The sequence below is a fragment of the Bartonella saheliensis genome (genome assembly GCF_902162175.1).
Genome location: NZ_LR607195.1, coordinates 1 through 115343, shown reverse-complemented (window position 1 = coordinate 115343; position 115343 = coordinate 1). Strand labels below are relative to the sequence as shown.

General features: G+C 41.2%; 96 protein-coding genes, 1 tRNA gene and 10 pseudogenes (1 of these 107 running past the window's edge). 66 read left to right on the top strand and 41 right to left on the bottom strand.

Features of this window, described 5'->3' with window-relative positions:
- The 4 genes in view from FS875_RS00525 to FS875_RS00510 are tightly spaced (at most 56 nt apart) and all read left to right on the top strand, a layout consistent with a single transcriptional unit that may run on beyond the window.
- Positions 1 to 639 carry the 3' portion of an exodeoxyribonuclease III gene (locus FS875_RS00525; protein WP_144751523.1) on the top strand. The gene continues 177 nt to the left of window position 1, outside the view, so only the last 639 of its 816 coding nucleotides appear in the window; its start codon lies off the left edge, out of view; the stop codon is at positions 637 to 639.
- A gap of 56 nt (positions 640 to 695) precedes the next feature.
- Positions 696 to 2192: an efflux transporter outer membrane subunit gene (locus FS875_RS00520; protein ID WP_144751520.1), complete on the top strand. Its 1497-nt coding sequence runs from the start codon at positions 696 to 698 to the stop codon at positions 2190 to 2192.
- On the top strand, positions 2189 to 3412 hold the full coding sequence (locus tag FS875_RS00515) for an efflux RND transporter periplasmic adaptor subunit (RefSeq protein WP_144751517.1): 1224 nt from the start codon (positions 2189 to 2191) through the stop codon (positions 3410 to 3412). The genes FS875_RS00520 and FS875_RS00515 overlap by 4 nt, the downstream gene beginning before the upstream one ends.
- A 3-nt stretch (positions 3413 to 3415) precedes the next feature.
- Entirely contained in the window at positions 3416 to 5401 is a 1986-nt protein-coding gene (locus FS875_RS00510; protein ID WP_144751514.1) for a MacB family efflux pump subunit, read from the top strand.
- 1080 nt (positions 5402 to 6481) lie between these two features.
- Here the strand turns inward: FS875_RS00510 and FS875_RS00505 are convergent.
- The 6 genes from FS875_RS00505 to FS875_RS00475 all read right to left on the bottom strand — a co-directional run bounded on the left by FS875_RS00505 (position 6482) and on the right by FS875_RS00475 (position 14384).
- Positions 6482 to 7150 (bottom strand): YdcF family protein, encoded by a 669-nt coding sequence (locus FS875_RS00505; RefSeq protein WP_144751846.1) that lies wholly within the window; start codon positions 7148 to 7150, stop codon positions 6482 to 6484.
- 4 nt (positions 7151 to 7154) lie between these two features.
- Positions 7155 to 8108: a cell division protein FtsX gene (locus FS875_RS00500; RefSeq protein WP_144751511.1), complete on the bottom strand. Its 954-nt coding sequence runs from the start codon at positions 8106 to 8108 to the stop codon at positions 7155 to 7157.
- On the bottom strand, positions 8101 to 8760 hold the full coding sequence (ftsE, locus tag FS875_RS00495) for a cell division ATP-binding protein FtsE (RefSeq protein WP_144751508.1): 660 nt from the start codon (positions 8758 to 8760) through the stop codon (positions 8101 to 8103). Before ftsE ends, FS875_RS00500 begins: the two co-directional genes overlap by 8 nt.
- Before the next feature lie 741 nt (positions 8761 to 9501).
- A complete protein-coding gene (acs, locus tag FS875_RS00490; protein WP_144751504.1) occupies positions 9502 to 11460 on the bottom strand; it encodes an acetate--CoA ligase in 1959 nt (652 codons plus the stop codon).
- A gap of 944 nt (positions 11461 to 12404) precedes the next feature.
- Positions 12405 to 12590 (bottom strand): hypothetical protein, encoded by a 186-nt coding sequence (locus FS875_RS00480; RefSeq protein WP_246067835.1) that lies wholly within the window; start codon positions 12588 to 12590, stop codon positions 12405 to 12407.
- A 1104-nt stretch (positions 12591 to 13694) separates the two neighbouring features.
- Positions 13695 to 14384, bottom strand: a complete 690-nt coding sequence (locus FS875_RS00475; RefSeq protein ID WP_144751495.1) for a YggS family pyridoxal phosphate-dependent enzyme — start codon at positions 14382 to 14384, stop codon at positions 13695 to 13697.
- A 156-nt stretch (positions 14385 to 14540) separates the two neighbouring features.
- Between FS875_RS00475 and leuS the strand changes: the two genes are divergently transcribed.
- Together leuS and lptE are read left to right on the top strand one after the other, a co-directional pair.
- Complete coding sequence (gene leuS, locus FS875_RS00470) at positions 14541 to 17183, top strand: leucine--tRNA ligase (RefSeq protein ID WP_144751492.1); 2643 nt, start codon at positions 14541 to 14543, stop codon at positions 17181 to 17183.
- The gene (lptE, locus tag FS875_RS00465) at positions 17170 to 17745 is read left to right on the top strand and encodes an LPS assembly lipoprotein LptE (protein WP_144751489.1); all 576 of its coding nucleotides are present in this window, start codon (positions 17170 to 17172) and stop codon (positions 17743 to 17745) included. Before leuS ends, lptE begins: the two co-directional genes overlap by 14 nt.
- A 315-nt stretch (positions 17746 to 18060) precedes the next feature.
- Here the strand turns inward: lptE and fsa are convergent, their stop codons facing one another.
- Complete coding sequence (fsa, locus tag FS875_RS00460; protein WP_144751486.1) at positions 18061 to 18714, bottom strand: fructose-6-phosphate aldolase; 654 nt, start codon at positions 18712 to 18714, stop codon at positions 18061 to 18063.
- Positions 18715 to 18920: 206 nt separating this feature from the next.
- On the opposite strand from fsa, the gene FS875_RS10340 reads away from it, so the two are divergent.
- From FS875_RS10340 to FS875_RS00445, 3 genes and pseudogenes are all read left to right on the top strand, one after another.
- A complete protein-coding gene (locus tag FS875_RS10340) occupies positions 18921 to 19178 on the top strand; it encodes a hypothetical protein (protein ID WP_144751483.1) in 258 nt (85 codons plus the stop codon).
- Between the two features lie 275 nt (positions 19179 to 19453).
- Positions 19454 to 21676 carry a primosomal protein N' gene (locus FS875_RS00450; protein WP_144751480.1) on the top strand — a complete coding sequence of 741 codons (2223 nt, stop codon included), beginning with the start codon at positions 19454 to 19456 and terminating at the stop codon, positions 21674 to 21676.
- 67 nt (positions 21677 to 21743) lie between these two features.
- Positions 21744 to 22013 (top strand): annotated as a pseudogene (locus FS875_RS00445) (primosomal protein N'); the annotation flags it as partial.
- Between the two features lie 146 nt (positions 22014 to 22159).
- Here the strand turns inward: FS875_RS00445 and FS875_RS00440 are convergent.
- On the bottom strand, positions 22160 to 22420 hold the full coding sequence (locus FS875_RS00440) for a hypothetical protein (RefSeq protein ID WP_144751474.1): 261 nt from the start codon (positions 22418 to 22420) through the stop codon (positions 22160 to 22162).
- Positions 22421 to 22770: 350 nt separating this feature from the next.
- Between FS875_RS00440 and atpH the strand changes: the two genes are divergently transcribed.
- The 8 genes and pseudogenes from atpH to FS875_RS00400 form a co-directional block, all read left to right on the top strand.
- On the top strand, positions 22771 to 23355 hold the full coding sequence (atpH, locus tag FS875_RS00435) for an ATP synthase F1 subunit delta (protein WP_144751471.1): 585 nt from the start codon (positions 22771 to 22773) through the stop codon (positions 23353 to 23355).
- Positions 23355 to 24890: a F0F1 ATP synthase subunit alpha gene (gene atpA / locus FS875_RS00430; RefSeq protein ID WP_144751468.1), complete on the top strand. Its 1536-nt coding sequence runs from the start codon at positions 23355 to 23357 to the stop codon at positions 24888 to 24890. The genes atpH and atpA overlap by 1 nt, the downstream gene beginning before the upstream one ends.
- Positions 24891 to 24910: 20 nt before the next feature.
- Positions 24911 to 25822: a F0F1 ATP synthase subunit gamma gene (locus FS875_RS00425; RefSeq protein ID WP_144751465.1), complete on the top strand. Its 912-nt coding sequence runs from the start codon at positions 24911 to 24913 to the stop codon at positions 25820 to 25822.
- Positions 25823 to 25841: 19 nt separating this feature from the next.
- Positions 25842 to 27452, top strand: coding sequence for a F0F1 ATP synthase subunit beta (atpD, locus tag FS875_RS00420; RefSeq protein WP_144751462.1), 1611 nt, complete (start codon positions 25842 to 25844; stop codon positions 27450 to 27452).
- A gap of 72 nt (positions 27453 to 27524) precedes the next feature.
- A complete protein-coding gene (locus FS875_RS00415) occupies positions 27525 to 27941 on the top strand; it encodes a F0F1 ATP synthase subunit delta/epsilon (RefSeq protein WP_144751459.1) in 417 nt (138 codons plus the stop codon).
- 23 nt (positions 27942 to 27964) lie between these two features.
- Positions 27965 to 29626, top strand: coding sequence for an MFS transporter (locus tag FS875_RS00410; RefSeq protein WP_144751843.1), 1662 nt, complete (start codon positions 27965 to 27967; stop codon positions 29624 to 29626).
- Positions 29623 to 30630 (top strand): HlyD family secretion protein, encoded by a 1008-nt coding sequence (locus FS875_RS00405; protein ID WP_144751456.1) that lies wholly within the window; start codon positions 29623 to 29625, stop codon positions 30628 to 30630. Before FS875_RS00410 ends, FS875_RS00405 begins: the two co-directional genes overlap by 4 nt.
- An 885-nt stretch (positions 30631 to 31515) precedes the next feature.
- Positions 31516 to 31917 (top strand): annotated as a pseudogene (locus FS875_RS00400) (Arm DNA-binding domain-containing protein); the annotation flags it as partial.
- Between the two features lie 1004 nt (positions 31918 to 32921).
- On the opposite strand, the gene FS875_RS00395 reads toward FS875_RS00400, so the two are convergent.
- Complete coding sequence (locus FS875_RS00395) at positions 32922 to 33212, bottom strand: hypothetical protein (RefSeq protein WP_144751452.1); 291 nt, start codon at positions 33210 to 33212, stop codon at positions 32922 to 32924.
- Between the two features lie 611 nt (positions 33213 to 33823).
- On the opposite strand from FS875_RS00395, the gene ispG reads away from it, so the two are divergent.
- Complete coding sequence (gene ispG, locus FS875_RS00390; protein ID WP_144751449.1) at positions 33824 to 35065, top strand: flavodoxin-dependent (E)-4-hydroxy-3-methylbut-2-enyl-diphosphate synthase; 1242 nt, start codon at positions 33824 to 33826, stop codon at positions 35063 to 35065.
- Between the two features lie 195 nt (positions 35066 to 35260).
- Here the strand turns inward: ispG and FS875_RS00385 are convergent, their stop codons facing one another.
- Positions 35261 to 36163, bottom strand: a complete 903-nt coding sequence (locus tag FS875_RS00385; RefSeq protein ID WP_144751445.1) for a polyprenyl synthetase family protein — start codon at positions 36161 to 36163, stop codon at positions 35261 to 35263.
- A gap of 360 nt (positions 36164 to 36523) precedes the next feature.
- On the opposite strand from FS875_RS00385, the gene rpmF reads away from it, so the two are divergent.
- Positions 36524 to 36703: a 50S ribosomal protein L32 gene (gene rpmF, locus FS875_RS00380; protein WP_144751442.1), complete on the top strand. Its 180-nt coding sequence runs from the start codon at positions 36524 to 36526 to the stop codon at positions 36701 to 36703.
- 506 nt (positions 36704 to 37209) lie between these two features.
- Here the strand turns inward: rpmF and FS875_RS00375 are convergent.
- The 3 genes from FS875_RS00375 to FS875_RS00365 all read right to left on the bottom strand — a co-directional run bounded on the left by FS875_RS00375 (position 37210) and on the right by FS875_RS00365 (position 40245).
- Complete coding sequence (locus tag FS875_RS00375) at positions 37210 to 37794, bottom strand: CarD family transcriptional regulator (protein ID WP_144751439.1); 585 nt, start codon at positions 37792 to 37794, stop codon at positions 37210 to 37212.
- Between the two features lie 519 nt (positions 37795 to 38313).
- Positions 38314 to 38655 carry a ferredoxin FdxA gene (fdxA, locus tag FS875_RS00370; RefSeq protein WP_144751437.1) on the bottom strand — a complete coding sequence of 114 codons (342 nt, stop codon included), beginning with the start codon at positions 38653 to 38655 and terminating at the stop codon, positions 38314 to 38316.
- A 21-nt stretch (positions 38656 to 38676) separates the two neighbouring features.
- The gene (locus FS875_RS00365; RefSeq protein ID WP_144751434.1) at positions 38677 to 40245 is read right to left on the bottom strand and encodes a hypothetical protein; all 1569 of its coding nucleotides are present in this window, start codon (positions 40243 to 40245) and stop codon (positions 38677 to 38679) included.
- A 568-nt stretch (positions 40246 to 40813) separates the two neighbouring features.
- Here FS875_RS00365 and FS875_RS00360 point away from each other — a divergent pair.
- Positions 40814 to 41725 (top strand): RNA polymerase factor sigma-32, encoded by a 912-nt coding sequence (locus FS875_RS00360; protein WP_144751431.1) that lies wholly within the window; start codon positions 40814 to 40816, stop codon positions 41723 to 41725.
- Between the two features lie 157 nt (positions 41726 to 41882).
- On the opposite strand, the gene FS875_RS00355 is transcribed toward FS875_RS00360, so the two are convergent.
- Positions 41883 to 43415 (bottom strand): M48 family metalloprotease, encoded by a 1533-nt coding sequence (locus FS875_RS00355; RefSeq protein ID WP_144751428.1) that lies wholly within the window; start codon positions 43413 to 43415, stop codon positions 41883 to 41885.
- A gap of 158 nt (positions 43416 to 43573) precedes the next feature.
- On the opposite strand from FS875_RS00355, the gene FS875_RS00350 reads away from it, so the two are divergent.
- The 3 genes from FS875_RS00350 to FS875_RS00340 all read left to right on the top strand — a co-directional run bounded on the left by FS875_RS00350 (position 43574) and on the right by FS875_RS00340 (position 46587).
- Complete coding sequence (locus FS875_RS00350; RefSeq protein ID WP_144751425.1) at positions 43574 to 44209, top strand: thiamine diphosphokinase; 636 nt, start codon at positions 43574 to 43576, stop codon at positions 44207 to 44209.
- A 99-nt stretch (positions 44210 to 44308) separates the two neighbouring features.
- On the top strand, positions 44309 to 44728 hold the full coding sequence (locus FS875_RS00345; RefSeq protein ID WP_144751422.1) for a hypothetical protein: 420 nt from the start codon (positions 44309 to 44311) through the stop codon (positions 44726 to 44728).
- Positions 44728 to 46587 (top strand): ABC-F family ATP-binding cassette domain-containing protein, encoded by a 1860-nt coding sequence (locus FS875_RS00340; protein WP_144751840.1) that lies wholly within the window; start codon positions 44728 to 44730, stop codon positions 46585 to 46587. The genes FS875_RS00345 and FS875_RS00340 overlap by 1 nt, the downstream gene beginning before the upstream one ends.
- A 441-nt stretch (positions 46588 to 47028) precedes the next feature.
- On the opposite strand, the gene rimJ is transcribed toward FS875_RS00340, so the two are convergent.
- Both rimJ and FS875_RS00330 read right to left on the bottom strand, forming a co-directional pair.
- Positions 47029 to 47598 (bottom strand): ribosomal protein S5-alanine N-acetyltransferase, encoded by a 570-nt coding sequence (gene rimJ, locus FS875_RS00335; protein WP_144751419.1) that lies wholly within the window; start codon positions 47596 to 47598, stop codon positions 47029 to 47031.
- 1569 nt (positions 47599 to 49167) lie between these two features.
- On the bottom strand, positions 49168 to 49425 hold the full coding sequence (locus FS875_RS00330; RefSeq protein WP_144751416.1) for a DUF2312 domain-containing protein: 258 nt from the start codon (positions 49423 to 49425) through the stop codon (positions 49168 to 49170).
- Positions 49426 to 49672: 247 nt separating this feature from the next.
- Between FS875_RS00330 and FS875_RS00325 the strand changes: the two genes are divergently transcribed.
- From FS875_RS00325 to FS875_RS00300, 6 genes and pseudogenes are all read left to right on the top strand, one after another.
- Complete coding sequence (locus FS875_RS00325; protein ID WP_144751413.1) at positions 49673 to 50206, top strand: DUF1036 domain-containing protein; 534 nt, start codon at positions 49673 to 49675, stop codon at positions 50204 to 50206.
- Positions 50203 to 51639, top strand: a complete 1437-nt coding sequence (gene pyk, locus FS875_RS00320) for a pyruvate kinase (protein WP_144751410.1) — start codon at positions 50203 to 50205, stop codon at positions 51637 to 51639. Before FS875_RS00325 ends, pyk begins: the two co-directional genes overlap by 4 nt.
- 49 nt (positions 51640 to 51688) lie before the next feature.
- Positions 51689 to 51943: pseudogene (locus FS875_RS00315) on the top strand (pyruvate kinase alpha/beta domain-containing protein); the annotation flags it as partial.
- A gap of 49 nt (positions 51944 to 51992) precedes the next feature.
- Positions 51993 to 52247 (top strand): annotated as a pseudogene (locus tag FS875_RS00310) (pyruvate kinase alpha/beta domain-containing protein); the annotation flags it as partial.
- Between the two features lie 134 nt (positions 52248 to 52381).
- Positions 52382 to 52735 (top strand): pyruvate kinase, encoded by a 354-nt coding sequence (locus tag FS875_RS00305; RefSeq protein ID WP_144751407.1) that lies wholly within the window; start codon positions 52382 to 52384, stop codon positions 52733 to 52735.
- 273 nt (positions 52736 to 53008) lie between these two features.
- On the top strand, positions 53009 to 53194 hold the full coding sequence (locus tag FS875_RS00300; protein ID WP_144751404.1) for a hypothetical protein: 186 nt from the start codon (positions 53009 to 53011) through the stop codon (positions 53192 to 53194).
- Positions 53195 to 53360: 166 nt separating this feature from the next.
- Here the strand turns inward: FS875_RS00300 and FS875_RS00295 are convergent, their stop codons facing one another.
- Both FS875_RS00295 and FS875_RS00290 read right to left on the bottom strand, forming a co-directional pair.
- Positions 53361 to 53738 (bottom strand): cell division protein ZapA, encoded by a 378-nt coding sequence (locus FS875_RS00295; protein ID WP_144751401.1) that lies wholly within the window; start codon positions 53736 to 53738, stop codon positions 53361 to 53363.
- 12 nt (positions 53739 to 53750) lie between these two features.
- Positions 53751 to 54026 (bottom strand): DUF4164 domain-containing protein, encoded by a 276-nt coding sequence (locus FS875_RS00290; RefSeq protein WP_144751397.1) that lies wholly within the window; start codon positions 54024 to 54026, stop codon positions 53751 to 53753.
- Between the two features lie 327 nt (positions 54027 to 54353).
- Here FS875_RS00290 and tkt point away from each other — a divergent pair, with 327 nt between their 5' ends.
- The 8 genes and pseudogenes from tkt to FS875_RS00260 form a co-directional block, all read left to right on the top strand.
- Positions 54354 to 56360, top strand: a complete 2007-nt coding sequence (gene tkt / locus FS875_RS00285) for a transketolase (protein WP_144751394.1) — start codon at positions 54354 to 54356, stop codon at positions 56358 to 56360.
- Positions 56361 to 56704: 344 nt separating this feature from the next.
- Positions 56705 to 57712 carry a type I glyceraldehyde-3-phosphate dehydrogenase gene (gap, locus tag FS875_RS00275; protein WP_144751391.1) on the top strand — a complete coding sequence of 336 codons (1008 nt, stop codon included), beginning with the start codon at positions 56705 to 56707 and terminating at the stop codon, positions 57710 to 57712.
- 327 nt (positions 57713 to 58039) lie between these two features.
- Positions 58040 to 58165 carry a hypothetical protein gene (locus FS875_RS10775; protein ID WP_281282236.1) on the top strand — a complete coding sequence of 42 codons (126 nt, stop codon included), beginning with the start codon at positions 58040 to 58042 and terminating at the stop codon, positions 58163 to 58165.
- 35 nt (positions 58166 to 58200) lie between these two features.
- A complete protein-coding gene (locus FS875_RS10770) occupies positions 58201 to 58326 on the top strand; it encodes a hypothetical protein (protein ID WP_281282235.1) in 126 nt (41 codons plus the stop codon).
- 35 nt (positions 58327 to 58361) lie between these two features.
- On the top strand, positions 58362 to 58487 hold the full coding sequence (locus FS875_RS10765) for a hypothetical protein (RefSeq protein ID WP_281282234.1): 126 nt from the start codon (positions 58362 to 58364) through the stop codon (positions 58485 to 58487).
- A gap of 72 nt (positions 58488 to 58559) precedes the next feature.
- Positions 58560 to 59753: a phosphoglycerate kinase gene (locus FS875_RS00270; protein ID WP_144751387.1), complete on the top strand. Its 1194-nt coding sequence runs from the start codon at positions 58560 to 58562 to the stop codon at positions 59751 to 59753.
- Between the two features lie 108 nt (positions 59754 to 59861).
- The gene (locus FS875_RS00265) at positions 59862 to 60893 is read left to right on the top strand and encodes a class I fructose-bisphosphate aldolase (protein ID WP_144751384.1); all 1032 of its coding nucleotides are present in this window, start codon (positions 59862 to 59864) and stop codon (positions 60891 to 60893) included.
- Positions 60894 to 60963: 70 nt separating this feature from the next.
- Positions 60964 to 61601, top strand: a pseudogene (locus FS875_RS00260) (class I fructose-bisphosphate aldolase); the annotation flags it as partial.
- A 162-nt stretch (positions 61602 to 61763) separates the two neighbouring features.
- On the opposite strand, the gene rpmE reads toward FS875_RS00260, so the two are convergent.
- Positions 61764 to 61985, bottom strand: coding sequence for a 50S ribosomal protein L31 (gene rpmE / locus FS875_RS00255; protein WP_144751381.1), 222 nt, complete (start codon positions 61983 to 61985; stop codon positions 61764 to 61766).
- A gap of 187 nt (positions 61986 to 62172) precedes the next feature.
- Here rpmE and FS875_RS00250 point away from each other — a divergent pair, with 187 nt between their 5' ends.
- The 4 genes from FS875_RS00250 to FS875_RS00240 all read left to right on the top strand — a co-directional run bounded on the left by FS875_RS00250 (position 62173) and on the right by FS875_RS00240 (position 68832).
- Positions 62173 to 63963 carry an ABC transporter transmembrane domain-containing protein gene (locus tag FS875_RS00250; RefSeq protein WP_144751378.1) on the top strand — a complete coding sequence of 597 codons (1791 nt, stop codon included), beginning with the start codon at positions 62173 to 62175 and terminating at the stop codon, positions 63961 to 63963.
- Positions 63964 to 64633: 670 nt separating this feature from the next.
- On the top strand, positions 64634 to 64780 hold the full coding sequence (locus FS875_RS10080) for a hypothetical protein (RefSeq protein WP_166428872.1): 147 nt from the start codon (positions 64634 to 64636) through the stop codon (positions 64778 to 64780).
- A 564-nt stretch (positions 64781 to 65344) separates the two neighbouring features.
- Complete coding sequence (locus tag FS875_RS00245; RefSeq protein ID WP_144751375.1) at positions 65345 to 66847, top strand: hypothetical protein; 1503 nt, start codon at positions 65345 to 65347, stop codon at positions 66845 to 66847.
- 632 nt (positions 66848 to 67479) lie between these two features.
- Entirely contained in the window at positions 67480 to 68832 is a 1353-nt protein-coding gene (locus FS875_RS00240; protein ID WP_144751372.1) for a hypothetical protein, read from the top strand.
- Positions 68833 to 69443: 611 nt separating this feature from the next.
- Here the strand turns inward: FS875_RS00240 and FS875_RS10920 are convergent.
- From FS875_RS10920 to FS875_RS00190, 10 genes and pseudogenes are all read right to left on the bottom strand, one after another.
- Positions 69444 to 69632, bottom strand: coding sequence for an inositol monophosphatase family protein (locus FS875_RS10920; RefSeq protein ID WP_207999910.1), 189 nt, complete (start codon positions 69630 to 69632; stop codon positions 69444 to 69446).
- A gap of 33 nt (positions 69633 to 69665) precedes the next feature.
- Positions 69666 to 70457 carry an inositol monophosphatase family protein gene (locus FS875_RS00230; protein ID WP_144751369.1) on the bottom strand — a complete coding sequence of 264 codons (792 nt, stop codon included), beginning with the start codon at positions 70455 to 70457 and terminating at the stop codon, positions 69666 to 69668.
- 11 nt (positions 70458 to 70468) lie between these two features.
- The gene (gene efp / locus FS875_RS00225) at positions 70469 to 71044 is read right to left on the bottom strand and encodes an elongation factor P (protein WP_144751837.1); all 576 of its coding nucleotides are present in this window, start codon (positions 71042 to 71044) and stop codon (positions 70469 to 70471) included.
- Positions 71045 to 71519: 475 nt separating this feature from the next.
- Positions 71520 to 71989, bottom strand: a pseudogene (locus FS875_RS10915) (tetratricopeptide repeat protein); the annotation flags it as partial.
- Positions 71990 to 72064: 75 nt separating this feature from the next.
- Positions 72065 to 73114, bottom strand: a complete 1050-nt coding sequence (locus tag FS875_RS00215; RefSeq protein ID WP_144751366.1) for a tetratricopeptide repeat protein — start codon at positions 73112 to 73114, stop codon at positions 72065 to 72067.
- Positions 73115 to 74173: 1059 nt separating this feature from the next.
- A complete protein-coding gene (locus FS875_RS00210) occupies positions 74174 to 74575 on the bottom strand; it encodes a hypothetical protein (protein WP_144751363.1) in 402 nt (133 codons plus the stop codon).
- A 311-nt stretch (positions 74576 to 74886) separates the two neighbouring features.
- Positions 74887 to 75260 (bottom strand): annotated as a pseudogene (locus FS875_RS00205) (helix-turn-helix domain-containing protein).
- 382 nt (positions 75261 to 75642) lie between these two features.
- On the bottom strand, positions 75643 to 76119 hold the full coding sequence (locus FS875_RS00200; RefSeq protein ID WP_246067834.1) for a helix-turn-helix domain-containing protein: 477 nt from the start codon (positions 76117 to 76119) through the stop codon (positions 75643 to 75645).
- A 449-nt stretch (positions 76120 to 76568) separates the two neighbouring features.
- Entirely contained in the window at positions 76569 to 77312 is a 744-nt protein-coding gene (locus FS875_RS00195; RefSeq protein WP_144751360.1) for a TIR domain-containing protein, read from the bottom strand.
- A 347-nt stretch (positions 77313 to 77659) separates the two neighbouring features.
- Positions 77660 to 78313, bottom strand: a complete 654-nt coding sequence (locus tag FS875_RS00190; protein ID WP_144751357.1) for a thiamine phosphate synthase — start codon at positions 78311 to 78313, stop codon at positions 77660 to 77662.
- Positions 78314 to 78428: 115 nt separating this feature from the next.
- Between FS875_RS00190 and FS875_RS00185 the strand changes: the two genes are divergently transcribed.
- The 13 genes from FS875_RS00185 to tolB all read left to right on the top strand — a co-directional run bounded on the left by FS875_RS00185 (position 78429) and on the right by tolB (position 88410).
- Positions 78429 to 79574 (top strand): OpgC family protein, encoded by a 1146-nt coding sequence (locus FS875_RS00185; RefSeq protein ID WP_144751355.1) that lies wholly within the window; start codon positions 78429 to 78431, stop codon positions 79572 to 79574.
- A 168-nt stretch (positions 79575 to 79742) separates the two neighbouring features.
- A complete protein-coding gene (locus FS875_RS00180; RefSeq protein ID WP_144751352.1) occupies positions 79743 to 80261 on the top strand; it encodes a DUF1465 family protein in 519 nt (172 codons plus the stop codon).
- A 504-nt stretch (positions 80262 to 80765) separates the two neighbouring features.
- Positions 80766 to 81275: a crossover junction endodeoxyribonuclease RuvC gene (gene ruvC, locus FS875_RS00175; RefSeq protein ID WP_144751349.1), complete on the top strand. Its 510-nt coding sequence runs from the start codon at positions 80766 to 80768 to the stop codon at positions 81273 to 81275.
- The gene (locus tag FS875_RS10070) at positions 81272 to 81436 is read left to right on the top strand and encodes a hypothetical protein (protein WP_166428870.1); all 165 of its coding nucleotides are present in this window, start codon (positions 81272 to 81274) and stop codon (positions 81434 to 81436) included. Before ruvC ends, FS875_RS10070 begins: the two co-directional genes overlap by 4 nt.
- Positions 81433 to 81597, top strand: coding sequence for a hypothetical protein (locus FS875_RS10065; protein WP_166428869.1), 165 nt, complete (start codon positions 81433 to 81435; stop codon positions 81595 to 81597). The genes FS875_RS10070 and FS875_RS10065 overlap by 4 nt, the downstream gene beginning before the upstream one ends.
- A complete protein-coding gene (locus FS875_RS10060) occupies positions 81594 to 81764 on the top strand; it encodes a YjeF N-terminal domain-containing protein (protein WP_166428868.1) in 171 nt (56 codons plus the stop codon). Before FS875_RS10065 ends, FS875_RS10060 begins: the two co-directional genes overlap by 4 nt.
- A gap of 31 nt (positions 81765 to 81795) precedes the next feature.
- Positions 81796 to 82413 carry a Holliday junction branch migration protein RuvA gene (ruvA, locus tag FS875_RS00170; RefSeq protein ID WP_144751346.1) on the top strand — a complete coding sequence of 206 codons (618 nt, stop codon included), beginning with the start codon at positions 81796 to 81798 and terminating at the stop codon, positions 82411 to 82413.
- Positions 82414 to 82426: 13 nt separating this feature from the next.
- The gene (ruvB, locus tag FS875_RS00165; protein WP_144751342.1) at positions 82427 to 83521 is read left to right on the top strand and encodes a Holliday junction branch migration DNA helicase RuvB; all 1095 of its coding nucleotides are present in this window, start codon (positions 82427 to 82429) and stop codon (positions 83519 to 83521) included.
- 413 nt (positions 83522 to 83934) lie between these two features.
- Positions 83935 to 84375, top strand: coding sequence for a tol-pal system-associated acyl-CoA thioesterase (ybgC, locus tag FS875_RS00160; protein WP_144751339.1), 441 nt, complete (start codon positions 83935 to 83937; stop codon positions 84373 to 84375).
- A gap of 143 nt (positions 84376 to 84518) precedes the next feature.
- A complete protein-coding gene (gene tolQ, locus FS875_RS00155; protein ID WP_144751336.1) occupies positions 84519 to 85232 on the top strand; it encodes a protein TolQ in 714 nt (237 codons plus the stop codon).
- Positions 85233 to 85244: 12 nt separating this feature from the next.
- The gene (tolR, locus tag FS875_RS00150) at positions 85245 to 85697 is read left to right on the top strand and encodes a protein TolR (RefSeq protein WP_144751333.1); all 453 of its coding nucleotides are present in this window, start codon (positions 85245 to 85247) and stop codon (positions 85695 to 85697) included.
- A 76-nt stretch (positions 85698 to 85773) separates the two neighbouring features.
- The gene (locus tag FS875_RS00145) at positions 85774 to 87045 is read left to right on the top strand and encodes a cell envelope biogenesis protein TolA (protein ID WP_144751330.1); all 1272 of its coding nucleotides are present in this window, start codon (positions 85774 to 85776) and stop codon (positions 87043 to 87045) included.
- 39 nt (positions 87046 to 87084) lie between these two features.
- A complete protein-coding gene (gene tolB / locus FS875_RS00140; RefSeq protein ID WP_144751328.1) occupies positions 87085 to 88410 on the top strand; it encodes a Tol-Pal system beta propeller repeat protein TolB in 1326 nt (441 codons plus the stop codon).
- Positions 88411 to 89054: 644 nt separating this feature from the next.
- Here tolB and FS875_RS00135 read toward each other — a convergent pair.
- Entirely contained in the window at positions 89055 to 89801 is a 747-nt protein-coding gene (locus FS875_RS00135; RefSeq protein WP_144751325.1) for a YebC/PmpR family DNA-binding transcriptional regulator, read from the bottom strand.
- Positions 89802 to 90182: 381 nt separating this feature from the next.
- On the opposite strand from FS875_RS00135, the gene FS875_RS00130 reads away from it, so the two are divergent.
- From FS875_RS00130 to glmM, 7 genes and pseudogenes are all read left to right on the top strand, one after another.
- Positions 90183 to 90875, top strand: a complete 693-nt coding sequence (locus FS875_RS00130) for a DUF1013 domain-containing protein (protein WP_144751322.1) — start codon at positions 90183 to 90185, stop codon at positions 90873 to 90875.
- A gap of 200 nt (positions 90876 to 91075) precedes the next feature.
- Complete coding sequence (gene pal, locus FS875_RS00125) at positions 91076 to 91573, top strand: peptidoglycan-associated lipoprotein Pal (RefSeq protein WP_144751318.1); 498 nt, start codon at positions 91076 to 91078, stop codon at positions 91571 to 91573.
- 42 nt (positions 91574 to 91615) lie between these two features.
- Positions 91616 to 93820, top strand: a complete 2205-nt coding sequence (locus FS875_RS00120; RefSeq protein ID WP_246067833.1) for a tol-pal system YbgF family protein — start codon at positions 91616 to 91618, stop codon at positions 93818 to 93820.
- Positions 93810 to 94322 (top strand): annotated as a pseudogene (gene tilS / locus FS875_RS10910) (tRNA lysidine(34) synthetase TilS); the annotation flags it as partial. The gene FS875_RS00120 and the pseudogene tilS, both read left to right, overlap by 11 nt.
- 573 nt (positions 94323 to 94895) lie before the next feature.
- Positions 94896 to 95825, top strand: a pseudogene (locus tag FS875_RS10905) (PP-loop family protein); the annotation flags it as partial.
- A 114-nt stretch (positions 95826 to 95939) separates the two neighbouring features.
- On the top strand, positions 95940 to 98120 hold the full coding sequence (ftsH, locus tag FS875_RS00105) for an ATP-dependent zinc metalloprotease FtsH (RefSeq protein WP_144751315.1): 2181 nt from the start codon (positions 95940 to 95942) through the stop codon (positions 98118 to 98120).
- A gap of 1109 nt (positions 98121 to 99229) precedes the next feature.
- On the top strand, positions 99230 to 100582 hold the full coding sequence (glmM, locus tag FS875_RS00100; protein WP_144751311.1) for a phosphoglucosamine mutase: 1353 nt from the start codon (positions 99230 to 99232) through the stop codon (positions 100580 to 100582).
- Positions 100583 to 101126: 544 nt separating this feature from the next.
- On the opposite strand, the gene FS875_RS00095 is transcribed toward glmM, so the two are convergent.
- Both FS875_RS00095 and FS875_RS00090 read right to left on the bottom strand, forming a co-directional pair.
- A complete protein-coding gene (locus tag FS875_RS00095) occupies positions 101127 to 101570 on the bottom strand; it encodes a hypothetical protein (RefSeq protein WP_144751308.1) in 444 nt (147 codons plus the stop codon).
- A 3-nt stretch (positions 101571 to 101573) separates the two neighbouring features.
- Positions 101574 to 101900: an ElaB/YgaM/YqjD family protein gene (locus FS875_RS00090; protein ID WP_144751305.1), complete on the bottom strand. Its 327-nt coding sequence runs from the start codon at positions 101898 to 101900 to the stop codon at positions 101574 to 101576.
- A 1412-nt stretch (positions 101901 to 103312) separates the two neighbouring features.
- Here FS875_RS00090 and FS875_RS00085 point away from each other — a divergent pair.
- Complete coding sequence (locus tag FS875_RS00085; protein ID WP_144751302.1) at positions 103313 to 104212, top strand: MotA/TolQ/ExbB proton channel family protein; 900 nt, start codon at positions 103313 to 103315, stop codon at positions 104210 to 104212.
- The gene (locus tag FS875_RS00080; RefSeq protein ID WP_144751299.1) at positions 104209 to 104796 is read left to right on the top strand and encodes a biopolymer transporter ExbD; all 588 of its coding nucleotides are present in this window, start codon (positions 104209 to 104211) and stop codon (positions 104794 to 104796) included. The genes FS875_RS00085 and FS875_RS00080 overlap by 4 nt, the downstream gene beginning before the upstream one ends.
- 389 nt (positions 104797 to 105185) lie before the next feature.
- On the opposite strand, the gene FS875_RS00075 is transcribed toward FS875_RS00080, so the two are convergent.
- From FS875_RS00075 to FS875_RS00055, 5 genes are all read right to left on the bottom strand, one after another.
- On the bottom strand, positions 105186 to 105350 hold the full coding sequence (locus FS875_RS00075; RefSeq protein ID WP_144751296.1) for a dCTP deaminase/dUTPase family protein: 165 nt from the start codon (positions 105348 to 105350) through the stop codon (positions 105186 to 105188).
- A 215-nt stretch (positions 105351 to 105565) separates the two neighbouring features.
- Positions 105566 to 106117, bottom strand: coding sequence for a dUTP diphosphatase (gene dut / locus FS875_RS00070; RefSeq protein ID WP_144751293.1), 552 nt, complete (start codon positions 106115 to 106117; stop codon positions 105566 to 105568).
- Between the two features lie 144 nt (positions 106118 to 106261).
- Positions 106262 to 107071 carry a VIT1/CCC1 transporter family protein gene (locus FS875_RS00065; RefSeq protein WP_144751290.1) on the bottom strand — a complete coding sequence of 270 codons (810 nt, stop codon included), beginning with the start codon at positions 107069 to 107071 and terminating at the stop codon, positions 106262 to 106264.
- Positions 107072 to 108657: 1586 nt separating this feature from the next.
- Positions 108658 to 109224 (bottom strand): disulfide bond formation protein B, encoded by a 567-nt coding sequence (locus FS875_RS00060; protein ID WP_144751287.1) that lies wholly within the window; start codon positions 109222 to 109224, stop codon positions 108658 to 108660.
- A gap of 12 nt (positions 109225 to 109236) precedes the next feature.
- Positions 109237 to 109842 (bottom strand): YqaA family protein, encoded by a 606-nt coding sequence (locus FS875_RS00055; RefSeq protein WP_144751284.1) that lies wholly within the window; start codon positions 109840 to 109842, stop codon positions 109237 to 109239.
- 220 nt (positions 109843 to 110062) lie between these two features.
- On the opposite strand from FS875_RS00055, the gene FS875_RS00050 reads away from it, so the two are divergent.
- From FS875_RS00050 to FS875_RS10760, 3 genes are all read left to right on the top strand, one after another.
- Positions 110063 to 110147 (top strand) — tRNA-Leu (locus FS875_RS00050).
- A 1695-nt stretch (positions 110148 to 111842) separates the two neighbouring features.
- Positions 111843 to 112742, top strand: coding sequence for an outer membrane protein (locus tag FS875_RS00040; RefSeq protein ID WP_144751281.1), 900 nt, complete (start codon positions 111843 to 111845; stop codon positions 112740 to 112742).
- Positions 112743 to 113134: 392 nt separating this feature from the next.
- Positions 113135 to 113266: a hypothetical protein gene (locus tag FS875_RS10760; RefSeq protein WP_281282233.1), complete on the top strand. Its 132-nt coding sequence runs from the start codon at positions 113135 to 113137 to the stop codon at positions 113264 to 113266.
- Between the two features lie 792 nt (positions 113267 to 114058).
- Here the strand turns inward: FS875_RS10760 and FS875_RS00025 are convergent.
- The 4 genes and pseudogenes from FS875_RS00025 to FS875_RS00005 form a co-directional block, all read right to left on the bottom strand.
- Entirely contained in the window at positions 114059 to 114457 is a 399-nt protein-coding gene (locus FS875_RS00025) for a hypothetical protein (protein WP_144751272.1), read from the bottom strand.
- 109 nt (positions 114458 to 114566) lie between these two features.
- Positions 114567 to 114785, bottom strand: coding sequence for a hypothetical protein (locus tag FS875_RS00020; protein WP_144751269.1), 219 nt, complete (start codon positions 114783 to 114785; stop codon positions 114567 to 114569).
- A gap of 128 nt (positions 114786 to 114913) precedes the next feature.
- Entirely contained in the window at positions 114914 to 115141 is a 228-nt protein-coding gene (locus FS875_RS00010) for a hypothetical protein (protein ID WP_144751262.1), read from the bottom strand.
- Positions 115138 to 115343 (bottom strand): annotated as a pseudogene (locus tag FS875_RS00005) (lysozyme); the annotation flags it as partial. The pseudogene FS875_RS00005 and the gene FS875_RS00010, both read right to left, overlap by 4 nt.

Genomic DNA, 115343 nt, shown 5'->3' with positions numbered 1-115343 from the left:
AGTGGACAAAAATCTTACAACGGTGTGGCAATTGTTTCACGTTTGCCTTTTAAAAATGTTGAAAAGCGTTTCTTTTGTCAAAAACAAGATTGTCGTTATATTTCGGTGATTGTGGAAGTGTGTGGCAAGACTATGCGGATTCATAATTTTTATGTTCCCGCAGGGGGAGATGTGCCTGATGCTGATGTTAATGAAAAATTCCGTCATAAACTTGATTTTTTAGAAGAAATGTCTGCTGTTCACGCTGATCAAGGAGATGGTCTTTCTTCTCTTTTGCTGGGAGATTTGAATATTGCTCCTTTGGCAGACGATGTGTGGTCTCATCAACAGTTGTTGAAGGTTGTAAGCCATACACCCATTGAAACCGAACGGTTACAAGCCTTATGCCATCAAGGTGGGTGGGTGGATCTTATGCGTATGCAGTTTCCTGTTCCCGCTAAGCTTTATACATGGTGGAGCTATCGTGCACGCGATTGGGTACTTGCTGATCGGGGACGCCGGCTTGACCATATTTGGTCTTCTCCAGATTTACTACCTTTTGTGATGGATCTTTCTATTTTTCGTATTGCGCGGGGCTGGAATCAACCTTCAGATCATGTTCCAGTACAAACTGTATTTGATTTTTCACGTCAACTTTGAAATAACAAGTGAATAAATATTAATATTATTGATTCTGCAGAAATATGGGAAACTCGATGTATATCAGAAATCTCAAAGGGGTTGTTTCTAACAAATTATTTTATATTATTTTTTTATGTTTTTGGGTATTATCGGGATGTATGGTTGGTCCTCATTATCGTAAAACATCTTTTCGTGTTCCAGAAAATTGGGGGCAGCAATCTGCGCATATTTCAGGGCGTACAGTTGTACTTGCGGGGTGGTGGCGGCGTTTGAATGATCCTGTTTTGAATGCATTAATCAATGAGGCAATTTCTGGAAATAATAATGTTGCTATTGCCAAAGCACGCATTCGCGAGGCACGTGCTGGTTTAGAACAAACTGTCGGATCTCTTTTGCCAAGTATGACGAATTCATTTTCAGGAACGCGCAGTAGTACTGGTCAACCTGATACAATTGCAAACCAACATTTCAACCAATATCATAATAGTTTTGATGCTAGCTGGGAACTCGATTTTTTTGGTGGTCATAAGCGAGCAGTTGAAGCTGCACATTATGGTCTTGAAGCGACTGTGGAAGAAATGCGTGATACCATGGTGACGCTTTTGGGAGATGTGGCAACAAATTATGTTCAGTTGCGTGGTTGGCAACAAAAATTGTTGATTGTGCGGCAGATTGCTGCATCACAACGTAAAACATACGAATTAATACGCAGCAAATTAACAGCGGGTGGTGCTTCAGAGCTTGATGTTTCAAATGCAGAAGCACAAGTGGCTAATACAGAAGCAGATATAGTGCAGATGGAAACAAATTTGGCCATGAGCATTCATCGCCTTTCCGTCTTAACGGGGCGTGTGCCTACAGCGTTGCAAGATCTTTTACAGAAAAATGCCAAACATGCAACAATTCCGCAACCAAAATGGCCAATACCAGCAGGAATTCCTGCTGATATTTTGTTAACACGCCCCGATTTACGACGCGCTGAACGCCAATATGCGCAAGCAACAGCACGGATTGGTCAACGTGAAGCAGAGCTCTATCCATCACTTACTTTAACCGGTAGTATTTCAACAGCAACAGAGACAATCAGCCAATTATGGAAAAGTTCAACAATTGGCTGGTCTTTTGGACCAGGGCTTCGTTTGCCTTTGTTTAATGGGGGGCAGATCATGGCTTCTGTGGCGGTCGCACGTGCACAGCGCGATCAGGCTTTTGTAGCATATCGTGCTGCTGTGTTGACAGCGTTAGAAGATGTGGAAAATGCGTTGGTAAGATTAACAAAAGAACATCAACGTTTAGAAAAGCTTATCGTTGCAAACAAAGCTTCTTGGCACTCTTTACAACTTTCACGCAGCCTGTTTGAAAATGGGAATACCAGCTTCCTCGAATTGTTAAATGCTAATCGCTCTTATTATTCTGCACAAATGGCGCTTAAAGATAGCCGTATTTCTTTGGTTACTCAATATATTGCGCTGATGAAGGCATTGGGTGGTGGCTGGGATGGTGTTGTTGATGTATCACGTCCAGAAATTGTTGATGGTGCGCCACGTTCGCGTACAAAGGTAGGGCAATGAAAAAAAAATCCATAAAAAATTTTATTACAAAACGTAAAAAACTTTCTTTATTTTTGACCGTTATGTTCCTTATTGTTTTATTATGGTTGCGGTCTCTTTTTTTTGGAACATCAACACCGGTTTATATAACAGCAGCGGTGAAACGTGGTAATATCGAGGAAAGTGTTTTAGCTTCTGGTCTTGTGCGTCCTTATCGGTTGGTGGCTGTTGGTGCACGTGCAACAGGGCGTGTGGTGGCTATGCATGTTGTCCCTGGCAGTGTTGTCAAACAAGGCGATCTGTTAGCAGAAATTGATCCAACAGATCAGGAAAATGATCTGAAAAGAAAAAAGGCAGCCTTATCTCATTATTATGCGAATTTGGTAGAACAAGAAGCCTACCTTTCTCTTGCGCAGAAAAATTTAGAGCGTCAAAAAGAAATGATTAAGTTACATGCAACTTCACGGGCCGACCTCGATGAGGCTACAACACAGGTGAAAATACGCGAGGCCCAAATTGCACAGCTTCGTCAGCAGATTATACAAGCACAAATTGATGTAGACAGTGCAGAGGTCAATTTAGGCTATACCCGCGTGACGGCTCCTTCGGCGGGAACAGTTTTAGCAACCGTTGTTGAAGAGGGGCAAAATGTGAATGCGGTTCAGTCGGCACCAACGATTGTTATTTTGGGTGATTTGTCCAAAATGACAATAAAAGCACAAATTTCAGAAGCTGATATTCTTAAAGTGCAGGCGGGGCAGCCTCTATATTTTACGGTCTTGGGCAATGCACAACGTCGCTATGAGGGAATCTTAGAAAGGGTAGATCCGGCTCCTGAAGAAATTCGCGCTGATGTGAGTATTAATCCTGGCATGGTGGGTGGGTCGAGCGCTCTCATAGCATCGGCTATTTATTATAATGGGGTTGTGCACGTGGACAATGCGGACAATTTTTTGCGAACTTATATGACTGCGCAAGTTCATATTGTCTTAGGGCGTGCCGAAAACGTTTTATTGGTGCCAAGTGATGCTTTGCGTGATGAGACAAAAGAACGGACAGCATGGGTTTCTGTTTTGGAAGGGAAAGATAAAGTGGTGGCAAAACAAGTGACCGTGGGGCTTAATAATAAAGTGATGGCTGAGATTGTTTCAGGACTTGATGAGGGAGAGGTGGTTATCACAGGTTCGCATGATGGAGTGATGCCTAGTATCCCTAGTGAACATAATGCAGATGAGAACTAAAGCATGAAAGCAGAACAAGCAGAGGCTGTCCTCGTTTTGGAAAATATTGTGCGCAATTTTCCCGCCGGTGAGACATTTGTTACCGTTTTGAAAGATATCAATCTTACCATCAAGCGTGGTGAAATGGTAGCAATTGTGGGGGCTTCCGGTTCAGGAAAATCCACTTTGATGAATATTCTAGGCTGCCTTGATCGACCAAGTTCTGGCCGTTATTGGATTTCAGGCAAAGAAACAGCTCTCCTTTCTGCGGATGAATTATCTGCTTTACGGCGCAATCATTTTGGATTTATTTTTCAGCGCTATCATTTGCTTAATGAATTAACGGCACTTGGCAATGTTGAAATTCCAGCTATTTATGCAGGATGTGCACCAAGCTTGAGAAGAAAACGTGCAAAAGACCTTTTAACACGCTTAGGTATGGAAGATCGAATAAATCATCGTCCAAATCAACTCTCAGGCGGCCAACAACAACGTGTTTCTATTGCTCGTGCCTTGATGAATAATGCAGAGGTTATTCTTGCCGATGAACCAACCGGTGCGTTAGACAAACAAAGTGGTCAGGAAGTGTTGCGTATTTTGGATGAGCTTCATCAAGAAGGGCGTACCATTATCATTGTCACGCATGATATGCAGGTGGCTGAAAGAGCACAGCGTATTATCGAAATTAGTGATGGAGAAATTATTGCGGACAATGTGTCAAAGGGTACAAAAAATAAAATAAATGTTCAACCTCTTCAGGAAAAACAAAATTTAAAAGATCAAAAAAAATTGGGCTTTTTTCGTTCGTTTGCTGAACGGTTTCGTGAAGCATTTGTTATGGCGTTGTTGGCCATGAATGCCCACCGAATGCGAACTTTTTTAACAATGCTTGGGGTGATTATCGGTATTAGTGCGATTATTGCTATGGTGGCTTTGGGAAATGGTACCCGGGAAAGAATTATGGAAAACTTTAAAAGTTTGGGGTCCAATACATTAACCATTTTGCCTGGAAAAAGCCTCTCTGATCCACAAGCAGAGAAAATAACCAGTTTGGTGGAAGCGGATGCAAATGCTCTCTCTGGATTGCCCTATATTGCTGGTGTAACACCTCAAATTTCAGCAAGCTCTATTATACGTTCTGGTGCTGTTAAAGCTAATGCTATCATTGCTGGGGTGGGAGAACAATATTTTCAGACACAAGGACTGAAAGCTGTTCAAGGGAGATTGTTTGATCAGAAAAGTGTGCATGAGCGAGCCGTTGATCTCGTGATCGAAAAAGAGGCAGTTGCTGTGCTTTTTCCTCATCGTCATGAGGATCCTATAGGGAAAGTCGTTCAGTTGGGTAATGTTCCGGTGCGTATTATTGGGGTGGTAGATCCGCAACATATGGGAGAAGGTACCTCAACTACGTTGCAGGTTTATTTGCCTTACACAACAGTGCAAACGCGTTTTCTTGGCACAACACAGGTTCGGGCAATTACCGTTAAAATTGCTGAAAATGTCGATGCACATTTAGCAGAAAAGATGGTAAAACGTTTTCTTACTATGCGTCATGGTGGAGAAGATTTCTTCATCAGAAGTTCAGCATTCTTTCGTGAGCGTATTATGGAAAGTACGCGTATCTTAACGCTTTTAGTCTCTTCTATTGCCGCTATTTCATTGATTGTGGGTGGTATTGGGGTGATGAATATTATGTTGGTTACTGTTTCTGAGCGGATCAATGAAATTGGGGTTCGTATGGCAGTTGGCGCGCGCCAAAGTGATATTTTGCAGCAATTTCTCATTGAAGCCATTTTAGTTTGTGTCATTGGCGGTGGTTTGGGAATTCTCTTTGGGCTTTCTATTGGTGGTTTGTTTTTGCTCTTTAAAGCGTCTATCCACTTGGTTTACACACTTGAGTCAATTATCATCTCTCTTACTTTTTCAACACTTATTGGGATATGTTTTGGGTTTTCGCCCGCACGGCAAGCTTCACGACTTGACCCTGTTGTTGCTCTCTCACGGGATTAAGTTTCGATAAATTGTTGCAAGTATAATTGTAGTGTGTGTATTGAGGCGGATTTTGATCTATGGTGTCAATATAACAACTTGAATTGTATGTACAGCACACACTCTTTGCCAGTTGTATGGTTGTAGGGATAGCCGATATGAAGTCATTAAAAAGAGACGTTTAGCGGCCTCAATAAAAAGCGTGAGGCTGTAGGGAACATTTCGTTTTCATGAGATAATCAGTATGATGAGGGAGATGTCTTTTCTGTTACTGTTTAAGTGTGGTGATGAGAGCTTACAATGTGATTTTTGCGAGATTCCTATACAAGAAGATAAAGGAAAATCGTGCAGGGGACATCTTTAGTGATAAATCTTCACTACCGATTTTCTTGGGTCAGGAAGCTTTTGTGATAAGATAAATTCCTTTTTCATGATTTTGGAAATCAAACCAACACTAAAAATAGTATATGATAAATCATCGTCGTTACTTAGGTAAAACGCTTTAAATCCTTTAAATTATAATTAGTTAACGTTATGGGGCTGTTGAGCATCTCGTGGAAAATATACATATTTTTGTGTTTTTCGTATTTTCGTTCGTTATGAGTTGTTACGATTCTGTAAAGGCTTTAGCCTTATAGAGCTCATTTTCAAAGAGAAGATTGTAAGGAAAATAGGTCATTTTATTGTATCTGTGTCATCAGAAATTTATCATCTTTAAAAAGTATATGCGTTCTAAGGGGCGTTATAGGGTGTTATACAAAATCATTTGAAGGTCATGAGACACTATAGAGTTTTTTTATTTATAATTCATAGATTTTATAGAGATGAGAAAAAGTACGAAGATTACTTTGTTGCATGTCCCTTTCTTTTCAGTAATCAAATGCGAAAAAATTATTTTTGCTTTAATATGTGCATAAGCTGTCGTAAGTGAAGTTTATGCGGAGAGGCGCTTTTTATTTTGAGAAAAAATTTTCAAATAAATAATTTTAAATTTTTATGTAAGAATTGGTCTTAAAAGCAATTAATATGAGAGATTCGCTTGAATATAGTTTGTGCTACGAAAAGCTTGCCTCACAAATTTTAAAAAGCAATATGAAAAGATTAGAATACCGTTCTTATGTAGACTTGGAGTGTTTTGATATATTGAAAGGCAAGAATACGGATTTGGTTGATCTGTTGTATCATACTTTCATCACCACTTTTTTTTACAGGATAAGCAATGAAATTAATATCAGGCATTAAGTATTTCAGTTCACGCATCGAACGCCACATATGATAATCATGGGTGACGATATAAAGGGTTTTATAGTGGTGTTTTTTTATCCAAGCAGCACTTTCTTCCGCATTGCCTTTGGTATTTGTGGCTTTGTGGCCGATATCAACACAACAGGTAAAGAGTTGGGGCGTGATATGTGTGCTATGCATAAAACTTTTCAGATTGGTGGTTGTGTTGACTCCACTGATCAAAAGCCGTGAACCAAGACCCTTTTGTAAAAGATTAAGCCCTGTCTCTATGCGTTTTTCTCCTCCTGTCAGAACAATGATGGCATCTGCTTTCGGTAAAGGATGGGGTGGTTGAAGACGTTCGGTTTTTTCAGAAAAAATAACAAAACCAATACAGAAAAGCAGAACAATGATTAAAAGCAATAATGCTGTGAGTGGAAAATAGCGAAACAAGCGGCGCAATAGATTGCCTATGCTACGCTTTTTTACAGACAATTCTGGGGTATCTTGCATCAGTGAGTTCGAATTATAGAAATCGTGAATCATAATATTAAAAGAGGCCGTTTTCACATTGATCCATTTTTTTAAGTTGTGCGAGAATAGTCATGCGGTTTGTCAGCGTGGTAAGAAAAGAAACAAAAATTATAAGACAAATGATTTTTCCATAAGGAAGAGAACTTATGGAAAGATGTCCAAATAAGGCAGTTATTTGGCTCGCTTCTACTTTCCCTAGATTATAGTTTGTCCAAAAGGCAAAGACAATAAATAAAAATGTGCTTGTGATACCACCATATAATGCACCACGAAGTGCAGTTTTAAAAAAATGCCAATCAAATTGTCGTGCAATGAAAAGCGTTTCAGTACCAAGGAAATATAACACATTGATAATATATGCATTCTCTGCCAATGCATTGCGTGTGGCAAAGATAACCGTGAGTATCAGTGAGCCTAGAACCAATATTAAAATCGCAAAACCAATCAAAATAGTGGTGTGTGCCATGGTGGAAAAACGATTGACCCAAACACGGTGATCATCAAATTGACCTCCTGGAATTTGCGTCTTGATAGCCTGACTGATGGCACGAAAATCAATTTCTGCATGCTCGTTTAGGGTGACGATGATAAGGCGGGGAAGGGGCAATTCATTGATACTTATATTCGTTCCAAGCCATGGCTCAAGCAATTTTTCAGTGGCTGTTTGGTCAACAATTGTGGCATCTTCTACACCAGGAAATGTTTTGGCTAATTTAACCGCATCCTGAAGGTTTTTTTCAATATCAACATTTTCCATGGGGCGTATTTGAATGGTTGCTTCATAGCTAATTTGATGACTCCAACTGTTCGCGGCACGCTGGACTAAATCAACGCCTATCAATGTGAGACTTGAAAGAAATGTCATAATAGCAATCACCGCAACCAATGCTTGCCCAGAAATATTGCTGCTGGGAATAATAGCCGTGGTGTTTTGGGGATTGCTTCTAAAAATAGGGAAAGACTTATTCATGAATTGTCATCCGTCCATTGTGGAGAAGCATACGCCGTGCTGCGACTTGTTCCATCAGGGCAATATCATGGGTGGCAATGACAACAGCGGTGCCAAAACGGTTTAATTCAATAAATAAACGGAGCAGGCGTTTTGCCAAAGGTGGATCAACATTTCCTGTTGGTTCATCAGCAAGCAAAATTTCAGGTTGATCAATGAGTGCGCGCGCAATCGCTACCCTTTGTTTTTCTCCACCAGAGAGAACTGGTGGTAAAACATGAATATGATCTCCAAGACCTACCCAACAGAGAAGATCTTCCACTTCACTGCGATAGGTCGATTCTTCTTGCCCTTTAATGCGTAAGGGTAAAGAGACATTTTCATAAGTGGTCATGTGATCAAGAAGACGAAAATCTTGAAAAACAACGCCAATACGCCTTCGTAATGCAGGAAGTTCTTGCCGTTTGAGCAATGCTGTATCATGACCAAATAAATCAATGTGACCACGCGTTGGTTTGAGCGCCAAAAACATCAAACGCATCAACGATGTCTTACCTGCTCCAGAGGCACCAGTAAGAAATTGAAATGAGCCAGCAGGAATATGAAAACTAATATCACGAAGAACCTCTGGCCCCATTCCATAGCGTAGACCAACATTTTCAAAATGAATCACTTTTCGCTACCACTTCTGCTTTTATCGTGTATCACTCTCAGGACTTTTACTCCTTTTGTTTTTAACCTTGTCCATACTTCACAACAGATAATATTTCTCTTTTGTACTTGAGAAATATTGTCTGTTAAGAATATCATCAATTATTCTATCTCTTTTAATTGTATCTTTTTTTATGATTTTAGCAAGAATTCCAAGGTGTTTCTAGCAGAAACATGATAACCATTATTCTTGTTTTTAAAAGTGGTTCACATTCATCTTACGCGCTTTGTGGTGGGTAAAGTTTATACATTTTTGTTTCAGTATGCGTTAAAATGTATCTTTTATAATTTTCATCTTTATTGTTTTTTATGAGTTATGGCAAAAACTCTTTGTTTTCAAAAATATTGAAAGTCTCTTTGTTGTTTTTTTCTTTTGCTAAAATAAATTGATTTATAAGAATAATTTGTCATTTTACATTTGATAAATTGATAAAAAATTTTGCAGACAGTAAAATTTACCCATACTAAGTTTTTTGATCATGATGATAAACTCTTCTGTTTGCACCTTATGGGGGATGTGTGTGGATAAAAGGATCTGAAGAGTCCATATGCTCTTATAAAGGATTTTGATATAAAAGCAGTGGCAATATTTTGCTTTGATAAAGAGAATAAGGGGGCTGGTTTGGATTTTTACCGGGGGCTTTAGCAGAAATACTAGAACTATTTGAGCAGAAAGGCTAAAGCCCACCGGTGATATGATGCGTTAAACAATCGTTTCTTTATTTTGGCGATTGGCAATAAGATCATCAACGACTTGTGGTTCGGCAAGGGTCGAAGTATCTCCTAAATTATCAAAATTATTTTCAGCAATTTTTCGCAAAATCCGTCTCATAATTTTTCCTGAGCGCGTTTTGGGCAACTGAGGGGCAAATTGGATTTTATCCAATATGGCAATGGAGCCTATTTCCTTTCTGACATGCTTAATAAGCTCGTTATGCAACTCTTCACTTGGTGCTGTTCCTTCCATGAGGGTGATAAAACTGTAGATTCCTTGCCCTTTAATGGCATGAGGATAGCCAACAACAGCGGCTTCTGAAACAGCAGGGTGAGAAACAAGTGCTGATTCAATTTCTGCTGTTCCTAGTCTGTGTCCAGAGACATTGAGAATGTCATCAACCCGTCCTGTAATCCAGTAATAGCCATCGCTATCGCGTCTACAGCCATCGCCTGTAAAATATTTTCCTTTATAGAGAGAAAAATAGGTTTCAATAAAGCGATCATGGTCATTATAGAGGGTGCGCATTTGTCCTGGCCATGAGTCAATAATGCAAAGATATCCTTCTGTCTCACCTTCCAAAATATTTCCTTGCTCGTCGATGATTTGCAGTTGTACTCCGAAAAAAGGACGTGTGGCGGAACCTGCTTTCAGCGGGGTGGCACCGGGGAGGGGGGTGATCATATGCCCTCCTGTTTCTGTTTGCCACCATGTATCAAGAATAGGACAGTGATTGTTGCCAACCGTATGATAAAACCATTCCCATGCTTCTGGATTAATCGGTTCGCCCACCGTTCCTAGCAGACGCAAAGATGTTCTTTTCGAGCGTTCAACCAATGCATTTCCCGCTCCCATTAAGGCGCGAATAGCCGTTGGTGCGGTGTAGAATATATTGACTTGGTGTTTATCAACAATTTCCCAGAATCTGCCTTTGTCAGGAAAGGTTGGTGTGCCTTCAAACATTAATGTGGTAGCGCCATTGCATAAGGGACCATAAACTAAGTAAGAATGCCCGGTAATCCAACCAATATCAGCGGTGCACCAGTAAATTTCACCCGGATGATAATCAAAAACATATTGATGGGTTATCGCAGCATAAACAAGATAGCCCGCTGTTGTGTGCAAAACACCTTTGGGTTTGCCCGTCGAGCCTGAGGTATAAAGAATAAAAAGGGGATCTTCAGCATTCATTTGTTCTACAGGACAGTCTGTTTTTGCATGGGGTATTTCCTCATGGTACCAAAAATCCCGTCCCTCTACCCAATTAATTGGTCCGCAGGTCCGTCGTATGACCATGACTTGGTCCACATGCACGTTTTGCCGAGCAGCAATCTCAATGGCATGGTCCACATTGTCTTTTAAGTAAATCCGTTTTCCACCACGCAAGCCGTGATCAGCGGTAATGATGAAGGTCGATTCACAGTCAACAATGCGTCCTGCTATTGCCTCAGGAGAAAAGCCAGCAAAAATCACCGAATGAATGGCACCAATGCGGGCGCAAGCGAGCATGGCATAGGCGGCTTCGGGAATCATGGTTAAGTAAATGGTGACTTTGTCACCTTTTTTGACGCCGTGGTCTTTTAAGATATTGGCAAAACGGCAAACATGTTCATGAAGTTCGTTATAGGTTATTTTTTTATCGTGATAAGGATTATCTCCTTCCCAGATCAGGGCAATTTTATCACCATGGGTTTTTAGGTGGCGATCAATGCAATTATAGGCAACATTTGTTATTCCATCCTCGTACCATTGAATCGAGACATCACCATGAAAAGACGTATTTTTTACTTTTGTAAAAGGCTTAAACCATTCAATACATTGACCATGTTTTGCCCAGAAGCTTTCTGGATCATTGATGCTTTCCTGATACCACTGTTGATAGGTTTCCTCGTTGATGAGAGCAGTTTTTTTAATATCTTCTGATATTGGATAGATTTTTTCAGACATATGTTCCCTCTTTTCATTTACTATAGGGAAAAATCAGCCACTATATTTTTTAGGCAAAACTTCCCCGTAAGCTTTTCATTTTGAGAGTAGATTAAATGACAAAAATTGAAATAGTCAATTTTTAAAATCTGATGTGATAATATTAAAGAGGGGATTTTGTGTTGCTTTGAGGTACTTCAATGCAACAAAGCCTTGTCGTATAGAGCTTTTTATAAAAGCATAAAGACATTTAAAAATATCCTAGGAGAGGGAATGAGAGTGCTTTCTTTATGAGAATATTTTTTATTTTGTACGCATTCGTTTTAAAAGAATAAATTTACTAAAATTAATATAAACTAAAATATCTACGCAAAAAATCAGAGATGAATACGCAAAGAATCAGAAATAAAGAACATGATAACTGACGATAATGCCATTAGAATAGACAATTTCCAACCCATACCACTGAGTACTTTAAAAGGAATGGCAATTATAGGAGTTATTATAATGAGCATGAAAAATAGTCTTACAATTTCAGAATAAATATCCATTATAACAAAACCCTAGTTATACTATATGAGATTAGTAGATACCTCTAAAAATTATTTTTTTTAGTGTTATCGCAACTCATCTAATAAAGATTAATATAAACCAAAGTACCTACACAAACTATCCAAAATAAGGAGCACAACTCCTCCCGATAATGATGTTATGATAGCTAACTTCCAACTCCGACCACAGCATACTTTGATAATAGTAGTATAGAGAGAGACAAATACAACAAACATGCAAAACATTCTTATTATTTCATAATGAATATTCATTATAACAAAATCCTGATTATAAGATGTGCTCCATAGTAGATATCTCTAAAAATTATTTTATCCATAGATATAGATAATTAACTTTAGTGTATTTACAAAATTATCAATTTCAGAGATATCTTTGTTGCTATTCTCTATAAATTAGAACCAACACTCATGAGCTTTCTCGATGAACCCCCAACCAAAACCTCCTATGAATCCCGTTGTAAAACCTGCAACTCCAGCTGAAAATGCACCTGCTGGTCCTCCAGTTATACCACCCAGAACTGCTCCGCCTAATCCTGCTTGCACCCCTGTGTTGAAGCCTTGTGAATTCATGTGAGACATAAAATCATTAACGCTACAAGCACTTCCATAAACAGGTGTTGAATCATGTATAGTATAAGTTAAACTTGGAGGAAAATTTTTTATGTTACTCCTCCTTAATTATCTCTCTTAAAAAATAGTATCATTCTGATACACTTCAAATTGATATCATGTGTTTTAGAGAACTATCAAGCATAATTTTTAAACTTATCAATAAAAATAATGCTTATGTTATTTGTACATGAAATTATTCTTCTTAATAAGATAAGAATATTATTTATAATAATTTAACTTAATAAGAAATAACTAACTGTTTTTTATTAAATTTAGTTTAAAATTAGAGGTGTTTTTCTTTTTATTTACAAAAATAACAAAGAAATATATTTATAATTGAATCCAATTGTGTTGTTATTGTTTGTACCTATTATGCATGGGGGGATATGCTTTTTTAGCGATTGCCGTGTGCATTTTGCCCTTTTCAGTGCGTAGAAAGCTTCTATGCTATGTTTATGATTGTTCTCATGCCGGTTAGTATGGATCTTAATGTTCTCTTGGGCATTTAAGAGGCTTATTGAACCAAGCAGCTTGCATTAAAATGTGGGTGCTGATTGATGTTTTAATCCTCTCTTCGTGTGTTTTATGCCATTGGCGTGTGGGGAAATTGTTTACATATATCTGAGAAGTTGAGAGAATTGGCAGTTTTAACGAGAATTATCGCGATATCCGTGCTGGATATTTTGTTGTTTATTATTTCTCTTATGGCTCTCTTTACCCATTTGTGTACATTTCTCCTTTCTTATTTTGCTTTGGTTCAGTTGTTTCTTGTGGGATGTTGGTGGGTTGGCTCTCAGAGAGGGTTTTGCAAGAGCCCATGCGGGATTTCAGAGCTAAATTGTGGAGTCGTTGTATGTACTGGGGATATGTTGGAGAACATGTCTATGGAAAGCTTTGAAAGACCGGCTTTTTTGTTTGTGGGGAAAAGGAAGATAGGAGTTTTTCTGCCGGAATTGTCCTTGTTATTGAGGAAAATATTTTTTCTCATTTCTGTTGTTTTTGGTTTGTGGTCGGGTTTTTAATGGAAATGGATTATATGAAGGGGGAATGAGTTTATGAGAGATAATTGCTTTACACAGGGCGTTCTCCAAATAAAGCAGAGCCAATGCGAAGGATGTTAGCGCCAAATTGCAGGGCTGTTTTAAAGTCATTAGACATGCCCATGGAAAGCTTTGGGAGCCCTGCTTGTTTTGCTAGTTTTGCTAAGAGGGCGAAATAGGGACCGGGATTCTCCTCGATAGGAGGGATGCCCATTAGACCAATGATATCAAGTCCATAGAGATTTTTACACTGAGCAACAAAAGGGATCACTTCTTGTGGAGCAATACCGCTTTTTTGCGGCTCTAAGCCGATATTGACTTGAACATAGCAGGGGAGATGTCTTTGTTGTTTTTGCATTTCTTCTGCCAAGCTTTTGGCTATTTTTTCACGATCAACGGTTTGAATAACATCAAAAATTTTGACAGCTTGTGCTGTTTTGTTTGATTGTAAGGGACCGATAAGGTGAAGTTCAATATTTTTAAATTGTTGACGCAAGATGGACCATTTTTCAGCAGCTTCTTGCACGCGGTTTTCTGCAAAGAGAGTTTGACCTGCTTGTAAAAGAGGACGTATATTCTCTACAGCAACAGTTTTTGAAACAGCAAGAAGTTGTATCTCTTGTGGGGAGCGGTGATATTCTTTGCATGTTTGAGTAATGTCTTTTTGTAGATTTTTCCATGCTTCAAGGGAAGGTTCAAGCGGGGTGGCGTGTGTGTTCATCTTTTCGTACTTCGTCTTTTTTATTCAGTGATTATGTTGTTCTTTGTAAAATACTTCGTAAAATATTGATGGAAAATGTTGACGATGAGATTAATCCATGGTCAAGCATAATAAAACAAGTTTTTTAGTTCAATTTTGTAAAAGAGTATCATAGAAATGACGATTGAACATCATAAGTTAGGTGAACGCTATAATCCACGTGCCCGTGAACAAAGGTGGCAAGCGATTTGGGATGAAAAGAAAATTTTTCAGACTGTGGGGAATGAGAGTCGTGAGAAATATTATGTTTTGGAAATGTTTCCTTATCCTTCTGGGCGCATTCACATGGGGCATGTGCGCAATTATGCCATGGGAGATGTTGTTGCGCGCTATAAACGTGCAAAGGGCTTTAATGTGCTTCATCCTATGGGGTGGGATGCTTTTGGTATGCCTGCTGAAAATGCGGCTATGCAAAATAAGGTGCATCCCAAAACTTGGACCTATCAAAATATTGCCGTGATGCGTGGGCAATTAAAGCAATTAGGGCTTTCAATAGATTGGACACGAGAATTTGCTACTTGTGATGTGGATTATTATCATCGCCAGCAAATGCTATTCCTTGATTTTTATCAAAAGGGGTTGGTGGCGCGCAAAGTGGCTAAGGTCAATTGGGATCCCGTTGACCAAACTGTCTTAGCAAATGAACAGGTTGTTGATGGACGGGGTTGGCGTTCTGGCGCGTTGGTTGAACAACGGGAATTGACGCAGTGGTTTTTCAAAATTAGTGATTTTAGTGAAGAGTTACTGGCAGGGCTTGAAGAGCTTGAACAGTGGCCCGAAAAAGTCCGCATTATGCAAAAAAATTGGATTGGTAAGTCACAAGGGCTCTTGATTCGTTGGGCGTTGAAGCCGACAGAGGGAGCCGATGAGGTTTGTCAGTCCTTTGATGAGGTTGTCTGTTATTCAACACGGCCTGATACACTGTTTGGCGCTTCTTTTTTAGCACTTTCTGTCGATCATCCCATTGCTCAAGCTCTTGCACAAAAAGACAAAGCACTGGGCGCTTTTATTGACAATTGTCGCAGTGGTGGAACAACAACTGCAGCACTTGAAACTGCTGAAAAACAAGGTTTTCTCACATCGCTTTTGGCTGTTCACCCTTTTGATGCGACGGTGCATATTCCCGTTTATATCGCTAATTTTGTGTTGATGGACTATGGAACGGGAGCTGTTTTTGGCTGTCCTGCCCATGATCAGAGAGATTTCGATTTTGCTCGTAAATATAATCTTCCTGTGCAAGCGGTGGTTTTGCCTTCAGGAGTTGAGAAAGAAGAGTTTGTCATTACTGACACGCCTTATGTTGGTGATGGGGTGATGATCAATTCTAGCTTTTTGGATGGTTTGACACCACAAGAAGCTTTTGAAGAAGCAGCCAAAAGGCTTGAGAAACAAATGCTTCATGGGCAGCCTCAGGGGAAAAAAACCGTGCAATTTCGTTTGCGGGATTGGGGGATTTCACGTCAACGTTATTGGGGATGTCCGATACCCATGATCCATTGTACGTCTTGCGGGGTAGTGCCTGTGCCGCGTGCCGATTTGCCTGTTGTATTGCCTGATGATGTCACTTTTGAGCAGCCGGGAAACCCTCTTGTGCGCCATGAAAGGTGGCAAGCTGTTGCTTGTCCTGTTTGCGGTCAACCTGCCAAACGCGAAACTGATACCATGGATACCTTTGTGGACTCTTCTTGGTATTATGCACGTTTTACGGCTCCTTTTGCACAAGAGCCCGTAGACCCACAAGCGATAAGAGAATGGTTGCCTGTGCAACAATATATCGGCGGAATTGAACATGCGATTCTTCATCTTCTCTATGCGCGCTTTTTTATGCGCGCCATGAAATTAATGGGCTATGTGTCGGTGGATGAGCCTTTTAAGGGGCTGTTTACTCAAGGCATGGTGGTGCATGAAACTTATCGGGATGAGAAGGGCTGGGTTTCACCAGAAGAGATTTCGATTGTGGAAAAGGATGGCAAGCGGCGCGCTTATAAATTAATTGATCAGAGTGAAGTGACGATTGGTTTGATTGAAAAAATGTCAAAATCAAAAAAGAATGTCGTTGATCCTGATGATATTATTGCATCCTATGGAGCCGATACTGTGCGTTGGTTTGTGTTGTCTGATTCTCCTCCTGAGCGGGATGTTATCTGGACAGAATCGGGTGTTGAAGGTGCACATCGTTTTGTGCAACGCGTTTGGCGTCATGTGGCTTTGAGTGCTCCACTGTTAAGAAACGTGACGTCCTGTGCCGGGAAACAGGGGGAGGCTTTGCAACTCTCAAAGATTGCGCATAAAACACTCTATGCTGTGGAAGATGATTTAGAAAAATTTGCCTTTAATCGGGCTATTGCACGCCTTTATGAACTCTTGAATATTATGGCACCTTTGTTAAGTAAGGTGGCAGATGTTGAGGACGAAATGAAGGCGGCTTTGCGCCAAGCAGTGGATTTTTTCCTTGCCATGATTGCGCCTATCATGCCGCATTTGGCGGAAGAATGTCATGCTGCTTTAGGAGAGGAAACTTTAATGTCTGAGCTTGCTTGGCCGGTTTATGATCCCGCATTAACCGTTGAGGACTGCTATAGTTTGCCGGTACAGATTAATGGTAAAAAACGCGGTGAGGTCACTGTGCCAGCAACAGCGACTCCAGCAATGATTGAAGAAGCCGTCTTGGCGCTTGATTTTGTAAAGGCGCATTTGGGCGAAAAATCAGTGAAAAAAATGATTGTTGTTCCACAAAGGATTGTCAATGTCGTGCTTTAAGCGTTGTATTTTTGTAAGTTTGGCAGGTTTGTTAACCCTTTTGTGTGGATGCAAAGTTGAACCGCTTTATCGTCAGGTGTCGCAGATTTCAACAATAGATTCTATTTCTGCGCCGTTATCAGGAAAACAATCTTTGGGACTTTCTGAAAAGTTGGCAAGCATTGTCATTGCAGAACCTTCAGATCGTTTTGGTCAATTGGTGCGTAATCATTTGTTGTTTCTTCTTTATGGGAACGGCAGTAAGCCTTCTGCTCCCGCTTATCAATTAACATTGCAAACATCCACGTTTACAAGAAAATCTGTACAGATAGAAGTTGATCGCGATAGAAAAAGAGAAGGACGGCCTTCCGTTGGAACTGTGGTGGGAAAAGCTTCCTATATCTTGCAAGATATGAAAAATATGCCCGTTGGCAGTGGTATAGGAACGGTGAGTGCGTCTTTTGAACGGTTGCGCCAAGAATATGCAACAATGCAAGCAGAAGAAGATGCGCAGAGGCGTGTGGCTGAGGAGTTGGCCGAACAACTTCTCATGTTGCTTTCAAGAGATTTGGCAAAAGGTTAAGTGCTCTTTTTTCCAGTGTTTAAGGAAGATACATGGCTCTTTATCTGTTGAGGGAGGTGGCTACCAGTAAGGGAGGTGGTTGCCAGCGCTTCTCAGATTGCTGGTGGGATATTGGAGGATATTTAAGAAACAGTACGGGGGATAGTTGCAACAGAGCTCTCAGAGTATGGGGGGCTTCTTTATGCATGGTTATGCTAAGAGTATATCATGCAAGAAACTGTCAACAAAGGTCAGCTTGATAAAGGCACGTGGGAGCGTATTATTGGAGAAGCTAGTGGCACAGATTTTTGTGTTGCTTTGAGCTCTTGCAACATATTAAGCGATATTTTGTCCCGTTTTTTTCCAGTCTTCAAGGAAGATTTGCAAGCCTTTATCGGTTAGAGGATGTTTTACCAGTGCCTTTAAGATGGCTGGTGGGACAGTTGCAACATCTGCACCGCTTAGTGCCGCTTCTTTGACATGGTTAACGGTGCGGATGGAAGCTGCCAAAATTTGTGTTGTAAAGTTATAGTTATCATAAATTGTGCGAATTTCATGCAGCAGTGCAATGCCATCACTTCCACAATCGTCGATTCTGCCCACAAATGGTGAAATGAATGTTGCACCTGCTTTGGCAGCAAGTAAGGCTTGATTGACAGAAAAGCAAAGGGTGAGGTTGGTTTTAAATCCTTGTTTTGTCAAAGCGCTACAGGCTTTTAATCCATCAAATGTTAAGGGAAGCTTGATGCAGATATTGTCGGCAATTTTGGCTAAAACAGCTGCTTCTTTCATCATATCTTCAAATTCTGTTGCTGTAACTTCAGCAGAAACAGGTCCAGTGACGAGGCTACAGATTTCTTTTGTTACGTCAAAAATATTGCGTCCTGATTTTAAGATGAGTGAGGGATTGGTGGTGACACCATCAACAAGATTTAAATTTTGTAATTCTCGGATTTCTTCAATATTGGCACTGTCCACAAAAAACTTCATATCCCATCTCCTTGGTTGTTCGCTCTTGTACTCAAAGCTTTGGATGTTTTACCCTCGTTTTTGTTATGCGCTATTGTTTATGGCAAAAGCAAGAGGGTGTATGGCAATCTTATAGAATAAGCGACAGCATAAATTGGCAAGGGGGCAAAAATTCGCTGTTGGATAAGAAAATCAAGTGAAGGAAAAAATAAAAGAAAGGAGAATCAATGTGGGAAGGGGCAGCTCGTGTTTGCTGTCTCCTTACTAGAATGCTTAATCATTATAGCGTTCTATTTTTTATAGAGTGTGAAGTTCATTTTTTAATGTATTTGTCAATGATGGGAATGTGTGAAAAAGTTTGGGAAATAAGAGTGAAAGAAATGGGATCAATCTTTTTTATATCCGTATCAAAAGGCGGTCCACGAAAATATTATTGCGCAAATATTAAAGGTGAAAACACTCATTTTATAAAAGGACTGGTATAAAGTTGCTGTGGAAAATAATGGAATCTGTCACAGAGAGGAAAATTGTTTTCCTCGGGATATTTTTTGCTAGGTGTGCTTATTGTTCTTGAATTTTATCTGCTCTGGAGGAAGCATAATTCTTTGCGGGATCTATGGTTTTTTACGATTTGGTGATGGCTGGTGGAGTGGTTAAAGGGGGGCCGAGCTGGAATGGTAAGAGCAACAAAAGATTCTTTATAAGAAGATCTGCAGTAGAGACATTGTTTATATAAAAGATTTGTATATTGAGACAAAAAATGAAGCCAAATGTGACAGAAGATGTGAGAGAGAGAAAAATTGTTGCAGTTTTGGTGCCTCTTCCTGTTGCGCATGCCTACAGTTATGAGGTTCCACCCTCTATGGCATGTGAGGTTGGTTCTTTTGTTCGTGTTCCGGTGATGGGGCGCCAAGTTTGTGGTGTTGTGGTGGATGTTGGAGAACAGATTACAAAAGATGGGCAAGTTTCTGCATCTGTGGTGGGTAAAAAATTACGCTCTCTGCTTCATGTTTTTGATTGCCCGCCGTTGAAGGGCGAAATGATCACATTCTTGCGGTTTGTGAGCCGGTATACGATGACTCCTCTGGGGCTTGTTGCACGATTGGTTTTAGGGGTACCGGCTGCTTTAGAACCAGAAGAACCAATGCCTGGTTTGCGGTATCGTGGGGGAGATGTAGAGCGTTTAACACCAGCGCGTCTGCGGGTTTTGGAGTTGGTGCGTGATGGTGAGGTCTGGACGCGTTCTGGTCTTGCCCATGCAGCAGGAACTTCTGTTTCTGTGGTTGAAGGATTAAAAGCACTTGGGATCTTTGAAGAGGTTATGGTGCCACCACCAGCTCTTGTAGCGCCGCCCAATCCAGATTTTTGTCCTCCTCAGTTGGAGGAAGAACAGAGTGAAGCTGCGCGTCTTTTACGGGACGGTGTTTTGTCTTCTCAGTTTAAAGTTTTTTTGCTTGATGGCGTGACGGGATCAGGAAAAACAGAAGTTTATTTTGAAGCGGTTGCCCAAGCACTCACCAATGGCAAGCAGGTTCTCATTTTATTGCCGGAAATTGCTTTAACACAACAATTCTTAGATCGCTTTCATGCTCGCTTTGGAGCCGGAGCAGCCGAATGGCATTCCGATTTGGCACCGCGTCGTCGGGAACGTGTGTGGCGGCAGGTGGCAGAAGGGCGGGTGCGGGTCGTTGCGGGCGCGCGTTCGGCACTTTTCTTGCCCTTTCATGATCTTGGCTTGATTGTGGTTGATGAAGAACATGATACTGCTTATAAACAAGAAGAGCGCATTTTTTATCATGCGCGTGATATGGCGGTGGCACGGGGCTCTTTTGAGAATTTTCCTGTTATTTTATCCTCCGCAACACCTTCGATTGAAAGTCAGGCAAATGTTTTGTGGGGGCGTTATCAAAAGGTGCATTTGCCATCGCGCTTTCAAGCAGCCGCTCTTCCACAATTGCGGGCCATTGATATGCGCAAAGGAGGTGTGCAAAAGGGGCGTTTTATTTCCTTTGCTCTTGAAGCGGCTTTAAAACAAACACTTGAAAAAAGTGAACAAGCGCTGCTTTTTCTCAATCGTCGTGGTTATGCGCCTTTAACCTTGTGCCGTGTTTGCGGGCATCGCTTTCATTGTAGCGATTGTTCCAGTTGGCTGGTTGAGCATCGTGCCCAAGGGCTGCTTAAATGTCATCATTGTGGATATCATCAACCACTTCCAGAAGCCTGTCCTGAATGTGGCACACTAGACCATCTCGTGGCTTGCGGACCTGGTGTGGAAAGAATCGCCGAGGAAACACGACAACTGTTTCCTCAGGCACGGTTGTTGATTCTTTCAACGGATCTTAAAGGGGGGATTGGTCAGTTGCGGCGCGAATTGCAAGCCATTACGAATGGCGATGTTGACATTATTATTGGAACACAATTGGTCGCTAAAGGACATCATTTTCCTGGATTGTCCCTCGTGGGGGTTATTGATGCTGATCTTGGTCTTGCGAATGGCGATTTACGTGCGGGCGAGCGTACCTTCCAGCTTCTCTCTCAGGTAACTGGCAGGGCAGGGCGGATGGGAATAGAAAGTTTAGGGCTTTTGCAAACTTATCAGCCTGATCATCCGGTGATAAAAGCCCTCCTTTCACAAAAAAGTGAAGATTTTTATGTACATGAGATTGCGATGCGTGAGCATTATCATCTTCCACCTTATGGGCGCCTGGCTGCTTTGATTGTGTCTTCAGAAAAACGTCAAGCGGCAGAACATTATGCGCGGGCGTTACGCCAAGTTGCACCAAGGGTAAAAAATATTTCTCTTATGGGACCAGCAGAAGCGCCGCTGGCTCTTATTCGGGGACGTTATCGTTTTCGGCTTTTATTACAGGGGCAACGTTCCTTTGATATACAAGGCTTTATTCGTGCAATGTTTGCAGCTGCACCTAAAATGCCTAGTTCTGTTCGGGTGCAGATTGATATTGATCCACAAAGTTTTCTCTAAAAACACCATATAAGATGGAGGATTATATGGCATGGGGGTGTGCTTATTTAAAAATGCTTTGCAGTCTGCTTTTTTGATTGTGTCTTCAGAAATGTTAGGCGGCAGAACATTATGCGCAGGCGTTACGCCAAGCTGCACTAAGGGTAAAAAATATTTCTCTCATGGGACCAGTAGAAGCGCCGCTGGCTCTTATTCGGGGGCGTTATCGTTTTCGGCTTTTATTCCTTTTGTCTTTTTTGGGGCAACGTTCTTTTGATATACAAAGCTTTATTCGTGCAATGTTTGCAGCTGCACCTAAATGCCTAGTTCTGTTCGGGCTTGGGCTCACATGGACTAGTATTTTCTCAAAACAATACCCTCTAGCAGGGAGATTTGCTTTAAAAGTGCCTTTTAAAAGAAAAGAGTTGGTGGGATATTTTTAGATAAAGAGAGGAGATTAAAAAACGCCCCATTTCTTCCTTCTTTTAATGTGAATATCTGTTATTATTTCTTGCATATCAGTTTGAAATAACACATTTTTTCGGTAGCGGTAGCGGTAGCGGTAGCGGTAGCGGTAGCGGTAGCGGTAGCGGTAGCGGTAGCGGTAGCGGTAGCGGTAGCGGTAGCGGTAGCGGTAGCGGTAGCGGTAGCGGTAGCGGTAGCGGTAGCGGTAGCGGTAGCGGTAGCGGTAGCGGTAGCGGTAGCGGTAGCGGTAGCGGTAGCGGTAGCGGTACCATTTCTACAAAAAATGACTTTCAAGAACATCGTTTTGATGTTGCTCTACATCCACCATTCATTTATGGCGCTCACTTCGTTTGTGACACCAACAAAGAGACTTGAAAAATTAACAAAAGAATGTCAAAAAGAAGTATGGGCAAGCTGGAGTGCTAACCCGCCTGTTCTGAAAAATCCTTTTTAAAAATATTTTGAATATTTTCGTTAAAATTTTCAGAAAGCATCAATTTGGAGTGTTGCGAGTCGGTTATGTCTATGCTAGAAACCAAAAAGTTTTTTGTTCTGGGTTTTAAGAAGAGCATTCTTAAAATTTAGAATGTCTGTTCCATTATCATCTGATAATTATCAGAGAGTCGCTCAAGGGAAAGAGGCGGTATTTCGTGTCGGATTCATTTTCTCTTATACCGCTGCCATTGGTAGATCAACGCTACGCGCAAGCGCTTTTTGACCTCGTTCAAGAAGCCGAGAACGTTGAAAAGGTTGAAAAGGCAGTGGCATCGTTTTTGCTTGTCTTGGATAAAAATGAAGACTTAAAACGCTTTGTGCAAAGCCCATTCTTTTCAGTAAAAGAGCAAGTTAAAGTGATGCGTTCTGTTTGTGAGAGCATCAAATTTGCTGATAAGAGCGCTGGCCAGATCATTGAAAAATTTTTGCACATTATCACAATAAATCGTCGGCTTTATGCCTTGTCTGGTATTTTACATGCTTTTCAGCGTCGTGTTGCTCTCTCTCGTAGAGAAATTTCGGCACAGATTATTTCTGCTCGCCCCTTAAGCCCTCAGCAAGAAAAACAATTGCGTGAGGCTTTGGAAGGTGTTGCGGGGGGAAAAGTTGTACTAAACATCCATGTCGATCCAACAATTCTTGGTGGATTAATCATTCGTGTGGGGTCGTCTCAAATTGATACGTCTCTGGTAACAAAATTGTCTTCGCTTAAGCTTGCATTGAAAAAAGAGGTCAGCTGATGGATATTAGACCATCTGAAATTTCAAAAATTCTAAAAGAGCAAATCAGAAACTTTGACCAAAAGGCTGAAGTTTCAGAAATTGGTTGGGTTCTCTCTGTGGGGGATGGTATCGCCCGTGTCTATGGTTTGGATAATGTCCAAGCAGGTGAGATGGTGGCCTTTTCAAATGGCGTACGCGGTATGGCTCTCAATCTGGAAATCGATAATGTCGGGGTGGTGATCTTTGGCTCTGATCGTGATATCCGTGAGGGTGATAGTGTTAAGCGCTTGGGTACTATTGTGGATGTTCCCGTGGGGCCAGCTCTGTTGGGGCGTGTCGTCGATGCACTGGGAAACCCTATCGATGGTAAGGGACCTCTTAAAGCAACAGAGCGTCGTCGTGTGGATGTGAAGGCACCAGGAATTATTCCGCGTCAGTCTGTCCACGAGCCAATGTCAACTGGACTGAAAGCTATTGATGCACTCATTCCCATTGGACGCGGACAGCGTGAGTTGGTGATCGGCGATCGTCAAACAGGAAAAACAGCGATTTTGCTCGACACCTTTTTGAACCAGAAACCTTTCCACGAAAAAGATTCAGGAAACGAGCAGGATAAAGTCTATTGTATTTATGTTGCTATTGGTCAAAAACGCTCAACAGTAGCGCAATTCGTGAAAGTTTTGGAAGAGCGTGGTGCTCTTGAATATTCTATTATCGTTGCTGCTACTGCTTCTGATCCTGCTCCCTTGCAATTTATTGCACCTCTTGCTGGATGTGCAATGGGCGAATATTTCCGCGATAATGGACAACATGCTTTGATCGGTTATGATGATCTTTCCAAACAAGCGGTGGCTTATCGCCAAATGTCTCTTTTGCTACGTCGCCCACCAGGTCGTGAAGCTTATCCTGGGGACGTTTTCTATCTGCATTCACGTCTTTTAGAGCGCGCTGCAAAGCTCAATGCGGAAAATGGTTCTGGCTCTTTGACAGCTTTACCAGTCATTGAAACACAAGCAAATGATGTGTCTGCTTATATTCCTACCAATGTGATTTCCATTACCGATGGGCAGATCTTCTTGGAAACAAATTTGTTTTATCAGGGTATTCGTCCTGCGGTGAATGTGGGGCTTTCTGTATCGCGGGTTGGTTCTGCTGCACAAATTAAGGCGATGAAGCAAGTGGCTGGTTCGATTAAAGGTGAATTGGCGCAATATCGTGAAATGGCGGCTTTTGCACAGTTTGGTTCCGATTTGGATGCTTCAACACAGCGTCTTTTAAATCGTGGTGCACGTTTGACAGAACTTTTGAAGCAACCGCAATTTTCTCCTTTGAAAACAGAAGAACAGGTTGCTGTCATTTTCGCTGGGGTAAATGGTTATCTTGATCCGTTGGCTGTTTCTGATGTGGCTCGATTCGAACAGGGACTTTTGACACTCTTGCGCAATGATTATCAAGATCTCTTAAAAGCAATTGCTGAGCAAAAACAGCTTACCGATGAGTTGAAGGATAAGTTGCTGACTGTTCTTAAATCTTATGCGAAGAATTTTTCGTGATGAAGTGATGGAATGCTTAAATGGCGTCGTTGAAGGATCTTAGAGACCGTATCGCCTCGGTGAAGGCAACACAAAAAATTACTAAAGCCATGCAGATGGTTGCAGCGGCAAAGTTGCACCGTGCACAAGAAGCTGCGCGGTCCGCACGCCCTTACGCGCAGAGGATGGCTGCTATTTTATCCAGTGTTGCTGGGGATGTTGATGGCATCGATGCGCCACCTCTGATGCGGGGAACCGGTCGGGATGATGTCCATCTGTTGGTGGTTTTTACCGCTGAACGCGGGCTTTGTGGGGCTTTTAATGTGCAAATCGCACGTCGTGCACGCGAACAGATTAAGGCTTTGCTTGCTGCTGGTAAAATCGTTAAAATTTTAACCGTGGGGAAAAAAGGCGCGGATATTTTATCGCGTGATTATAAAGCTTTGATGATTGATCATATTGATTTGCATGCTGTAAAGCGGATTGGTTTTACTGAAGCTGCAATGATTAGTCAGCGGATTGTCACGTTATTTAATGAGGGGGCTTTTGATGTCTGTACGCTGTTTTATTCGGAATTCGTTTCCGTGATTAATCAGCGCCCAACGGCTTTCTCTTTAATCCCTATGGGCGCTACAAAAGGGGCTGTTGAAGCAGAAGAACTTGTGGAAAAGGCAGACAAAAGCAAAGAAGTACAGTCAACGGTTTATGATTATGAGCCCGATGCGACTTCTCTTTTGGAGGCACTTGTGCCACGCAATCTTTCTGTGCAAATCTTTCGCGCCTTGCTAGAAAATGTCGCTGGCGAAATGGGCGCAAAGATGACAGCTATGGATAATGCATCGCGCAATGCGGGTGAAATGATTAATAAATTGACGGTGGCTTATAATCGTCAACGTCAGGCACAGATTACAACAGAGTTGATCGAAATTATTGCGGGCGCTGAAGCGCTTTAAAGTGAAAAGGTAAAGATTGATGGTAAAAGCAGTGACGTCAAGTAAGGAAGCAGCAAAAGTTGAAAAAAAGAAACCAGCTGCTCGTTCAGGCGTAAAAAAAGCCGCCTCGAAATCTCAAGTGAAGGTGAAGGATTCCTCTACGTCTGCGCCTCGCTCTTCTCAAAATATATCTGTAAAAGAAGAAGGGCTTACAAAAGGTGCCGTTGGTGAGATCAAACAGGTTATTGGCGCTGTTGTGGATGTGCAGTTTGAAGGCGCATTGCCAAATATTCTGAATGCATTGGAAACAGATAATTTAGGCAATCGGTTGGTACTGGAAGTTGCACAGCATTTGGGTGAAAATACCGTACGTACAATTGCCATGGATACCACCGATGGTCTTGTCCGTGGTCAAAAGGTCTTTGATACGGGTACACAGATCAGTGTGCCTGTTGGTGAAGCGACTCTTGGGCGTATTATGAATGTGATTGGTGAACCCGTTGATAATGTGGGACCAATTGCAACAAGCAAAACGCGCTCTATTCACCAAGATGCTCCTGAATATGTGGAACAGTCGACGGTTTCAGAAATTCTTGTCACGGGTATTAAGGTCGTTGATTTGTTAGCACCTTATTCTAAAGGTGGTAAGATTGGTTTGTTTGGTGGTGCTGGGGTTGGTAAAACCGTTCTCATTATGGAGCTTATCAACAATATCGCAAAAGCGCATGGTGGCTATTCGGTGTTTGCTGGTGTGGGAGAGCGTACACGGGAGGGAAATGATCTTTATTATGAAATGATCGAAAGCCGTGTGAATGTGAATCCAAAAGAGAATAATGGTTCAACAGAAGGGTCTAAATGTGCACTCGTTTATGGGCAAATGAATGAACCACCAGGAGCACGTGCGCGTGTGGCGCTTTCAGGATTGACCATTGCAGAAAGTTTCCGCGATGAGGGACAAGATGTGCTTTTCTTCGTGGATAATATCTTCCGTTTTACCCAAGCAGGGGCTGAAGTGTCTGCTCTTTTAGGCCGTATCCCTTCTGCTGTGGGATATCAGCCAACTTTGGCAACTGATATGGGGGCTTTGCAAGAGCGTATTACCAGTACAAAAACAGGCTCTATTACTTCGGTGCAGGCTATTTATGTTCCTGCCGATGACTTGACAGATCCTGCTCCCGCAACATCTTTTGCCCATTTGGATGCAACAACGGTTCTTTCCCGTTCAATTGCAGAAAAGGGAATTTATCCAGCTGTTGATCCCCTTGATTCTTTCTCGCGTATGCTTGATCCATTGATTGTGGGTGAGGAGCATTATACAGTTGCTTGTCAAGTGCAAACTATTTTGCAACGTTATAGAGCGCTACAGGATATTATTGCGATTCTTGGAATGGATGAGCTTTCTGAAGATGATAAGTTGCTGGTGGGGCGGGCGCGTAAAATTGAACGGTTCCTTTCGCAGCCTTTCCATGTAGCAGAGGCTTTTACGGGTTCACCCGGAAAACTCGTGCCTTTAGAAGAAACAATTAAAGGCTTTAAGGGTCTTTGTGCTGGCGATTATGATGATTTGCCAGAAGCAGCTTTTTATATGGTCGGTTCGATTGATGAAGCCATTGAAAAAGGAAAGCGTCTCATTGCAGAGGCTTCTGCATAAGAAGAAATCTGGAATGAATGCTTGGTGTAAAGAGGACAAAGAGTCCTTCTAGCAAGCCTCGTGGAGATTGTTGTGGAATACAATAGAGAAGAGCATTTTTTGTTTGAACTGGTATCGCCTGAAAAAATTGTCTTTTCAGAGCATGTGGGCTCCGTTGTTCTTCCTTCAGCGTCAGGTGCTTTGACGGTGATGGCACACCATGCACCGCTGGTGGCAAGTATTGTCTTGGGGAGCGTTCGTGCTCTGAGCTCTTCAGGAGAGAAGCTCTTTGCTGTTTGTGGAGGCGTTGCTAATATTACTTCTCTTGGATGCTCTCTTTTGGTGGAGCATGTTGTGGCTGTAGAGCATCTCTCTTTTGAAGCCTTAGAACAGCAGATCTTGCAAGTTCGAGCAAGCTTAGAGGGAGGGACAAATGATGAGAAAAACGATAAAATCGAAGAGTTTTTTGATCAGTTGGCTACTGCTCGAGCTGGGGTGAACGAGGCGTAAAGGATTGTATGGGAAAAAGCGACATGGGCGGAAAAAAAAGTACGGTTATGTCTGCTAAAAAAGGAGGAAAGCCTTTCCCACATCCAGGCCGCATTTTTGCAGGACCTTTGCCAAAATGTTTCGTTTATATTTTTGCCTCTTTTATTTTGCAGTGGGCTTATGGCTTGGGGGCAAATGTTGTTCAATCTAATATTGTCCATCTTACCGGTGATTTCCATGCAACTTTGACCGAAACAACCTGGTTGGTCGCTGCTTATATGGCGCCAAATGTAAGCGTTGCCATTATGTTGATCAAAATTCGCTACCAATTTGGGTTGCGTGCTTTCGCTGAATTATCCATCCTTGGCTTCGTTTTGGTTTGTGTTTTGCAACTCTTTGTTACGGATTTGCGTTCTGCTCTGATCATTCGCTTTTTTGCTGGGATTGCTGCTGCGCCCATGGCTTCACTCGCGCTGCTTTATATGATGGAGGCTTTTGCACCAGCAAAAAAATTTACCATTGCTCTTAGTTTGAATTATATGAATGCGGCTCTCGCTGCACCCTTATCACGTTTGATCTCACCCGGATTGCTAGAAAGTGGAGGGTTTTCTAGCCTTTCAGCAATGGAAATGGGGCTGGTTCTGATTAGTTTGGGATGTATTTATGCTCTGCCTCTAACGCCTGTTGTGCGCAATAAGGTGATTCAGAAATTAGATTGGCTCAGTTATGGTTTGATTGCACTGGGGCTTGGACTCAATGCGGTGATTATGTCTGTTGGCATATTGTATTGGTGGTATGAAGCGCCATGGATTGGTTGGGCATTTGCGCTTGCTATTGCCTCTTTGACTATCGCCATTATTATTGAACTGAATAGAGAAAAACCGTTGATTGATTTACGCTGGATTTTCAGTAAAGAAATCGTACAATCCGTGCTTATTTTATTGGTCTTTCATGTTTTCCTCTTAGAACGATCCACTTTAACAGTGGGGTTCTTTAGTCTTTTTGGTCTCTTAAATCGTGAGATGGCGCCTATGTATCTTGCGATTATATTTGGCGCTCTTCTAGGGGGAGCGGTTTGTGTGTTTTTTTTACGTGTCGGGCGTGAGGATTATTTTTATCTTGTCTCGCTAGGCTGTTTGGCACTGGGAACTTATTTAGATAGCCATGTGAACCACTTAACGCGTCCACAAGATATGATGCTTAGTCAAGGATTGGTAAGTTTTAGTTATGCACTTTTTTTACCGCCTGCTCTTTGTAGAGGCTTTGTGATATCTGGTGAGAGAGGACCACGTTATGTTTTGAGTTTTATTGCTGTTTTCCTGCTTACGCAAGTGACTGGTGGATTGATGGGGTCAGCTTTTTTTGGCAGTTTGCAGTTTTTTTTCGCCCATAAGAATTTTGAGTCATTAACACAAAATATTGTTGTGACAGATCCTCTTATTTCAGGAGAGGCTAACACCTTATTTTCTCCTTCTTATGGTGTTTTTGTTCCTCATCTTTTTGGAGATGAGCAAAGTACATCTGGATTGATTGAAAAGTTTAAGTTAACAGCAAATATTTTGGCTTATGATGATGTTTTCCGGCTTTATTTTTATATTGCTATGGTTGTATTTGCCGTTTTTCTTGTCAAAATATTTGTACAATTATGTTCTGCTCGTGCATTCGAAAAGCAGTCTCATGCAGGTGAAGAGAGGTGCAAAAAATGATAAAAGCATTACGCTCAAGAGCAACGCTTGTTGCAGTCCTCTCAGGAATTATGGGTATTTTGTTGATTTTATGGGCTTGGAAGCTGCCTCCTTTTGTCAGTACTATCCAAGTCACTGATAATGCTTCCGTTAAGGGGGATGTGACGCTGGTGAGTTCACAAGTCTCAGGAGTCATTGCACGAATTTATGTGCAAGATTATCAACGTGTTGAGAAGGGAATGTTGCTTTTTGAACTTGATGATGCTCTGTTTCGTCAACAACTTGCACGCGCGCAGGCTGTTTTCGATTCAAAAAATGCAAAACTTGCAAGTGTTTTGTTGCAGGCTCAGATTTTACAGGGAGAAGTGAATGCTACAGAGGCAGAATTGGCGCGCTCAAAGGCGTTTTCCAATGTTATGCCTGGAAACAAAAAGCTCGGTTTTGGTGATAGCTCTCATGATGTTTCTCGTCCTCTTTCACAATTGTTGGCAGCACTCGAAACAAAACGCCAATTGCAAAAACAGTTGGATCTTGAACGCCAAAGTTTACAGTCAGAGGTGGCAAGTGCAAAGGTTGGTGTTGAATTGGCTAAGCTCAATTTGAATCATACGAAGATTTTATCTCCTAAAACTGGCTATATTGGTTTGGTTGGGGCACGGGTGGGGCAATATGTTGTGCCTGGTGCACAATTGGTCTCGGTCATTTCTGATGATATTTGGATTATTGCTAATTATAAGGAAACGCAACTTTCTCAGATGCGTGTGGGACAACCGGTTATTTTTTCTGTTGATGCTCTCGACAATAAAAAATTAACAGGGCGTGTGGTCCGTTTCGCACCCGCGACGGGGTCAGAATTTTCTCTGTTAAAAACCGATACGACAATTGGTAACTTTATTAAAATTGCGCAACGTATTTCGGTACGTATCGCGTTAGATCCTGGACAAGAGGGAGCTGAAAAGCTTATCCCTGGAATGTCTGTTGTTACGTATGTGGATACTTCACAGCGTGTTGATTCTGGAGGGTAAATTTTTGGTTTTTTTGAACTTACTTTTTATACCTTTTTCTTATAGTAAGTGGGCATTCACTTTGGAGGATTTCGTTTGGTTTGTTATTATGCATCTCTTGAAGCTTTTATCTATGCTGCTTTAAGAGAATGTTTTTTAGAAGAGTGAGATCTTCATGCATAGGGAAAATAACTATGTTGTTGCTTGCTGATATTAATTTCTTTTGTATCGATACAGTGTGAAAATGTCATGTTGAATGAAAAATTCAAAGCAAGATTGGCTTGCTCATTTTGGGGAGAAATTATATCAGGCATGACGAGAGGTAATCTGTTCTAAGCGCCGATAGTTTACAGATTTTCTGTAATTTGATCTTTATACATTGAGGAAAGGTATTGGTGTTGGGCACTTGTAAGAATAAGCAAATGTAACGCCGGATCTGCTTGTTGTTTTGCAAAGTATTTTATAAAAAGTTGCTACCTCTCTCACTGTTATGGTTGGAAAGTTTATGGCTTTATGGTGTTGTTATATCTTATAAAGTGTTTGCTGGTGCTGGTAAATAGACATTACATCTCGTGTTATAGCGTATTTGAGACAGAGATTGAGATGATGGTGTGCGTTATGAGTTGTGACAGCTTTTGTCCAGTTATGCATAAAACACCGTGGTTTGAGATGTGAGATGGAGCTCAATGGGCGAGTCTCTTGCGCTATCTGTTTGGGTATTCTCTAAAACGGGATAACACATTGATTTATAATGATAATATAGCGTTATTCATATTGAATTAAAGATCCGAATAACGTAAGATTTTCTCATTTTAAATCTCTTTATCTTGCAACAATCAAAACCATTCATTTGTAGGTCAGAAGCGGGGCTGGTGTGTGGGTAAAACTATAGAAGAAAGGACTAAAATGGCTCTTGTGAACCGTCTTAATGCAAGGGCTATCGCAATATTGGGTGCTGGCAAATATAATGATGGTGCTAGCTTGTTACTCCATAAGCGTAAAGATGGAGATGTTCAATGGATTTACCGTTATACCCTTCACGGGTGGCGCCTTGAAATGGGCTTGGGTACCTTAAGAGATGTTTCTTTAAAACAAGCCCGTGAATTGGCAACGGGGTGGCGTTCTGTTTTACGTGAGGAGCGTGCCCCCATGAAAGAATGCGATAAACAAAAGCGTGAGGTAATGCGTAATCTTCATCATTTAAATGATATTGCTTTAGACACTTTTGAAAGCCGTCAAGCTGAATGAAAAGGAGATGGTAAAGATGGGAAATGGTTTGCACCTTTAAACCTTCATATCCTCCCCAAATGAGGCGGTCTGCCCGTTTCAGAGATTATACAAACAGGGAGGATCCTCATTGGTAAGGGATATAACGGTGTAAACTTGCTTTTCTCTTTATCACCGTTTTTTATTCAAGCTTTGTGGTTTGCAAAAGGATTGAGAAGTGTCTTTTCAATCATGAAAGTTGCGCATTGCCTCATGCTTTTGTTTATTGCTTTCTTTCATGAGCCGCGTTCTTTACATAAAACAGAATACTCTTGTGCATATTTATGTGCTGTTTTTAAGAAATATTTCTCACTTTATCTAAAGCTCTTTTACGACAGTGTCATGAGGGGATAAAGTCATATCAGCGTCTTTATGCTTATGGGTAGCATCATATTATCTCCCAGATGCCCATGTTGCGATAGCTTTTGTATGTGAGAGTATTCAAGCATATTTATTCTTTTTCTTAGAGCTTTTATCCGGCACTCATTCTGCTTATGACATGCAAGAAAGTGATTTTTATTGATTTCATATGAGGAGATTGAGCGCCAGAGAATCCCCCTATATTTGTGGTGATGATTCAAATTGAAAAATAATGATTGATGATGATAATTCAGTATATTCTCATATTTTTAGCAAAGCAGTTTATCTTATTATGCCGTAAAGCGGCCTCGTTTGAGGTATTGTGGTATATAGATATCATAAGATGTTACACAGTCAGTATTTTTAGAGTGTGTTGTGCGTATTCAAAGCAGAAATGGCCCACCGTGCGTCTTATTGTACAGTGAACGATACAAGAGAGGTAGAAGTTGTCTAAGTGAGGCTGGATTGTTTACAGGCCGGTATGGGTGAGAATCTTTGTCATGTGAGGTGGGGGGAGGTCAATATCAAATTAGCAGCTTGGAGCTGTTTTCATCTTTTGAGCTGTGGGGAGAGGGCTTAAGATGATGGTGGTGGTCTTTTGTTTTTCTTAAAGTTGTCGTTTTTGAGCTATAGAAAAATGCCCACTTTAAAGCGGGCATTAAAGGGGGAAGCAGGAAAAGGGTTGGTCATGTTTCATTTCTGCGTACCAGCATGAAACCCGCCAAAACCAGTCCTGCTGCTAATGCAAGGGTTGTTTTAGGGTGGTCTTTTGCTTTTTTCTTTAATTCTCTAGCATGTTGGTTGAGGTGGTAAAGCGCATGGCGGCCTTTTTGTTTCCATGTATCTAGCATGTCAGAGATATTTTCAAAGCGCTCTCTCTGAAAATGCCAACGGTTGACGGGGACAAGTTCACTTTTTAATTGTGCAATGCGTTTTTTAATTTTAGCATTTTTAGTGTGGGTTGAAAATAGACACATTTGTTGACTCCTTCATGTATTATACTGTTTTACGAAAATTGGAATTGTATTTGGGGCTTGGCTATAACGGCTTAAAAATTGAAAGGTTGCATTGGTGCTCTTGGTTGGTGATATGAAAAAGAAAGGGCCCTTGCTTTGATTTTTTTTACTTAGCTCTAACGAATGAATTTTTTTAAAGTACCAATTTGTGCTAAAATTTTGTTCTAAAAGGATGCCAGAGCCAGAGGATTTTGGGTGAGTGGAGTGGTGCCTTTTTTTTAACATTCTATTGTGGCAGACATTCTCTGTGATGCTGTAAAATAGAGCATTTAAGGTATTCGTATAAGCAGATAAAAGATGGCTGCGTCTTTTTGCTGATTTCAGTTTTCTTTTGGATAAACCAGGTGTAAAATTGAACAGAATATTTAAGGCAAAACTTGTCTCATCATTCTATGAAGTGAATGACACCTGCGAAATAAATTACATGAGTGGTAGCAGAGGGGAACTATTTGAGGGAGACCAATCTGTAAGCAGGTTGATGGCTTATGGGAGGTTTCGTCTTTTGAGAGTGTGGAGAAAGACAATATAAAAGATGGTTGGTAAGCGTTCGCTTTTGAAAATTTGAGGACTTGATGAACACGACATATTTTTTATCTAAACCTCTTGAACGTCGTCGATCTGTTGGTGTTGCGGTGGGCGGTGTGATGGTTGGTGGTGATAACCCCATCGTTGTTCAGTCGATGACCAATACAGATACTGCTGATGTGGATGCAACCGTTGCGCAAACTGCTGCTCTTTGGCAAGCCGGTTCGCAATTGGTGCGAATCACCGTGGATCGTGATGAAGCTGCTGCTGCTGTACCAAGAATACGCGAGAGGTTGGAAAAATTAGGCTTTTTTGTGCCATTGGTGGGGGATTTTCATTATATTGGCCATAAACTTTTATCAGATCATCCTGCCTGTGCAGAGGCTCTTGCAAAATATCGGATTAATCCTGGAAATGTCGGGTTTGGTGCAAAAAAAGATCGCCAGTTTGCAGAAATTATTGAGATTGCTTGTCGATACGATAAGGCCATTCGCATTGGGGTGAATTGGGGATCCCTTGATAATGCCTTGTTGACGCGGCTTATGGATGAAAATGCAAAGCAGGAGAAACCCTTATCTGTTGCTGAAGTTATGCGGGAAACCATTGTTCAGTCGGCTCTGCTCTCGGCTGATTTTGCTGAAGAACTTGGCTTGGGGCGGGATAAAATTATTCTGTCTGCTAAAGTCAGTGATGTCCAAGATCTTATTGCTGTCTACAGTAATTTGGCAGAACGTTGTGATTATGCGCTTCATTTGGGATTAACAGAAGCAGGAATGGGAACAAAGGGGGTGGTTGCTTCTTCTGTCGCTATGGGCATTTTGTTACAGCAAGGAATTGGTGATACTATCCGTATTTCTTTAACGCCTGAACCCGGTGGAGATCGGACAAGAGAAGTAAAAGTGGGGCAAGAGCTGCTACAAGTCATGGGATTTCGACAATTTTTGCCCGTTGTGGCGGCTTGTCCTGGGTGTGGGCGCACAACTTCGACAGTGTTTCAAGAATTGGCACAAAAAATTGAAGCAAACTTACACAAAAATATGCCTGTCTGGCGTGAAAAATACCCTGGTGTTGAAAGTTTAAAGGTTGCCGTGATGGGCTGTATCGTCAATGGACCGGGAGAATCAAAACATGCTGATATTGGTATCTCGTTGCCCGGAGTGGGCGAAAGTCCCGCAGCACCTGTCTTTATTGAAGGACAGAAAGTAAAGACTTTACGTGGAAACCACATTGCCGAAGAATTTGAAACACTTTTGAGTGATTATATTCATACCCGCTTTGGACAAGTTTAATTGTTCCATAAACTGAAATAAAGAAAAGCTTTTTGTATCTTGTTGTCTGTGCTGTTTCCCGTGTGGTGGCGCGCTTTCATTGTTGCCTGCTGCCCTAAAGAATACGCTTTGTTGAAGCGGTTTTGTTTTAGCACACAGTGATTCTCTTTTTGCGTTGTTTCTTCTTCTTTGTATGGGGCAGGGTGGATGAAACTATTAGTTTTTGCGTGTTATACTAAAGCGTGCAGCTTGTTGGAGCGGTTTTGCTTTGCTGCCAAAAGGGCGTAAAAGGGCTTCTGCTTTGATAATGAATTCGTCTCGTTTTTTTTGTGTTTCTTCAATGCCATAAAAACGAACAAACGTGGCTTTTTGCGCATTTTCATCTTTACCAGCGGTTTTGCCTAAAACTTCGCTGTTGGCAGTCACATCAAGAAGATCATCTGTTAATTGAAAAGCTAAGCCAAGATATGTTCCAAAAGTAGCAAGTTTTTCCGTTAATTCTTTGGAAGCGTGCGCGATAATTGCTCCTGCTTGACAAGCAAAACTTATAAGCGCAGCGGTTTTCATATGTTGCAGAGTGAGAATGTTGGTGCTTTCTCGCGATTTTTTTTCCGCTTCAATGTCAAGCATTTGACCGCCTATCATACCAGCAAATCCTGATGCTTGTGCAAGTGCTGTGATAAGTTTTATTCTCGTATCAAAAGAAAGCGCATGGGCTTTGTTAGCAATGATTTCAAAAGCAAATGTTAAGAGGGCGTTGCCGGCAAGAATCGCTGTTGCTTCATCAAATGCCACGTGGACGGTGGGTTTTCCGCGTCGAAGTATGTCGTTATCCATGGCTGGGAGATCATCATGTATGAGTGAATAACAGTGAACACACTCTAAGGCACAGGCAATATCAATAGCATGTTCAACAGGGATATCAAAAAGGGCACTGCTTTCAAACACAAGAAAAGGGCGCAGGCGTTTGCCACCATTCAATACACCGTGACGCATGGCTTTGATCAAAATATCAGGACGCGCAATTTCACCCTTTTCAACTTGATCACTCAGCAGTGCATCAAGTCGCTTTTCAACGCTGTGCCCATGCTTTGCAAGAAGGGTGGTAAATTCGTGCATTCTTGCTTCCTTATACTTTTGCAAAATGAAATCTTGGAATTTGTAACAGAGAGATTGTTGTTTTTCTTGTTTTCTTCAATTTGCTTTAAGTGTTTCTTAAAAAATTCATTGGTCTTTTGGTGCTTATGTTCATTATATGTGAGAGTTCCCGCTAAAGCTAAACAAAAATTCAATGAAAGTCTCATTAAAAAGTTTGCATGGGTGTAGAAAACTCTTATTTTTACTCATAGTATTATTATTTTTGACATTGCCTCTTCTTTCTTATCAGTGTATAAGGACGCAAAGTTTTCTTATTTTGATAAAGGCTGTATCATTTTTGATACTGCCTGTTTTATTTTAATGGATTTGGAGTGTCTCTTTATGGCTGTACCTAAACGAAAAACCTCTCCATCAAAGCGGGGTATGCGCCGTTCGGCTGACGCCTTAAAGGCGCCGACTTATATCGAGGATAAAAATTCTGGTGAACTGCGTCGTCCTCACCATATCGATTTGAAAACAGGGATGTATCGCGGACGTGTCGTTTTGCCGCCCAAAGATTGAGAGTTTTATCTTTATATTAAATAAGCCCCCTATACACAGGTGACTGTGTATAGGGGGCTTTACGCCTTTTGGTTATTCTCTTCATGGAGAAGATGAAAACCAAAACTTTCTCCTGATATAAAATATTAAGGCTTTCTTGTTCTTTTGAGAGATAACGGAAACGTCTTGATATGCGTTCTTGTGATGTCTGCTCGTGAATGCAGAAAAAGAACTCCTTACTGCTTTTGATGAGATAAGATTTTTAGCGAATCATTTTCTTTAAGCGAGATGTAACATAAGAATAAAAAGAACTTGTGGGGAAATAAAAAGAACTTGGAAAAGAGTAAAATAGCAATTTTTTGAGATATAAAACCGCAAAAACATTTATGTCGTGTCCACTTTAGCAGGATATCACGAGGCAGAGGCATTTGGCAAATTTTCTACCAAAGGCTTTTTATTATGGAAAGAGTGATGATAAAAAAATAAAACCAGCATTTCGCTGGTTTTATTTTATAAGTCTATTTTTATTACGCAGCATAAACAGCTTCATCACTTGTGTTTGCTTCTTCTCTTGTCGCTTTAAAGTCGCGTTTTGGTTTGTTGGAGAGATGCATTTCTATGAGATTGATAGCCTCTGTTTCAGAAAGACTATTAATCACCGCGATTTCACGGGCCATTCTTTCAAGTGCTGCGGTATAAAGTTGACGCTCAGAATAAGATTGTTCGGGTTGCAGATTAGAGCGAAAAAGATCACGTACGACTTCAGCAATACAAATGAGATCTCCCGAATTAATTTTAGCATCATATTCTTGAGCACGACGTGACCACATAGTGCGTTTAACACGTGCTTTTCCGTGAAGGATTTTTAATGCGCGTTCAACAGAATCAACAGCAGATAATTTGCGCATGCCAACGGAAAGAGCTTTAGCGATAGGCACTTTAACGTCCATTTTATCTTTTGCAAAATGAATGACAAAAAGCTTTAATTTATGTCCTGCGACTTCTTGATCTTCAATTGCTATAATCTGTCCCACTCCGTGGGTAGGGTATACGATATATTCAGAGGTTGCGAATCCTTTATAGCTGGAGGACGTTCCGTGTTGGGATGCCATATTTTCGTTTACTCCCTTTATGACCAACAAATGTATCGGAAAACAGGCTATAAACCTGAGGGTTGAGTATTCTTAACCAAGTATATTACACTAATTGAATGAGCATAAAAGTTGAGTACTTTTAAATCCAACAAAAAATACATTGCTTTACAAATTAAAGCAAAGAAAAATACTTAGAAAGATGATCATGTTAAAATAACACTAACATCAAAATTCAAAAGAATCAATCATTTCGCTTAAGAATTTTTATTTTTACAAGAAAATGCTCTTCATTTTTGAAGGCGTATCATGGATGTTGTGTCGTTATTATTCGCTGCTTTCTGAATTTTTTTGAAGAATACTTTTCTTATTTATTTGGGATGCTATCTATTTCTTTTGCTTGAGAAAAATGGGCTTTTGGGATGGTTTTATGAGGATATTTGTTCACGTAATGGAGATTGAAGTTCTCACCACTTTTTAGGCTGGTGTATCAGCTTTCATGATTTTAGGGACATTCTTTTGCCAGTATATTCTGTAGCGTTATTCGTCGCCGCTTCCTGGATTTTCTGAAAAATATTTTTCTAATTTGTTTGGAACGCCATCCATCTCTTTTGCTTGGGGAAGAGGATCTTTGCGTGTGGTTAAATTAGGCCATTTGCTTGCATAAAGAAGATTAAGCTCTAACCACTTTTCTAATCCTGGTTCTGTATCAGGTACAATAGCTTCTGCTGGGCATTCTGGCACACAAACACCACAGTCGATGCATTCATCAGGGTGAATGACAAGCATATTTTCACCTTCATAAAAACAATCAACAGGGCAAACTTCAACGCAATCTGTGTATTTACAGTGAATGCAGTTGTCGGTTACTACGTGGGCCAAGATCGAACTCCATTTTTTATTTTAGTGATCTTTGGAGGAAACTGTGTCTTTATTATTTTTGAGTTGATCACGAAGTGCCGCTAATTTTGCAAAAGGTGAATCTGAATTAGACTGTTTTTCTTTTTTTAGGGGTTTATGATTCGCGCGTTTGCTATGGGGTTTGTGAGATTTATAAGAATGTTTTGTGTGTGATGTGCTGTCTTGAGGGCTATTCTCTTCTGTGCTTACCTCTTTTTTAAAAGCTTTTTTCGCTTTATTTTGCCACTTATGTTCTGATTTATCACGCTTTTTGTGGGCGTGATGGTGGAATTGATAATTATAGCGCCATAGTAAAATAACTTTATCTTCTGTTAGTGCGCGTTTTTGCTTGGCAAAGTCGCCAACAAGTTCCGCTTCTGGTAAATGATTGATGCTATTGTGTGGTTTGTCAACATGGGTGGATATAACGCTTTTTTCTTCTTGGACCGTGTCTAAAATAGGCATTGTTTGCCATAGATCGCCAACGCATTCTGCCGCAGGAACATCAGGAACATGTGTTACTGTCTGAAAGTTATGAGAAGAGGCTTTGTCGGCAAGGAGATGTTGTTCAAAAACAGCACTGCTTATGGTATGCGATTGATAGCCAAGCCCTTTGAGAATTTCTTCCATATCGGTTCCATTGGCTCCAAGAATCGACATCATTTCCGATGTAACAAAAAAGCTTTTACCATCATAAGCACCCTCAGGTTTAGGAGTGTTGCCTTGTTTCCAATGAAGTGCAGGACGGATCAGATTTGCTAGGCGTTCTAAAATATCAATGCGTACAGCACGTTGCCCTAAAATGCGGTAACCAGCTAACTGATAAAATTGCCGGTTATAAGTAGAATCAACAACCAATGAAGTCCGCCCAGCAGATAACGCTGCAAAAATCTCTCCCAAACCCGTTTGGTCACGACCCTCATTGTGAAGATTCCAGAGCAGGGTAATGGCTTGGACTGGTGCTGGCTTAAGCATTCCTGCAATATAGATATGGAACGCACCAAAACGTACACCTAGACGCCGTAGGACAGAACGTGATTCTTGATCAAGATTTTTGACCATTTCGGTAACTTCTCGACGCCGTAAAATCCCTAAAGAATCAACAAGTTTTAAGGCAAGACTGCTTGTTGAATCCGTCAAACTATCAGCATTGCGTAGGTCAAACAAAGGTTGTAGAGCTGTGTCAAAATAAAAAGTTACAAAACGCTCCAAGCGTTTCACAACACTCTCACGCGCTTCTCCTGTTAATTGTGTATCAGCTAAAATGATCAACTTGGGTTTAAAAAAATCTTCTCCCCCAACAAGTTGACCTACAGGTTGACCAATCCAACGCACAAGACCATCAGAACTAAGTGTAAAGTCTTTATTCGCACAAGCAGAAAAACGCATCGCACGTTTGGAAAAAGCAAGAATCAAATTTTCATTTTCTATCGCGTTTTGCCCATCAGTTGCTTGATCACTCTTGGTTTTGTTGGCATAAAAACGAAAACCTTCAAATTTACCACTGCCGTGTTTTTCAATAAGAATATCATCTTGAAAAATGTTATTCTGTTGAATAATCTTGCTATCCATGATTCTTTCTTTCTCAGTGCTAGGCTGATAAAAAGCTTATTCTTGATAATTCTATCATTGTGTCGCTCCTTTAACACGTTTATTGCATTTGCTTCAATCATTCTTGTTGCTTTTTGATACTTCTTTTTGTTCCTTTATTTGGATATTTTCTTTTTTATTTATCTTGCATGCTTTATAGAAATACATTGCACGTATTGGTTGTGCTGTAAAGCTGAAAGCGTAAAATAAGATCTTCAGTTAAAAGGATAGTTAAGTAAATTATTAAACAAAACAGCATTTATTTTCTCTGATCTTTTAATTTTTTTCTGTTCTGTCACCAAAATATGAAAAGAAAGCTTTTTCGCATATTTTTTGCCGTTAAGAACCATATATTATATCGCCGTTTTATAGGCAAAACTGTGTCTTGTGATGAGAAGTTTTACAATTCTTATAAAAAAACAATTGCGATTATAAAAATACACGTTAAAGTAGCGTTGTTAAAACAAAACAACTTTTAAGTTCTTTCTTGAGAAGAACAGTGGTGTCGTGACCAAATCAATTTTGATAATTTTAATCGCAAGGGGTTATTATGGGTAATCTTTCAAATGCTGTTTATAAAGGCAGCAAAAATTATAGCGATGCAGATAAAAGTTTAGGACGTGATATGATGCGTTCTGCTATGCAAGCGCCTTATCTTGAACGACAAAAAGAGCATGACTTGGCTCTAAGGTGGAAAGATAAACGCGATGATGAAGCTATGCATCAAATTGCAGCAGCGCATATGCGCTTGGTGATTGCGATTGCTAACCGTTTTAAACGTTTCAAAATGCCGTTGGGGGATCTGGTACAAGAAGGTTATGTGGGGCTGTTGGAAGCTGCTGCGCGTTTCGAACCTGATCGGGAAGTGCGTTTTTCAACTTATGCAACATGGTGGATTCGTGCTTCTATTCAAGATTATATTTTACGAAATTGGTCTATCGTTCGAGGAGGAACCAGTTCTTCGCAAAAAGCACTGTTCTTTAATCTTCGCCGCTTGCGCGCAAAATTGGTGCAAGATGATAGCGCTCTTTCAAAACAGGATATCTTTCGCACAATCGCTGAAAAGCTTGGTGTCTCCGTCCGTGATGTGGAAACAATGGATTTTCGTTTTTCCAGTTCTGATAATTCTTTAAGTGTTTCTATTTCTGAAAACAGCGATAATCCCGTTGCAAAAATGGATGTGCTGGTCGATGAAAATCCTCTCCCTGATGCTTTGATTGAACAAACAATTGATGGTCAACGGCGGACACAATGGCTTTATGATGCGCTGCAAATTCTTAATGAACGAGAGTTGGAAATTATTCGTTTTCGTCGTTTGAATGAAGAGGGCGCAACTCTTGAAGTTTTGGGTGAAAAGTTAGGAATCTCCAAAGAGCGGGTGCGCCAAATTGAAGCGCGGGCTTTGCAAAAATTGCGTTCTGCTCTCCTGACCGTTCATTCTGCAGATGCTTATGAAATATAAGTATTGGACAAGCATGGAGAGGAAGATTCACCAGTGCTGGTGGATAAATGCAGAAGAGCATGGTTGATGGAAAAGGTCAATGGGATGCGCACATGGAATGCTTCAGAGTTTAAGGAAAAGAGGATGAAGAAAAACTACAAAAATAATAAAAATTTCCTTATTCTGTGATCACTTTCACTTCTGTGCCTACGCGTAAAGTTTGAGTGGGTGAGAGTGCATTGAGAATACGAAAAAGTGCTTCTTTATGCGTTGTTGTTTGCATTTGATCGGCAAGGCTTGCAACATTCTCTCCCTGCTTGACCCGCACAACACGGATTCTCAAAGGTTTTAGCTTCTTAAATTGAGAGGATGAGAGAGGGTGAAAGCTTTGTATCATTTTTGTGGTGATCTCCGCCAAATTTTGAGAATCATGTGGGGCGGCGGTCAAAAAACGAAAAACGTGGTTTTTGAACAAAATGACAACTACATCAAATTGCCATTGCTTATTGGTTGCTCGGGCCTGCGCTCCAGAAAGACCATGAAGGGTGATGGCTTGGATAGATGATTCGTCTAATCCCACAAGCCATCCGCTTTTTAAATAATCACTTGCAGAGAGAGCAAAAGGGCGTGGTAGGGCATCAAAACGAATGGCAACATTATCTGGTCCACTGGCCCAAACAGTATGTGCTGAATTTTCTATGGTGAAGTTGTGGGGAACGGAAAACGTGATACGCAATTGCGGGTGAATAAAGTGGTTGGCGCGCACAAAACCTGTTTGAGGGCTTCCACCAAAAATCATGCCATCAATGCTTTTGAGAAAAGAATCACGATCCGTGTTTCCTTTGTATCCTATACTGATGTTACGTGCTTTTTTTGTTGCAAGGCGAATGCGTTGCGGAGTGGTTGGATGGTGTGCTAGAAAGTCTGAGGCAGTATTTTTTTTATTCAAAAGATTACGAAAAACACTATAGGCTTCCATCGATTGGAGAAAGCGTAGAGAGGCAAACGGGTCATATCCTGCTTGTTGAAGCATTTCTAGGGCAATGGAATCGGCTTCTAGTTCTTGATTGCGTGAAAATTGTGCGAGTTGTTGCTTGTTGTTTATGGGATTGTGAAGGTCGCCCTTCTCATGAGAGAGAAGGTTTGAGGAGGGGGGAGGCGCTTTTAATTCGGCTTCCTTTTGTAGGCGCAAAATGCCGTGTTTGGCAGTAATATGGGCTATTTCATGGGCTAAGATTGCTGCAAGTTCTGAAGAATCATTGGCTAAGGCAATCATGCCACGGGTGATGTAAATAGAGCCATTGGGAAGAGCAAATGCATTAACACTCTCTGAGTTTAAGATTGTCACAGAATAGTTTTGCTGAGATTTTTTTTGTGATGCGGCAGCAAGTTTGTGCACAATCTTTGCCAAAAGCCGTTCAAGTTTTGCATCATGATAGGCTCCTCCATATTTTTGTAAAATACGTGGGTGTTGTAGAGCGCTTAATGTGACATAGATATTGTCTTTGCTGGCACGTTTTATTGTTCCAGAAGAATCGGAAGAAAGCATATTATTGGGGGAGAGAGCCGTATGACAAGCAGAAAGGAGAAGTGTGAGACTTATGAGAGATGCTCTATACATTGTGCTGTGAAAGAAAAAAACTCGCCGAAAAATTCGGTGTCGTTGACGCTTATACACTGTGTTTTGGAGTTGTATTGTGGCAAATTTCATTGGTATCTTTGTATGTGTTTTGACAAATTAAGAAGAAGCTTTTGGGGAAGGAGCTTTTGAGGAAGGGTTCTTTTGGCTATAGCACGGTTATTATCCATAAGAAACGCATCTTTTTTATAAAAAGATGTGAGGAAAGATTACGGAAGGTAGAGTATGGCATGACTACATTTACAATATTGTTAAATGGAGAGGTTTGTATCACGGATCGTTTGCTTACTCAAATTCGCAACAGTCGCGTGATTGCTGCTGATGGCGGAATGCGTCATGCAGCAGCACTTGGTGTGATGCCTGAGTTGTGGGTGGGAGATTTCGACTCATCAGATCAGACTTTAATGAATACCTATACTCATGTGCCGCGTGAGATTTTTCCCTCTGATAAAGATATGACCGATAGTGCTTTGGCATGTGAGAGAGCTCTACAAAAAGGTGCCCAAAAAATTATTTTGTGTGGTGCTTTGGGAGGGGAGCGGACTGATCATAGTCTTTCTCATATGACTTGGGCACTGATGATGGCTGAAAAAGGTATTACGGTGTTGTTAACAAGCGGTTGTGAAGAAGGATGGCCGGTCTTACCAAAGCCTTTTTCCTATGATCTACCTGATGGATGTTTGTTTAGTCTTATCGGTTTTTCTGATTTACAAGGCTTAACACTTTCAGGGGTAAAATGGCCGCTTTGTGATAAAAATGTGTCTTTTGGTTCTTCTTTGACACTTTCCAACCGTATTTGTGGAACCTTTTCTTGCCATTTAGGTTCTGGAAAAGCTATATTGTTGGTGTCTGTACCTATTCCATAAAGCTCTTCCGGTCATATTTGAATAAGGTAGGGGGGGGCAAGCGATAAAGTGCCGGCATGAATGATATATTTATGTATTGATTTAAGGAGAGGTTTTAATATGTTAAAATCATTTTTGAAAGTGGCCGTTGTTTCAGCCATTGGTTTAAGCACTGTGGCTTGTACCACAGATGATCAGCGCGTCGCACGTTATGGTGTGGGAGGAGCAGCACTCGGGGCTTTGGCGGGAACAGCAATTGGTGGAAGTACTGCTGGAGCAGCTCTGACCGGTGCAGCATTTGGGGCTTTGGCCGGAACAGTAACAGGGGCTGCTGCCAATCAGCAAAGACAACAAAGACAGGAAGGACAGATTGTTATTCATCAGTCAACACCAATGTGCACTTATCGTGGGCATAAAGGTCATTATTACAAAGCACCTTGTGCGCATAAAGTGCATAAACAACAAGTACCACAATTGTGTACTTACAGGGATGGAAGAGGCGTGATGTATAAAGCACCTTGTCCACGCCGCGTCCGTTAATGGCGCTGCCGCTCTTGCGGCTTGACCGCATTTGCCTAACTTTTGGAACAACGCCTTTGCTCAACCAAGCTTGCTTATCGGTTGAGCAAGGAGCGCGTATTGCGCTGGTGGGACGAAATGGTTGTGGGAAATCGACGCTGTTAAAAATTGCCGCAGGAATTTTAGAGCCGAGTGGTGGCGAAATTTTTCGCCACCCTCGAGTCACACTACGTTATGTTTCACAAAATCCTGATTGTTCAGGATTTGACGATATTCATGCCTTTGTAGAAGCGGGACTCGATCAGACCCCTGATGTACCATGGATCAATACAATTCGCACCAATCTCGGATTTTCAGGAAACGAAAAGTTGGCGACCCTTTCTGGGGGCGAAAAGCGGCGCGTCTCTTTGTTGCGTGCTTTGGCTGCAAAACCAGATATTCTACTGTTAGATGAGCCAACCAATCACCTCGATTTACCAACCATTGAATGGTTGGAAAGGACTTTATGTTCTTTGCCTTCAGCAATTGTGGTGATTTCCCATGATCGGCGTTTTTTAGAAAATGTCACACGTTCAACCCTGTGGCTTGATCGCGGGACCACAAAGAGGCTGGAAAAGCGCTTCTTAGAATTTGAGAATTGGCGTGATAAAGCGTTGCAAGAGGAGGCTCTCGAGCAGCATAAATTAGGACGACAGATTGCACGTGAAGAACAATGGTTGCGCTATGGGGTAAGCGCACGGCGTAAACGTAATGTGCGCCGTTTGGGGGAACTAAAAGAGCTGCGAAAGCTTCACAAAAACTATAAAGGACAACCGGGAAATGCACTTTTGACCGCTGCTAAAAGCCATGATTCTGGTCAATTGGTGCTGGAAGCAAAGCGTATTGCAAAATCTTATGGGGAGCGCGTTATTGTTAAAGATTTTTCTTTACGTATTCAGCGTGGTGATCGTATCGGCTTGGTGGGCCCAAACGGTATTGGAAAGACAACATTGCTTTCTACATTGATCGGGCAAGAAGCCGTCGATTGTGGAACGGTGAGGCATGGATATAACCTGTCCATGGCATTTCTTGATCAACAGCGTATTCTCAATGAAGAAGAAACATTGGCACATTATCTCACAGGCGGGAGAGGAGAGACTCTTGTAATCAATGGGCAAGAGCGCCATGTGGTTTCTTATATGAAAGACTTTTTGTTTTTACCAGAACAAGCACGTACACCACTCAAGGAATTTTCAGGAGGAGAAAGAGCACGCCTTATGTTGGCGCGGTTGTTGTCGCGTCCGGCAAATTTTCTGATTCTTGATGAACCTACCAATGATTTAGATATGGAAACCTTGGATTTGTTGCAGGAGTTTATTGCCGATTTTGCCGGAACAGTGTTATTGGTCAGCCACGATAGGGACTTTTTAGATCGCACAGTGACCCATATGTTGGCACCCCAAGGCGATGGGCATTGGATTTTGTATGCTGGCGGTTATAGTGATATGATAGCGCAAAATAAGCATGCTGTATCGCTAGGGCACAACAATAAAGGGTTATCGCAATCTAAAGCATCTGCAAATCCTCGGCTAAGGGCGAATAAAAATACCAACACATCAATAAAGAGTGGCTCTGGGCAGGAGAAAATAAAACCACGCAAGCTGTCTTATAAACAGGTTTATGCGTTGGAAAAATTGCCTGAGCAAATCGCTGCTTTGCAGAATGAAATCAAAAAAATTGAACAAGAACTCTCTGATCCAGCACTCTATAGCAAGGATAAAGAGCGTTTTGAGCGTTTGTTAATAACACTCGAAGAGAAAAAAAAGAACTGCGTGAGCAAAGAAGAAGAGTGGTTAGAACTTGAATTGTTGCGTGAAGAGAGTGCGTGTATGCAAACATAAAAACGCTTTAGCGTTAATTTGATCAGAGTATTTTGATAGATTTCGATTGTGCTTTGCTTTGTTTTTCTGTCTTCATGTTTATAAAATCTGTGTGTGTACTGGAGAGGAAAAAGAGTCCCGCGCATAAAACCCCGCGCATAAAACAATGAGCAAACTTGCATTGTTATACAAAGGGAGTGAATGCGTGGGGAATGTCCTAAAACGCGTTTGCGTTCATTCTTTCAAAAAGCTTTTTATGATTTGGATAATCGCTTTTTAACTTCCTCTCTGTTTTGCCTCATTTTGTATGGAATGCGTGGGTGCATTGGAGAAGAAAAAGAGTTACGGATAAAAGAAGGGTGGTGAGAGTTTGCACTTTTATGTGAGAGCAGTGAAAAAGAAACATTTTCACAATCTTGTAAGGTTTGATATGGCTCTCTTTTAACATCTGGTGAAAATACCTTATAACGCTTTATATTCATTTCTCGCTCTATGAGGATCATGAATTCGAGAGGTGAGAATGTGATCTCTCCATTTGCCAGAGATCATCAGATAATCTCTAGCATAGCCTTCTTTTTCAAAATCAAGGCGCTGCAATAAATTTCCGCTTTTGATATTCTCTGGCATATAGTTTGCCATCACCCTATGCAGATGATAAACATCAAAAATATGGCGTATGAGAGCAGATAAAATTTCGAACATGAGACCTTTGCCTTGCTGTTTTTCATCCAGAGAAAAACCAAGATGACAGGCTTGAAAAACACCGCGAACCACATTTGTAAAATTCACGATGGCGATGATGGGACTGTCATTTTTTAAACGTGTGGCATAGCGATAGGCGCATCTTTGTGTACTCTCATGCGCAAAAGCCTTGGTACGTGTTTTCCAAGCTTTTAGAGTATGGTAATCCGTAGGCTTTACCGGTTCAAAAGGGCGAAGATGGTTTTCATTGCGGAGGTAATAGGAAGAGAGTTCCTCTGCATCTTCTAGGCTGATCAAGGTGGAAAGTGTGCGTTTTGTTGTGATTGTCATAGCTTTCTCTCTATAGAACTATGTGAGTCTTTCTCTTTTTTATGCAATTTTTCTATGGCTTATTCTTTTTGGTGAAATTCATTGCAAAAGAGGTGAAGTTTATTATGTGTTTGACCAAAAATGATTAGTTTTGCATCACGGTATAGAAGGAGGAAAAAAGTACAAATTCAGAGATCATACTGTTTCATTGCTTTTGATTGCGCTTTACAAGTTTTTTTCTTTTTTTAATTTCTCCTTTGCATAAAAGCCTATGCACGCACTCTAAAGCGCAAAGCTATTTATCATATAAGTTTTTATGCTTATGAAGAATGTCTTTACAAGTTTTTGCTCTTTACAAAAGTGTTTGGCAAACCATAGGGTGCAATGCGTGCTCCTCTATGCAAATTTGCAAGATTCAATCCGTTGGTGATTGGATGCATCATGCTGCGTTGGTGATGTGAGGGTTGCATATTTTTTCTTCGATGATTATGTTCTTTCTGTTCTATCACGTTCTGCTTTTTGATGATATCCTGTTTGCATGTCTGTCACCATAGAAAGTTTGCCAATCTATTTTTCAGTCAATTTTTTTAATGGTGAGATCTTCATTCGTTTTTTTACCATTTTCTTTGTGCAAAATAGGTATGGTGTATAATAGGTGCACAGTCTTCTGTCACAGATCGATTTTTTTAATTTGGCATCTTAACGACGCAGTGAGGGAAGAGTGTATTTTTGTACAAGAGCATGTGATGCTTTCTCAGATAACTCTTTATTAATCAGCAAGATATTGAATTATAAAGAGAGTTTATTGTTATTGATCTCCACTAAGAGCTTTAAATATTGGAGGATTTTCTGATTTCAAATGTGTTTATGGTAAATGTGAGAAAAGTCATTTTTTGCAGGTTATAAGGGGGATTGGCATGGGGAGGGGAGTGCGATTGAAGAAAAGAATGCCTCGTTATGAATGCTCTTGAGTGCCAAGGGGTCTCTACAATATTGGGGATGAAAAGTTATGATGGTACGCGAAAGAGGATGGTGCCTCATGGCTTTGTGGGCATGTGGGGGGAGCGTGATTGAAGAAAAGAACGCCTCGTTATGAATGTTTTTGGGTGCCAAGGGGCTCTGCAATATTGGAGATGAACAGTTATGATGGTATGCGAAAGAGGATGGTGCCTCATGGCTGTGTGGGCATGTGGGGGGAATGCGATTGAAGAAAAGAATGCCTCGTTATGAATGCTCTTGGGTGCCAAGGGGTCTCGACAATATTGGAGATGAACAGTTATGATGGTATGCGAAAGAGGAGGGCGCCTCATGGCTTTATCGTTATATCCTTCACGAGTTTGTTGTGAAATGAAGGCGGTGCATTGAGAGATGCTTGTTTAAAACAAGCGCGCAAATTGGCAGCACAAGAGCATTTTGTGGTGGCATTTTATGGCGCGCTGTTTTGTATCAGAGGCATAAAAGGAAACATGTTGCTGCTGTTGTTGTTACAAACATTATGCACCGCTCATTTCTGAAAGAAATTTATGTGTGTTATTTATTTTCTCTGTTATTTTAAGAAAATATCTGATGTCATCATGGTTATTAATGGTGTTAACTCATACCAAGTGCATCTTTATAGAGCTGGATGATAGCTTCTTCTTCTATACGCTCATGTTCTTCTTTTTTACGCAACCGTATAATGCTGCGCACAGCTTTACTATCAAAACCAGAGCCTTTCAGTTCGGCGTAAACTTCTTTAATATCATCAGAAATGGTTTTTTTCTCTTCTTCTAAGCGTTCAATGCGTTCAATAAAAGCGCGCAATTGGTTTACGGATATTGCGTGTGTTTCATCGGTCACTGTATTCATTGCATTTTTCTCCGGACTTTCTGTTTTAAGCTGTTGTTGTTAATAATAAATTTTGTTGAGAAAGCTTGAAAGATGAGAAATCAATCAAGCTGTATTGTTTTTTACAAATGGACTTTAAATATTTTGTAAAATTTTTAAGATATATGCATTGATAAAAAGGCACTAAGAAGCCAAAAAGGATAAAAATCTCTTTCTATAGATGTGGGAAGAGAGATGTGATGAGGCTTTTGAAAAAGAAAAGGGCTGTATGCTTTATTTTAATTGCTTGCATGATAAAGGAAGTTTTGTGATTGCCAAAAAACAGGAATGGTTTTTTTTGAAAAAACGAAGCGTTTTTTTCTTGAGTGTTCTGTTGTTGTGCTCGTTTGTTGGTTTGGCAAGAGCTGATTTTAGAGTTTGTAATACTACCCAACAGTCTGTTGGGGTTGCCCTTGGCTATCGTACGCTTTCAGGATGGGTGAGTGAGGGATGGTGGGTGGTCCCAGAGACAGGGTGTAAAACTTTAATTGAGGGGCCGCTTTCTTCACGGTTTTATTATCTTTATGCGGAAGGTGCACAGAAAAAAAGCAACTGGTCTGGTTCTGTGACCATGTGTGTGCAAGATAGCCAATTTACTATTCAAGGAGTGCACGATTGTTTTCCTCGAGGTTATCAAAAGGCGGAGTTTAAGGAAATTGATACGGGCAATCAAAGCAGTTGGATGGTGCAGTTAACTGGGGAGTCTTTGTTAGATGATTCGGTTGTTAATTCGCCTTCTCTTTCTGGAGGTTCTCTACCGTGAAGCGTGCACGTAAAGTAAAAATTATTGCGACTCTTGGTCCTGCTTCTTTTTCTCTTGCCATGATTGAAAAGCTTTTTAGGGCGGGAGCCGATGTTTTTCGTTTGAATATGAGCCATACTGACCGTGAAACAATGGCTGATTTGGTCGCACGTATACGAGAGGTTGAAAAAATTGTTCGTCGACCTATCGGTATTTTAGTGGATCTCCAAGGACCCAAATTGCGCATCGGCTCCTTTGCTAAAGGGCAAGAGGAGTTGCGTGTTGGGCAAAGCTTTACATTAGACAGTCATGATGAGATGGGGGATGCGCAGCGTGTTTATTTTCCACATAAGGATGTGTTCGCCGCTGTGAAACCAGGAGACCGCCTGTTGATTGATGATGGAAAGCTGGAACTGCGTGCACAATTATGTCATGAGCATTTTGTTGAATGCCGTGTGGTTGCTGGAAACCGTATTGCTGATCGCAAAGGTGTCAGTTTTCCCGATACAGTTTTGCCTTTTGGTTCGATAACACAAAAGGATAAGGCTGATCTTCAGGCTGTTTTGCAACAGCCTGTTGATTGGGTGGCTCTTTCTTTTATTCAGCGTCCAGAAGATATTATAGAGGTGCGCCGGCTGATAAAAGGAAAAGTGGCTTTGATGGCTAAAATCGAAAAACCTCAAGCCTTGGAGCACATAGAAAAAATTATTGATGTCTGTGATGCTATTATGATTGCACGGGGAGATCTTGGTGTGGAAATGCCTTTGGAAAAGATTCCTGCATTGCAAATAGAACTCATAAAAGCCTGTCGTTTAGCGGGAAAGCCCGTGGTGGTGGCTACACAAATGCTCGAGTCTATGATCTCATCTCCTGTTCCAACACGCGCAGAAGTTTCTGATGTTGCTACAGCCGTTTACGCAGGTAGCGATGCGGTGATGTTGTCTGCTGAGTCTGCTTCTGGTCTTTATCCTGAAGAAGCCGTCCTTATGATGGACCGCATTGCGCGGCAAATTGAACAAGATCATACTTATGCGGCACAGGTTGGAGCACAACATCCTGCACCAGAGTCAACGGGAACGGATGCTATTTCTTTGGCTGCGCGGCAGATTGCCGAAACACTTGCATTGGCAGCTATTGTTGCCTATACCGCTTCAGGTACAACGGGGGTGCGTGCTTCACGAGAGCGTCCAAATAGACCTATTATTGCTTTATCACCCATTGTAGAAACTGCGCGGCGCTTGGCTTTGGTTTGGGGGCTACATTGTGTGGTGAGTGAAGATGCACGGGATTTAGAGGATATGGTTGATCGTGCGGCAGCAATTGCTTTTCAAGAAGGCTTTTGTGCTAGTGGAGACCGCTTTCTTGTCACAGCCGGTGTTCCTCTTGGTACCCCTGGTGCGACAAACCTTCTGCGTATCGCTGCTGTTTCTCAAGACGGAACAAAGAGTGTTTAATCGGAATATTGAGGCAGGTTGCTTTTCTATAGGATGTCTGAAGAGTACCATTATTGCCTTATCACCCACTGTAGAAACTGCGCGGCGCTTGGCTTTGGTTTGGGGGCTACATTGTGTGGTGAGTGAAGATGCACGGGATTTAGAGGATATGGTTGATCGTGCGGCAGCAATTGCTTTTCAAGAAGGCTTTTGTGCTAGTGGAGACCGCTTTCTTGTCACAGCCGGTGTTCCTCTTGGTACCCCTGGTGCGACAAACCTTCTGCGTATCGCTGCTGTTTCTCAAGACGGAACAAAGAGTGTTTAATCGGAATATTGAGGCAGGTTGCTTTTCTATAGGATGTCTGAAGAGTACCATTATTGCCTTATCACCCATTGTAGAAACTGCGCAGCGCTTGGCTTTGGTTTGGGGGCTACATTGTGTGGTGCGTGAAGATGCACGGGATTTAGAGGATATGGTTGATCGTGCGCCAATAATTGCTTTTCAAGAAGGCTTTTGTGGTAGTGGAGAGCGCTTTCTTGTCACAGCCGGTGTTCCTCTTGGTACCCCTGGTGCGACAAACCTTCTGCGTATCGCTGCTGTTTTTCAAGACGGAACAAAGAGTGTTTGAAAGGTTGGCGGGTATTAGAAATGTTTGGGTATGGTGTTTTCCTTTAGAGAGCAGATGTTGTTTGCCATCTATTTAATATGTGCAGAAATCTTTGATATTGTTATGGTGGTTTATGCGGGCAGAGCAATGCGTTAATGTTATCTGCTGAATTCACTTCAGGTTTTTATTCTGAAGAGGGCGGACTTATGATGGATTGCATTGCGCGGCAAATTGAACAAGATCATATTTATGTGGTACGGGGTGGAGCAAAATATCTCGCAGCAAAATCCATGGGAACCGCTGCCATTTTTCTGGCTTGCGCGCGATTGTCGAAACATTTGCATGGGCAGTTATATTGTTGCTTATATCGCTTCGGGCACAACGGGGGGTGTGATTCACGAGAGCGCCCAAACAGATCTATTATTGCCCTATCACTCACTGTAGAAACTGCGTGGCGATTGGCTTTGCTGTGGCAGGGCAAACTGATCTTGTCATATGATCTCCTGTGATCTTCTAAAAGTGGCATCCGATCTTTATCTTGAAGAAGCCATGTTTCTTGATACAGCAGAGAATTGAATAAGATTCTCTGGAAATTGTTTTTTGATTGATACGATCTTTTTACAAGAGCTTCTTATCTAGCCAAGATATTCATTGATAAGAATTTAGCAGTTTGCCATTTTAAGAGCTCTGAATAAAAAATATTATCATTTTAAAGCCTCTGGTTTGGAGGTGAAAAATATTTGCTTCCCTCTTCATCGAAGAAGAGTCGTTAGGGTGTATAAATGGGACGAAAAAACACCCCATATTTTTTCATAAATTTTTTAAATGTAAGAGCAGAAACAAAATTGCCAAAAGCGAAAGTAGGAATGGGTCAAGAGAAGGATAGTGTTGGTTTATTCTCTGATAAGTGTGAAGATGGAGCTGTTGATAGATTTTGCTCGCTACTCTTTGTGAGAGGGCTTTGTTGATAAGAAAGGAGTGGTTTATGCAAAACAGGGGCATTGCTTTTTGAGAGAGCGTTGCTTTTATTGGCTGCTCTCGTAATGTACAGGCGCTTTTTTACATTTTCTGTCGTTATGCCTCTGGTTTCTTGAGATTTATATTGCTGGTCAGTTAAAAAAAACCGTCGGGTGCTTATGAATTCTCTGGTTCTTGAACATTCATGTTGGTTTGGTTATCTTGCAGCAATTGATTGGTGAGTTTTTCAATGCGCTCTGTTGTGTTGCGTACAATTCTTGCCATGGTGCGGTCCCTTTCATTGTGTAACCGCAAAAGAGCTTCGTAATCTTCTTTTAATTTTTCATTTTCTCGTTGAATTTCTTCCATTTCATCAATAATCATAATACCGGCCATCACCGATAAACGATGGTCACCAATCTCACCAAAATTTTTCTTTAAATGTGCGATATATTGATCTAATCGAGCTGCAAGTTCAATGAGATGGCTTTCTTGCCCTTTATTGCAAGCCATGCGATAAACTTTACCATCAATGGTGACGGAAACAGTTTCCATACATTCAAACCTTTATCTATCAATGACGACACGTATTGTTTCCATTGCTTTAACTAAACGTTTGGAAACTTCTTTGTTTACTGCTTCGAGACGCTCAACTTGGGCTTCAGATTTATCAAGTGCTTGAGCAAGATGGCTACGGTCAGCGTTCATGCGTTGAATTTCTTCTTCCCATTCGTTGTTCTTATCAATAACAGCATTGCGATTTATAATGGTGATCTCTAAGGTTCTTAGCGCTTTTTCCAATTGCTCTAAAGCGTGGGGGAGAACTGTCGTTTCTTGATTCATGATGTTTTTATCCTCCAAGTGATTGTATCCTTTATCAGTTTTTTATGCAAAAACGAATCACTCATTTTCTTTTCTTTTGTAGATTTTATTTTTAAGTATGTAGGATATTTTAGCAAGCAAGGCAGAGAATACATATTTAATTAAAGGCTGGATTTTTTAAGAGTATTGGCATAAATGATATATGCACAGATGTGTGAGGGGAATGGTATTGGTATTACTTATGTGATGATAAAAAATCTTACCCTGAAAAAGAAGTATTTCTCAAAAAATGAAGAGAATACGGAAAAAGCGACAAAATAACCTGTTTAACGAAATGGTCTATCATTTATGACAAATACTGAACAACAGAATCAGATGGCCAATGCTATCCGTTTTCTTGCTATTGATGCGATTGAAAAAGCAAATTCTGGTCATCCTGGCTTGCCAATGGGCGCAGCCGATATTGCTACCGTTCTTTATACAAAGTTTCTTGCCCATGATCCAAAAAATCCGCACTGGCCTAACCGCGATCGTTTTGTGTTATCAGCTGGGCATGGCTCTATGTTGCTTTATGCCTTGCTCTATCTTTCTGGTTATGAAGATATCTCTCTTGAAGATCTCAAAAATTTTCGCCAACTAGGGTCAAAGCTTGCTGGACATCCAGAATATGGGCACGCTGCCGGCATTGAAACAACCACTGGGCCCCTCGGGCAAGGTTTGGCAAATGCCGTGGGAATGGCAATTGCTGAGCGCCTACAAAATGCGCGTTTCGGTGATCTTATCAATCATTATACTTATGCTTTGGTTGGTGATGGCTGTCTTATGGAAGGCATTTCTCAAGAAGCTCTTTCTTTGGCGGGTCATTTGAAACTCAACAAGCTTATTGTATTGTGGGACGACAATAATATTTCTATCGATGGTGAAATCTCTCTTGCTGATAGTACAGACCAGATAGCGCGTTTTAAAGCCTCTGGGTGGAATACACATAAGGTCGATGGACATAGCCAAACAGCTCTTGCTCATGCTATCAAAGAGGCACAAAATTCTGATAAACCAACGTTGATTGCTTGTAAAACAACCATTGGTTTTGGAGCGCCAAATAAAGCCGGAACCAATAAAGTTCACGGCTCTCCCCTGGGAGCACGGGAAATCGCTGAAACCCGTATCGCTTTGGGTTGGAGTGAAGAGCCTTTCGTTATTCCAGCGGATATTCTTGATAATTGGCGCTTAGCTGGTCTTAGTGCTGCTAAAGAGCGGAAAAAGTGGGAAGAAAAATTGGCTGCTCTTCCCGTATCAGAACGCGTGGAGTTTGAAAGATTAATGCGGGGCGATTTGTTGGGGGGATTTGATAGCGCTATCGATGCTTATAAACAAAAAATCGTCGAAGAACGCCCTATCGTTGCTACCCGTAAGGCTTCGGAAATGGCGCTTGAGGTTATCAATGAAGTCGTTGTGGAGACCATTGGTGGTTCTGCTGATTTGACCGGCTCTAACAATACAAAAAGCAGCCAGATGAAAAGTATTTCTGCTGAAGATTTTTCAGGGCGCTATATTCATTATGGGATTCGCGAACATGCCATGGGAGCTGTGATGAATGGTCTTGCCCTTCATGGCGGTTTTATTCCTTATGGGGGAACCTTTTTATGCTTTTCTGACTATATGCGTCCTGCTATGCGTCTCTCTTCTCTTATGGGATTGCGGGTCATTTATGTCATGACTCATGATTCTATTGGTCTTGGTGAGGATGGACCTACCCATCAACCCGTGGAACATTTGGCTTCTTTGCGTGCCATGCCTAATCATCTCGTGTTCCGACCCGCTGATGCTATGGAGACCGTGGAGTGCTGGCAATTGGCTTTGAAAGCACGCGGGACACCTTCTACTTTGGCTTTGAGCCGGCAAAATTTACCGCTGTTGCGTCAAGAATATGAAGAAGAAAATCTTTGTACGCTTGGAGCTTATGAATTACTTACCGCAAGTGATGATGCAAAGGTAACTCTGTTTGCTTCCGGTTCAGAATTGCAAATTGCAGTACAAGCGCACGCATTGTTAGAAGAAAAGGGCATCCCAACCCGTGTGGTTTCTGTACCTTGTTTTGAACTCTTTGCACAACAATCTCTCTCCTATCAGCGTGCTCTTATTGGTGATGCGCCGGTTAAAATAGCCCTTGAAGCTGCTGTGGGGCAGGGCTGGGAGCGCTTTATTGGTTGTGATGGTGTGTTTATCGGCATGGATGGTTTTGGTGCAAGCGGAACGATTGAGGCACTCTATGCACATTTTAACATTACTTGTGAGAATGTGGTGGCTCACGTTGAAAAAAAACTGGAAGAAATTAATACGGAAAATGTTAAATGAGTCTTCATAGTGCCATGAACAATTTTGATCATAGGAAAGGCAAGGTTTTATATACAGTTGTGGATTTGAGTGATTGGTTAAGATATTGAAATTGTAGCTGTTTATCATTAAAGACTATTGGAGACTAAATGCCCATTCGTTGCGCTCTAAAGAGAGTTAAGAACAATGTGAAATGATGTTGTCTGTTGCAATGAGTGGGGTTGGGTGTATTGGTCGTAATATCTTATGGGCATTTGTGGAGAGTGGTTGGTTAAGATATTGAAGTTGTGGCTGTTAATGATTTGGGATCGGTGGAAACCAATGCCCATTTGTTGTGCTAGAAAAAGATATAAGGAAAATGTGAAATGACGGTTCGCGTTGCAATTAATGGGTTTGGTCGTATTGGTCGTAATATCTTACGGGCACTTGTGGAGAGTGGACGGAAAGATATTGAAGTTGTGGCCGTTAATGATTTGGGATCGGTGGAAACCAATGCCCATTTGTTGCGCTATGATTCCGTTCATGGGCGTTTTCCAGGTGAGGTGAAGGTGGTAGGTGATGCCATTCATGTTGAGGGCAGTTTGATCAAGGTGTTGGCAGAGCGTGATCCAGCACAGTTGCCATGGAAAGCTTTGGATATCGATATCGCTTTAGAATGTACCGGAATTTTTACAGCACGTGATAAGGCAAGTGCTCACTTGGATGCAGGCGCAAAGCGTGTTCTGGTTTCCGCCCCTTCTGAAGGCGCAGATCTTACCGTGGTTTATGGGGTTAATCACCATGCTTTAAGCAAAGAGCACCTCGTGGTTTCCAATGCTTCTTGTACAACGAACTGTTTGGCACCTGTTGCGCAAGTCTTACATAATGCGGTGGGTATTGAAAAGGGCTTTATGACAACAATCCATTCTTATACGGGTGATCAACCTGTGTTGGATACCATGCATCGTGACCTTTATCGCTCTCGCGCGGCCGCTCTTTCTATGATCCCTACCTCAACAGGAGCAGCAAAAGCTGTAGGGTTGGTGTTGCCAGAATTAAAAGGCTTGCTTGATGGGGTATCGATTCGCGTTCCAACGCCAAATGTGTCCGTGGTTGATTTGACATTTACGGCTAAACGCTCCACAACAGTTGAAGAAATTAATACGGCTATTTGCACGGCGGCACGCGGTTCACTCAAGGGAATTTTAGATACTACAGAGGAAAAGCTTGTTAGTTGTGATTTTAATCATAATCCGCATTCAGCTATTTTCCATAATGATCAAACAAAGGTGATCGATGGTCAGCTTTGTCGTGTTTTGGTCTGGTATGATAATGAATGGGGGTTTTCAAACCGCATGGGTGATACCGCAGTTGCTTTTGCCAAAACCATATAAAAGAGGACCTTCGGGTCCTCTTTCTATATTAGAAAGTTGAATTTTATGATAAAAATAAAGGCGTATTCTTTTTGAAAAAAACGCGTAAAAATTGCTTTTTGGGTGTAAAAAACAAGATACTGTTCGCGTGATGAAAAGTGTGCTTTGTATTTGCTATTTGTACAGAAATATTTGGTTTGTAAAATTATATAAACAAGAAAAGTTTGAAAAACTGTGTCCGTGAACAAAACAAAGTATAAACGAGATAAGGTTTGAGAAAATAGAACTGCTGATTTCTTTGTAAAAGCAAAAAGAAAATTTTGTAAAACGAAGAGAGTCGATGCGTTTTTGTTGAAAACAATGGAAAGTGAAGAGGAAAGAGCGGATGATTTTTGTACAGTTGATGATGTTGATGTCCGCTTAGAGCGTGTTCTTGTGTGGTGGTGGAATATGCGGGTTGTGTTCTTTAATTGAGATGACGATGAAGGGCAAAGAGAGTCGATGCGTTTTTGTTGAAAACAACGGAAAGTGAAGAGAAAAGAGCGGATGATTTTTGTACAGTTAATGATGTTGATGTCCGCTTAGAACGTGTTCTTGTGTGGTGGTGGAATATGCGGGTTGTGTTCTTTAATTGAGATGACGATGAAGGGCAAAGAGAGTCGATGCGTTTTTGTTGAAAACAACGGAAAGTGAAGAGAAAAGAGTGGATGATTTTTGTACAGTTGATGATGTTGATGTCCGCTTAGAGCGTGTTCTTGTGTGGTGGTGGAATATACGGGTTGTGTTCTTTGATTGAGATGACGATGAAGGGCAAAGATGATCGATGCATTTTTGTTGAAAACAACGGAAAGTGAAGAGGAAAGGGCGAATGGGTTTTCGTACACTTGATGATGTTGATGTTGCTGGAAAACGTGTGCTTGTGCGGGTGGATTTTAATGTTCCCATGGCGCAGGGTAAAGTTTGCGATGAAACGCGTCTTCAACGCCATAAAGAGACGCTCGTTGAGCTGCAAAAGCGTGGTGCTAAGCTTATTCTTCTCTCCCACTGTGGGCGCCCTAAGGGAAAAGTAGAGCCAGAGTTCTCACTCCATCCTGTTGTGGAAGTTTTAGAAAAAATCATCAATCAACCGGTGACTTTTGCTTCAGATTGTATTGGTCCAGCTGCACAGATAGCGGTTGAGGCGTTGCAAAACGGCGGTGTTTTACTGCTTGAAAATGTTCGTTTTCATTGTGGTGAAGAAAAGAATGATTGTTCTTTTGCAGAGGCTCTGGCCCATAATGGGGATCTCTACGTTAATGATGCTTTTTCAGTCTCGCATCGTGCCCATGCTTCGGTGGAAGGAATAACACATTTGTTGCCTTCCTATGCGGGGCGCTCTCTGCAGGGTGAATTACAGGCATTAGAAAAAGGGCTTGGCAATCCAACGCATCCCGTGATTGCACTTGTTGGAGGTGCAAAGGTTTCGAGTAAGCTTTTTGTACTCAATCATTTGGTTGAAAAAGTTAATTATTTGGTGATTGGCGGTGGCATGGCCAACAGTTTTTTGGCCGCGCAAGGTGTGTGTGTTGGAAAATCGCTGTGTGAACATGCGTTGATGGAAACAGTCAAAAAGGTTATGGAAAAAGCACAAGAGTGCCAATGTAAGCTTCTGTTGCCTGTGGATGCAATCGTTGGATTTCGCTTTGAAAAAGATGCTCCCCATCGTCTCTATGATATTGGAGATATTCCGGAGGAAGGTATCATTCTGGATATTGGAACACGCTCCATTGCTCATATCAATGCTGCGATTGATGAGGCTGCTACCCTTGTCTGGAATGGACCCCTTGGGGTTTTTGAAATGCCTCCTTTTGATCAGGGAACCATAGCCGTGGCACGTCATGCAGCAGAACGTAGCTTGACAAAAAAAATGATTTCAATCGCTGGAGGTGGAGATACGGTTTTTGCACTTAACCATGCGGGTGTTGCTGATGATTTTACTTATCTTTCCACCGCAGGGGGTGCTTTTCTAGAATGGATGGAAGGCAAAGTGCTTCCTGGTATTCTTGCTCTCACGCAAGCTTAAAGGCTTTGTTGAAGGGAAAATTGAAAGAGCTGTAGGGTCATGGGCTGTGTCAAGTACGATGATCAGATTGCTGATGTTGAAAATGCGATAAAATAAAGAGGATTTTTTATGAGTGAACGTCTTGAAGATATAGCACTTGCTCTGGTGCATGCTGGTAAGGGTATTTTGGCTGCCGATGAAAGTACTGCAACAATCGGTAAGCGTTTTGAAAGTATTGGTGTTGAGTCCAATGAGGATAACCGCCGCGCTTATCGTGAAATGCTTTTTAGCGCAAAAGAAGCCATGGAAAGTGCTATCTCTGGTGTTATTTTATTTGATGAAACCATTCGTCAAAAGGCTTCTACGGGGAAAATGTTGACGGATATTATCCGTGATGCGGGCGCTTTGCCAGGAATTAAAGTCGATACCGGTGCTAAACCCTTGGCGGCTTTTGCAGGTGAGACAATTACTGAAGGCTTGGATGGATTGCGTGAACGGTTAAAAGAGTATTATGCTTTGGGAGCACGTTTTGCTAAATGGCGTGCTGTGATTGCCATTGATGCCTACATGCTGCCAACAAGGAGCGCTATCAAGCAAAATGCACAGGCTCTCGCGCGTTATGCTGCTTTGTGCCAAGAATTACAAATTGTGCCGATTGTTGAACCAGAAGTGTTGATGGATGGGCCCTCGCGCGCTCATTCAATCGCGCGCTGCTTTGAGGTGACACAGACCGTCTTAAAGACAGTGTTTCAAGAATTGTTTGAAGCCCGTGTTGTTCTCGAGGGTATGATTTTAAAGCCCAATATGGTGATCGATGGTAAAGATGCGCGAAAAGCTTCTGTTGAAGAGGTGGCAGAAAAAACAGTTCAAGTGCTTAAACAAACTGTACCTGCTGCTGTTCCAGGAATTGCTTTCCTTTCTGGAGGACAATCTGATGAAGAAGCGACAGCTCACTTGTCTGCTATGAATAGTTTAGGGGCATTGCCTTGGAAATTGACTTTTTCTTATGGACGGGCATTGCAAGCGGCTGCTTTAAAAGCGTGGGCTGGCAGTCATGAAAATATCGCTGTTGCCCAAAAGGCTTTTTGTCATCGTGCCCGAATGAACCATCTGGCTGCTTTGGGACAATGGACAAAAGAGCATGAGCAGTCTTGTGCTTAAATAAAAACACATTCTCTCCTGGCAGATTGTCCTTAACTATTGACGGATGTTCTTTAACAAAATTGTTCGCGAAGGGATGAATGGGCTGTGTAAGCGGTTAAAGGATTATGATGCTTTGGGAGCAGATTTTGCTAAATGGCGTGCGGTGCTTGCCAGTGATGCCTACATGCTGCCAACAAGGAGCGCTATCAAGCAAAATGCACGGGCTCTCGTCTGTTTTTGCTTTGTATCAAGAATGACAAATTGTGCCGATTGTTGAACTGGGAGTGTTGATGGATGGGCTCTCGCGTGCCCATTCAATCGCGCGTTGCTTTGAGATGACACAGACTGTCATACAGTGTTTCAAGAATTGTCTGAAGCCCGTGTTGTTCTCGAGGGTATGATTTAAAGCCCAATAGGGTGATTGATGGCAAAGATGCGCGAAAAGCTTCTGTTGAAGAAGGTGGCAGAAAAAACAGTTCAAGTGCTTAAACAAACTGTACCTGCTGCTGTTCCAGGAATTGCTTTCCTTGTCTTGAGGACACTCTGATGAAGAAGTGACAGTTCATTTGTCTGCTATGAATAGTTTAGGGGCATTGCCTTGGAAATTGACTTTTTCTTGATCGACGGGCATTGCAAGCAGCTGCTTTAAAAGCGTGGGCTGGCAGTCATGAAAATATCGCTCAGCCATTGTTTTTTATCAGATACACAAAAAGCCCCGCGTTTTAAGGCAGGGCATCTCTTCTTGGCAATTTTACACATGTTTTCTAAAGAAGCTTAAATTGTAAAAGCGGTGAAAAGGTGTTTCTTTTGCTGTCTCACGCAGCTTCATTATTTTCAATACGCTGAGACTTTACGAAACGTTTTTTCGCTTTTCACAACAACACGCTTTTACATGCCAAGGTTACCAAAACGGTTTTTAAATTTAGAAACACGACCACCACGGTCTACAAGTGTTTGAGATCCACCTGTCCATGCTGGATGGGTTCTTGGGTCAATATCTAGATTAAGGACATCTCCTTCTTTTCCCCAAGTGGAGCGCGTTGTGTATTGGCTACCATCCGTCATAACGACGGTAATTTTGTGATAGTCGGGATGAATATTCGCTTTCATGCGTCAAACCTTTTGTGTCTATAAAATGAAATGGCACTTTTTCACTTTTTAAGTGCGCTTCCGTTGTCTTTTTGATAAGTTGTTTAAAGTACCCTTTCTATAACCGAGCACGCATCAAAAAACAAGTGTTCAAGATATATCATTGTATCAAGGGTTATGGATAACCTAATGGAATGAGCAAAGTCTTATGAATCTCTTTAATTATTCAGAAAAATCTGCCAACCCTTCAGAAAAAAAATCTTCATTCTCCTCGCTGAAAACTTTTGGTCCTTATCTTGTGCGTTATCGATGGCTGTTTATTTTTGCTTTTTTCGCTTTAACGGTTGGGGCTCTTGTGACACTCGCTTTGCCGGTTGCTATCGGCAAAATGTTTGATCATGGTTTTTCTGCTTCAAGCCATGGGCATATCAATTTTTATTTCTTTATTTTATTTATCTTGGCCTTGCTGCTCGCTCTTGCTTCGGCTTGTCGTTATTATTGTGTCATTACTTTGGGAGAACGCATTGTTGCCGATTTGCGGCGTGATGTGTTTGTCCATATTATGAAACTTTCACCCGCTTTTTTTGATAAATCTCATTCTGGTGAACTCGTCTCAAGGTTGCTTACCGATACAACGCAAATAAAATTAGCCGTGGGCTCGACCGCTTCTACCGCTTTACGCCATCTGATTGTGGTCATCGGCGCAATCGTGATGATGGTTATCACCAATGCTAAATTGTCTGCACTGGTGCTGCTTGCTATTCCCTTTGTGGCTATTCCCTTAGTTGTTTTTGGGCGCAGGGTTCGTACACGCACACGCGCTGCACAAGATCGTGTCGCAGATGCTAATGCTTTGGCAACCGAACAGGTGAGTGCTATTCGTACAGTGCAAGCTTTTACCGCTGAAAAGCTTGTTGCAACGCATTTTTCACAGTTGATTGAGCGTGCTTTTCAGACAGCGCGTGCTTCTGTGATCTTGCGTTCCTTCTTTACCGGCTTTGCCATCTTTCTGGTTTTTAGCAGTGTGGTTGCTGTTTTATGGATTGGCTCTCGAGATGTTTTGGATGGCACTATGACAGCAGGAACTCTCGGTCAATTTGTCCTCTATGCCGTTTTTGGAGCAACTACTTTTGCACAATTATCTGAACTTGGTGCAGAATTAATACAAGCAGCAGGGGCTGCTGAACGGCTTGCCGAATTGCTACAAGAACAGCCTACTATCTTAGCACCACAAAATCCTCTCTCTTTGACAAAGCCTGTGCAAGGGGCCCTTATTTTTGATCAGGTCGATTTTACTTATCCTTCCAGACCAGAAGATAAGATTTTACGCTCTCTCTCTTTTTCTATCAAAGCCGGGGAAACGGTTGCTTTTGTTGGCGCTTCAGGGGCAGGTAAAAGCACACTTTTTTCTTTAATCCTGCGTTTCTATGATCCAACAAGTGGAAAAATTTGCTTTGATGGTGTCGAGATTAATCACCTTTCTGTGCAAGATTTACGCGGTGCCATCTCTTATGTTCCACAAGATGTTGCCATTTTTGATGGTACATTGCGTGATAATATCATGTTCGGAACAGAAAATATAACGGAAGAGCAAATTATTGCTGCTGCTAAAGCCGCCAACGCCCTTGAATTTATTGAAGCCTTACCAAATGGTTTTGATACAGAAGTGGGAGAACGCGGTACTATGCTTTCTGGTGGACAAAAACAACGCGTTGGTATTGCCCGGGCAATTTTAAGAAATGCTCCCCTGTTATTGCTTGATGAAGCAACATCAGCATTAGATGCAAACAGTGAAAAGCTGGTACAAGAAGCCTTAGAGGGATTGATGCAAAATCGAACAACATTGGTTATTGCGCACCGTTTGGCAACAATTTTAAAAGCTGATCGTATTCTTGTAATGGATAAAGGCGCCCTTGTGGAAGAAGGAACCCATGCAGAGCTTGTGGCAAAAAATGGCGTTTATGCTTACCTCGCCAAATTGCAATTTTCACCCGAATAGAATCTCATGATACAAGAGCAACTTTTAAGCGTATCAACACTCTCTTTTCAGGCAGATTTATTCGTTTTAAGGACTCTTGGAAAAAAGAGGGGTAAAAATTTGAGGCGTTTTTCTTTTCAAATTCTTAAAGGACTGTTTTTTTGACTGTGTGAGATAGAACATTTGTTATAAAAGCGCTTCCTCTGTGTACAGAATATCCTGTCTGTATAAAGATAAAACGATGCCAAACTGTGACGCCAATCTTTCGTACTGTTGTAAGTTCGAAGAGCTCATAAATGGGTGGAGATACGCTTTTTATCGATGTCATAAAGAGGGCGAACAGAGCAAGCGGTATATTTTACTGTGTTAAGATTTTGAGTATTTTATCCCATATTTTATAGATCATGCATTTTGAGGCGTTATAAGGCATTTTTTGAAAATGCATAAAGCATTATAGCAGTATAGTGAAATACAAATTGCTGCCTCTTGCCAATGTAAACATTTCTATTTTGTATATTATTTTTATTAAAATAGAATATGTAGCTTCCCATGAATCGGATATACACATAATGATACAATATCGAGGAATCGATAAGAGAGCTGTATTCACTGTCGGTAAGGATAAAAGAGAGCAAGAATGCTTGAAGAGATAAAAGAGGTAAAAGAGATAATTAGTTTCGTAGTAGAGGAAATGATTGCCATCATAGCTATCATTAAGTTCATTCGTGGGAAGAAAAAGAAATATAGGGTTTTAGGATTAAGCGTTATGATTTTAATCGCCATAGCGATAGGGGTGTGGTGGTGGTGGAATCTTAATATTGGTGGTCGCAAATCGTAAGAATAAGAAATTATGGGAGATACATAAAAAGACCATTGCACAAGCAAAAAAGGCTTTTGGAAACAACACACACAATATCAAAGAAATGGATTGTGCAATGGGGTGAGGGCGTAAGGCAATGGGAAAGAGAAGTATTGGAGGTAAAAAATTAGGGTAGACATAAAAGTCAGTGGAAATAGACCTTCATTGGTAGTGGATATTTGTGCGTAAGGGGGGAGAGAATTGTGTTCGTTGTATGAGGAGGAACTCGAGGGTATTTGTGTGTGAGGACAGGAAAAATATGTTCATTGTCTAAAAAGGTATTCAAAAAAACTGACTGCTGAACATTACGAAAAAATAGACACGTTCTTGGAGAATAAAAATTTTAAGGAATATTATGCAAAAATAGTATAATTAAATACAAATTGCTAATTATATCAATGTAAACATCTCTATTTTGTATATTATTTTTATTTAAGTATAATATGTATCTTTCTATGAATCGGATATACACATAATGATACAGTATTGAGGAATCGATAAGAGAGCTGTATTCAATGTCAGTGAGGATAAAAGAGAGCAAGAATGCTTGAAGAGATAAAAGAAGTAAAAGAGGTAATTAGTTTCGTAGTAGAGGAAATAATTGCCTTAATAGCTATGGTTAAGTTTATTCGTGGGAAGAAGAAATATAGGGTTTTAGGATTAAGCGTTATGGTTTTATGCGCCATAGCGATAGGCGTGTTGTGGTATTTTGGATATTCAACCAACTTATTGTTATGCTTTGCAATGATAGTATGTTGTGTAATATGCGTTATGCTGGTAGTCATAAATCATAAAAATAAGGAATTAGCTGAAGACCTTACGCAAAAATATCAAGAGTGTGCAGGATATAAAGAAATTATTGCACAAGAGGAGAAGAAGGTTATTCAATTAACTGAAGACCTTAAGCAAAAAGAGCGAGAGTGTGAAATATATAAAAGGATTATTACAGAAGGGGAAAGAAGGCTTTTTAATAAAACGCGAAAAATATCAAAGAAATGGATTGAGCGATGGGATGAGGAGGCAAGACAGTGGGAAAGGGTCGTACTGGAGATAAAAACCCTTGGGGAAAACATGAAAGTCAGTGGAAATGGACCTTCATTGGTAAAGGGTATTTGTGCGCAAGGGGAGAGAAAATTGCGTTCATTGTACAAAAAGGCACTCGAAGAAGAACTGACTAATGAACATTATGAAAAAATCAGTAATAAAGTAAAGCATTTTATAGAAGTTGATATTTTTAAGCAAAATTATCTGAAAACATTCAAGTTAATGCAAGAGAATGGGATAGTTATTGAAGAGGTTGTAAATTCTCGTACGAAAGAAAAAGAATATAAACCTACAATATTGTTTTTTCATTGGTATTTGTATGTGGTTGATAATATGATCACTATTTTGGATAGAGAAAAACAAGAAAAACTATCTAAAGAGAGGAATGAAAAGCAAGAAGCCACGGATAGTTATAAGGGCAATATATCTACAATTATAGAATGCGAAGAAATACAGAAAATAGCAACTCCAGACCGCAGTGAATGTGACTGGCTGTTAATGAATAAAGAGCACATTTTATCATTGTTATATGATATTTCCGATGGTTATGAAAAAGCAATAAAAACTTTTATTTACTATAAGATGCTTATTGATACGGTAAAAGAGGGATATATTGCTTTCGATAAGGAGTGCAATTACTTCATAATTGAAGAAAAAATTAAGATTTGTAGAGAGAATGATGAACAGAGGGAAAAAGATTCCTCCATTGCTGAAGAGACTCTAACATTTGAAGAAGCTTACAAATTAGGTGCTAGAGAATGGATGAGGTCATCTAATAAGAAATGTGATAACCGGTTGATCTTTTGGAAGAAGCTCGTAGAAGAAGAAAATTCAAAGAGAAAATTAGACATTATCTTTGATAATAAGGGGGTGCAGGAATTGGAAAAGGCTATTGGTGACACACAAAGACTGTTTAATTTCGACATGCGGACGGCGATAAGCGAGAATAAAGATTTTCATTACGATCAATCTTGTGAGCATTTTATAGACTATCTGAGATAATGGTTAAATAAAGGGGATAGGGGTGTGGTTATGGAATCTTAATATTGGTAGTCGCAAATCATAAGAATAAGAAATTATGGGAGATACATAAAAAGACCATTGTACAAGTGAAACAAAGGCTTTTTGAAACAACACACACAATATCAAAGAAATGGATTGTGCAATGGAGTGAGGGCGTAAGGCAATGGAGAAAGAGAAGTATTGGAGGTAAAAATTAGGGTAGACATAAAAGTCAGTGGAAATAGACCTTCATTGGTAGTGGATATTTGTGCGTAAGGGAGGAGAGAATTGTGTTCGCCGTATGAGAAGGAACTCGAGGGTATTTGTGTGTGAGGACAGGAAAAATATGTTCATTGTCTAAAAAGGTGTTCAAAAAACAGACTGCTGAACATTACGAAAAAATAGACACGTTCTTGGAGAATAAAAATTTTAAGGAATATGATGCAAAAGCAGTGCAATTAAATTCAAATTGCTGCATCTCATCAATATAAATATCTCTATTTTGTATATTATTTTTATTTAAAATAGAATGTATGGATTATCATAAATCATATATACACATAATGATACAATATCGAGGAATCGGTAAGAGGGCTGTATTAATCATTGGGTAGCAAAACAAGAGTGCAAGAATGGGTGAAGCTGTTATAGTTATAGGGGGAATATTCATAGCAGGGAGCATACTCTATAGTCTTTGGTTAGCAAATCATCAGAAAAAGCAATTAAGTGAACAACTTAAGCAATGTGATGAATTACTGCAGCTAAAATATCGAGAGTGCGCGATATATAAAGATATTATTGCGCAAGAAAACAAAAGGCTTTTTCGAAAAACGCAAAGAATACCGAAAGAATGGATTAAACAATGGGATGAGGGAGTAAAGCAATGGGAAAGGAGTATACTGGAGATAAAAAATCCTGGGCATTTTTCTGAAATTAGAGAAAAGCAGCATCCGGTGGTGGTGAAAGATATTTGTGCTCACGGATATGCAGATACATTTCTTCTTTATGAGGATGCGCTGAGAGTAAAATTTACTGCTGAGCAGATTGAAAGAATAAATAAATTAATGATGCGCCCAATTTTTAAGCAAACTTATCCTAAAGTTGTGCGATTGATGAGACAAAATGGCATTAAATTGCGAAAGTTTGTGGATCCTTTGACGAAAAAAAAGCGCTATAAGCCTACAATGCTGTTGTTTCATTGGTGGTTATATATGATTGATGATATGATTACAGCTGAATATGAACAGCAACAAAAAGAGAAAGTTTTACAGCGCGGTGAAAAGTTAAAAGCGGAAATCGGCTTTGAAAATATGTCTGAGGATATAGAAGGATACATGTCTGAATATATAAAAGTAAGCATGTTTGAATATATAGACATAGAAAGAGACAAACCTAAATATACAGAATATGAGATGCTAGAATCCATAATTCGGTGTGGATATTTTCTATCTCATAATTACCGACTACTATGCATTTGTAAACAGGGGCTTCTCTCATTCTTGTATGATATTTCCAGTGATTATAAGGCAGCAAGAGAAACTTTTATTTACTATAAGATGCTTATTGATACGGTAAAAGAGGGATATATTGCTTTCGATAAAGATTGTTGTTCTTTCATTGTTAAAGAGGCCATGAAGGTTTGTAGAAAGAGAGATCAAGAAGAGAAAAAAGACCTTAGTATTTCTGAAAAAACTCCAACATTTGAAGAAGCTTACAAATTAGGAGTCAGAGAATGGATGAAGGTGTCAAATGAGAAATGTGATAACCGGTTGATCTTTTGGGAGAACCTTATCACAATAGAAAATTCAAAAGAGAAATTAAAAATTATCTTTGGTGATAAGAAGGCGCAAGCATTACAAGAAGCTATTGATAAAGAAAAAGAGCGGTTTGAGAATGAAATACAATCAGCAGTTCTTGCAAATAAATACTTGAATGACAATAAATCTTACGCTTATTTGGCAGGCATTCTGGAATATAATGCTTGAATAAAGGGAGAGTGCAATGAGTTTGCTCGAATCTTTGTCATGGTGCAGTGCTGAAAAAGAGTGAAAAGCAATGAGAGGCGTATGTGAGAGCCCTTAGCGGAGAGGAGAGGTGTTTGGAGCCAATCTTTTTTTAGTATAAAGAGAATATCAGGAGTCGGGGAGGTTTTTGCCTTGGCTGTGGTTATTGCTTTTGAGAGCGGTTTGTTGTGATGGGGTTTTCTTTTTCAGCTTATTTGCAGGGGAATGGAGGAAAAAGCAGCATCAATAATATTCGCTGTCTTTGCATCTTTTGAAGTTTATGGGGGGCATTGATTGTTGGTGATGATTTTTTATCACTGTCTCATGCGTTATTTTCTATCGTTTTTGTAAAGAAGGTTGAAAATCCTCCTCCATATTGTTTTTCGGATTCTATAAGCCTCTCAGGAGGAGGTACAGGTTTTAAAGGCTTTTTAAAAATGGGCTTTTCAAAAGACTATAAGGTTTAAATATTTTTTTGAGGTTTTTTTCTCATTTGGGGGGATGTGTTCATTGGCCTGCAAGGATATTTTTTTGCCAAAGATATCGTTGCCGCCTTCTTTATTGGTGACAAAACCACCGATTTGGCGAACCATTCATCTTCCAACAGCCATATGCCAAATTTGTGCGCTATCTTCCCAATAACCATCGGTTCGGCCACAAGCGACATAGGCACAATCAAGAGCAGTAGAGCTAAAACGACGAGGTCCAGAAACTTTCATCCCATTGCGCAGTTCAATGAGAGAGGTCCCATGACCTGGTCGACTAAAAATGGGGGCGCTCATAGCAATGACACATTAAAAATTGTTTTTTGAGGCTTAAATACCTTTTTTGAGAACTCTCTCTAGTTTGGTGCGAATGTGTTCATTACCGGCAAGGATATTTTTTTTGCCAAAGATATCGTTGCTGCCTTCTTTATTGGTGACAAAACCACCGGCTTCGCGAACCATTAATATTCCAGCAGCCATATCCCAAATTTGCAGGTTGTCTTCCCAATAACCATCGGTTCGGCCACAAGCGACATAGGCTAAATCAAGAGCAGCAGAGCCAAAACGACGAAGCCCAGAAACCTCTGCCATCACATTGCGCAGTTCAATGAGATAGGTCCCATGACCTGGGCGACCCAAATGAGGCATGCCCGTGGCAATGACACAATCTTCTAATCTGCGTCGTGCAGAAACACGACAACGCCGGTCATTAAAAAAAGCACCATTACCGCGTTCAGCCGTAAAGAGTTCATCACTTACCGGATTGTAAATGACACCAGCAACAATTTTTCCTTGACTTTCTAACGCAATGGAAACCGCAAAAAAAGGAATGCCATGGAGAAAATTTGTCGTACCATCCAATGGATCAACAATAAAACGATGTTGGGAATCTTCGCCAATGATCTCCTCAGATTCTTCCATCAGAAAACCAAATTTGGGGCGTGCTTTGCTTAATTCATTGAAAATAATTTTTTCCGCTTTACGATCTGCTTGGCTTACATAATCGGCCGGCCCTTTCAAGGACACTTGCAAATTTTGTACCTCACCGTAATCGCGCACAAGCGAGCGGCCTGCTTTCATTGCAGCTTGCACCATGACATTCATGATTGCAGAATGTGCCATCTTTTATTCCTTTATTTATCCTTTTCATTCGCACGACGCAAATAAGTCAATTCGTTGGTATCAACAATGACACGTTCACCAGCATTAATAAAGGGAGGAACAAGAATACGAATACCGTTTTCAAGAATGGCTGGTTTATAAGAGGAGGTAACCGTTTGCCCTTTGATGGCGGGATCAGCTTCAGAAATCGTCACCACAACTTGATCAGGAAGTGATATGCCAATGGGCTTTTCCTGATAAAGTTCAACTGTGACAGTCATCCCATCTTGGAGAAAAGCAGCACGTTCGCCAACAAAATCTTTTTGCAATTCCAATTGTTCATAAGATTCTGAATCCATAAAGACGAGAGCATCACCTTGTTGATAGAGAAAAGTAAAATCCTTTTGTTCAAGACGTACGCGCTCTACCGTTTCAGCAGAACGAAAACGCTCATTGAGTTTGGTGCCATCAATCAGGTTTTTCATTTCAACTTGATTAAATGCACCACCTTTTCCTGGTTTTACAGCGTTGCATTTCACAGCAACCCATAAGCTGCCTTGATGCTCAATTACATTACCAGGGCGAATTTCATTGCCATTAATTTTCATTGTCTCTATCCAATTCCATTCCTGCAAAAAGAGCTCTCTTTTTGTCCTTATGGCTGTTTTCCCCGTTCTTTTGGCGGCGAGCTCTTTTGTTGTTTTTAGGGCGAGCACCACTCGTTATCCTTGCGGTAGGCTCTTCTTGTGATCTTTCTGGTAAGCTCTTTTAGATTTTTGCGGTGGGCTCCTTTATGCTCTTTACAAAGAGAAAATCTTAAAAAGTGCCGCAAAAAAGAGCTTTTCTCTCTTCTTGCTTTTCAATCCTTTGCAAGATCATAAAAAATGTCCAGACGCAAGCCTTTTAAAAATTTACACAAAGATTTTTATGGGGATTTTTACATAAAGATTGTTATAGGAATTTTTACGAGGTTTTTTACGGGAGTGGTTTTGACAAAGGGGATAAAAATTTCTCTTTTGGGGGGTAAAGGATATTATTTTTTAAAACAAAAGAGAGCTTTGCTGCTTCTTGGCGTGCTTTTTCTCATTGTGTATCGTTTATCCTTTCAAGCATCATTTCAAGATCAGCTGCTTGTATTTTTGCTTGCTTTGCAAGCATATACCATGCTGCTGCTGTTATCATATTGCCCTTTGTGCCTATGCCATCTCTATGAAGTCTGACTCGGTGAGGTTTGCAAGAGAAACTTGTGCTGGCGCGATCATGTTATGGGCGTTGCTGAGAAGTAAATGAAAAGCGCGTTGAAAATCAGTGCCTCCTCCGCGACCTTGTACAAGCCATTGCGCTAACAGAATTGATGCTGCGGTATGGTTGTTTTACGCAGCAACTTTCATGAGTTTGCGTGCATTGCGCTCATCCTTTGGTCGTGCTAAAGTCCCTAAGGAAAGAATTTTTGCCGCAGCAAAAGCAGCTCCGGAATCACCAAGAGAAGTGCCCTTTAAAAACCATTTGAGTGCTTGTTTTATCACTTCATTTTCACGACTTTGTGAAGTTATGGTTTGTCTCTTTGTTCTCTCGATAAAGCCTGGTTGGGTGAGGTTTGTAAAAGAAACCTGTTCTACTCGTGTATTTTAAAAAAGAGTAAGGAGCTTTGCTGCTTCTTGGCGTGCTTTTTCTAATTGTGTATCGTTCATCCCTTCAAGCATCATTTCAAGATCAGGTGCTTGTATTTTTGCTTGCTTTGCAAGCATATACCATGCTGCTGCTGTTATCATATTGCCCTTTGTGCCTATGCCATCTCTATAAAGTCTGGCAAGAGAAACTTGTGCTGGCGCGATCATGTTATGGGCGTTGCTGAGAAGTAAATGAAAAGCGCGTTGAAAATCAGTTCCTCCTCCGCGACCTTGTACAAGCCATTGCGCTAACAGAATTTGTGCTGCGGTATGGTTGTTTTGCGCAGCAACTTCCATGAGTTTGCGTGCATTTCTGTCATCTTTTGGTCGTGTTAAAGTCCCTAAGGAAAGAATTTTTGCCGCAGCAAAAGCAGCTTCGGAATCACCAAGAGAAGCGCCCTTTAAAAACCATTTGAGTGCTTGTTCTATCGCTTCATTTTCACGATTTGGTGTGCTTACGCCGGCAAGAATTTGCTTTTCACGCGAGGCTTTGTAAAGAAGAAGTTCTCCATAATAAAAGTAAGCTTCTTTTACACCAGCATCTGCGGCTTTGCGAATAAACTCTTCACCAAGCTCTTGGTTTTGGGAAATGAAATTGCCATCAAATAACATCAATCCATAGCGCAATTGCGCTTGTGGATCACCTTGTTTGGCTGCACGTCCAAACCACAAAGCAGCGCGTGCACCGTCTGTGGGAACAGCGCAGCCTTCTATGTAAATTCGAGCAAGCAGAGTTTGGGCAAAGGGATCATTTTGTTCAGCGCGCCGGAGTGCCTCACGAAATGCCTTCAAATAATAGCCTTGGACGTAATAGTCATAGGCTTGATCATATTCTCCAACTTGTAAGGCTTGGAAAGGTTTTTGCGTGTCTGAAGGGGGCTGAATCGTATTTAAAGAGCGTTCAAAATTCAAGGATTCTTCAGGTATTCTCGTAGAATGTGCATCAGTGAGAGCACTTGCAAAGTAAATCATTATCAGGGTGAAGAGTGCTAGGCTTTGCTTTATCATGAATACTCCTTCCCCATCAATAAGGAGAAGTTTTTACATTTTTCTTTCATCATATCAAGTATAATAAAGGGATTATTGTCTGCAAAGTGCTTTCTTCAACGATCATCAATTTAATGGCGGACTTTAACAGCTTATCAAAGATTTGAAATCATTTTCTGCTTCATCAATAGCAGGGATTTCTACCATTTCTACTCATCATTGTGCGCATTGAAGTAAGAACCAAGACTTAACTTGGTGGAAAATATTTTTTTTCAATAGGGGGAAAAAAATTCTTTCCATATTATCCTTTACATTCAACGTGAAAGAGAAAATACACTGTATTTTTCATAAAAAACAAAATTTGAATTGATGAAAGACCAATCTTTATCGACATGCTTTGCAATTCTGGGAGCTTCTTTTAACTTTCCTAGGCTCTCCTAAAATGTTGATGATGATATAAAATGGGCCCCCTTTTTGAGAGGGAGTGTATTTGATTGTTGAGAAAATCTTGCAAAACAAAACTTATCTTAAGATACGGAATTTTTATCGATATTCTAGAAAATACGACATGAGATATAGCAAGCTGTTTAGCTGCTTGAGTAACAAGCCGGCACCATCATTATATTTGCCAGCTCCAAATGTGGCCGACAGCCCTTGCATTTGAGAACATGCATAAGAGCCATTTTTAGTCTTTTCTTATACAATTTTTACCCACACACCAACCCTGCTTATGACGTGCAAGCAGGTGATTTTGATTGATTCAAGATAAGCAGGTTTGAAATAATGGAATCTTAAGATATTCGGGACTCTCATTCAATATGAATAATGCTATATTATTATAAATCAATGTGTTGCCCGTCACAGAAAACCTCCTCTCCACGCCATAAATTCGTGGAGATGCAAAGCGTTTTTCATTGTTTTTTAAAGTCACAACTTTCGTATCGAGATGCGTATAGAAAGGATTTATCTGTTTTGGCTAAAAATGAGGGCACTTATCGAGACGCAAAGCTTTTTGTCTTCACAAGAATTTTTAAGTCTTTACGTTTCAAATATAGAAAATGTCCCCATTAAATAGCGTATTCATTTATTCAGATAAATATGTAGATAATAACTTGGTTCTCCAGCCCACTCATACTGAAGAACAGATATTATACGTCCATCATTCTGTGGTGTGAGTCTGTAAAACAAATTCACCCCCATGTTTTTCTGCTTTTGGGGTTGATCTGTATAAATCACATTATATCCAGTTCGCCGCAACAGATCGATAAACAAAGGAGTAAAGTTGTCTGCTGTATTATTTTTCTTTATAATAACTGTGCTTGTTGCTGGTGGTAAGGGTCTTTTGATAACGTGAATATAATCATTAGCGATGAATTTTGCAGTGTTCTTCGTAATACCGTAACCAACATAATTTGCAGAAAGACCTACAGACGCACAACCCGCTGCCAACACAAGCGGTGATAGCAATAAATATTTTAACATCTTCATTCCCCCCTTCATTTTTACTTTCTCTTAGGAAATTCTCACACAAGAAAGAAAAGCAACTTTTCTCACGATACTATTATGTATTGGTATCCAATCAAACGTTTATTTATCAATTTTTACGCGTTATTAAAAAACAGTTCTCCTCTTTCATAGCACTTAAAGCTTGTGCTTAACATACAAAATAAATGATGTGTGAGGTATTCTTCTAGATTGATCAAATAAATTTTTAAATATTGCTCTTTGGGGGCTACTTTTAAGAATGTATAATGCATGCAGATGCGTAGAGTCTGTGGGGCGCGTGCATGATGTTAAAAGCTTTCATTCTGATCAGAGAGCAATTGTAAAATTGCTCTTTGTTTTACTTTAGCAAGGACTCTAAAATGTTTTAAAAGCAGATATTCTTCTCTGCTGGATGCGACTTCATCATGAGGGGTGTGTTGTTTTGTAAAGAGATCGGCGTAAAAAAAGGCAATGGGACATTGAAAATATCGGCAATTTCCTTTAAAAGCCCCGCACTTACACGATTTAATCCTGTCTCGTATTTTTGAATTTGTTGAGCACTAACCCTCAAATGATCCGCTAAGGTTTTCTGAGACATTTTCAGCATTTTTCGCTTAAAGCGAATTTTTTTGCCAATGAATCTGTCATTGAAAATGTCGTTATGAGGATTTCTACCTTGCATTTCCCCCCCACCGGTTGCGAGCGCCCTCGCATTGGGTTTCCGGGAGTAACAAGTACTGAATCCGAGTCAGCTTTTTTGCTTTTAGTGCCGGTAAGCACTTGGACATAGCAAAATCTCCCGGAATTTTTGGGATAACCGCAAAGCGGATTTATTTTATGTTTGATTTTTCAGGTTTTAAATCCCCCTTAGTTGGCTGCGTATGCGACCAAAATACCTCTCAATTCATAAAGTACTTTCAGGAAATTGGCAATAAGAATTAAAACAATGTTGCTCTGAGAAAGGCAGCGTGTTTTCATGCAATCAGAAAGCATCTCCATGAAGAAGGGAGGCTTTTTAAAAATACGCATGCATGTGGAGAAAAAAAGTGTATAGCACCCTTTCTTTAGGTTTCATTCTGGTTAGAGATTAATTGTAAAATTGCTCTTTGTTTTACTTTAGCAAGGACTCTAAAATATTTTAAAAGCAGATATTCTTCTCTGCTGGATGCGACTTCATCATGATGGGTGTGTTGTTTTGTAAAGAGATCGGCGTAAAAAAAGGCAATGGGAACATTGAAAATATCGGCAATTTCCTTTAAACGCCCCGCACTTATACGATTTAGCCCTGTCTCGTATTTTTGAATTTGTTGGGCACTAACCCTCAAGTGATCCGCTAAGGTTTTCTGAGACATTTTCAGCATTTTTCGCTTAAAGCGAATTTTTTTGCCAATGAATCTGTCATTGAAAATGTCGTTATGAGGATTTTTACCTTGCATTTCCCCCCCGCCGGTTGCGAGCGCCCTCGCATTGGTATTCCGGGAGTCAAAATACTGAACCCTAGTCAGCTTTTTTGCTTTTAGTGCTGGTAAGCACCTGGACATGGCAAAAACTCCCGGAATCCCGGGACACCCACAAAGTGGATTCATGTTTACGCTAGGGTTTCGGGTTTTTGAATCCCTCTTGGTCGCTGCGTATACGACCAAAATACTTTTTCATTCATAAAGTAATTTGAGAGAATTAGCAATAACAATGAAGACAGCTCTTGAAGCGAATTTTTTACACATGAGACATGTTGTTGTGAGATTTTCTGGTTTATGGGGTATTCCCTTGCCCGGGTTGCGCGCGTCCTCGCATGAGTATTCCGGGAGTAACAAGTACTGACCTCGAATCAGCATTTTGCTTTTAGTGCTGGTGAGCACTTGGACATAGCAAAATCTCCCGGAATTTTTGGGATGCACCTCACTGTTTTGTACATTACATATCGTTTGCTCAAGAAAATGATAAACGAACGGCGTGTGCGCTAAAAAGAAAAGATAAGTATTATGTACATTTAACGTGATGCAAGGGCAAGTTTCTTTGGATCTATGGTGAATCCAGCTTCCATTAATCGATCAGCAAGTTGTGGAACTGTTTCTTTTACGTGGTCATTAAAAGGAATGTATATAATTCCCTGAGCATCTGAAGGGATTTCAACATCTTTTTTTCTTAAAATAGCGACATTTTTTCGCGTAAGCGCAGACATTAACATACCCATTTCGAGAATGACATTTTGGCGCGCACGGGGACGGGCTATTTTTTTCTTGTCAGATTTAGCATAGCCCCTGTCATCAGGAGTAAGCAGCACAATACCAAATCCTATAGAATCGTTACAAATTTCTTTTTCCAAAGCTTCAATGAGGGTTAAACCATTATTGATAGGTAAGATGTATGGATCGAGGCCAAGATCGTAAAGAACTAGCTTAACTTGCTCTAGGGCAGCAAGATCATGACCGTGAACGATAAAGATTTTTTGGGAAGGTGTTTGTGGGACATTAGAAACAATCTTTGGAGAAGGAGTCGTTGGTGTTTCTTCCAGATATGGAGTCAAATCTTTTATGAGCTTTTGTTTTATGTTTTCTTTGCCTTGAATTTGCAGCTTTCCTGTTTTTTCATACCAATTAATGCTACCTTCAGTGGAGGTTTTAATCTGATGTGTTCCAGGGGATTGATGTGATAGAAGTTTATCATCTATGATTGGATGTCCAGCTTTGCGGACTATATCTTTAAGTTCTTCAAACGTCCCTCTGTATTTCATTTTTTATGTCCCCTTCATATCTCTATCATTCATTGTTGGTATTCATGACCAATAATAAAAATGATGAGTTCCCCAAGCATAATGGCTTCTTTTCATAAGACCTTTTTATAAGACATTGAACTAAAAAGTTTTATGATTTTTCTCTTTCTCTGCTATTATGTGAAAAAAGATGCTAGATTTTTTATCTCATTTAATTGAATGATGAAGCAGTGTTATTGAGTTCTGAGGTAAGCAAAACACATTTTTATCCCCCTTATATCTATCATCGTGTGTTCTCTCTAGGTCGTAGAGCGGCGGTGCGTGTGTGGATTTTTATTAACGCTTTATTTACGAATGCTCTTCCCCTATTACAAGGGGGCGCTTGCACATTTTTCTTGCATCATTTTAAGAAGTGGCAAGGGATTATCGCTCCCAAAAATGACTTCTTCTACGGCAATAAATTCACAGGCCGTCTTTAGTACCTCATCAAAACTTGCAAAATCGCTGCCTGCTTGAATAATAGCGGGGATTTCCATGATCTCTGCCCACCAGCTTGCAAGTTGCAAATTGCGCGGATGGGCATGCGGCTTTTTATCAGCACCAAGTTTGCCAAAAAACAGATAATCAATACCAGCTTCTCCAGCTACCATCGCACTATGACGATTGCGGATATTGCCAAAACCTATAATCTTTTGGTCCTTTTTTTGATCATATAACTGTTCAAGAGCGTTAAGATCACCTTCTCTATGAAAACCATCAGCCTTTATGCGTTCAGCAATGCGACATTCACCAGCAATAAGAAGGGCTGCGCCATGGTTTTGAATATCTTGCGCATAAGTCTGTGCTTGTTTTTGTAAAAAAGCTTCATCCCCTTCAGAGTCATAAACAATGACACTTACAAAAGCTTTCGTTGCCAAAAGTTGCTGTAAAAAAGCGGGAGTGAAAGTGCGTCGAACATCTAATGTCAAAATTAATTGAGGAAAAAAAGGGGGAGAAACCGATTTATTCTCTTGTTTTGTCATGCAAAAATCCTCAACTCTTTAAAAAAGAAATTTTACTCTTATAATTAAACCTTCATCTTATAAAGGTGCTTTGTTAAAATAAACGGCTGTTTTTGTGATTTAAAGGGGGCCATTTATGGGTTACCAGAGCGTTGCTCACCATCATACGCATCCTGTTGTGCATCGTGATACACGTATTGATGTGTTTCGTTCTTTAGCTTTGTTGACGATTTTTATCAATCATATTCCCGGAACGCTCTATGAGTTTATCACCCATAGAAACTTCGGCTTTTCCGATTCAGCAGAGGTTTTTGTTTTGCTTTCAGGCGTTTCTCTTGGGCTCAGTTTTCATGCGCGCTTACAGCACAAGCCTTTTATTTTCATTGTACGCAAACTGTGGCAGAGAGCTTTGCAGCTTTATGGCGCATATCTTTTTACGACATTCGTTACTTTAAGTCTCTTTGTTGGAGCTTTTTTACTCTGTCGCTCAGAAAAACTGTTAACTATGAATAATATGGGCCTTTTTTTCACACAGCCACTCACAGCATTTTTGCATACTTTCAGCTTTGGACATCAATTGGGATATAATAATATTTTACCGCTTTACATCGTTTTGATGCTGTTTGCACCTCTGGCCCTTTATTGGAGTTGTAAACATAAAGGGCTGCTGCTTTTGGGCTCATTCTTGCTCTATCTCATTTGTGGACTTTATGAAATCGCGCCATCTTCTTATCCCATAGAGGGAAAGTGGTTTTTAAACCCCTTATCTTGGCAATTGTTGTTTGTCATAGGGTTGACCACTACTTTATTTCTTAAAGAAGGAAAAAAAATCGCCTTTCAGCCTTTGATCATTGTTGTGGCAGCCCTGTATCTTTTGCTTTCACTGTTGTGGGTGCGTTTCAATTGGTGGGGAATTTTAGGTTGGCTTGGCTGGTCTTCTCCCTTGCTGAATTTTAATAAAACCTTTTTAAGTTTGCCGCGTCTCTTCCATATCGTAGCATTCGCAGCTCTCATCCTTTGTTGGCCACGCTTGCATAATTGGTTTTATGTCTCCAAACAACACCCCTTGGCAATTCTAGGAAAATACAGCCTGCCCGTCTTTGTAACCGGAACTGTTTTTGCTATGTTTGCACAAATTTTAAAAACAGTGATGACGGCAACGTTTTTTTCCGATAGTCTCTTGATTATAAGTGGCATTGCTCTGCAGTTTGGAGTCGCCTATTATTGGGAAAAACGTCGAGCGCTTCAACGGTTTTCTTCTGGGAAACTTATCCGTTTGTAACGCTGTCTTATAGCGCGTTAACCTTAGAATAAGAAGCGCGTTGCGTAAAAGTTTTAAAAGAGGTAGTCAGTTTAAAAAAATGCATTCTCAACAGCAACGAAAGAAACTTTTTTATTCTCTTTTCGTTGAGGAGTATAATTCTTGTGCTGATATGTGGAGTATAAAAGCGTGAGTGCACATAAACGTCCCTATGATGAACCCATTATCATGATTGAGCATGATGCTTTTGAAAATGCTTTTAATCGTCTCTATGAAGAGACCATGAAGCTCATTGAAGAAACAGCAACTTATATTGACACCGAAGGTAAATTAGCAGCACGTTCTCTTTCAACAGAGATTTCTGCGATGTATGCCAAAGAAGCTATGTATTTAAGTACACGACTTATGCAGATTGCTTCTCAACTCCTCCTTCTTCGTGCAGAACGTGAAGGAGAAATGTCACCAGAACAAATACAAAAAGAAATTGCTAAAGTATCGCTTCATACACCAACATTGCAATCGGAAACGACTCATTGGCACGTATTGCCAGAAATTTTCCGGGACTTTGTGGCCCGTTCTCTTCGGCTGGAGGCACGTATGCAATATATGCGCATTGGCAAAGAAGATGGTTCTGTCGATGTTGTGGAAGAGGATAATCCGGTGGGCAAACAAATCGAATTGTTGAAGAGCGCATTTGGGCGCTCTTAAAAAATTGTCACACAGTGCTTTTTTATTTTGCATTCTCTTTGCCCTCTCAAGGGGTGTGTTGAGCAATTTTTTGCTCCATTTTCTGTGTTGCTGTGTTTGTTTTCTTTCTCCTCACAATCTCTTTTAAAGTGCGGGAAAATATCTATAGGCTGGAGACCATTTTAGAGAGGGTAGATATTGATAGGGTAGGTGTCTTTACTTTGATCAAAGGCGTGTGCATGCAATGCGAAGCCTATATGCATTCTCTGTGCATTGGCAAAGAAGATGGTTTTGTCGATGTTGTGGAAGAGGATAATCCGGTGGCAAACAAATCGAATTGCTGAAGAGCGCATTTGGGCGCTCTTAAAAAATTGCCACACAGTGCTTTTTTATTTTGCATTCTCTTTGCCCTCTCAAGGGATGTGTTGAGTAACTGCTTTTTTTAAGTGTTCGTCTTTGTTGCCTTTGTTTTCTTTGTTGGGTAATCTTTGTGCAAATGTGTGAAAAGTGTATAGACTGAAAATTATGGCAGAGACGATTCGTATTATAGGTATTGATCCAGGATTACGGCGGACAGGGTGGGGCGTTATCGATCTCTCTGGCAATCGCTTTCAATTCATTGCAGCAGGGACCGTTTCTTCTGATGTACGCTGTGACCTTGCCTCCAGACTCTGCCAGCTCCACAAAGGGCTCTCAGAGATTGTACATCAATTTATGCCCCATGAAGCTGCCGTGGAGCATGTGTTTGTTAACAAAGATGCTACGGCAACTTTAAAACTTGGTCAAGCGCGTGCTGTTGCTTTGCTTGTTCCAGCGCAGGCAAATCTTCCCGTTTTTGAATATGCTCCAAATAAAGTCAAAAAGTCGGTTATTGGGGTTGGGCATGGTGATAAAGAACAAATTCATATGATGGTAAAAGTTTTGTTGCCACGGGCTGAGTTTGATAGCAGTGATGCGGCGGATGCCCTTGCTCTTGCTCTGTGCCATAGCATGCATCGTACTAGCATTTCTGATCGTGCAAGGGTGATGGCATGATGGGTCAGAGCCATTTTCAACGCATCTTTGTTGATCATGTTGGGCTGGTTGCGTTGTTTATACGTGCTGAATTTGGTAGCAGTGATAGGGGAGGCGCCTTTGTTCTGTGCTTGAGCGGGCATCGTCCTAGCGTTTCTGATCGTGCAAGGGTGATGGCATGATGGGTCAGAGCCATTTTCAACGCATCTTTGTTGATCATGTTGGGCTGGTTGCGTTGTTTACACGTGCTGAATTTGGTAGCAGTGATAGGGGAGGCGCCTTTGTTCTGTGCTTGAGCGTGCATCGTACTAGCATTTCTGATCGTGCAAGGGTGATGGTATGATGGGTCAGAGCCATTTTCAACGCATCTTTGTTGATCATGCTAGGATGGTTGTGTTGTTTATACGTGCTGAATTTGGTAGCAATGATGGGGGAGATGCCCTTGCGCTTTGCCGGCATTTGTCTCATAAGAGTGCCAATATATTTTATCATGCAAAGGTTGTGATATGATTGGAGATTATAAGAGGATCGAGTTTACAGCATGATTGGCAAATTAAAAGGTACCCTTGAACATATCTTTGATGATCATATCCTTGTGGATGTTCATGGGGTGGGTTATGTTGTTTTTGTCTCAAATCGGCTGCGTTCTTCTTTATCAGCTGTGGGTGAGAGTGTAAGTCTTTTTATTGAAACACATGTGCGTGAAGAGGCTATTCGCCTGTTTGGTTTTGCGACAAGAGTAGAACAAGAGTGGTTTTGCATGCTGCAAAATGTACCAGGTGTAGGAGCTAAGGTGGCTTTGGCAATTTTGGGCACTTTATCACCAGATGAATTGGCACAAGCAATTGCTCTAAACGATGTGGGAATGATCAGTCGTGCTCCAGGTGTTGGTAAAAAAGTCAGTGAAAGAATTGTGCGCGAACTGAAAAGCAAAGCTCTTCCCTTCAATGAAAATGTTCTTCGTAGTCCTGCACTCTCTCATTTGGAGGAGACAAATCAACCAACAAATGAGGCACTTTCTGCTTTGCTTAAGCTTGGTTTTGAACGTGAGCAAGCTGCACGGGCTCTTGCTTTAGCGATAAAGGCTCTTGAGGGGGAAACTGTTTCCTCTGCACTGCTTATTCGCCATAGTCTCAAATTGCTTTCTCCTCCTACTTGAGTACAAGGTAACAATGCATAAAGATGAAGATCAACGCCTTTTGGGGGCTACTCCGCTGCAAAACGATCCAGATCGTTCTTTGAGACCACAAGTGCTCGATGACTTTATTGGTCAAGAAGCAGCACGGGCAAATTTGAAAATATTTATTGAAGCAGCTAAAGCGCGTCATGAAGCGCTTGATCATGTGTTGTTCGTTGGACCACCTGGTTTGGGAAAAACAACACTCTCACAGATTATGGCTAAAGAATTAGGCGTTAATTTTCGTTCTACCTCAGGACCAGTCATTGCTAAAGCAGGAGATTTAGCAGCTCTCTTAACCAATCTAGAAGAACGCGATGTTTTGTTTATTGATGAAATTCACCGGTTAAATCCAGCCGTTGAAGAAATTCTTTATCCAGCCATGGAGGATTATCAACTGGATCTTATCATCGGCGAGGGACCAGCAGCACGTTCAGTGAAAATTGATCTTGCTAAATTTACCTTGGTGGCCGCAACCACCCGTTTGGGGCTTTTAACCACACCACTGCGAGATCGTTTTGGTATCCCAATTCGTCTCAATTTTTATACCATAGAGGAGTTGGAATATATTGTTCACCGTAATGCAAGGCTCTTTTCGGTACAGATTAGTGATGATGGCGCCCATGAAATTGCACGCCGTGCACGTGGTACTCCACGAATTGCCGGACGGCTTTTACGGAGGGTTTGTGATTTTGCACTGGTGAAACGGGCAAAGAAAATTGATCAAAAAGTGGCTGATGAAGCGCTTTCACGCTTGGAAGTTGATCATCTTGGGCTTGACCCGCTTGATCGTCGCTATTTGCTACTGATTGCGGAAACTTTTTTAGGCGGACCGGTGGGGATTGAAACCATTGCTGCTGCTCTCTCAGAACCGCGTGATGCTCTGGAAGATATTGTTGAACCCTATCTACTCCAGCAGGGCTTTATGCAACGTACTGCCCGTGGGAGAATGCTTACAGAAAAAGCTTGGAGCCATTTGGGGCTTTGTGCGCCAGCCACTCAGATTTCACCACAAAGGCGTGCTCAATTGCTCGATACCAAGGATCATTCATCACTTCAGGCAACTTTATGGGACGGGGAAGATGACTAAAATATTTGCTGCTTTTAAGGAGAGTCTAACGCGCTTTTCTAGAATGGATGTGTCATAGGTAAGCAAATAGTGACAGCAAAAGTTTCGAGCCATTTGGGGCTTTGTGCTCCAGTCACTCAGATCTCCCCATAAAGGCGTGCTCAATTGCTCGATACCAAGGATCATTCATCATTTCAGGCAACTTTATGGGACGGGGAAGATGACTAAAATATCTGCTTTATTGAAAATCATAACGTGCTTTTTTATAATATTTTGATAATAGACGTACTATAGAGAGGCGGATGCTTACAGAAAAAGCTTGGGGGTAGTCAGAATTTGTTTTAAAGTCTCCACTATTTTACCACAAAAACACGTTCAACTGCTTGGTATATAAGAAAATTTACTACTTTAGACGATTTTATAGGATAGAGCAGATGAATAAAACAAATTCTTTAACAAATATTTCTGCAAATGATTTTCATGATTTTCAGGTGCGTGTTTATGTTGCGGATACAGATTTTTCTGGCGTCGTTTATCATGCACGTTATCTTGAGTTTTTTGAACGGGGACGTTCAGAATTTTTACGGGATACCGGTTGTAATAACAAGATGCTAGCAGCAGGCGTGGAGGGTGAAAAACTGTTTTTTGTGGTCCGCCATATGAAACTTCATTTTTTACGACCAGCACAAATCGATCATCTGTTAACAATTAAAACACGAATTCAGAGCATTCAAGGAGCACGCTTTTTTATGGAGCAACATATTCTCCATGAAGATGTGATGTTGGTAAAAGCAGACGTTGAAATTGCTCTCATTAATGAGATAGGAAAACCGCGCCGTTTACCCAAAGGGCTTTTTGCGAAACTTGTCATTTAAAAATGCACGCATTGTAACAAAGTGTTCTCGTATGGACTCTTTGGCAAAAGAGAGGGAAATTTGTTTTTTAGATTTAGAAACTATAAAATAATCTGCTTTATTCTATTTGATAAATGAACCTTTCAGTTAGAGGGACAAAAATTATGCCGCATCTAGAACTCACGAATCCAGAAATGATTGGGATCTTGCATTTGTTTATGCAAGCGGGTTTCGTTGTTAAAACTGTGATGATTTTATTATTGCTGGCTTCCGTATGGAGTTGGGCAATTATTTTTGATAAAATCTTTACCTATCGCAGAATACGGCGTGAAATTAAAAAATTTGAACGCACATTTTGGTCTGGAAAGGCACTCGAAGATCTTTATGCAGAATGTAAAAGTCAGCGCACCAATAGTATATCAGCCGTTTTTATGGCAGCAATGGTCGAGTGGAAAAAATCCCTAGAAAAAGGAATCCATACATCAATAAGTTTGCAGAGTCGCATTGATAAGGCTATGGATCTGACTTTGGGGCGCGAAAGTGCAAAAATAGAATCAAAGCTAGGCTTTCTTGCTACACTTGGATCAGCCGGGCCTTTTATTGGTCTTTTTGGAACCGTTATTGGTATTATGGGGTCGTTTCTTTCTATTTCAGCTTCTCAAAATACTTCGTTGGCAATTGTGGCTCCAGGTATTGCCGAAGCTCTTTTGGCTACCGCTATCGGTTTGTTTGCAGCAATCCCTGCTGTGATTGCCTATAACAAATTGATCAATGAAAGTGCGCGGATTATTGGACAAATAGAAAATTTTGCCGATGAATTCTCGACGATTATTTCACGGCGTCTCGATGAAACACGTACAACAAATTCATCATTATAAGGGGGATTGTTTATGGGCGTTGCTGTTGCTTCTTCTGCTCGAAAAAAAACACGTAGGCGGCATCATTCACACGGTCAATTGATGAGTGAAATCAACGTGACCCCCTTTGTTGATGTGATGCTGGTGTTATTGATTATCTTTATGGTCTCTGCTCCTCTTTTGGTCAATGGTGTGCCTCTCGATTTGCCGCATAGTCAAGCAGGGCCTGTACGAATGCAAAAGACTCCACTCACCGTTTCAATCGATGCACAGGGACGCTTGGCTGTTAATCAAGATTATTACGAAACAGCTGAGGCTTTAATTGCACAACTGAAAAGCCAATTGGAAAAAGATCCTACACAAAAAAAACAACGTATTTTTGTGCGGGCTGCTAAAACTGTTGAATATCAGAAAGTGTTAAAATTACTCGCCGATATTCAAAAAGCAGGTTTTTCTCAAGTTGCTTTGGCGAGTCTCGCACAATAAAATGATTATAAACTGTCATATGTTGTTTGAAAAACAATATGAGAGTGGTTAAAGATGAAAAACGCAGGGTAGGGAGATGAACAAAGACTCTTATCATAGTATGAAACGAGGCTTGGCTTTATCCCTTGTGCTGCACGTTGTTTTTGTTAGCTGGGGGGCTATTACTTTTATCAATCCCGTCTCTTTACCACAACAGTTGGAAGCAATTCCCATTACCCTTGCTCCTTTAACACAAGAGCTTTCTTCTCAGCAAGGTGCTGTGGATGCACCCGTGCGCGCAATTCCCGCAGTAAAACCAACCACAAAACCACAAGAAAAACAAGATGCACACCATGTGGGAGAAGGACAGATAGATAGTACTGCACCTTTTAAACCAAAAGAAAAACCACGCCCCATTGAGACAACACCTTCACCACCAGAAAAACAGAAGACTCCAGAAGAACCTTTCTCAGAATTGACCAAACAAGAATTATCAAAAACAGAAACAGCTTTAGAAAAGCAAGAAGAGGTCCCAAAAGCTGTCCCTGAGGTGCCTTTAGAAAAGCAAGAAGAGGTTCCAAAAGCTGTCCCTGAAGTGCCTTTGGAAAAGCAAGAAGAGGTCCCAAAAGCTGTCTCTGAAGTGCCTTTAGAAAAGCAAGAGGATACACCAAAGGCTACGCCTGAGATACCTTTAGAGGCGCGTAAAAATGAAGAAGTGGTATCGCCACAAGACTTGATTCCAGTGCTTAAAAAAGAGCCTGTAAAGCAAACAACAATACATCCGCAGCTTCCTCAAATTGTTCTGCCAGAAAAGCCTCTTCTTCCACAGTTGAAACCAAAACCCGCCAAAGAAGCAAAAACAGAAGTCAAAATTGAAAATGCGCAAGCACGCGATAAGAAAAAACAACAAATAAAAGACAAGACAATTGAAGATATTCTCGCCATGGAGGAAAATAATCTCCTCAATCGTGCACGTACCCAAGGAGGTGGAGCAAAACGCTCCAACACACCAGAAGCTTTGGGAGCAAGAAAAAATATCAACGATACCACAAAAATGGCACAAACACTGGTCAGTATGGTCGGGGGGTGTATTCAACAAAAGCTTAAACTTGTGGCGCTTGGTGGTGATTTAAAAAATCGTCCAATCGTGCGGTTGCGATTTACTCTCAATCGTGAAGGAATGGTGATAGGAGACCCAATCATTGATCCTTTAAGCGGTGCACAGAGCCAGCAGAATATTATGATAAGGCAGGTGTACGCAGCTGTTTTTTCATGTCAACCTTATACAGAGCTTCCACGTGATCAATATGATTTGTGGGGGCAGGGGTTTGATTTTAATGTTGATCCCCTTCAAGAAATAACACAATGAAATACAAAGATATTTTTCTTCAATGAAAGGATACATTCCATGATGACTATAACGAAACAGAAATTTTTTTCGTGGTGTATTGTCACATGCGGTTTGTGGCTTTCGAGTTTTTCATCGGTTTATGCACAACTAAAAGGTACTATTTCAACTGCTGATTTTAATCCCATTCCCATTGCTATCCCAGATTTTGTTTCTCATGATTCGATTGGGCTTAAAATGTCGGCTGTTATAACAGCTGATCTTGAACGCTCAGGACTGTTTTTGCCCCTTGATAAGGAAACTTTTGTTGAAAAAATTTCTCACCCTAATAGAGCCCCCTCTTTTTCTGATTGGAAAAAAATAAAAGCACAGGGGTTGGTAACTGGACAAGTGATTAGAGAAACTGATGGCCGGTTGAGAGTTGAGTTTCGTTTATGGGATGTCTTTGGGCAGCGTCAACTCAAAGGACGCCGCTTTTATACTGCAACAGAACGTTGGCGGCGGGTTGCACATATGATCGCTGATGAGATCTATAGTGAAATGACAGGAGAAAGTGGTTATTTTGATACACGGATTGTTTTTATAGATGAAACAGGCCCCCAAAATGCACGCGTTAAACGGTTAGCGATTATGGATCAAGATGGAGCAAATTTGATCTATATGTCTGATGGTAGTGAATTGGTTCTAACCCCTCGCTTTTCACCAAAACGACAGGAAATTACCTATATGGCTTATGAGCACAATAAAGTGCCGCATGTTTATTTGCAACAAATCGAAATGGGGCAAAGGGAGTTGATAGGAACTTTTGAAAATATGACTATTGCTCCGCGTTTTTCTTCTGATGGACAAAAAGTAATCATGAGTTTGTTGCAAAATGATGGAAGTGCAAATCTTTATACCATGGATTTACGCACCCGCACAATGACGAGGCTTACAACAACTTCAGCTATTGATACCTCTGCTTCTTATTCGCCCGATGGATTGCAAATTGTCTTTTCATCTGATCGTAGCGGAAGGCCGCAAATCTACACCATGAATGCGGATGGGAGCAATATCCAGCGTATTTCTTCAAATGAGGGGAGCTATTCTACACCCATTTGGTCTCCACGGGGTGATTATATCGCCTTTACCAAACAGTCAGAAGGACAATTTTCTATCGGTGTGATGCGTCCTGATGGGAAAGGAGAGCGCATTTTAACAACAGGTTTTCACAATGAAGGTCCAACTTGGGCGCCTAATGGACGCGTTCTGATGTTCTTTCGTAAAAATCCAGGTATGGGGCCAAAACTTTATACAATTGATATTACAGGACGCAATGAACGCCAATTGCCCACCCCCAATGATGCGTCTGATCCGGCATGGTCGCCCTTGCTTACTATACAATAAATGAGGGGCTTGATAACAATAAACAAGACAAAATTCTCTGTCATTTGTGTAAGCGAACGTCTCTTTACCACTTAAGAGAGGCATTCTTCATGTTGATCAATTCATTGAACGGGAGGGGGGCAGATTTTGCGCCACATCTGCTGTCCTTTATCAATACAGAAAATTGGGGCAGGAAATTTGGGCGGAGCTTCTGGAGGCGAAACATTTGTTGGCAAGTGTTTTTAGATTTCAGATGTGTTGTTTAAGGGCGAGGACGATGTGAGGACATTATGCGGTCTGTATGCCAACAATTCTTTCTGCGCGTTAAGGGCGGTGGTTTTTGCATGCTCATCAGTTGATTGAAATATATCGTGCGTTTTGCTCTTTGTAGTCTTGGCGTTGCTGTCTTTTCTTTAAGGAGATGACCTTTTGAGCCAAAGAGCTCTATGAAAAAGCTTGGTAAAAAGTTTTTATACTTTTGTTGAAAATGTTTTAAGGGCTGTGTGAAATAGCCCTGTAAGCGAAACAGGGCTGTATCTTTGTTGTGATAAAATGAGAAGCGGTTACACTTTTGTGTAGATAGCCATCGGTGGCTCTCATGACAAAGGTGAGAACACACAATGATAGGCTCCCTGGAATAGCTCCCTAGAATGGCTGTGTGGAGGTTAATGAGACAGTTTTGCTAAAACCTCATCGCTTACATCAAAATTAGCATAGACATTTTGCACGTCATCATCTTCTTCTAATGTAGAAATAAGCCGCAAAACCGATAAAGCTTTTTCTTCATCTATTGGTGCAAGGGTGGTGGCTTTCCAAATGGTTTTAATTGATTCTGCTTCGCCAAGTGTGGCTTCAAGCATTTTAGAAACTTCGCCAATATCTTCAAAGGCGCAGGTAATGTGATGTCCGGTCTCTTCTGATTGTACATCGTCGGCACCAGCTTCGATGGCGGCATCCATGATGCTGTCTGCTGTTCCCACCTCTAACTTATAGATTATTTCGCCAATGCGATTAAACATAAAACTCACCGAGCCTGTTTCGCCTAACGCTCCACCTGATTTGGTGAAAGCAGCACGTACATTTGAAGCGGTGCGGTTGCGGTTATCCGTTAAGGCTTCGACAATGACAGCAACACCCCCTGGTCCATAGCCCTCATAGCGAACTTCATCATAATTTTCGACATCACCTCCTGAGGCTTTCTTAATGGCGCGCTCAATGTTATCTTTTGGCATTGATTGTGCCTTAGCATTTTGCACAGCGAGCCTTAAGCGTGGATTCATGGCTGGATCAGGGGCGCCTTGTTTGGCTGCAACGGTGATTTCACGTGCAAGTTTAGAAAATATTTTCGAACGCATTGCATCTTGACGTCCCTTACGGTGCATAATATTTTTAAATTGTGAATGACCTGCCATAGTTTTCCTTCCAGTTTGAGGGCTTCTTTCCGGTTGTAATGTTCCTCAATTTTAGGTGATGAAACACGGATTTTACCAGAATTACAGTGCCACAGTATCAAGATGAGGTGATCAAATAAATCCTTTATAAGAAAATTCATCTTAAAGGTAAAGATACCCCGTTGAAGAGCTATACAAGACAGATGTCTTGTCGTTCAGAAAAAATCAGGTTATAACAGAGGATAATTTCATGGCAAAAGTGGTTTATTTCATAACTCGCTTTATTTTTAAGAGGGAGTGAAGAAAACCTGATGTGTAAGAAAAAGATCCACTGCTCTAAAGTGAGCAATAATCTGCCTCAATAATCAATCTAAAGAGGCAAAGTGAGAGGATATTATAAAGATGGCAACGCAACTTTTAATGCCCAAAGCCACAGCTGTTTGGTTGGTTGATAACACTGCTCTTTCTTTTGATCAGATTGCAGAGTTTTGTAAATTACACGTGTTGGAAGTGAAAGCTATCGCCGATGGTGAAGCTGCTCATGGTATTAAGGGACTCAATCCCATTAGTTCGGGTCAGTTGACACGTAGTGAAATTGCTCGCGTGGAGGCTGACCAAAATGCACGCTTAAAAATTTCTGAATCGAGGGTACGCATTCCTGAGAAAAAGCGTAAAGGTGCACGCTATATCCCTCTTTCTCGGCGCCAAGATCGTCCTAATGGAATCTTATGGTTGGTAACAAATCATCCCGAATTGAAGGATGCACAGATTGCGCGGCTCATTGGAACAACAAAAGCAACCATTGAGCAAATTCGTTTGAGAACCCATTGGAATAGTGCAAATTTAGTACCTTTCGACCCCGTCGGGTTGGGACTGTGTTCGCAAATTGATTTGGATTTTGAACTCCAACGTGCGGCAAAAAACCGTCCCGCTTCTCTAGAGGGCGATAAGACTTTGCTACCCGCATCCGTGACAGAAAATGTTGATCTTCATGAAGAGATGCCGGAAAATGATCATAACAAGAGTTTTGATGCGGATAAGGTTTTTGCAAAACTGAATGCACTCCAAAAAAGCCGTCAGGAGGATGATGCATAAATAAATGGTTAACTGTAAATGCATTTTCATCTCGATGCGGAAAGGCAGGCGATGAAAAGAAATACGAAAAACTTAAATGAAGGATAATCGCTAAAAGAGAAAATTTTTTCTTCATTAGGAATTAGCAGTTATTCTTGAGGCATTTTTGAAAGAATCTGTTCTTTCAATTTTTATGGGAACTCGTTAAGGAGAATCAACATATGCGCTCTAGCAAAAATATTATCCTTCATCCTTTCGCTATGGTCTTGTTTGCTTCACTGGCTTTGGTCGGTTGTGGAAAAGAACGTGGCAGTGCACTCAAAGGTATGAATGGCGCTTACTTGAATGGTGCTGGTGTTACATCAGGTTCAGGACAGGAATTTACGGTAAATGTTGGAGATCGGGTGTTCTTTAGTCTTGATTCTTCTTCCATTGATTCTGATGCTGAGCGTGTTTTGGTGCGCCAAGCAGAATGGTTGCTGCATTATCCGCATTATTCTATTATGATTGAAGGTCATGCTGATGAGCGTGGAACGCGTGAATATAATTTAGCACTTGGACAACGTCGTGCTGTTGCTGTGCGTGACTATTTGATTTCTCTTGGTGTATCCGCACAACGGATTCAAACAATTTCTTATGGGAAAGAGAGGCCTGTAGCAGTGTGTGATGATATTTCCTGTTGGAACCAAAATCGTCGTGCTGTTACAACATTGAAGTAACGTGAACGGTTCTAAAAAACCAGCAGTAGAGGGGAGAAAACTATGTGGATATCTGGTAAAAAAAATTGGAGAATTGCCTTTTATATGGCTGTTCTCGTAGCTTGTTCTGCTTCGTCTGTTCAAAGTGGAGCGCGCTGGTTTACCCAATATTCTAAGGATGATACGGATTCTGGTGCTGCAGAAAAAGCCGCTGATGCGGTGGAAAAGGCTGGTGCTGCTGTGGAAAAGGCTGCCGATGCGGTGAAGAAAACTGGTGCTGATGCAGCAGAAAAAGCCGCTGATGCGGTGGATAAGGCTGGTGCTGCTGCGGAAAAAGCCGCTGATGCGGTGAAGAAAACGGGTGCTGATGCAGCAGAAAAGGCTTCTCATGCGGTGGATAAGGCTGGTGCTGATGCAGCAGAAAAGGCTTCTCATGCGGTGGATAAGGCTGGTGCTGCTGTGGAAAAGGCTGCCGATGCGGTGAATAAAACTGGTGCTGATGCAGCAGAAAAGGCTTCTCATGCGGTGGATAAGGCTGGTGCTGCTGTGGAAAAGGCTGCCGATGCGGTGAAGAAAACGGGTGCTGATGCAGCAGAAAAGGCTTCTCATGCGGTGGAAAAGGCTGGTGCTGCTGTGGAAAAGGCTGCCGATGCGGTGAAGAAAACGGGTGCTGATGCTGCGGAAAAAGCCGCTGATGCGGTGGATAAGGCTGGTGCTGATGCGGAAAAAGCAGTCGATGCGGTGAATAAAACTGGTGCTGATGCAGCAGAAAAGGCTTCTCATGCGGTGGATAAGGCTGGCGCTGCTGCGGAAAAAGCAGTCGATGCGGTGAAGAAAACTGGTGCTGATGCAGCAGAAAAGGCTTCTCATGCGGTGGATAAGGTTGGTGCTGCTGCGGAAAAAGCAGTCGATGCGGTGAAGAAAATAGATGCTGGTGTAGCAGAAAAGGTTGCCGATGCGGCGGAAAAGACTGCTGGTACGGTGGATAAGGCTGGCGCTGATGCAGCAGAAAAAGCAGTCGATGCGGTGAAGAAAGTGGGTGCTGGTGTAGCGGAAAAGGTTGCCGATGCGGCGGAAAAGACTGCTGGTACGGTGGATAAGGCTGGCGCTGATGCAGCAGAAAAAGCAGTCGATGCGGTGCAGAAAGTAGATGCTGGTGTAGCGGAAAAGGTTGCCGATGCGGCGGAAAAGGCTGCTGGTACGGTGGATAAGGCTGGCGCTGATGCAGCAGAAAAAGCAGTCGATGCGGTGAAGAAAGTGGGTGCTGGTGCAGCAGAAAAGGCTGCCGATGCGGTGAATAAAACTGCTGCTGGGGTTGCTAGTAAGGCTTCTAATGCAGTGCATAAAGCTGTTTCTGATGTTGTGAAAAAGGCTGCCGATGCTACGGATCTCTCTGTTCAGGGGGCGTTGCAAAGTCGAGAGTCACTCCTAGAAAATCAAAAGACGCTCTTTAAAGATTATGATTTGGATAAACTCTTGCATAAGATACGAACGGTGCTTGATCATAACAATCTGAAAAATGTTCAAAAGCAATTCCACCAGCTTTTTGATAAACAAGACTCTTCTGTTTATTCTTGTGCCTTTGAGAGTGCTCTTGGCGATGAAAATCTGTCTGCTGTAACAAAAGAGGTTGGTGAGCATAGCGCAAAAGATGCTGCAAAGAGTGGTGCTGATGTGGAAAGTCATCATGCGAGAGTGGGGAGCCATGATCATAAAGACCGTTTGCAAGAGGTGCATGATCATTTAAAAGATGCGGGTGAAAATCTGAAAGAAATGCATAAGAATGCAAAGCAAAGAGAGGATCATTTGCAGGAAACCCATAATCTTTTAGAGAAAACCTATGAGACAAATGATGGTAGCGGACCGCAGCAGGGTAAAGATACTTCTTCTCAAGAATTGTATAAAAAAGGCTATGATGCTCTCCTTGCAGCCCATTATGTTGATGCCGAAAAAAACTTTTGTGCTTTTCAACAGCGTTATCAAAAAGATCCTTTAAGTGATGATGCCTTGTTTTGGTTAGCAGAGGCTTTGTTGGGACAAAAACGCTATCATGAAGCAGCACAAGTGTATCTTAACGTATGGTACGCAGATAAAAAGAAAGCTTACACTTCTGAGATTTTACTGAAATTGGCGAGAAGTATGGTGGCTCTTGAACCCAATAAAGAGGCTTGTACACTTTTTGCAAAAAAAGCAAAACACTCTAAAACGTTAGAGTCTGTCTTTTGTAAACCTCTAAAAAGGAGTGAGGTCATCCGCGGTGTGCGTTAGACTAGCAGGAAATCTCTTTAAAACATCGGATTTTATCCAGTGTAAAAAATTGATCCTTGCGGTCTCGGGAGGGAGTGATTCTCTGGCGTTGCTGTTTTTAGTCAAAGACCATTTAAAAACTCTCTCTGTTCCTCCAGAAATTATTGCTGTCACCGTTGATCATCAATTGCGTAAAGAATCAGCGCGTGAAGCTTCAATCGTTGCAGAAATTTGTCGTGCCCATCGCATTCAACATGTCACTTTGCGGTGGGAAGGTGAAAAACCAAAAACCCATATCGCTTCAAGTGCTCGTGTTGCACGCTATGATCTGTTATTTCAAGAAGCACAAAAACAAGGTGCAACCCTTATTATGACTGGGCATACACTCAATGATCAGGTGGAAACCTATCAGATGCGTTCTTGGCGTCTCCAAAAAAATAAGAATTTGCGAGGTGAAGCCTTGGAGAGTGTGCATGATGGGGGGCATGCGAGGGCGTTTGGGGATGTTGTGCGAGGTGAAGCCCTGGAGAGTGTGCATGATGGGGGGCATGCGAGGGCGTTTGGGGATGTTGTGCGAGGTGAAGCCCTGGAGAGTGTGCATGATGGGGGGTATGCGAGGATGCTTGGGGATGTTGTGCAAGCTGGAGCCCTGGAGAGTGTGCATGATGGGGGGTATGCGAGGATGCTTGGGGATGTTGTGCAAGCTGGAGCCCTGGAGAGTGTGCATGATGGGGGGCATGCGAGGATGCTTGGGGATGTTGTGCAAGGTGGAGCCCTGGAGAGTGTGCATGATGGGGGGTATGCGAGGATGCTTGGGGATGTTGTGCAAGCTGGAGCCCTGGAGAGTGTGCATGATGGGGGGCATGCGAGGGTGCTTGGGGATGTTGTGCAAGCTGGAACCCTGGAGAGTGTGCATGATGGGGGGTATGCAAGGGTGCTTGGGGATGTTGTGCAAGCTGGAGCCTTGGAGAGTGTGCATGATGGGAGGCATGCGAGGGTGCTTGGGGATGTTGTGCAAGCTGGAACCCTGGAGAGTGTGCATGATGGCGTCTATTTTACAGCATCCGGAAAAAATATGGCGCAAAACAATGGTGTTATTGCCGAAAAAAATGATGGGTTGATGTCTGCGCGTGGTTTATCTTGTATGGCGCGCGAGGCGGTGTTGCGTGGAAAAATACGTTTGCTTCGTCCACTCCTTGGTACCAAGCGCGAAACATTGCGTGCTTATTTGCATTTTAAGGGGACAACATGGATTGATGATCCAAGCAACGAAAATCCTCATTTTGAACGTGTGCGTGTGCGCCAATCCCTTCATCAAAAAAAGTTTTCCTGTATTGTTCAAAAGATTCACGAAGCGACACGGGCACGTCGTCAACAGGCACAAATGATTGCCGATTTGATTTTGGCTCTGGATATTATGGTTGAATATGGGCGTTGTTTTATCGCAAAGCCTGCACCATTTCTCCAGCAACACTGCGCTTTTCCCTCTGTCGTTGGGTTGTTTGCTGTGTTAATGGGAGGAGGCTGTTATTTGCTTCCTAAGCAAAAATTAATTACTTTTATGCAAAAACTTTGTCTCAATTCATTCCAAAAGCAGCGTTTTACTTATGCGGGATCCGTCATTGAGTATAATGGAAGTGGTATTGCTCTTTGGCGCGAATCTCGAAACATGAAAGAGGCAATCGTTGCGCCAAAAACAACTTTTTTATGGGATGGGCGCTATCAGGTTAGCAATCATGGAACTGATGCCATAAAGGTTGGAGCAGCAGGTGTAGAGGAGTTGAAATCTCTCCTTAAACAGAGCCATAGCGATCTTGAAAAAACGCATTTTCCCTCTTTACAATCGCTGTTGATGATCTCAAATAAAAAAGGATATGATATTCCAGAGTTGACAAAGCATACTGTTTTTCAGCAAAATATCACCATCAAGCGCATTATGGCTCCTTTCCATTGGCTGTTCTCATGTGAAGATGCCGCTCTTGTGAATGTTCTGGAACCTTTTTTTAATCTTGAGGTGAAAAGATAAAGAAAAATCACTCTAAAAAGATAATAAACATCTTCTCATACCTTGGCAAGGAGTAGACAAGGTTATATGTTAAGGGGAACTGTTAAAATATATATTTAATTAAGTGGGCTGAATATGAATTCCAATTACCGCTCTCTCCTCATTTGGGGAGTTATTGCCTTGATTTTGATTATATCGTTTTCTCTCTTTAATGGAGATAGCCAGCGTTCTGGAGGGGGAGAGATTTCTTATTCCGAATTTTTGCAAAAGGTCGAGAATAATGAGCTGAAATCTGTGACCATTCAAGGTCAAAAATTGACCGGACAAACCATCGAGCACAGAGTTATTTCAACCTATGCTCCACGAGATCCAGGTTTGATACAAAAATTGGAAAGCAGAAATGTGAATGTTAGAGCTATTCCTGAAAGCACTGGTAATAGTATCTTCCTTAATCTGCTCTTTTCTTTGCTGCCTGTTATTATTATCGTTGGCGCGTGGGTCTTTTTTATGCGACAAATGCAAAATGGATCACGGGGGGCGATGGGATTTGGTAAATCAAAAGCAAAATTACTCAATGAAGCGCAAGGGCGTGTTACTTTTCAAGATGTTGCTGGCGTTGAAGAAGCAAAGCAGGATCTCCAAGAAATTGTCGAATTTTTACGGGAACCACAAAAATTTCAACGTTTAGGCGGACGTATCCCACGGGGGGTGTTGCTGGTCGGTCCTCCAGGGACGGGTAAAACTTTGCTGGCACGTTCTGTGGCAGGTGAAGCCAATGTGCCGTTCTTTACCATTTCAGGTTCCGATTTCGTTGAAATGTTTGTTGGTGTCGGGGCAAGCCGCGTGCGCGATATGTTCGAACAGGCTAAAAAAAATTCCCCCTGCATTATCTTTATCGACGAAATCGATGCGGTGGGACGTCATCGTGGTGCTGGACTGGGAGGCGGAAACGACGAACGTGAGCAAACCTTAAACCAGCTGCTGGTCGAAATGGATGGTTTTGAGCCTAATGAAAGTATTATTCTTATCGCCGCAACAAACCGTCCTGATGTGCTCGACCCTGCTTTGTTAAGACCAGGGCGCTTTGATCGGCAAGTGGTGGTGCCAAACCCTGATGTTTCTGGGCGTGAGCAAATCTTAAAAGTGCATGTACGTAACGTGCCTTTAGCCCCTAATGTGGATTTGAAAGTGTTGGCAAGGGGAACTCCAGGATTTTCTGGTGCTGATCTGATGAATCTTGTGAATGAAGCTGCTCTCATGGCTGCTAGCCGCAATAAAAGAGTCGTCACTATGCAAGAGTTTGAAGATGCAAAAGATAAGGTGATGATGGGGGCTGAACGCCGTTCAACCGCTATGACACAAGAAGAAAAAGAACTCACAGCTTATCACGAAGCAGGACATGCTATCGTCGCACTTAATGTGCCTGTTGCTGATCCTGTCCATAAAGCAACAATCGTACCAAGAGGAAGAGCTTTGGGTATGGTGATGCAATTGCCTGAAGGTGATCGCTATTCCATGAGTTATCGGTGGATGATTTCTCGTTTGGCTATCATGATGGGAGGGCGTGTCGCCGAAGAATTGAAATTTGGTAAGGAAAATATCACATCAGGTGCTTCTTCCGATATTGAACAAGCAACAAAATTAGCACGCGCCATGATTACACGCTGGGGATTTTCTGATCTGCTTGGCAATGTGGCCTATGGTGATAATCAAGATGAGGTCTTTTTAGGGCATTCCGTGGCACGGACACAAAATGTCTCTGAGGAAACTGCACGTATGATCGATGCTGAAGTGCGTAAACTCATTGATGATGCTTATAAAAATGCTACTAAAATCCTGAAAACAAAAAAACAAGAATGGTTCGCTTTAGCACAGGGTTTGTTGGAATATGAAACTTTAACTGGCGCTGAAATTAATGAAGTTATTGCTGGAAAACCCCCTTCACGCACTCAAAAAGATGAAAATGCTGCTCCGCGTGTTTCTTCTGTGCCTAAAACGGGAGCAATAAAAGCAGAGGCTTATGCAGCAACAGCTGAAAAAACAGACGTTGAAAAAATGGATGTCAAAAAAGCTGAGGTCGATAAGGTTGATGCCAATACAACTGATGTTGGTAAAGCAGAGACAAAAGTTGGAAAGGAAACAACAAAATCCAGAAATGTCAAAGCCAATGATGCTGAGCCTCAAGGCGGGCCCTCTCATGATATGGAGAAAAAAACGCAAAATACAAAAAGTACTGCAAAAGGGGTCAATCGTTCTTCAAGTAAAGCCAATTCTGGAAAGAAGTCGAATGCTACAGGACGTGATAAAGAAAAATAGGAGCCTTCTAACGACGCTTAAGTCACTTTAGTTTTGGAGAAAAGTTTAGGTAAAAGTTTTATAAGAGAGGTGCAAGCAAGGCTTGCACCTCATAAACAATGTGGGGAGAATATTGAAATGATATGTGATAAGAGCATTTTTCTCCCATCATTTTTTAAAGTGTCCGTGTTGATCGCTGTACACTGGTGATGGTGAGGATGAAGAGATTGGTGGCTTGGTGTTTGTTTTGTGAGAGTGAGAGGGAATTTATCTTTTGACAGAGGGGGGACTTTGGTCTTGTTAAAAGAGGAGTTTTGTTTAAACGCAGTACATGTGTAAAACATGCGGGGATGATACTGCTTGCTATGTGCAACATAGAAGCATCATTGATAGAACTGGTGTGCTTGTTGTAGAGTTTTGCTTTGGGTGATGGATTGGGCGGCTTGGTTGTGCGAGGCTTTGAGAATGAAGAGGGGCAAATGTCTTCCTTATCGCATAAGAGATGTTGCTGTAGCGGAAATTCTGTCCGCACAAGATGGCACAAGAAGAGTGTGTGTAAAGAAGTAGGGATAGCGCAAAATATTTTGCTAGAGATGGAATTCGACGAAAAAAACGTTTTTTTCATGCGTGATCATAGGATTGGCTGATAGAGCGGAAAGACATCATGAGGAATTTTGGTATAGTTTTTATAGAGTTTTGCTTTGGATAATGGATTGGGCGGCTTGGTTGTGCGAGGCTTTGAGAATGAAGAGGGGCAAATGTCTTCCTTATCGCATAAGAGATGTTGCTGTAGCGGAAATTCTGTCCGCACAAGATGGCACAAGAAGAGTGTGTGTAAAGAAGTAGGGATAGCGCAAAATATTTTGCTAGAGATGGAATTCGACGAAAAATATTCATTTTTTTCATGCGTGATCATAGGATTGGCTGATAGAGCGGGAAGACATCGTTAGGAATTTTGGTATAGTTTTTATAGAGTTTTGCTTTGGGTGATGGATTGGGGCGGCTTGGTTGTGCGAGGCTTTGAGAATGAAGAGGGGCGAAGGATCTTATCCCATGAGGAAATTTATTCTCGCAGAGTTTTTGCCCTCGTAGAATAGCAAAAGAAAAGAGTGTGTATAAAGGAAGTAGGGATGGCACAAAAATATTTTGGTACAGATGGAATTCGAGGGAAAGCCAATGCTTTTCCTATGACACCAGATTTTGCCATGAAAGTGGGGATGGCCGTGGGGGTTTTGTTTCGCTCACAACGCCAATCACGTCGGGTGGTGATTGGGAAGGATACAAGATTATCTGGCTATATGTTAGAAAATGCTCTGGTTTCAGGATTTACAGCTGCGGGAATGGAAGCTTTTTTGCTGGGACCTGTGCCAACACCTGCTGTCGCTATGCTTTGTCGCTCTCTGCGTGCTGATCTTGGGGTGATGATTTCTGCTTCTCATAATCCCTTCTATGATAATGGAATTAAGCTTTTTGGTCCTGATGGTTTTAAACTGTCCGATGAAATGGAAGAAAAAATTGAACAGTTAATCGATACAGATCTTTCAAAATCCTTAGCAAGTTGTTCTGAAATTGGTTATGCAAAACGGGTTGAGGGCGATATTTATCGTTATATCGAATATGCTAAACGAACTTTGCCACGTGATGTGCGATTGGATTCTTTGCGCATCGTTGTAGATTGCGCCAATGGTGCGGCTTATAAAGCTGCTCCACGTGCTTTGTGGGAACTGGGAGCCGAGGTGTTTGCCATTCACGATACTCCAAATGGTACCAATATTAATCAAAAATGCGGGTCAACCGATTTAACGTCTTTAAAACAGAAAGTGCATGAAGTACGTGCCGATGTGGGGATTGCTCTTGATGGTGATGGAGATCGTGTTCTCTTGGTGGATGAAAAAGCGCAAACCATTGATGGGGATCAGTTGATTGCGGTGATTGCTGAAAATTGGCATAAAACCGGACGGTTACAGGGTAATGGTGTGGTGACAACCATTATGTCAAATCTTGGACTAGAGCGCTTTTTAAAGTGCAAAGGCTTGGAGCTCGTGCGAACAAATGTTGGAGACCGTTATGTGGTCGAAACAATGCGTCAAAAGGGATATAATATTGGTGGTGAAGCTTCTGGGCATATTATATTGAGTGATTTTGGCACAACCGGTGATGGGTTGGTGGCTGCTTTGCAAGTGTTAGCTTGTATGCAGGAAAGTCAAAGCCCTATGAGTCAATTGTGTAAACGTTTTGAACCTGTGCCACAAATTTTGAAAAATGTAACGATTAAAAACAAAAATGTGTTAAAAGAAAATCCGGTCAAAACAGCAATAAATCAGACTGCACAGCGTTTGGGAAAAGCAGCACGATTGGTGATCCGTGCTTCTGGAACAGAACCGGTTATTCGCATTATGGCCGAAGGTGATGCTCTAGAGGTTCTCGATGCTGCTGTGGCAGAGATGATGGATGTGATCACCCATCATGATGGTCTTTCATAAGCAGATATGTTTTTGAGGAATCGAGAGTGCTTTTATAAAATCTGCAAAAGACTGTAGTTGTTTTTTTAGCAAAAGGTGGGGTGAATAATCTGTGCTTTTAGAACCGAACTGGTTATGCGCATGATGGAATGCTTTTAACAAACAGCTTTATAAGATCTTTTGAGGAAATATTTCTTGAAGATGTTGTTGGGCGAGGAGGTATGTGGTCGCCAGATGTTTTGTTACATTGAGGATAAGGAAATGGAGGGATAAAGGGAGGAGAAGCAATCAGGCTATTGATGATTGGTGCCCTTGAAAAATAGTCAGAGAGCTCGGATTACTGAACCGTGACCTTGCAAATATTTTCATGATTTTATCATGCATGCAATAATACAAGCAATCGTCTTACAGCGCACGAGAAAAATGATGTGGGCTTGTTCCTTACTGCTCGAAAGCTAAAGATGACCCCTTAAGAATTCATTATGATACAATATGGCATAAAAAGGGTGTTTTCTCTCTTTTGAGAGAAAACACCGCGGGGGTTAGAATTGCACAATTGCATATCCTAATTTGAAAAGTGGTCTTTTTTACCTTTTTTCCACAGAAAATAAGTTGCAAGACCAAGCACGGGAGCACTCAATTTAGCAAAAGGCAAATTTTTGCTTAAAAGTGCAAGGCTGGAAAGTGTGGCATCCGTCATAAGTTGATGGCGTCTCTCTTCAGACTTCTTTTGTTGATCATAGCTTTGATAAGCTTTGAGAATGCGGAAAATGAAAATACCTATACCGGCAAGAAAAAGCCAAATGAAAAACATCGTGCTGGCTGCTGTAAGAGGCTTCATCACCAAACATAAGGCAATAAAACCAACGATACATAAAAAAAGCAGCGATATAAACAATGAAATGCCAATAAATCCATAGCAAATGGCTTGAAGGCGTACTTGCTTAACGGTGCTTTTCAGACCTCCACCAACTAGGTGATTTAAAAGAGGAGCGATAAACTTATGCATTGCTTAACGACGCAATAGTTGAGAAAGAATAAAACCAATACCCGCTGCAAACAAAACGCTTTTGCCAGGATTGTTACGAACATGATGATTCATGGTTTGTTCAAGTTCGCCAATCTTTTCTTTCGCTTGCGACATAATATCTTCACTGTTTTCTTTTGCCGAGTTATAAAGCTTTTCAGCTTTATTTTTTGCGGCATTCAATTTGCTCGCACCAAGATCTGTCAGAGTCGAAGTTATCCCTGAAATTTCACCACGTAACTTCTCTAACTGTCCTTGTAGATCTTTTTCTGCGGCCGTCTTATTGTCTTTTGTTGCTTTATGATTTGCCATGATGCTTGATCCCTCTCTTGATTTATCATGAATCAGTATTTGATATTGTGTGTGTTCATAGTGATCATTTGCTTTGGAGTAAAAACTTTCACTGCTGTGGTAACGCTAAAGTTTTTTTTTGGTTCCCTCTCTTGGCCAAACTTAAAATGTTTTTAGACATCATAAATCTTTTCGGGAATCTGTTTGGAAATCTATTTAGGAATCTGTTTGGAAATCTTGTTGAATGATCCTGGTATGCTGTCAAAGAGCCTCCTTTGAGATGTTGTGCTATAAGGCAGAGAAGATTTACACTTTCAGTACCTCTAAAGTGTGTCATGCCATCTCAATGGGTGGGCTTGCTTATCAAGACTTATTGTTCAGCAAACCATACAAATGGTGAGTGGCAGGAATGAACTGAGAGAAGCTGGTTTGTTTACAGACTGGGAGGATTTAGAAACTTTGTCCTTGGAGGAGTGAGGAGAAAAACGAGGGTGTTCATGAATGCTATGACGAAAAATCTATAAAAGATCACGGTCTTTATGCTTTTGATCGTTGTTTTTATGCTTCTGTAAGAAAACTTACACCATTATGATGCTTGCTAGGTTCCAATGCTATCGGGAGCGTTTGCATGGGCTCTATTTTTCTTGTTTCCTTAATGAAAAAGTGAAGGGGAACTTTACAGCAGAATTTGTTCCGTGAGACTTGGGAGGTAATGCATCAAGGGTGGGCAGGAGTTCTTTTAATGGGGTAGAAGGCTCTTTGTGCAAAAATGTTCCAAAATAAATACTATCCTGTTGTGAAACCACATGCTTGTTTAAAAAAATATTCGACCATTTTATAATGGTGTTTGTGAATGGTGTGAAACCTCCTCGTGAAAGGGAGAAGATCTATTGGGCATCACCAATCTTTACCTTTATGAAGCTGCAAAACGGTAAATGCTCTAGCGCCCAATGTTGTTCTTTATCTTGTATGAGAGTGGTCGCTATGGCGACTTGGTTTGCTGTTGTTATCTGCTCTTTTGTTTTTCTTGTGCTGTGCAGGGTAAGATTTTTGCGCGGTTTGAAGAAAAAATATTAAAGTGAAAAAGAGTAATGTTCTTTGCGATAGAGTGTTTCTGTGCTCTTTAGAGAGAGTATTGTTATACAGAAAGCGTGAATGTAATATATCATTTGCTATTCAAATCATTCTTACCAATAAATTGCTTTGTCCGATAAATTGCTTTAAACTTGCTAGAGGAAAAATTCTTGAAAAGGCCCTCTTGAAAGAGGCGTGTTGTGAAATAAAACTATACTTGATTTATCAAGTTTTATTTTTTAAGACAAATACAGAGTGACGTGAACAGGGACGGAGCGTTGTGGGATAAGTGATGCTACGGGGGATGGTGACACAGCTGTACGATCAAAAAATGACAACCACAACCGTGTGAGATGAAAATGGAATCTGAGACAGTACCCTTAGAAAATGCGTCTGCTGTATTGGCAACTCATGATCTTTCTCCTTTTGCTATGTTTATGGCAGCTGATTTTGTTGTAAAAGCTGTTATCGTTGTTTTATTACTTGCTTCTCTTGCATCTTGGACAATTGCTTTTGTTAAAATCGTTGAGATTACTGTGGCAAAACGGAGAGTGCGCCATGAACTTCAATTGGCTCTCAATGCTCAGACCCTTACACGTTTGGCTGCTAGCTTGAAAGAAAGCAAAGGAGCTGGTGTCCTCTTTCTTAAGGAGGTTCTTAAAGAAGTGTATCTTTCTACACAACAGGTCCATTTTGTTGGTAGCGAGGGAACCAGCGCAGCCTCCTATGAAAAAAATACAGCAAGACAAGAGATGCAACGGGGAAGACAACAGGAAACACAAGCTCTTTTTGGTGAACATCCTCTCTTCTATGAGGAGCTTAATCAGTATGACGAGATTGCACGCGATATGCGCGATATGAATGAGGGCGTCAAGGAAAGGGTCCATTCGCTTTTATCACGCTGCTTGCTGGCTGCTGTGCGGCGTGTTGCATATGGCAGCGCTGTTCTTGCAACTATTGGCGCTATTGCTCCTTTTGTGGGGTTGTTTGCTACCGTTTGGGGAATCATGAATGCTTTTATCGGTATTGCTCAGTCTCAAACAACAAGGCTTGATGTGGTGGCTCCTGGAATCGCCGAAGCTTTGTTGGCAACAGCTATCGGGCTTTTTGTAGCGATTCCCGCTGTTGTGATGTATAATAGCTTGATGCGTGCTGTGAGTGGTTATCGCAATGATTTAGGCGATATCGCTGCCGCACTCGAAAGACTCTTAAGCCGTGAACTCGATAGGCGTAGGCAACAGAAAAGTCATAAAAAATGAAAGCAGATTTTAATGATCATTGGGATTGTGATGAGAGTGGGTTACACAGTGAAATCAATGTAACCCCTTTTATTGATGTTGTGCTGGTGCTGCTTATTGTTTTTATGGTGGCTGCCCCTTTGGCAACATCGGTGATTCCCGTTCAACTCCCTTCTATAACGCAAGCACCTCTCGCAGTGCAACCGGATGAGCCTCTTTATATAACTTTGCAAAAAGATCATGCTCTTTATGTTGGCGAGCATCTTGTCAGCCAAACAACCTTTGTGGAATCCTTGTTAAAGGAAACAAAGCAAAATCGAGAAACAAAGATTTTGATCAAAGCGGATAGTGAAATCGATTACGGCGCTGTGGTGGATTTACTGAATCACATACGCACTGCTGGATATACCAAAGTTGGACTGATGGGATTGCAAAAATCTTCCAGTGTTATGGCAAAAGAGGCCGCAAGTGATGCAATCGTAAATACTCCAGGGGTGGCAGAGGATACAGCAGTAAACGTTACAAAAGGTGTCGTTGCGTCGCCCATAAGCAATGGGGGAAACACCAATCCTGCTGTAATGGGAACAGTTGATCCTCTAGAGTAAAAACTGTCAGTAGAGATTTCTTGGCAAAGCAAATCCCATCTATATCTCGGCCTCCTATCTTACTTTTTTCTTGTCATTTTCTTCAAGTTCATTTCTTTCAAGGGCACGGACATTGACTTGAAGAACCGGTGCAATGACCGTTTGGGCAATGCGCATGCCCCGTGCAATGGTCATCTTCTTTTTGCAATTGGTGCGCAGAATTGCCCTACCGGTTCATTGCATTCAATGTTTTTGGTGTTTCTGTGTTTCTGTATGGGAGAGCATGAAGCTTCTCTAGAGTATGAATGCCTTTGGTTTTAAGCGCAGAGGACTCCGTGAAAATACCCTCCATGGGATCACTGTACTGTCTTGTTGCAAGAATGTGCGTTTTTTCTCAAGCACTGTGCTGTTTAGTCGTGCCCTGTGGAACCAAAACCCCCTGTGCCTCTGCTGCTCGTGTTGTTGTTTTCTTTTTCATTTTCTTCAAGTTCATTTCTTTCAAGGGCACGGACATTGGCTTGAAGAACCGGTGCAATGACCGTTTGGGCAATGCGCATGCCCCGTGCAATGGTCATCTTCTTTTTGCAATTGGTGCGCAGAATTGCCCTACCGGTTCATTGCATTCAATGTTTTTGGTGTTTCTGTGTTTCTGTATGGGAGAGCATGAAGCTTCTCTAGAGTATGAATGCCTTTGGTTTTAAGCGCAGAGGACTCCGTGAAAATACCCTCCATGGGATCACTGTACTGTCTTGTTGCAAGAATGTGCGTTTTTTCTCAAGCACTGTGCTGTTTAGTCGTGCCCTGTGGAACCAAAACCCCCTGTGCCTCTGCTGCTCGTGTTGTTGTTTTCTTTTTCATTTTCTTCAAGTTCATTTCTTTCAAGGGCACGGACATTGACTTGGAGAACCGGTGCAATGACCGTTTGGGCAATGCGCATGCCTCTTTCAATGGTAAAGTCTTCTTGTCCACAATTGATGAGCAGAACTTTAACTTCACCACGGTAATCACTGTCAATGGTTCCGGGCGTGTTGAGACATGTGATGCCGTGTTTTAAGGCTAAGCCTGAACGTGGACGTATTTGTGCTTCAAACCCAGGAGATAAGTGAAAAATAAGACCCGTTGGAATAAGGGCGCGCTCTCCAGGTGCAAGTGTGCATGTTTCTTCTTCACCAAGAGCGGCACGTAGATCAAGACCAGCAGAACCTGCTGTGGCATAGTGTGGGAGCTCTAAGCCTTGTCCATGCTCAAGGCGCTCGATTGATAAGGTTACTTTTTGGCTGAGATGAGGGGATGCATTCGATGAAGAGGGGCTCTTTTGGTTGTTCAGGTGCGTATAGGGCATGGTAAAAGCATCTCCAAAATATACAAAATAAACACAACTCTAACAAAAGATCGCTTTTGAAACAAGCAGCGAAAGCTCTCTGGGGATAACAGCTTTCTCTGCTTGTTTTGTATAGGAAATGCTTCTTTCTCATAGTGTTTGGTTTTAAATACTACCAATAAGAATACCCGTGGCAAAAACGAGAGCACCACCAATAATAACCTGTAAAGATGCACGCCAAAAAGGAGTCGACATGAATTTATTTTGCACCCAAACAATAGCCCATAGCTCGAAAAACACAATGATAAAGGCAATCACTGTCGCCATATAAAAAGAGTTGATCAAATAAGGGAGTGTGTGCCCTAATCCTCCTAGCATTGTCATAATGCCGCTGGCAAGGCCCCTTTTAAGCGGAGAACCACGACCAGATAATTTCCCATCATCATGGGCTGCTTCTGTAAAACCCATGGAAAGACCTGCTCCAACCGAAGCAGACAACCCTATCAAAAAGGTTTGATGCGTATCCCCTGTTGCAAAAGCGGCAGCAAAAATTGGTGCAAGAGTGGAGACGGACCCATCCATGAGACCAGCAAGACCAGGTTGAATCCACGTCAAAAGAAGCTGTCTGTGCGTTTTTGATGGCTTTTTGGAGTTTTGACTCACCGTTTTGGTGTGGGAGCTTTTATGATGCTTCTTCGCCGTTACAAGAGCAGGATGATGACACGGTGAATCTATCGTTCCCGCACGATTGCTACAAGAAAGGCACAAAAGCTCCTTATAATTTTCAAGCTCTCGTATGCCCATTGCCGCAAAAACTGCTGCTTGCTTTGATGAATAAGGCTCTAAAGCTTTGGCATATTTTAAATAAAGAGCAGCATGGCGTTCTTTGGCTTTGAGTGCTCGAAGCGCCACTTGTTGTGCTGAACGAAAGGACAGAGCTTTACGTTGTACAAATGAAAAAAACGATCTCAACATTTTCTGTTCCTTTGCACTTTAGAATAATTCTAAAAATATAAAAGAAAAAAGAGCAAAGTCAATCTAAAATTAAAAAATTGTAAAAAGGCAGTGGCCTGAAAAGAACAGCACAGATGTGTAAAGGTTGCAGTAAGAAGAAAATAAAATTTGCTTAGAGACAAAAACACAATAAGCCAGCAAGAAAAATATGATTGCCCGCAAGAAAAATATGATTGTATGAAACAATGCCAGCAAAATGCCGAAACGAGAAATATTAGTAATTTTACCAAGGAATTGTGGTCATAAATATTGTGGTCATAAATGAGGAGAAATGGAGGTGAGAGGGGGATGAGGGAGATGCGTGTTGGCTCTTGGAGATTATGAGGCGTGGAGGCAGATTTAAGAGTATGGGTATGCTGTGGGGAAGTTTTTGTCGCTGTTGGGTTTGGGAGACAACATGTGATTGTTGATATTTTTTAGAACCTGAGAGGCGCTTTTTGCCGCAATATAAAAGCAAGTATATCAAGGAGGGGCTGACAACCACATTTAAGTCAGAAAATAAAAAAATGCATAGCGGCTTAATCCGAAGAAGGGGATATTCAATTGGTTAAAGAGCTGTGTCTTGTCTGTTTATTATATTGAAATGATCACAGGCAGTTGAGGGGGAGGTATGCTGGTGTTGGGGGAGTAAGAGGGCAAGGTTCGCGGGAGGACTGCTGTGCTTTAGAGGAGAGGGCTGGATGGAAAAACAACAGAGTAAAGAGCAACAGCAAGCGCACAGCAAAGGGTTTGTGTGCAAGAGAGATTCAGATGGAGTCATTGAGACCAGCTTCTTGGCGCTTGTGAAAGTGTAGACCGGTACACTCATGCTATGATCTTGATAAGCATTGAGCCTTGTTACAGCTTTTGTATTTGGGTGGATTTGTTAGCGTGTAACAAATTATTTTTTGTGCTGTGATTGCAGGGCAGCTGATTGCTGGTGGGGGTGCATAAATAAGAGAAAGCATCCTATCAAATTGTTTGAGCCGGTATGAAAATTGAAGCTTTATGAAGGGTAACTTATCGTCTTGCCACTTGCCTTATATCTTGAATGAGACCCCCAAATTCAGTATGATTCTCTCACTTCAAAACCTCTTATATTGAGTTAATTCAAATCATTTGCTTGCATATCACAAGGAGGGGGTGCTGTGTTCTTATCTAAAGTATGGGATAAGTTGCAGTGTGAGGGAGTGTGTCTCTATGCTTCAAAAGATAATTACTTTGTAGGTGCTTGCTGTGATGATGGGGGATGAGGAAGTAGGATGACAAGCTAGGCTTTTGCATGTGGTGCTTTGATGGCATATCTCTTGAGTGAGGAGGCTGGAGCAGAGGAGGTATTCTGATCTGCCGTTATGGCTGATCATTCTTGTTGATTGGCGGTTTTTCCATCGTTGGCTTTTGTCAAAATATACCAGTAAATAGGAGGTAAAATCATAAAATGCTCTTTTTCTCTTTTTAGGTTGAAAGGAGAAGGAGTGCGGATGTTGGGATTAGTCGTATGATAAGGTTTGTGGAGGACTATTGTGCTTTAGAGGAGGGTTGGAGAGAATGCTCCATGCTCTTTGGTGTTATTTTTTAGAACTCAACAGCCCTTGTGAAGCAATATAAAAACTAGCAAGCATATAAAAGAAGCTGGCAATCACATTCCAGCCGGCAAATGAGAGAAAAAGAAAGCGCATGGGGGCTTCAGAACAAGAAGGGGGGTGGATGGTGTTTAATTGGTTAAACAGATTCGTGACGTCTCTTATTCTGCTCATGGCACTTAAACCACAGCTGGAGGGCGCTGGCCAAAAACCATATTCAACACCCGCATGATATACCGCTAAGACAAAGCTGATGGACATTAAAACAAAAACACAGAAAAATAAAAGTTGTATCCAAGAAGAAATGCGAAAAAACCATGCTCCAAAACCTGCTAAAAGCAAAAAGGGTATGGCACTATAATAAGGAAAACGCTCAATAAGGCATAAATCACAAGGAAGATAGCCACCAATATGTTCAAAACCAAGGGCAAGACCGATTGTACTTGAGAGGCAAAAAGCTAGGAAAAAAGCCCATAAACTTTGCTCTTTGCGGCTGGGTTCAAGATAAAGGTGCTTGTGTAAAAAGGATTGAAAAGAAAAAATGCTGGTCATAGAGCATGTTCCTTAAAGTAAAAACGGCTTGTTTACAAAAGCTATAAAGATTCCAACAGTTAGGACACTAACACAACCAATCAAGACAATCCATTTGAAATGGCGGTAAAGAAAATTCATGGCGCGTTGCCCAAAACGCTGAATAAGCCAAGCAAGAAGATAAAAACGAGCTCCTCTAGCAAAAATACAGGTCAGAATAAAAAGTCCAATATGCACACCCATGACACCCGCCAAAATCGTCACAATCTTGATAGGAGGTAGGTGAAAAAAACCTGATGTGATCAATAAAATAACCAGAAATTGCAGCGTTGCACTGTTCTTAAGTCCTTCAAAACTTTCAACTTTACCGTAAAATTCTAAAATCGGTTTGGCAAGGGTGTCATAGGCAAAATGCCCAATAAACCAACCAGCAATGCCTCCCAAAACAGAACATACCGTCGCAATAAAAGCATAGCGATAAGCACGCTTGGGGTGAACAACTGCCAGCGGTATATACAAAACATCTACCGGAATTGGAAAAACAGAACTCTCAATAAAGGCAATGAAACCAAGCCAATGCGGCGCTGTGCGCCGGTTTGCTAAAGAAATAGTCCAGAGCTTTAATCTGTTTAATATCATGAGGGCTTTCATAAGCCTAATAGGTAAAAACTTTACGAATGAGGCGTTAAGGCGGTGAAACAAAGATTTTAAAATATTCCCTGAAAAAAATATCCTTTTATAACTTATGAGATAAAAATGACACGAATTCTGCAAAAACAAAAAATCTGCTGTTGACGAATCTGTGCTTCTTCATATAGTGCAGAAGAATAATGGGCAAGTCTGTCCTTTATGACAGCGTGCGGGTGTGGTGGAACTGGTAGACGCGCCAGACTCAAAATCTGGTTCCGAGAGGAGTGTCGGTTCGAGTCCGACCACCCGCACCACTCTATAGATTCCATACAGTATCATTTGATGATATCGGTGTTTATCTTCTTATCACAGGTAACATATTATTTTCATTTCCTTACCTATACGATTTCTATAGCTGAGAAATGCATCAAAAGCGCAATACAAAAGGTGCTGCAAAAGGGGATGGGGAAAACAAGAAAGCACGATAGATTATCTGTCCTCTTTGTAAAAATTTGTTTTTAGGAAAACATCTGATGAAATTCGACTATGGCTTATCACAACCATACCATTTTATAGGCATTGCTCCTTATTTCTCGTGAATAATCTGTCATTGCCTTAAAGCTATTGTCCCATAAATATTGCTTCTTCAGGACAGGGCTCTCCACTCTCTTTATAGAGAAAAGGACAATGTGATTTTCCTCTGGTGATACCTATCTGGCTTGTTCTTGCTTTTGTTTTTGTCGTAAACAAATGTATCCCATAACAATCGTTGGAATTTCATCTTCTACAGTTGAATACCCATATACTGTTATACTGTACTGGGACAATATGCTCTTTGTCTCTGAGATCTTGAGAGGAGCATAGTCATTCACTCTTTGTTGCTTCCTTGATGCAAATATTGTGTGGGAACTTTATAACAGATTTTTTTTCAGTGGCTTTATGTGATGATAATAGGAATGCGGGCAGGGGGCTTTCATGGAGTCTGTCATGGGGGAGGAGCCCTCGTGTAAAAACGACAGCTCTCATGCAAAAGTACTGTGAAATACTGCAAAACAGCACCCTGCTGTGAATGCACAGGCTTGTGAAAACATCTCTTAATGTACCAAAATCTATTTTGCGCAAGCCCATTTTGTAGCGACGTCCATGAAGAGTATAGCGTAAAATCCATTGAGCACCACCATCTTTCCATTTGTGAAGGGCAAGTCGGTAGCATTACACTCTTCTGCCAGCCCCTAATAGTGCGATAGCACTTGGCCTCTGAGGGCGTTCTGTGGCATCTAAGAGCATTTATGGAGTGGCATTTTGACGGCTTTCTTCTATAGTTTTTCTTCCTACGTCACTCCTGCTTGTAGTGTGAAAGCAAATGATTTTGATTGTTTCAATCATAGAAGAGATTATAAACAATAAATATTAGAATATTCGCAATTCTTATTTCGTATGCAAAACGATTAATTCATATGTAAACTGCAAAACAGCACCCCGCTGTGAATTCACAGGCTTGTTAAAACATCTCTTAATGTACCCAAATCTATTTTGTGAAAACACATTTTGTAGCGACACCCATGAAGAGTATAGCGTAAAATCCATTGAGCACTACCATCTTTACATTTGTGAGGGGACACCGGTAGCATTATACTCTTCTGCCAGCGCCTCATATTGCGATAACACTTGGCTTCTGAGGGCGTTCTGTGGCCTCTGAGAGCGTTTATGGAAATGAGGAATTGTCCTTATAAATCAAATCCTTGTCCAATGAATGAAAAAAGCATTCATAGGGTGGTTAAGAGCATTTTTTTTAAGCAAAAAGAGATGAAGGGCGTAAGTTAGAACAGTTTGTTTAATCATGTGTCATGCATTTATTGCGATTTATGACATCAGCTGTGCGCTTAAGAAAATTTTAAACTATTTGTAGCATAAAATTTGTATAGTATTTTATTTTTGTGCATATATAGATTTTTTTATTTATTATGTGTATAATGTATTTTCCATATTGAATAAACTTAGGGGTTTATATGAAAGTAAAACGTTTAATATCAATATCCGTAGCCACTTTAATGGCGACATTTAGTGTAAAAGCAGCTGATACCGTAATTTTTCCAGAAGTAAAATCAAATATTGAAAAATCAAATGTTGTAAAATCTAATATTTCTCCGGTCATTGTTGCTCCTCCTTTTTCTTGGACTGGCTTTTATTTTGGAGGACAGGGTGGCGGTTTTTCAAGCAAAAGCACCTTTAATTATTTTGAAGATGTCGCAACTGGAAAATGGGCTTGGGTTGATAAAAAATTATCACCTAAACCATCAGGGTTTATGGGAGGGGCATATTTAGGTTCTAATATCGATCTTGGCAACGGCGTTGTTCTTGGTGCTGATACAGACTTTATGTGGGCTGATAAAAAAGATACCAAAACAGGTGAGGAAAGAGAGATCCTCAATGATGAGGAACTCAATTCTATTAACGCAATCTTTCAAGAAGCTGGAATTCGTGTTGTAAAACCTGCCGCGCCGGATGAAACCATACCTAATTATGGTGATTTTGTGGTAAGCAGTGTTACTTTGAAAGAAAAATGGGCTGGTGCTACACGCGTCCGTATGGGTTTTGCTTCTGATCGCATTATGCCCTATGTCGCGGGCGGTGTTGCTTATGCACAAATGCAACCTATCGTATCACTTTTGTCAAAATCACAAGAAGATCAATCTGTCGTATTTGCTTCTGGCGATGTATTTGATGAAACAAAAACAATGATTGGTTATACAATTGGCGTTGGTCTTGATTTTGCAATGACAGATAATGTTATCCTGCGTACAGAATATCGCTATTCCGATTTTGGTAAAAAGAAATTTGGAGAAGATAAGCTTGAAATTCGCTATGATACAAATGATTTCCGCGTTGGTATTGCTTATAAATTCTAATTTATTGTAACATTGAATTGCTAAAAACCCTGCCTTTAGCAGGGTTTTTCTTTTTGATCGCTTATATATGAGATAATATATTCATTTGTTCATGATCATTTATCGTTTGGTATATTATTGGCATATGAAATAAAAGTGCCAAATATCCTAACATTCTGTTCTTTCAAATCTCTTCCATGTTAAAGCAATCAAAACCATTTGCTTGCACACTACAAGCAGGAGGGGCTTGGGGATAAAACTATAGAAGAAAGCAGTAAAAATGCCATTTCATGAACGCTCTCAGATGCCACAGAACGCTCTTAGGTGCTGAGAGTCGTCGCATATTGGGCATTGGCAGAAGAGTATAATGATACCGGCTTGCCCCTTCACAAATGTCAAGATGGTGATGGTCAATGGATTTTACGCTATACTCTGCATGGGTGCCGTTGCACAATGAATTTGTGCACAATGAATTTGTGCACAATGGGCTTGTGCAAAATGGACCGGCGCAAATGGATTTGGGTGCGTTAGGAGATGTTTTTTAACAAGCGTGTGAATTGGCAGCAGGGTGCTATTTTGCAGCCTTTTTCATGGCACTTTTGCATGAGGGCTATCGTTTTTACACGAGGGCTCCCTCCCATGACATGCCCCATGAAAGAACATCTGGCCGCATTACTCTCATCACCGTACAACGTTAGAGAATAAATCCTGTTGTAAAATTCCCATGTAATTTTTTCATCAAGGAAACAACAGAGATACAGAATGCCAAAGCTGCCGATAAGATGGGGGGCTGGCAGATATCATGGATTGATTTGCCCCTTCACAAATGTCAAGATGGTGATGGTCAATGGATTTTACGCTATACTCTGCATGGGTGCCGTTGTACAATGAACTTGTGCAAAATGGGCTTGTGCACAATAGACTTGTGCACAATAGACTTGTGCAAAATGGACCGGCGCAAATGGATTTGGGTGCGTTAGGAGATGTTTTTAACAAGCGTGTGAATTGGCCACACAATGGCGTTCTGTTTTGCGTGAGGAATGTGGTCCCATGAAAATATCTGATAAAGTGTGAGGCAAGAGGCGGTCTTTATTCTTTAAAGGAAATTGCTTTGAAAACCACTGTTTGAAATGTACAAAGACATTGTCTATTGCATCCATTAGGCGAGAAAAATCAAAGATTCATAAAAGAAAAAATGAGATTTTTTTCAGCATAAATTGAAAATGCAACCTAGATGAGTGGTCATTGTGGGCTGAATATGCAAGTTTTTACCCATTCGTTCAATCCCAATATTTCTCCATTGTCTCTTCCTGTTTCACACATTGGTAATAAAGGCATTATCTCTTATAGGTACGTATGTAATAATGTATTGCTCCAGCCAAATCGTAAGAAACAACAGACATGATACCTTTCCCCATTGGCGTTATTCTATAAGTTAAATTTACAGCTGTATTTTGCTGCTTTCGGGGTTGATCTGTATAGATCACCTCATACCCCTTTTGCCGCAACAAATGGATAAATAAAGGAGTAAAATTGTCTTCTGTGCTGTTTCTGTTTATAATCAGTGTCGTTGTCGCTGGTGGTAAAGCAGTTTTGAGATTGCGCACAAAATCGCGGGCAATTAATTTCGCCTGAGCCTTTGTAAGATTTCGATCAACATCATTTGTTGAATAATGACTTACAGACACGCAACCAGCTGTTAATATAATAGGAAATAGCAACGAATATTTTAACATCTTCCCCCCTATGAATCGTTATTTTCTCATAAAAAGCTTTTATACAAGAACGCAACTCCAAGAATAATAATGTTAACAACCTATTGGTTTTTAATCAAGTGGTCGCTCATCAATGTTTTGCAAACCACTGTTTCATATGGGCAAAGACATTATCTATAGCATCCATGAGGCGGGCAAAATCGAGGATAAATAAAAAAATAAAAAAGACTATCCATTTCATGAGACGCGACATCATTTTCACACTTTGGTAGGCAATAATTATTTCTTGAAGCATGGCTTTTTCTGCTTCCGTAAGCTCTGTGTGTTTTTCAGTTTTTTTTCTGGTCATGTTTCCATCCACACAAGCGTTCGCCTTGTTTGTTATGCTTTAAGATCTCTCTTGCTAAGCCCAAACTGATGACATGCAAATCTTGCTGGCTTAAATAAATGGGTAACCAACCAACACAAGAGACATATTTATTTGTTCCGCAACCAACGAGAGAGCTCACTACGCACATCAGCATCACTTTTTTGATCAACTTCATTTTCCACCTCAAGCCGTGTTGTTGCTGCCTTTAGCGTTTTTTCTGTTTGTTTTTGCTGTTCACTCCTTTTGCCAAGGGTAAAAGCTTTGGCTAAAGCCATAAAAAAAGCGGCTAGTGCCGCACCTGTTAACAGCAGATTTTTTTTTATCCATAACATCATAGGCGGTGCTCCTGAAAACGTTTGGCAACAAAGAAAAGACCAGCACCTGCTGCTAAAACCATAATGGTGGCGAGCGCCCATTGCACTGGACCATTGCCTGCCAACAAGCCGCCAAGACCTGAAAAAGAGCCAATGACTGGTGCTAATGCTTCTGCTTTAAAGAGCGCTGTTGAATCTGTTGTTTCTACGGTTTGATAGTTGG

Bases quoted from the DNA above. Each gene is read 5' to 3' on its own strand.
- FS875_RS00520 (WP_144751520.1), top strand. From the start codon at position 696: ATGTATATCAGAAATCTCAAAGGGGTTGTTTCTAACAAATTATTTTAT.
- FS875_RS00515 (WP_144751517.1), top strand. From the start codon at position 2,189: ATGAAAAAAAAATCCATAAAAAATTTTATTACAAAACGTAAAAAACTT.
- FS875_RS00510 (WP_144751514.1), top strand. From the start codon at position 3,416: ATGAAAGCAGAACAAGCAGAGGCTGTCCTCGTTTTGGAAAATATTGTG.
- FS875_RS00505 (WP_144751846.1), bottom strand. From the start codon at position 7,150: ATGATTCACGATTTCTATAATTCGAACTCACTGATGCAAGATACCCCA.
- FS875_RS00500 (WP_144751511.1), bottom strand. From the start codon at position 8,108: ATGAATAAGTCTTTCCCTATTTTTAGAAGCAATCCCCAAAACACCACG.
- acs (WP_144751504.1), bottom strand. From the start codon at position 11,460: ATGTCTGAAAAAATCTATCCAATATCAGAAGATATTAAAAAAACTGCT.
- FS875_RS00480 (WP_246067835.1), bottom strand. From the start codon at position 12,590: ATGTCTCACATGAATTCACAAGGCTTCAACACAGGGGTGCAAGCAGGA.
- FS875_RS00475 (WP_144751495.1), bottom strand. From the start codon at position 14,384: ATGAACACACACGCCACCCCGCTTGAACCTTCCCTTGAAGCATGGAAA.
- leuS (WP_144751492.1), top strand. From the start codon at position 14,541: ATGACGATTGAACATCATAAGTTAGGTGAACGCTATAATCCACGTGCC.
- lptE (WP_144751489.1), top strand. From the start codon at position 17,170: ATGTCGTGCTTTAAGCGTTGTATTTTTGTAAGTTTGGCAGGTTTGTTA.
- fsa (WP_144751486.1), bottom strand. From the start codon at position 18,714: ATGAAGTTTTTTGTGGACAGTGCCAATATTGAAGAAATCCGAGAATTA.
- FS875_RS10340 (WP_144751483.1), top strand. From the start codon at position 18,921: ATGTGGGAAGGGGCAGCTCGTGTTTGCTGTCTCCTTACTAGAATGCTT.
- FS875_RS00450 (WP_144751480.1), top strand. From the start codon at position 19,454: ATGAAGCCAAATGTGACAGAAGATGTGAGAGAGAGAAAAATTGTTGCA.
- FS875_RS00440 (WP_144751474.1), bottom strand. From the start codon at position 22,420: ATGTTCTTGAAAGTCATTTTTTGTAGAAATGGTACCGCTACCGCTACC.
- atpA (WP_144751468.1), top strand. From the start codon at position 23,355: ATGGATATTAGACCATCTGAAATTTCAAAAATTCTAAAAGAGCAAATC.
- FS875_RS00425 (WP_144751465.1), top strand. From the start codon at position 24,911: ATGGCGTCGTTGAAGGATCTTAGAGACCGTATCGCCTCGGTGAAGGCA.
- atpD (WP_144751462.1), top strand. From the start codon at position 25,842: ATGGTAAAAGCAGTGACGTCAAGTAAGGAAGCAGCAAAAGTTGAAAAA.
- FS875_RS00410 (WP_144751843.1), top strand. From the start codon at position 27,965: ATGGGCGGAAAAAAAAGTACGGTTATGTCTGCTAAAAAAGGAGGAAAG.
- FS875_RS00405 (WP_144751456.1), top strand. From the start codon at position 29,623: ATGATAAAAGCATTACGCTCAAGAGCAACGCTTGTTGCAGTCCTCTCA.
- FS875_RS00395 (WP_144751452.1), bottom strand. From the start codon at position 33,212: ATGTGTCTATTTTCAACCCACACTAAAAATGCTAAAATTAAAAAACGC.
- ispG (WP_144751449.1), top strand. From the start codon at position 33,824: ATGAACACGACATATTTTTTATCTAAACCTCTTGAACGTCGTCGATCT.
- FS875_RS00385 (WP_144751445.1), bottom strand. From the start codon at position 36,163: ATGCACGAATTTACCACCCTTCTTGCAAAGCATGGGCACAGCGTTGAA.
- rpmF (WP_144751442.1), top strand. From the start codon at position 36,524: ATGGCTGTACCTAAACGAAAAACCTCTCCATCAAAGCGGGGTATGCGC.
- FS875_RS00375 (WP_144751439.1), bottom strand. From the start codon at position 37,794: ATGGCATCCCAACACGGAACGTCCTCCAGCTATAAAGGATTCGCAACC.
- FS875_RS00365 (WP_144751434.1), bottom strand. From the start codon at position 40,245: ATGGATAGCAAGATTATTCAACAGAATAACATTTTTCAAGATGATATT.
- FS875_RS00360 (WP_144751431.1), top strand. From the start codon at position 40,814: ATGGGTAATCTTTCAAATGCTGTTTATAAAGGCAGCAAAAATTATAGC.
- FS875_RS00355 (WP_144751428.1), bottom strand. From the start codon at position 43,415: ATGAAATTTGCCACAATACAACTCCAAAACACAGTGTATAAGCGTCAA.
- FS875_RS00350 (WP_144751425.1), top strand. From the start codon at position 43,574: ATGACTACATTTACAATATTGTTAAATGGAGAGGTTTGTATCACGGAT.
- FS875_RS00345 (WP_144751422.1), top strand. From the start codon at position 44,309: ATGTTAAAATCATTTTTGAAAGTGGCCGTTGTTTCAGCCATTGGTTTA.
- FS875_RS00340 (WP_144751840.1), top strand. From the start codon at position 44,728: ATGGCGCTGCCGCTCTTGCGGCTTGACCGCATTTGCCTAACTTTTGGA.
- rimJ (WP_144751419.1), bottom strand. From the start codon at position 47,598: ATGACAATCACAACAAAACGCACACTTTCCACCTTGATCAGCCTAGAA.
- FS875_RS00330 (WP_144751416.1), bottom strand. From the start codon at position 49,425: ATGAATACAGTGACCGATGAAACACACGCAATATCCGTAAACCAATTG.
- FS875_RS00325 (WP_144751413.1), top strand. From the start codon at position 49,673: ATGCTTTATTTTAATTGCTTGCATGATAAAGGAAGTTTTGTGATTGCC.
- FS875_RS00305 (WP_144751407.1), top strand. From the start codon at position 52,382: ATGTTATCTGCTGAATTCACTTCAGGTTTTTATTCTGAAGAGGGCGGA.
- FS875_RS00300 (WP_144751404.1), top strand. From the start codon at position 53,009: ATGGGACGAAAAAACACCCCATATTTTTTCATAAATTTTTTAAATGTA.
- FS875_RS00295 (WP_144751401.1), bottom strand. From the start codon at position 53,738: ATGGAAACTGTTTCCGTCACCATTGATGGTAAAGTTTATCGCATGGCT.
- FS875_RS00290 (WP_144751397.1), bottom strand. From the start codon at position 54,026: ATGAATCAAGAAACGACAGTTCTCCCCCACGCTTTAGAGCAATTGGAA.
- tkt (WP_144751394.1), top strand. From the start codon at position 54,354: ATGACAAATACTGAACAACAGAATCAGATGGCCAATGCTATCCGTTTT.
- gap (WP_144751391.1), top strand. From the start codon at position 56,705: ATGACGGTTCGCGTTGCAATTAATGGGTTTGGTCGTATTGGTCGTAAT.
- FS875_RS00270 (WP_144751387.1), top strand. From the start codon at position 58,560: ATGGGTTTTCGTACACTTGATGATGTTGATGTTGCTGGAAAACGTGTG.
- FS875_RS00265 (WP_144751384.1), top strand. From the start codon at position 59,862: ATGAGTGAACGTCTTGAAGATATAGCACTTGCTCTGGTGCATGCTGGT.
- rpmE (WP_144751381.1), bottom strand. From the start codon at position 61,985: ATGAAAGCGAATATTCATCCCGACTATCACAAAATTACCGTCGTTATG.
- FS875_RS00250 (WP_144751378.1), top strand. From the start codon at position 62,173: ATGAATCTCTTTAATTATTCAGAAAAATCTGCCAACCCTTCAGAAAAA.
- FS875_RS10080 (WP_166428872.1), top strand. From the start codon at position 64,634: ATGATTGCCATCATAGCTATCATTAAGTTCATTCGTGGGAAGAAAAAG.
- FS875_RS00245 (WP_144751375.1), top strand. From the start codon at position 65,345: ATGCTTGAAGAGATAAAAGAAGTAAAAGAGGTAATTAGTTTCGTAGTA.
- FS875_RS00240 (WP_144751372.1), top strand. From the start codon at position 67,480: ATGGGTGAAGCTGTTATAGTTATAGGGGGAATATTCATAGCAGGGAGC.
- FS875_RS10920 (WP_207999910.1), bottom strand. From the start codon at position 69,632: ATGAGCGCCCCCATTTTTAGTCGACCAGGTCATGGGACCTCTCTCATT.
- FS875_RS00230 (WP_144751369.1), bottom strand. From the start codon at position 70,457: ATGGCACATTCTGCAATCATGAATGTCATGGTGCAAGCTGCAATGAAA.
- efp (WP_144751837.1), bottom strand. From the start codon at position 71,044: ATGAAAATTAATGGCAATGAAATTCGCCCTGGTAATGTAATTGAGCAT.
- FS875_RS00215 (WP_144751366.1), bottom strand. From the start codon at position 73,114: ATGATAAAGCAAAGCCTAGCACTCTTCACCCTGATAATGATTTACTTT.
- FS875_RS00210 (WP_144751363.1), bottom strand. From the start codon at position 74,575: ATGTTAAAATATTTATTGCTATCACCGCTTGTGTTGGCAGCGGGTTGT.
- FS875_RS00200 (WP_246067834.1), bottom strand. From the start codon at position 76,119: ATGTCCAGGTGCTTACCAGCACTAAAAGCAAAAAAGCTGACTAGGGTT.
- FS875_RS00195 (WP_144751360.1), bottom strand. From the start codon at position 77,312: ATGAAATACAGAGGGACGTTTGAAGAACTTAAAGATATAGTCCGCAAA.
- FS875_RS00190 (WP_144751357.1), bottom strand. From the start codon at position 78,313: ATGACAAAACAAGAGAATAAATCGGTTTCTCCCCCTTTTTTTCCTCAA.
- FS875_RS00185 (WP_144751355.1), top strand. From the start codon at position 78,429: ATGGGTTACCAGAGCGTTGCTCACCATCATACGCATCCTGTTGTGCAT.
- ruvC (WP_144751349.1), top strand. From the start codon at position 80,766: ATGGCAGAGACGATTCGTATTATAGGTATTGATCCAGGATTACGGCGG.
- FS875_RS10070 (WP_166428870.1), top strand. From the start codon at position 81,272: ATGATGGGTCAGAGCCATTTTCAACGCATCTTTGTTGATCATGTTGGG.
- FS875_RS10065 (WP_166428869.1), top strand. From the start codon at position 81,433: ATGATGGGTCAGAGCCATTTTCAACGCATCTTTGTTGATCATGTTGGG.
- FS875_RS10060 (WP_166428868.1), top strand. From the start codon at position 81,594: ATGATGGGTCAGAGCCATTTTCAACGCATCTTTGTTGATCATGCTAGG.
- ruvA (WP_144751346.1), top strand. From the start codon at position 81,796: ATGATTGGCAAATTAAAAGGTACCCTTGAACATATCTTTGATGATCAT.
- ruvB (WP_144751342.1), top strand. From the start codon at position 82,427: ATGCATAAAGATGAAGATCAACGCCTTTTGGGGGCTACTCCGCTGCAA.
- ybgC (WP_144751339.1), top strand. From the start codon at position 83,935: ATGAATAAAACAAATTCTTTAACAAATATTTCTGCAAATGATTTTCAT.
- tolQ (WP_144751336.1), top strand. From the start codon at position 84,519: ATGCCGCATCTAGAACTCACGAATCCAGAAATGATTGGGATCTTGCAT.
- tolR (WP_144751333.1), top strand. From the start codon at position 85,245: ATGGGCGTTGCTGTTGCTTCTTCTGCTCGAAAAAAAACACGTAGGCGG.
- FS875_RS00145 (WP_144751330.1), top strand. From the start codon at position 85,774: ATGAACAAAGACTCTTATCATAGTATGAAACGAGGCTTGGCTTTATCC.
- tolB (WP_144751328.1), top strand. From the start codon at position 87,085: ATGATGACTATAACGAAACAGAAATTTTTTTCGTGGTGTATTGTCACA.
- FS875_RS00135 (WP_144751325.1), bottom strand. From the start codon at position 89,801: ATGGCAGGTCATTCACAATTTAAAAATATTATGCACCGTAAGGGACGT.
- FS875_RS00130 (WP_144751322.1), top strand. From the start codon at position 90,183: ATGGCAACGCAACTTTTAATGCCCAAAGCCACAGCTGTTTGGTTGGTT.
- pal (WP_144751318.1), top strand. From the start codon at position 91,076: ATGCGCTCTAGCAAAAATATTATCCTTCATCCTTTCGCTATGGTCTTG.
- FS875_RS00120 (WP_246067833.1), top strand. From the start codon at position 91,616: ATGTGGATATCTGGTAAAAAAAATTGGAGAATTGCCTTTTATATGGCT.
- ftsH (WP_144751315.1), top strand. From the start codon at position 95,940: ATGAATTCCAATTACCGCTCTCTCCTCATTTGGGGAGTTATTGCCTTG.
- glmM (WP_144751311.1), top strand. From the start codon at position 99,230: ATGGCACAAAAATATTTTGGTACAGATGGAATTCGAGGGAAAGCCAAT.
- FS875_RS00095 (WP_144751308.1), bottom strand. From the start codon at position 101,570: ATGCATAAGTTTATCGCTCCTCTTTTAAATCACCTAGTTGGTGGAGGT.
- FS875_RS00090 (WP_144751305.1), bottom strand. From the start codon at position 101,900: ATGGCAAATCATAAAGCAACAAAAGACAATAAGACGGCCGCAGAAAAA.
- FS875_RS00085 (WP_144751302.1), top strand. From the start codon at position 103,313: ATGGAATCTGAGACAGTACCCTTAGAAAATGCGTCTGCTGTATTGGCA.
- FS875_RS00080 (WP_144751299.1), top strand. From the start codon at position 104,209: ATGAAAGCAGATTTTAATGATCATTGGGATTGTGATGAGAGTGGGTTA.
- FS875_RS00075 (WP_144751296.1), bottom strand. From the start codon at position 105,350: ATGACCATTGCACGGGGCATGCGCATTGCCCAAACGGTCATTGCACCG.
- dut (WP_144751293.1), bottom strand. From the start codon at position 106,117: ATGCCCTATACGCACCTGAACAACCAAAAGAGCCCCTCTTCATCGAAT.
- FS875_RS00065 (WP_144751290.1), bottom strand. From the start codon at position 107,071: ATGTTGAGATCGTTTTTTTCATTTGTACAACGTAAAGCTCTGTCCTTT.
- FS875_RS00060 (WP_144751287.1), bottom strand. From the start codon at position 109,224: ATGACCAGCATTTTTTCTTTTCAATCCTTTTTACACAAGCACCTTTAT.
- FS875_RS00055 (WP_144751284.1), bottom strand. From the start codon at position 109,842: ATGATATTAAACAGATTAAAGCTCTGGACTATTTCTTTAGCAAACCGG.
- FS875_RS00040 (WP_144751281.1), top strand. From the start codon at position 111,843: ATGAAAGTAAAACGTTTAATATCAATATCCGTAGCCACTTTAATGGCG.
- FS875_RS10760 (WP_281282233.1), top strand. From the start codon at position 113,135: ATGGATTTTACGCTATACTCTGCATGGGTGCCGTTGCACAATGAATTT.
- FS875_RS00025 (WP_144751272.1), bottom strand. From the start codon at position 114,457: ATGTTAAAATATTCGTTGCTATTTCCTATTATATTAACAGCTGGTTGC.
- FS875_RS00020 (WP_144751269.1), bottom strand. From the start codon at position 114,785: ATGACCAGAAAAAAAACTGAAAAACACACAGAGCTTACGGAAGCAGAA.
- FS875_RS00010 (WP_144751262.1), bottom strand. From the start codon at position 115,141: ATGATGTTATGGATAAAAAAAAATCTGCTGTTAACAGGTGCGGCACTA.